Genomic DNA, 111,477 nt, shown 5'->3' with positions numbered 1-111,477 from the left:
TGTCGCCGCCCAGCAGGACCGACAATCGCGCGCGTTCTGGAAGATCTGCGCCGCCTTCTTCGAATCCTTTGCCGGCGGCCTGCTGCCAGCGGACGTGTATGTGAAGCGCGTGGCCTCGCGCGTGCTCATGCAGTACGCCACCCTGGCCAAGGGCGACAACACCATCGCCGACCGCCTGGTGCAGGACCTGCTGTTCTTCTGCTCCCAGGCCACCGTGCCCGAAGGCGCGGCCGCCAAGTTCCCCGCGCTGATGACGGTGCGCCACGCCTTCAGCCTGGATCGCTTCAAGCCGGTGGACTACGACACCGCGCGCTTTGGCCGTTTCGACCCCGCCGTGCTGGCCCAGGCACGAAAGCGCATTGCCGCCGCCACCGAAACCTGGTCGGCCCTGGCCGGCGGTGACCGCAACAAGATCAAGCCCGCCGCCGACCAGTTCAGCCTGGTCTGCGATTCGCTGCGCAAGCTCAGCCCTGGCAGCGAGAAGCTGGCCACGGCGCTCACGCACGTGATGGACGCCACCACCAGGTCCGGCGAGCCGCCATCGGCCGCGCTGGCCATGGAAGTGGCCACCTCCGTGCTGTACCTGCAGGCCGCGTTCGAAGAACTCGACGCGGCCGAGGAGCAGATGGCCGAACGCGCTTCCCGCCTGTCCGAGCGGCTCCAAGCCGTGGGCGCCGGTGCCGAGCCCGAGCCCCTGGAAGGCTGGATGGAAGAGCTGTACCGCCGTGTCAGCGACAACCAGACCATGGGCAGCGTGGTGGACGAACTGCGCGCCACCCTGGCCGAGGCCGAAAAGTCGCTGGACCTGTTCTTCCGCAACCCCGAGGATGCGACGGTGCTGGCCCCGGTGCCCGGGCACCTGGCGCAGATGCGCGGCGTGCTGTCCGTGCTGGGCCTGGACCAGGCCTCACTGGCCGTGGTGCGCATGCGCGACACCGTCGACCGCCTGCTGATCAACGACATCCCCGAGGAAGAGCGCCAACCCGCCTTCGAGAAGCTGGGCAGCAGCATGGGGGCCCTGGGCTTCCTGATCGACATGCTGAGCTACCAGCGCGCCATGGCACGCAAGCTCTTCGTCTACGACGAGGAGCTGGGCGAGCTGCGCATCCTCACGGTGCGCACGCGCTCGCGCGCCACGGACAGCACCCCTGAAGCCACGCCCGCCAAGCTCGAAGAGCGTGCGGCGATTCCGCTGCCCGACGTCGTGCCCCGCTTCCCGGTCGAAGAGCCCGAAAGCGCTCCCACCGATTTCTCGCCCCTGCCCGGCGAGTTTGCCGAGCCTGAGCCAGCCCCCGCGCCGGTCGAGCAACTGGCCCCCGACATCGGCTTTGGTCACCTGGGTGCTGCGCCTGTACCCCCTGCGGCACCCGTGCCCGCCCCGGCACCAGCCGCCGCCTTGCCGGCCCCCGTGGTGCGCCCACCGGTGGACGTCGAAGACGAACTGCTCGAAATCTTCCTGGAGGAAGCGCGCGAAGTCGTCACCACCGGCCTGGCAGCCATCGCCACCCTGCGCAACGAGCCGGGTGAACTGAGCGAGCAGACCACGCTGCGCCGTGCTTTCCACACCTTGAAGGGCAGCTCGCGCATGGTCGGCCTCAACGACTTCGGCGAAGCCGCCTGGTCGATGGAGCAGGTGCTCAATGCCTGGCTGGCCGAACAAAAGCCGATGCAGCCCTCGCTGCTGCAGCTGTCCACCGACACCCTGCACGCCTTTGGCGACTGGGCCGACAGCCTGGCCTCCGGCAGCCCGACGCACTGGCAACCCGAGGCCTTCCGCAAGGCTGCGGAAGCCATGCGCCAGGACGGCACCCTGCTGCCCCTGACCTCGGGTGCCGCCGAACCGGCCGCTGCCGAGGTGCCCGCCCTGATCGAGGTGCCTGCCGACACCACCGTGGCCGAAGCACCCGCCGCGCTGCCCGAAGCCGTGCCCCAGCCGGTGGAGGACTTCGCGCCCGTGCCGGAACTGATCGATGTGCCCGCCCTGGCCGAGCCCGTGCCCGAAGCACTGCCGCAGGAAGACGAGGAAATCGTCCACGCCGACTTCGTGTCCACCGAGGTCCCCGAAGACGCCCTCGAGCCCGAGATCGTCGCATTCGAAGCGCCCAAGGAAGTCCCCGACACCAGCTCCACGGTCACCGAAGAGATCGACTTCGCGGTGTTTGCCGAAGCCATCGCCCAGGTGCCCGACAGCCCCGAAACGCCGCCGGCCATCGAGCCCCTCGCCGTGGCCGAGCCGGTCGCCGCCACTGCGGTGGACTTCGATCTGCCGCTGCTCGATACCGCCGAGCCCGCGCCGGCCCCCGTGCCCGAGCCGGTGGTGCAGGCCGTGTCCGACACGCCGTTCGAATTCGCGCTCGACGACCAGTTGCTGGATGCCGGCGCCCCTGCTCCCGCACAGCCCGAGCCCGACGCCCTGCTGGCCTTTGCCCCCGAGCCCGCGCAGCAGGCTCCCGCCGCTGCGGCCGAGCCCGTGAAGCCCGAAGCCTTGCCGGAAGTGCTCCCGGAGGTTCTGCCCGAAGTGTTGCCGGAGGTCGCGGCAAGCCCCGTGGCGCCTGCGGTCGCTGCCGCGCCCGTGGTCGAAGAGGCCTCGTTCGATGAGGCCGTCAAGGTCATCGAGACGCTGCGCATCGGCATTCCGCTGTACAACGTCTACCTGAACGAAGCCGACGAATGGTCGCGCCGCCTCGTCACCTGTCTGCAGGAATGGTCGCTGGAGCTGCACGAGCCTCTGCCGGACACGGCGGTCGCCCTGGCGCACTCGCTTGCGGGCAGCTCCGCCACGGTGGGCTTCACCGCGCTGTCCGAACTGTCGCGCGTGCTCGAACATGCGCTGCAGCACGTGCAGTTGCAGTCCCGCGGCACCAAGGAGCAGGCCCAGGTCTTCATGGACTCGGCGGAAGACATCCGCCGCCTGCTGCACCAGTTCGCCGCCGGCTTCCTCAAGGAGCCCAGCCAGGACGTGCTGGAAGCGCTGCGCCAGATCCTGCAGACCGAGGTCGACAACACCCTGTCGCCGATCGAGGACGAGCCCGAAGTCGAGGCGGTGGCAGAACCCGAGCCCGAGCCCGAACCGGAGCCGGAGCCGGAGCCGGAGGCTGTCGTGGCCCCGGTGGTGGTTCCCACCGGCCATGTGGCACCCGCGCTGTCGCCGGTGGCGCACGACCATGACCAGGACGTGGACGATGCCATCGCCCGTGCGGTGGAACTGTCGTCCGACATCGATGACGACATCGACGCCATCGACGTGATCGATCCCGACCTCTTCCCGATCTTCGAGGAAGAGGCCCAGGAACTGCTGCCCCAGCTCGGTGGCGCCCTGCGCCAGTGGGCCTCGCGCCCCGACAACCTGGGTGCCCGCAGCGAAGTGCTGCGCGCCCTGCACACGCTCAAGGGCAGCTCGCGCCTGGCCGGTGCCATGCGCCTGGGCGAAATGGCCCACCGCCTGGAATCCGCCATCGAGCAGCTCGATGTGGAAACCGTCACCAGCGCCGAGATCGAGCCGCTGCAAGCCAACTTCGACGGTCTGCAGGCCAATTTCGCCGCCTTGAGCGCCATCGGCACCCAAGGCCCGGCCGATGCCGTCGTGGCACTGCCTGTGGCGGCGCCCGCGCCAGCCGCTGCAGCACCCGTCGTCGCCACCGCGCCCGCTGCAGCCGGTACGCCGGAACCACGGCCAGCCGCTGCCACCGTGGCGCCTGCCGCCCGCCTGGCCGGCCCGTCGCAACTGGCCCCGCTGCGCGTGGCGGCCAACCAGTCGGTGCGCGTGCGTGCCCAACTGCTCGACCGCCTGGTCAACCAGGCCGGGGAGGTGATGATCAGCCGCTCGCGCCTGGACGTGCGCCTGGGCCAGTTCCGTTCCTCGCTCACCGACCTGTCGGGCAACCTGGACCGCCTGCGCCTGCAACTGCGCGACATCGAGGTGCAGGCCGAATCGCAGATGCAGTCGCGCCTGGCCCTGTCCAAGGACTCGGCTGCCGGCTTCGACCCGCTGGAGTTCGACCGCTTCACCCGTGTGCAAGAACTGACGCGCATGATGGCCGAGTCGGTCAACGACGTGGCCACCGTGCAGCGCAACCTGCAGCGCACCATGGAAGGTGCCGAAGACGACCTGATCGCCCAGGGCCGCCAGGCGCGCGAACTGCAGCGCGACCTGCTGCGCACCCGCATGGTGGAGTTCGAAGGCATCGCCGAGCGCCTGTACGCCGTGGTGCGCCAGGCCTCCAAGGAAACCGGCAAGCAGATCAAGCTCGATATCACCGGCGGCTCCATTGAAATGGACCGCGGCGTGCTGGACCGCATGACCCCCGCCTTCGAGCACTTGCTGCGCAACTGCGTGGCCCACGGCATCGAGAACCCTGAAGCCCGCGTGGCTGCGGGCAAGCCGGCCTCGGGCACCATCACGGTGGACCTGCACCACGAAGGCAACGACGTGTCGGTGGAGTTCCGCGACGACGGCGCCGGCCTGAACCTGCCGCGCATCCGCGAAAAGGCCATCGCCCAGGGGCTCATCGAGCCGGGCCTGGAGCTCAGCGATGCCGACGCCGCCAACCTGATCTTCACGCCCGGTTTCAGTACCGCCAGCGAAGTCACCGGCCTGGCCGGTCGGGGCATCGGCATGGACGTGGTGCGTTCCGAGATCAACGCCCTGGGTGGTCGTATCGAGACCACGACCGACACCGGCAAGGGTGCCGCCTTCCGCATGGTGCTGCCGCTGACCACGGCCGTGACGCAGGTGGTGATGCTGCGCGCCGGCGACCTCTCCATCGGCGTGCCCGCCAACCTGGTGGAAATCGTGCGCCGCACCTCGGTGGCCGACCTGCAGGAAGCCTACAAGGCCGGCCATTTCGACGATGGCCTGGAGCAACTGCCCTTCTTCTGGGCCGGTGCGCTGCTGCAGGCCTCGGCCCGCAGCCACGAATCGGTCGGCAAGACCCGCCCCGTGGTGGTCTTCCGCAGCGCCTCGCAGCGCATCGCCATGCACGTGGACGAAGTGCTGGGCAACCAGGAAGTGGTGGTGAAGAACCTCGGGCCGCAGCTGTCGCGCCTGCCTGGCCTGGCCGGCATGTCCGTGCTGGCCTCGGGTGCCGTGGTGCTGATCTACAACCCGGTGGCCCTGTCCACCGTGTACGGCGACCAGGTGCGTGCCGCCAGCGAAAACCTGCCCATGGTCACCGACCGGGTCGAGGCGGGTGGTGCAGGCGTTGCGCCGCTGCCATCGGGCATCAGCCAGGTGCCGCTGATCCTGGTGGTGGACGATTCCATCACCGTGCGCCGCGTCACGCAGCGCCTGCTGCAGCGCGAAGGCTACCGCGTGGCCCTGGCGGCGGATGGCCTGCAGGCGCTGGAGCGGCTGCAGGAAGAACGCCCGACGGTGGTGCTGTCGGACATCGAAATGCCCCGCATGGACGGGTTCGACCTGGCGCGCAACATCCGCGCCGATGGCGCCCTGCGCGACCTGCCCATCATCATGATCACCTCGCGGATCGCCGAGAAGCACCGCGAGCATGCGATGGAGCTCGGGGTGAACCACTACCTGGGCAAACCTTACTCGGACGAAGAGCTGCTCAGCCTGATCCAGCACTACGCCCGCATCGCCGCTGCCGCAGAGGCCTGACAAACCACCCGACGCCTGCATCCCTCACCGGTGCAGGCGTTGGTGTTTGTGGGGGTCTGCGGCTTTTTCGTGTCTGTCTGTCTGCCTGACCAGAGGTGCCGATGGAGTCGAGTTCAATTGCCGGCGACAGCCGGTTGCTGGCCTGCCTGGCCTTGGTGGCGCGCGAAGGCGCGTCCGACCTGTTCCTGCTTGCGGGCGCTTCGCCCACGGTCAAGCGCCAAGGGCTGTACGTGCCCATCTCGCGCCAGGTGATGGGGCCGGACGACATCCGCATGATGGCCTACTCGGTGATGCGCAAGGCGCAGCGCGAGGAGTTCGAGGCCACCATGGAGTGCGACCTTTCGTACACCACGCCCGATGGAGAGCGCTTTCGCTTCAACATCCACATGCAGCGCGGCCAGGTCGGCATCGTGGTGCGGCACGTGGTGTCCAACATTCCGCAGCTCGACCAACTGGGCCTGCCGCCGGTGCTCAAGCAGCTGGCGTTCCTGAACGGCGGCCTGATCCTCACCGTGGGCGCGGCCGGTTCGGGCAAGACCACCACGCTCGCGGCCATGCTGGACCACCGCAACGAGCACGCCAACGGGCACATCCTCACCATCGAGGACCCGATCGAGTACCTGCACAACCACAAGAAATCCCTGGTGACCCAGCGCGAGGTGGGCCTGGACACCCTGTCCTACGACGAGGCCCTGCGCCGCGCCATGCGCGAGGCGCCCAGCGTGATCCTGATCGGCGAGATCCGCGACCGCGCCACCATGCAGCATGCGCTGCACTACGCGCAGTCGGGCCACCTGTGCGTGTCCACCCTGCACGCGCACAATGCCAGCCAGTCGGTGCAGCGCATCCTGAACTTCTTCCCCGAGACGGCCCACCAGCAGCTGCTGATGGACCTGTCGCTGAGCCTGAAGGCCGTCGTCGCGCAGCGCCTGATCAAGAGCGTCAAGGGCACCCTGGTGCCCGCCACCGAGGTCATGCTGCTCACCCCCTTCGTGGCCGACCTGATCCAGAAGGGCCAGGTCGACGAACTCAAGACCGCCATCATCCGCGGCAGCGAGCAGGGCATGGGCAGCTTCGACCAGTCGCTGCTGGCCCTGGTGGAGGCCGGCACCATCACCCCGGCCGAGGCCGTGGCCAATGCCGACAACCGCACCGACGTGACCCTGCGCCTGCGCCTGGCGTCCGGCAACGGCCTGGCCATCGACGATGGCGGCATGCAGATGGCCGAAAAACCGCGCGACCCGATTTCGCGGTTCTGACAGGCGCCACTCCATCGGGGTGGCAGCGCCATCACTCCGCCGTCTTCACCACGGCATACCTTTCCAGCGTGCGCTGGCGCGCCGCATCGTGGTCCACGATGGGGTGTGGGTAGGTGCTGCCCAGCACCACCCCGGCTGCCTGCAGCTCCAGCGGCTTTGCTGCCCACGGGGCGTGCAGGGCCGCATCGGGCAGGCCGGCCAGTTGCGGCAGGTACCTGCGTATGAACTGGCCCTTGGCATCGAATTTCTCGCTCTGGCTCACGGGGTTGAAGATGCGGAAATACGGCTGCGCATCGCAGCCGCTCGAACTGGCCCACTGCCAGCCGCCGTTGTTGGCCGCCAGGTCGAAGTCGTTGAGGTGCGTGGCAAAGTAAGCCTCGCCCCAGCGCCAGTCGATGCCCAGGTCCTTCACCAGAAAGCTCGCCACCACCATGCGCAGGCGGTTGTGCATGTAGCCCGTCTGGTTGATCTGTGCCATGGCCGCATCCACCAGCGGGTAGCCGGTGCGGCCCTCGCACCAGGCGGCGAACAGTTCCTTCGCCTCGGGGCCGCTCTCCCACACGATGGCGTCGTAGGCGGGCTTGAAGCTGTTCTCCACCACCTGCGGATGGTGCGCCAGGATCTGGTGGTAGAAGTCGCGCCAGATCAGCTCGCTGAGCCAGGTCGCGGCGCCCTGGTTGCCCTGCACCATCAGCGCATGGGCCGTGCGTGCCAGCAGGCGCGGCGAGATGGTGCCAAAGCGCAGGTGCACGCTCAGGTAGCTCGGCCCCTTCACGGCCGGAAAATTGCGCGCATCCTCATAGCGGCCGATGCGCTGGCAGAAATCCTCGAACAGCGCCTGCGCCCCGCTTTCGCCGGCAGGCAGCGCCAGACCCGCGGGCTCGAAGCCCAGGGCCTGGAGTGCCGGCACGGCATGGGCGTGCGCCTGGGGGCGGGGCGCCAGGCGACGCGCATGGCGCTCCACGGGGTAGCTTTTCAGGTAGAAGGCATCGACCTTCCTGAGCCAGGCGTTCTTGTACGGCGTGAACACGCTGTAGGGCTTGCCCGTCTGGGTCAGCACCTCGTCGCGTTCGAAGACCGTGTGGTCCTTGTAGGTGTGAAACGCGCGGCGGGCCGTGGCCAGCCGCGTGCGCACCCGCTGGTCGCGCGCCAGGGCCTGGGGCTCGTCGTCGTGGTTGGTGAACACCGCGTCCACCCCCAATTCCTCGGCCAGTGTGGGAATCGCATCGCTGGCCACCGCATGCAGCACGATCAGCCCGCCGCCTGCATGGCCCGACAGGGCGCGCAGGCGCTCGTTGAGTTCGACCAGCGACCCGTGGATGAACTCCACGCGCCGGTCCTTTCTGGGCAGCGGATCGAGGATTTCGGTGTCGAAAACGAAGGCGCAGTGCACCTTCTGGCAGGTGGTCAGGGCGTGGTACAGGGCCGCGTGGTCGCTGGCGCGCAGGTCGCGCCGGAACCATACGAGACCGGTGGAATAAGAGGGCTCCATGTTCACCGTTAAAATTGGCACATATGTCTATCGATTCTGCGCCCATCAACCTGACGCATCACTTTTTGATCGCGATGCCCGGTCTGGAGGATGAGTCTTTCGCGCGCAGTGTGGTCTACCTGTGCGAGCACAGCGAGCGTGGCGCTTTAGGGCTCATCATCAACAAGCCCACCGACATCACCCTCAAGGGCCTGTTCGACAAGGTCGACCTGTCCCTGCGACGCGAGGACCTGCGCACCGCGCCCGTCTTCTCGGGCGGCCCGGTGCAGACCGAGCGCGGCTTCGTGCTGCACGAGCCCATGCTCATGGACAAGGCAGAGACCGACGAGTCGGCCTACGCCTCCACCATGACCATCCCTGGCGGCCTGGAGATGACCACCTCCAAGGACGTGCTCGAAGCCCTGTCCACCGGCGCCGGCCCGCGCCGCGTGCTCATCACCCTGGGTTATTCCTCCTGGGGCGAGGGCCAGCTCGAATCGGAACTGGCCGAAAACGCCTGGCTCACCGTGGCGGCCGACCTGTCGGTGATCTTCGACACCCCCGTGACCGAGCGTTACGACCGCGCACTGGCCCTGTTGGGCCTGCAGGCCTGGATGCTCTCGCCCGAGGCGGGGCACGCATGAGCGGCCTGTCCGTTCAGCCGGCCGTTCCTGCGCATTTCCAGACCTTTCTTGCTTTCGATTTTGGCCAGAAGCGCACGGGCGTGGCCACCGGCAACCGCCTGCTGCGCAGCGCCAGCCCGCAAGAGACCATCAAGGCCGAGGGCGACGCCCGCTTCGTGCAGGTGGCCCAGCGCATCAAGGAGTGGCAGCCCGACGCCCTGGTGATCGGCGTGCCCTTCCACCCCGACGGCGCCAGCCACCAGAACACCGAACGCGCCCTCAAGTTCGGGCGCCAGCTGCGCGGCCGCTTCGGCTTGCAGGTGTTCGAGGTCGACGAGCGCTACAGCACCACCGAGGCGATTGCCGGTGGCGCCAAGGATGCCGATGCCGCCTCGGCCTGCATCATCCTGGAACAGTTTTTGAGGAATCTTCCATGACGACGACGAACTCCCCCTCCGGCGCGTCCGGCGGCAGCCTGGTGCTCGACGCCGAGGCCCTGTACCGCGAGCTGCTGCGCGGCGTGCGCAGCATGGTGCACCCTGGCGGCACGCACCTGGCGGGCATCGCCTCGGGCGGCGCCTGGCTGGCCGAGCGCCTGCAGAAGGACCTGGGCCTCGAAGGCGCGCCCGGCGTGCTCTCGTCGGTGATGCACCGCGACGATTTTGCCCAGCGCGGCCTGGCGGCCGGCGCGCAGACCTCGCTGCCCTTCGACGTCAACGGCGCCGACATCATCGTGCTCGACGACGTGCTGTACACCGGCCGCACCATCCGCGCCGTGCTCAACGAGCTGTTCGACTATGGCCGCCCCGCCAGCGTGCGCCTGGCCGTGCTGGTGGACCGCGGCGGGCGCGAGCTGCCGGTGCATGCCGAGTTTGCCGCCGCCCGCGTGGCGCTGCCGGCCACCCAATCGCTGGCCCTGGCGCGCGACGAGCAGGGCGCTTTCCAGTTCCAAGTCCAACAAGCCCGGGAGGCCTGACCGTGCTGCACAAGCGCAACCCCCAACTCAATGGCCACGGCGAGCTGGTCCACCTGCTGTCCATCGAAGGCCTGCCGCGCGACATCGTCACGCACATCCTCGATACCGCCGCCAACTTCGTGAGCGTCAGCGACCGCGAGGTCAAGAAGGTGCCCCTGCTGCGCGGCAAGAGCGTGTTCAACCTGTTCTTCGAGAACAGCACGCGCACCCGCACCACCTTCGAGATCGCGGCCAAGCGCCTGTCGGCCGACGTGATCAACCTCGACATCGCACGCAGCTCGGCCAGCAAGGGCGAGTCGCTGCTCGACACCATCGCCAACCTCTCGGCCATGGCGGCCGACCTGTTCGTGGTGCGGCACAGCGAATCGGGCGCTCCCTACCTCATCGCCCAGCACGTAGCCCCCCACGTGCACGTGATCAACGCGGGCGACGGCCGGCATGCCCACCCCACGCAGGGGCTGCTGGACATGTACACCATCCGCCACTACAAGAAGGACTTCAGCAACCTCACGGTGGCCATCGTCGGCGACGTGCTGCACTCGCGCGTGGCACGCTCCGACATCCACGGCCTGACCACCCTGGGCTGCGCCGAAGTGCGCGTGGTGGGCCCGCGCACCCTGGTGCCGTCCGACATGGCGCAGATGGGTGTGCGCGTCTGCCACACCCTCGAAGAGGGCATCAAGGACGCTGACGTGGTGATCACCCTGCGCCTGCAGAACGAGCGCATGAGCGGCGCGCTGCTGCCATCGAGCCAGGAGTATTTCAAGAGCTTCGGCCTCACGCAGGAAAAGCTGCAGCTGGCCAAGCCCGACGCCATCGTCATGCACCCCGGCCCGATCAACCGCGGCGTGGAGATCGATTCCGCCGTTGTCGACGGCCAGCAAAGCGTGATCCTGCCGCAGGTGACCTTCGGCATTGCAGTGCGCATGGCCGTCATGTCCATCGTTGCAGGAAATGAAGCATGAAGATACTGATCCAGAACGGCCGGGTGATCGACCCCGCATCCGGTTTTGACCAGACCTGCAGCATCGCCCTGGCGGCGGGCCGCATCGTCGGCATCAATCGCGTGCCGCCCGACTTTGCCCCCAACCGCGTGATCGACGCCGCCGGCTGCTACGTGCTGCCCGGCCTGGTGGATCTGGCCGCGCGCCTGCGCGAGCCCGGCCACGAGCACGAAGGCATGCTCGAATCCGAAATGGCCGCCGCCGTGGCCGGCGGCGTGACCAGCCTGGTCTGCCCGCCCGACACCGACCCTGTGCTCGACGAGCCCGGCCTGGTGGAGATGCTCAAGTTCCGCGCCGAAAAGCTGCACCAGAGCCGCCTGTTCCCCCTGGGCGCGCTCACCCGCAACCTGGCTGGCGAGGTGCTGACCGAGATGGCCGAACTCACCGAGTCCGGCTGCGTCGGCTTCAGCCAGGCCGAGGTGCCGCTGGCCAGCACCCAGGTCACGCAGCGCGCGCTGCAGTACGCCGCCACCTTCGGCTACACCGTGTGGCTGCGCCCGCAAGAGCTGCACCTGGGCAAGGGCGTGGCCGCCAGCGGCCCCCTGGCCACGCGCCTGGGCCTCTCGGGCGTGCCCGTGGCGGCCGAGACGATTGCCCTGCACACCATCTTCGAGCTGCAGCGCAGCACCGGCGCGCACGTGCACCTGTGCCGCATCAGCAGCGCCGCCGGCGTGGAGCTGGTGCGCCGCGCCAAGGCCGAGGGCCTCAAGGTCACGGCCGACGTGAGCATCAACTCGCTGCACCTGACCGACGTGGACATCGGCTTCTTCGACAGCCGCGCCCGCCTGTCGCCCCCGCTGCGCCAGCAGCGCGACCGCGATGCCTTGAACGCCGCGCTGGCCGACGGCACCATCGACGTGCTGGTGTCCGACCACACCCCCGTGGACGAGGACGCCAAGACCCTGCCGTTCGCCGAGGCCGAGCCCGGCGCCACCGGCCTGGAGCTGCTCTTGAGCCTGGCCTTCAAGTGGTCGCAGGACAGTGGCGTGCCGCTGCAGCGCGCCCTGGCGGTCGTCACCAGCGAGCCTGCGCGCGTGCTGGGCAGCGCCCTGGGCACCCTGCAGGCCAGCGTCGGCAAGATCGCCGAAGGCGGCGTGGGCGACCTGTGCATCTTCGACCCCGCCGCCGCCTGGACGGTACAGGGCGACGCGCTGCGCAGCCAGGGCAAGCACACCCCCTTCCTCGGCTACGAACTGCCGGGCCGCGTGCGAACCACCCTGGTCGGCGGGCAGGTCGCCTTCGACCGCGGCGGCTGAGCGAGCGGGCCAGTGAACCTGCCATGAAGGCCCTGCGCGCCGTCTGGCGCCTCGTGCGCATGCTGGGCCATATCCTCAAAGGCATGGCCATCGTGGCGCTGCGCTTTCCGTCGCTCTCGCCCGACCAGCAGCACGCCCGCGTGCAGGCCTGGTCCATGGAGCTCTTGGCCAAGGCCGGCATCTCGCTGCGCCTGCAGGGCCAGCCGCCCATTACCGGCCCGGTCATGCTGGTGGCCAACCACATCTCGTGGCTCGACATCCCGGTGATGCACGCGGCACGGCACTGCCGCTTCGTCTCCAAGTCCGACGTCAAGGCCTGGCCCCTCATCGGCGGCCTGGCCACCGCCGCCGGCACCCTGTACATCGAACGCGCCTCGCGCCGCGACGCCCTGCGCATGGTGCGCACCATGCAGGAGTCGCTGGAGCGCGGCGAGGTGCTCGCCGTGTTCCCCGAAGGCACCACCGGCGACGGCCGCGACATCCTGCCCTTCCACGCCAACCTCATCCAGGCCGCGGTGGTGGCCAACGCCCCCGTGCAGCCCGTGGGCCTGCGCTTCGTCGACCGCACCACTGGCGAACTGAGCTTCGCCCCCAGCTACATCGGCGATGAAACACTGGTCGGCTCCATCTGGCGCACCCTGAGCGCCCCGGCCATCGAGGCCGTGGTGCACTATGGTGAGCCGGAACTGCCTGCGGGGCGGGATCGGCGGGTGTTTACGCAGGACCTGCAAGCCACGGTGGACCGCCTGCGTCGCAGCTGAGCGGCTGCGCTCCCGTGGGAGATGGACCGCGCTGCCTTCGCAGGGGCATCGGCAGCGCATGTGGGCCGAAGTCCCCGAGGCGAATGGGACGTTGTCCGACTTTGTCCGGCGCCGGTGTGCATGACACTGGTGGCTCGTTCCATGGAGACAGCTATGCGATTCATCCAGCAAATGGGCGTCTGGACCGTGTTGGTGTTGAGTTCGATGGCCGCCGTGGCCCAGGGCGTCAACACGCCTGCCATCGTGCCGGGCCTGCGGCCTGCCGCTCCGCCGGCATCATCGCCGTACCAGCCCCCGGCACCGCCATCGACCAGCACCACGCCGCAGCAGACCCCTGCGCCCCCGCCCAGCCAGACCCCGGCCCAGACGCCCGAGCCTCCGCCTTCGCAATCACCCTCCGAGACACCGCGCGAGCCGGTTCCAGCGCCGCCCGTGCAGGGGTGAGAGGCTGAGAATCTTTGGTCCATGCCCGCCTTGCACGCCAAAGCCCCCCGGCTCGTCGAACGCAAATGCTCGCCATAGCCCCACGCTGTGGCTGTGCTTTGCGCGTGGATCCGAGGCGTTTTGGCGCGCCCCTCGGACCCGGCCAAAAAATTCCCAGCCTCTGAGCGCGCTCGCCGCGCTCTGCCGGGGCGTTTTCTCCCCCAGCAATTCCTACCCTTCGGCCCTCGGTCGCTGCCCCACGCACGACCGCCGGGGTAGCCTGCCCGCCCGAAACCGTGCATATTCCACATTTGCGGCGCAAGGGGGCCGGGGTGGGGGCTGCAAATCCACGCAATTGCCTTATCGTCCGCACCAGTTGACAAGCCAGCCTGCATCCCATGCAAGGACGCAGGCGTCCATTCACACTGCCGGGAGGGCACGACCATGAACCTGATCGAACGCGTCAAGAGCATTCTTCTCAAACCCAAGGAGACCTGGGCCACCATCGATGCCGAGCCGGCCGATGTGGCGGGGCTGTACACCCAGTACCTGATGATCCTGGCGATCATCCCTGCGGTCTGTGGCTTCATCGGCATGTCGCTGATCGGCTTTGGCGGCTTTGGCTTCAATGTGCGGGTGCCCATCCTGTCGGGTCTGATCAACATGGTGGTCTCGTACGTGCTCAGCCTGGTCGGCGTGTTCGTGCTGGGCCTCATCATCGATGCGCTGGCGCCCACCTTCGGCGGTCAGAAGAATTCCATCCAGGCGCTCAAGGTGGCGGTCTACGGCAGCACGGCGGCGATCCTGGGCGGCATCTTCAGCCTGTTGCCGGCCCTGGCCATGCTGGGCGTCGTCGCGGCGCTGTACTCCATCTACCTGGTCTACCTGGGCCTGCCGGTGCTCATGCGCAGCAACCCCGACAAGTCCATCGCCTACACGGCCGTGGTGATCGTCGCGGGCATCGTGGTCGGCGTCATCATGGCGGCCGTCAGCTCGATCTTCATGCCCAGCACCGGCGCCATGTTCAGCGGATCCGATGCCCCCGCCATCTCGGTGAACACGCCCGGCGGCAAGGTCACCATCGACACCGCCGGCCTCGAAGCGGCCAGCAAGAAGATGGAAGAGGCCGCGCGCCAGATGGAAAAAGCCCAGAAGAGCCAGGACCCCGCCGCCATTGCCGCAGCCAACAGCGGCGCCGTGGCGGCAGCCGCCAGCATGATGGGTGGCGGCCAGGCCGTGGCGGCCCAGTCGCTCAAGGCCGCACTGCCCGAGCAACTGGCCGGCCTGCCGCGCACCGGTTTCGACGTGCAGGACGGCGCGGCCCTGGGCCTGCCCACCAGCCAGGCCAGCGCCTCCTACGGCAGCGGCGACAAGCGTGTGCGCATCGAGATCATCGACATCGGCGGCCTGGGCCAGATGGCGGCCCTGGCCATGGGCATGGGCCAGGGCGAGAAGGAAGACCAGAGCAGCGCCGAGAAGACCTGGCAGGAAAACGGCCGCACCCTGCACCAGAGCTACCAGAAGGACGGTAGCCGCGCAGAGTTCAAGACCGTGCTCAAGAACGGCCTGGTGGTCGGCATCGAAGGCGACGGTGTGGGCGTACAGGACCTGCGCGGCATGCTTTCGCAGGTGGACCTGAACGCCCTGGAAGCGCTGCAGCGCAAACCAAAGGGCTGAGATCGTTCACCTGGGGTTCGCGCGGGCCACGGCCCGCTTTTTTTGGCCCGCTGCAACGTCCCGGGTAGACTGGCCGCACGCTGGCTCTTTTCAGTCCCTGCCGACGCACTGCTCCATGACCTCCACCGCATCCCCCGCTGCCACACCCGCCACGTTGTACCAGCGCGTGATGGGGGTGGATTTTGACCGGCTCTCCTCCCCGGTGGCGCGCTTTCACCGCCTGGCGGGGGCGCAGGTGCTGCACGGCCAGGTGCAGGTGCAGGCCCCGGCATCGCTGCTCGGCCGCGTGCTGGCCTGGGGGCTCGGGGCGCCGCAGCAGGCGGGGCAGGGCGTGATCCGCTTCGAGCTCGATGCCACCCCCGGCGCCGAGGTCTGGACGCGCATCTTCCCCACGCGCACCATGCGCTCCACCCTGCGCGAGGCACCGGGCTTTGTCGAGGAGCACATGGGCGCGGCGCGGCTGCTGTTCGGCCTGGCGGCGGTGGAGGGCGGCCGGCTGGAGATGCGCCTGGTGCGCATGCGTTTCATGGGCATTCCCTGCCCGCGCTGGCTGCAGCCCGCCATCGTGGCGCGCGAGATGGGGCAGGGCGATGACCAACTGCACTTCGAGGTGCAGGCCAGCGTGCCCTGGATCGGCCGGGTGGTGGGCTACCGGGGGCACCTGCAGGTGCCTGCCGACGCCCGAATCCCATGATTGTCGTCTCTGACGCCCGAATCCCGTGATCGTCGTCTTTGACGCCAAGTGCCTGCTGTGCAATGGCTGGGTGCAGTTTCTGCTGCGCCATGACCGCGCGGGCCGTATCCGCTTTGCCTCCATCCAGGGGCAAGAGGGCCTGCGCCTGCTGCACGAGGCGGGCCTTCAGGTCGATGGCCTGCAGACCCTGCTGGTGGTCGAGGACAAGGACGACGGTGGCCGTACCTGGCAGCACACCGCCGCCATCCTGCGCATCCTGCACGCGCTGGGCTGGCCCTGGCGGCTGGCGTGGGTGGGCTGGCTGGTGCCGGCCCTGCTGCGCGATGCGCTGTACCGGCTGGTGGCGCGCAACCGCTACCGCATCTGGGGGCGGTCGGAGACCTGCATGCTCCCCGCGCCCGAACACGCGGGGCGGTTTCTCGATTAGGACGTGCCGGACGCGCTCAAATCCGGGCTTTGACGTGGAACAGCGCCGTGCGGCCTTCGTTATCGGGGCTGGGCGCAAAGCTGTATTCCAGCGGCGCACTGGCATCGCGCGCAATGGTCAACAGGCCCAGGCCGGCGCCCTTGCTCAGCGTGTCGGTGGCGCTGTGGTCGGGGTTGCGCAGTTGCTCCCGGTAGCTTTGCTTGATCTCTTCGAGGCTCATGGCGCGCAGGGCGTCGAGCTTGTCGGTCAGGCGCGGCACATGGGCTGCATCCACAGCGTTGCTGCAGACGATCCAGTACTGTGCAGGGGCTTCGCTTGCCTGCACGTCGGCAGGCAGGTCCTTGCCCACGCCGATGGCGCCCTTGGGGGCGGGCGCTGCAGGCGCATCGGCCGCTGCCGTTTCCAACGCATCATCGTCGGGCGGCACCGCATAGTGCAGGATGTTGTGCGCCATCTCCACGAAGGTGGAGAACAGCTTGCGCTTGGCCGGGCCCGAGGCGTCCTCGGTGGCCAGGCGCTGCTTGAGCGAGTCGGCCGCCGCAGCCACCACGGCGGGCGTGAACTCGCCCGCGTAGTAGAACAGCACGCCGCAATCCTGCGCGTTGGCCTGGAAGCGTTCGAAATCGGGGCCGTTCATGGTGTGGCGGCTCCGAAAGGGTGGAGGGGGGCAGGGGAGGCGCCGCCCCCTGTGGCCGGGCACCTGTCGAGAAAGGACATGCGGGAAGAACCGATGGTGATGCTACGAATTGCAACCGATTCTTGCCGCCTTGCATGACGGCGCCGTGACGCTTCGCTTTCGACCCAGCGGCTCAGGCCGCCGGGGCCTCGATTCCGGCCTGGGTCTCGCGCGGGAAGGTCACCACATGGTCCGCTTCGGCGCGGATGCCGATCCACTCGCCCACGGCGTGGTTGTGGTGGCTGGGCACATGCGCCACCACGGTCTGTCCGCTCGCCAGGCGCAGGGTGTACAGGAACTCCGAGCCGCGAAACGACTTGCGCACGATCTGCGCCTGCACCGGGGCTGCGTCGTCGTGCACGATGTCGTCGGCGCGCAGCAGCACATCGCATTCGCCGCCGGGGTAGCTGGCGGGCAGGGGGCATTCGGCCAGGTCGGTGAGTTCGCCCACCGGCGTCAGCGCTACCACGTTGTCGCCGCGCTGCACCAGCGTGGCGGGGGCGAACACGCCATGGCCGATGAAGTCCGCCACGAAGCGCGTGGCCGGGCGGTGGTAGAGGGTGTAGGCGTCGTCCCATTGGTGCAACTGGCCCTCGTGCATCACGCCGATCACGTCGCCGATGGCAAAGGCCTCCAACTGGTCGTGCGTGACGAAGAGGGCCGTGGCGCCCGCCGCCTTCAAGATGCCGCGCACCTCGTGCGCCAAGCGCTCGCGCAGGTCCACGTCGAGGTTCGAGAACGGCTCGTCCAGCAGCATCAGCTGCGGGCGCGGCGCCAGGGCGCGGGCGAGCGCCACGCGCTGCTGCTGCCCGCCCGAGAGCTCGTGCGGAAAGCGCTGCTCGCTGCCCGAAAGCCCCACCAGGGTGAGCACCTCGGCCACGCGCGCCGCCTGCTCGCTGCGCGGCAGGTGGTGGATGCCAAATCCCACATTGCGCCCCACCGACAGGTGCGGGAACAGCGCATAGTCCTGGAACACCATGCCGATGCGCCGCTGCTCGGGCGGCACGCTCACGCTGGCACTGCTGACCACCTTCTGCGTCAGGCTGATCTGCCCGCCCGACACCGGTTCGAGCCCGGCCACGGCGCGCAGCAGGGTCGTCTTGCCGCAGCCCGAGGGGCCGATCAGCACGCCGATATCGCCCGCGCGCAGGCCCAGGGACACGTTCTGCACGGCGGCGCGGGGGCGGCCAGCATAGCGCACTTCAAGTTGGGAGACCTCTAGGAACATGGCCCCATTTTAGGTGGATGGGCTCGAATGCTTAAAATTCGCATTTGCATTTCCGAACTTCCCTGCGGCCCCGGGCGCGGGGCCGGCATGCCCAGACCCCTTTGCCGAGCCCTTTTGCCTTGCGCCGCACACCGTTTCGCTTCCTCCACACCCTTCCCCTGGTCCTGCTCGCCGGCATCCTTGTGCTGCCCGTGCTGGCGGTGCTGGCTTCGTGGCTGCCGTTCGGGCAGACCGATGCGCTGGCCGGCCCCATCCTGCGCGAGATGGCCTCCACCGTGCTGCCCGGCTATGTGTGGACCACGCTGTGGCTGAGCCTGCTGGTGGCGCTGGGCGCGGCCATCGTGGGCACGGTGGCTGCGGCGGCGGTGACGCTGTTCGACTTCCCGGGCCGGCGCACCTTCGAGTGGCTGCTGCTGCTGCCCCTGGCCATGCCGGCCTATGTCACAGCCTATGCGTACACCGACTTCCTGCAGTTCAGCGGCCCCCTGCAGGTGGGGCTGCGCGCCACCTTCGGGCTTGAAGGCCGGCTGCTGCCCGAGGTGCGCAGCCTGGGCGGCGCGGTCTGGGTGTTCATCTTCTCGCTCTACCCCTATGTCTACCTGCTGGCCCGCACGGCGCTGGGCGAGCGCGCCGCGCACCTGATGGAGGCGGCGCGCCTGCTCGGCGCGCCGCTGCCCCGGCGCATCCGCGCCGTGGCTCTGCCGCTGGCGCGCCCGGCGGTGGCCGCCGGCGTGGCCCTGGTGCTGATGGAGACACTGGCCGACTTCGGCGTGGCCAGCTACTTCGGCATCCAGACCTTCACCACCGGCATCTACAAGGCCTGGCTGTCCATGGACAACCGGCTCGCCGCCGCCCAGCTGGCCACCATGCTGCTGGTGGTGGTGATGGCCCTGCTGCACCTGGAGCAGCGGGCGCAAAAGCGCATGCGCTTTGCGGGCGGCCTGGGCCGCGCCGGCTCGGCCGAGGCCCAGCCCCTGGCGCTGCGCGGCGGGCGCCGCCTGCTGGCCTGGGCCGTGTGCACGGTGCCAGTGCTCATGGGCTTCGTCGCGCCCGTGGTCTTCATGCTGCGGCCGCTGGCGGCCGACTGGTCGGTGCTGCCCTGGGCGCGCTTCCTCGAATGGGCCGGCAACAGCGTGCGCCTGGGCGCCATCACCGCCGTGCTGGCCGTCATCGTGGCACTGGCGCTGGCCTTTGCGGTGCGCCGCAGTGCCGACGCGGTGACGCGCGGCGTGGTGCAGCTGGTCAGCCTGGGTTATGCCGTGCCCGGCGCCGTCATCGTCGTGGGCCTGCTGCTGCCCGTGGGCTGGCTGCAGGCCGCCGTGCCGCAGTGGGGCGTGGGTGCCCTGGTCACGGCCACGGCCGTGGGCATCGTCTGGGCCTACCTGGTGCGCTTTTGCGCGGTGGCGCTGCAGTCCATGCAAAGCGGCTATGCGCGCATTCCGCAAAGCCTGGACGACTCGGCGCGCATGCTGGGCACCGGCAGCGCCGGCCTGCTGGCGCGCGTGCACTGGCCCCTGCTCAAGCGCTCCACCGCCGCCGCCGCGCTGCTGGTCTTCGTGGACGTGATGAAGGAGCTGCCCGCCACCATGGTGCTGCGCCCCTTCAACAGCGACACCCTGGCCGTGGTGGCCTACCAGCTCGCGCGCGACGAGCGCCTGGGCGAGGCCGCGCTGCCCTCGCTGGCCCTGGTGGCCGTGGGGCTGGTGCCGGTGATATTGCTCAGCCGAACCTTGCGCTCCAGCAAGCGCTAGGGGCTGCGCTGCAGCGCCCCCGCCAAACCGGGTAACCTGCGCGCATGCACGCCCGCGTTCTCCGCTACCTCGACGAAGTGGTCCGCCGCGGTTCCATCCGCAAGGCGGCCCAGCACCTGCACGTGGCGCCCACGGCGGTCAACCGGCAGATCCTCGACCTGGAGGCGGAGCTGGGTGCGCCGCTGTTCGACCGCATCCACAACCGGCTGCGCCTGACGCCGCTGGGCGAGATGGTACTGGCCCACGTGCGCAACACGCTGCGTGAGCATGCCGCGCTGCGCGAGCGCATTGCCGAGTTCAAGGACGAGCGCCGCGGCGAGATCACGGTGGCCACCACGGCGGGCCTGGCCGGCTCGCTGCTGCCCTCGCTGGTGCACGATTTCCGCCAGCGCTACCCGGGCATCGCGGTGCGCATCATCGACCTGCCGATCGCCGAGATACCGGCCGCCGTGGAGCGCGGCGATGCCGAGCTGGGCCTGGGCTACGACCTGTCGCTCAAAGCCGCGCTGCGCACCCTGTCGGCCAGCGAGTGGCCGATCGGCGCCGTGGTGCCGCCCAAGCACGCGCTGGCGCGCCAGTCGTCCGTGCTGCTCAGCGACTGCATCGGCCATGCGCTGATCCTGCCGGCGCCGCAACTGACCATCCGCACCCTGCTCGACGAGGCCTTCGAGCGCAACGCCATCAAGGTCACGTCCGTGGCCGAATCGACCTCGATGGCGCTGATCCTGCGCCTGGTGGTGCTGGGCGAGGGCATCGCCCTGCTCAACCCGCTGGACCTGATGGAAGAGCGCGCCCGCAACGCCCTGGTCTTCGTGCCGCTGCGCGACGCCCACCTCGCGCGCCAGACCCTGGTGCTGGCGGCGCGCGCCAAGGGTCAGCTCAGCCCCGCAGCCGAGCTGATGGCGGCCAACATCGGCGACGCGCTGGCGCGGCTCTTTGCCAGCGCACGCTGAACCCGCAGGATTCATGTGTCCACATTTTGTGGACACCCCAGGCGCAATTCGGCGCTATCGCAGATGCATTGCCGTTCCTAGACTGGTGCCATCAAACCTGCGAACAAAGAGAAGCCGCCCCATGACCACCCTGATAGCCTTGAACGCCGATGTCCTCGTCACCATGGACGCGCAACGCCGCGAGATCCGTGATGGCGCCCTGGTGGCCGATGGCCCCGCCGTGAAGTGGGTGGGCCCCACGGCCGAGCTGCCGCTGCAATACCGCCGCATGGCCGACGAGGGCACGGCCCGGGTGCTTGACATGCGCGGGCGCGTGGTGTTGCCCGGCCTGGTCAACACCCACCACCACATGTACCAGAGCCTCACGCGCGCCGTGCCGGCGGCGCAGGATGCCGAGCTGTTCTCCTGGCTGACCAACCTCTACATGCTGTGGTCGCACCTCACGCCCGAGATGGTGCATGTGTCCACCCAGACGGCCATGGCCGAGCTCATGCTCTCGGGCTGCACCACCACCAGCGACCATCTGTACCTGTACCCCAACGGCGCGCGCCTGGACGATGCCATCGCCGCCGCGCAGCAGATGGGCATGCGCTTCCACGCCGCGCGCGGTTCCATGAGCCTGGGGCGCAGCAAGGGCGGGCTGCCGCCCGATGCGGTGGTGGAGGAGGAAGGGGCCATCCTGCGCGACAGCCTGCGCTTGATACAGCAGTACCACGACGCCTCGCGCCACGCCATGCTGCGCGTGGTGCTGGCGCCGTGCTCACCGTTCTCGGTGACGCGCGAGCTGATGCGCGAATCGGCCCTGTTGGCGCGTGCCCACGGCGTGTCGCTGCACACCCACCTGGCCGAGAACGACAACGACGTGGCCTTCTCGCGCGAGCAATTCGGCCTCACCCCCGCGCAGTACGCCGAGAGCCTGGGCTGGGTCGGCCGCGACGTGTGGCATGCGCACTGCGTCAAGCTCGACCCCGAGGGCATCGCCCTGTTCGCGCGCACCGGCACGGGTGTGGCGCACTGCCCCTGCTCCAACATGCGCCTGGCCTCGGGCATTGCGCCCGTGCGCAGCATGCGCGATGCCGGCGTGCCCGTGGGCCTGGGGGTGGATGGCAGCGCATCCAACGATGGCGCCCACATGCTCGGCGAGGCGCGCCAGGCCCTGCTGCTGCAGCGCGTGGGCCACGGCCCGGCCGCCATGGGCGCGCGCGAGGCGCTGGAGATCGCGACCCTGGGCGGCGCCCGCGTGCTCAACCGCGACGACATCGGCGCGCTGGCACCCGGCATGTCGGCCGACTTCGTGGCCTTCGACATGTCCGCCGTCGGCTATGCGGGTGCGGGCCACGACCCGGTGGCGGCCCTGGTGTTCTGCACGCCGGCCAGCGCCGACACCAGCGTCATCAACGGCCGCGTGGTGATCGAAGGCGGCCGCCTGCTCACGGCCGACCTGCCGGTGGTGCTGGGGCGGCACAACGCCCTGGCAAAGACGCTGTTCGAGCGGGCCGCAGCAGGCCACTGATTTCCTTTCCTCATCCAACCGTCCACCACCGGGCTGCCCCTTCGCGGGCGGGCCGGGTTCGCCCTGGGCGCACGCCGCCCACCACCGCACGCAAGGAGCCACGGCAACGCGCCAACCAGTGACCGCATTCCTCACATGACGACAAGTGCCTTTGCAAAGGCCAACGGACAAGGAGACAAGACAATGGAACAACTGCTTTACAGGGTGGAAGACCGCCCACCGATGTTTGCCACGGCGATGCTGCTGTCGCTACAGCACCTGCTGGCGGCGCTGGGCGGCATCATCGCCGTGCCGCTGGTGATCGGCGGTGCACTCAAGCTGCCAGCCGACCAGATCGTGGCCCTGGTGAATGCCGCGCTGCTGGGTTCGGGCATCGTCACCATCATCCAGTGCCGGGGCGTGGGGCCGGTCGGGATACGCCTGCCCTGTGTCATGGGCACCAGCTTCGCCTTCGTCGGCGCGGGCATCAGCGTGGGGCTGGAGCATGGCGTGGCGGGCATCCTGGGCTCATCGCTCGTGGGCTCGCTGGTGATGATCATCGGCAGTTTTTTCATGCCCGTGATCCGCCGCTTCTTTCCGCACACCGTGACCAGTGTGGTGGTCACCATGATCGGCCTGTCGCTCACACCCGTGGCGGTGGACTGGGCGGCCGGCGGCGTGGGCGCCAGCGACTATGGCGCCGTGGGCCACCTGGCGATTGCCGGCTTCGTGCTCGCACTGGTCATAGCCTTTGTGCAGTGGGGCAAGGGCATCGTCTCGGCCAGCGCCGTGGTGCTGGGCATCGCCAGCGGGTACGTGCTGTGCCTGGCGCTGGGGCTCATCGACTTCACCCAGGTGCGCGAGGCGCCGGTGTTCGCCATACCGCAGCCGCTGCACTTCGGCATGTCCTTTCCGGTCGCGGGCATCGTCGCCATGTCCATCGCCTTTTTGGTCACCATCGTCGAGACCACGGGCACCTTCATGGCCCTGGGCGCCGCCACGCAGACGCCCATCCCCAACAAGCGCCTGGCCAGCGGCATCCTGTGCGACGGCGTGGGCTCGGCCTTCGCTGCGGTGATGTCCAGCCCGCCGCTGTCCACCTTTGCGCAGAACGTGGGCGTGGTCTCGCTCACGGGGGTGGCCAGCCGCCATGTGGTGATGCTCACGGGCGTCATGCTGCTGCTGGCCGGGCTGTTCCCGGTGCTGGGCGCGCTGGTGGTGACCATTCCGCAGCCCGTGCTCGGCGGCGCCGGGCTCATGATGTTCGCGATGATCGTCTCGGCTGGCATCCGCATGCTGGCCAGCAGCGCGCCCTCGCGCCGCAACAGCCTCATCATCGCCGTCTCGCTGGGCTGCGGCCTGGCCGTCACGGTGCGGCCCGACCTGCTGGTGCGCATGCCGGCCTTCGTGCGCGAGGTCTTCGGCTCGGGCATCACCGTGGGCGCGCTGGTGGCCGTGGTGCTGAACCTGGTGCTGCCGGGGCGCGAGCGCGAGGAAGACGAGTCCGCCTGACCCCGCCCATGAAAAAGCCGCCCGAAGGCGGCAGGCCGGGTGTGGGCATCCGGGTGAGGCGGGGCGCTGGCGCGCTTATTCGCTCCAGTCCGAGTGCTTCTCGCAGATCTTGTTGGTCTCCTTGCCCTTGCGTGTTTCACCAAAGGTCACGAGGTTGCCCTTGAAGTCGTCAGGCGTCTCGTTCCACATGCAGGTGCACCAAGCCTGGGCCTTGGTCTGGCCCTTGATGGGGCTCTTTTCGTCGCCGCCCTCGTACAGCTTGGCGGCATAGCCCAGGCATTGCCGGTACTGGGCGTCGCCCGCGGGGGGCTTGTTGTAGTCGGTGGCGGCCAGGGCGGACGTGCCCGCTGCCAGGATGAGAAGGGCGCCGGTGAGTGCGGTACGGATCGATTGCATGGGTGGGAGACCTCTGCCAGGTGGTTTTTGGTGTTGAAACGGCGTGGGCCTGGGGTGCGTGCGGCAAGCTGCTTGCTGTGCGCCACCCAGGTGTTATGCAGTGTATCCGTGTGAAACAAAAGGTTTCACATTTGTTTTGCAACGGGCCTGGACGCCAGCGCCGCGCCCCGCCACGGCCGCACCAGCCGCCGCCAGCCCACGACCACGCCCGTGAGGCTCAGCACCGCCCCACCCAGGCTCAGCACGATCAGCACCCCATCCCACAGCGGGCGGCGCGCCAGCAGTGGGCCCCAGTCCCAGCTGTGCAGCAGCGCGAACAGCCAGCGGCTGGCGCGGCGATGGGTGTCGCTCTTGTCCAGCACGGCGCCGGTGTGCGGGTCGATGTGCACCCAGGTGGCGTGGGCGTCGGCAAACACCACGCGCAGCACGGGCAAAGGCTTGTCGCCGCCGCCGGTCATGGTGTGGGCGGCGCGGCTGTAGTAGTGCAGGTCGTAATCGCGCAGCAGCTCGGTGCGGGCCACGGGGTCGGGCAGCAGGCGGGCTGCGGCGGCCTGCAGTTCGGCGGGGTCCGGGGTGTGGGGCTGCGCCGTGGCCGCGTCGCGCACGGCAGGCGCGCCCGTGGGGCTGGCCGCCAGCACCAGGGTGTGGCCGGCATGGCGCACCCAGCGCAGCTCGCGCGTGTGGGGCGATGCCGCCGCCAGCAGGGCCTGCACGCTGGAGGGCTGCGCGGGCAGCACCAGCGGGCCGCCGTGCATGGCCTGTGTGCGCAAAGCCGGGGCACAGCTGTCGAAAACCTTCCACGGGTTCATGGACATCAGGCCGCTGAAGATCCAGGTCAGCGTGACCGCTGCGAACAGCAGGCCGAAGACATGGTGCCAGCGCATCACCAGGCCCCGGTAGGGCGAGCGCGAGCCGCTCTTGTAGCGCCGTGTGAAGCGCCAGCGCATGATGCCCACCACGGTGCCGGTGATGGTCAGCACGATGCCGGCGATGGACAGCCAGTTCACGATGTCGGCCCACCAGGCGTCGAAGGCATTGCCGCGAAACGGGTAGAGCCAGTGGATCCAGGCGCCCGCGTAGTTCCAGCCGCGTTCCATTCGCGTGGCGTCGCGCACCACCTCGCCCGTGGTGCCCGAGACGTAGACCTCCGTGCCCGCCGCGTCGCCCAGCGCCAGGCGGTACAGCGGGCGGTGCGCGTCGAGCGCGCGCGAGTGGGTGAAGGCGTCCTCGTCGATGCGGTCCAGGTAGCGCGCGCTGCCCGCCCCGCCGGAAAACGCCTGGGCCGATGCGGTAGCCCACGCTGCATCCACCGTGCGCAGCAGCTCGCCGCTGGCAGCATCGACAACAGTGGCCGGTCGGCGCCTGGGCGCGCCCTCGGGCTGCACCAGGTAGACCGCGCGCCCGCCGCTGGCCACGGCCAGGCGCAGGTCGGCCAGCGGCTTGCCGGCCATGCCCGCAGCGCGCAGCGCATCGGCGGGCTCCAGTGCGATGGCTGCCGTGCGCAGCGGGGGCAGGTGCTCCAGGCGCTCGGCGGCCGTGAGCTTGGGGTAGCCCACGTACATCATCACCACGCCCGAGACGAACCACATGGCGAAAAAGGCGCACAGCACCACCCCCGCCCAGCGGTGCACGAGGTAGAGCCAGCGCTTGGCGTGCGGCAGCATGGGTGGCTCCTGCTCAGAACGCGACGTGCAGGCTGACGTCCGCCGTGCGCGCGGCGCCCAGGTAGACCTGCGTGCTGCGCGACTCCACCGCGTGGATGCGGTCGGTGGCGTTGCGGATGCGGCCCGTGAGCGTGGTGGAGCGGTTCAGCTTCCACGCCAGGCCCAGGTCCAGCAGGGTGTACGCGGGCCAGTACTGCGTGTTGGCCGCATCGGCGTACACCTTGCCCACATGGCGCACGCCGGCACTGGCCGTGAGGGCCGGGGTGAGGGCGTAGGACACCCAGAGGTTGGCCACGGTCTCTGGCGTGTTGACGGGCGTTCTGCCGGCCAGCGACACGCCGCCTTGCGCATAGCTCTCGTAGCGCGCCCGGGTGCGGCTGAGGTTGGCCTGTACCTGCCACTGGCGGGTCGGGCGCACACCCACCGCCAACTCGATGCCCCGGGCCGACTGCTCGCCCACCAGCACGGTCAGCGTGGGGTTGTTCGGGTCCTGCGAGGCGATGTTCTTGCGCGTGATCTGGAAGGCCGCCGCCGTGGCCGTGCCCTTGCCATCCCAGAAATCGAACTTGCTGCCTACCTCGGCCTGGCGGCCGGTGGTCAGCGCGCTGTTGTTGGCGACGTCGGCAAACGATGCGGTGGCCAGCGAGCCCGATGGCGGGTCGGCAGCGGTCGATGCCTGGGCGTACAGGTTGGCGCCGGGCGCGAAGTCCCATACCACGCCCAGGCGGCCGGTGGTGGGGCGGTAGCTGCGACTGAAGCTGGCCGGGCTGGTGGCCGTGACGGTGCGGCGGTTGGTCAGGTCGAGCTTGATGCGCTCGTGCCGCAGGCCCGTGACCAGGTGCACGCTGGGGGCCAGGGCGGTGCGGTTTTCCAGGTACAGCGCGGTGGTGGTGGTCTTGTTGTCGCGGTCGGGGTTGAAGCCCGGCGCCATGCCCGGGATGTCGAAGAAGCGCTCGGTGCTGAACTGGTAGGGGTTCACCGTGCTCACGGTGCTGCTCAGGCTGTTGGGAAAGCGCGTCTGCCGGTTCACGCTGGCATCCAGGCCCAAGGCCCAGTCGCTCTTGTGGCCGGCCAGCGTGCCTTGCCAGGTGGCCTCGATGCGGTCGCCCACCACCTCGTGGTCGTGGCGCTGCAGCAGGGGCGAGGTGCGCGCCACCTGGGTGTTGGCGGCGTTGAAGCGGTAGGTCTCCACGTTGCGGTAGTCGCGTAGCGCATCGTAGGCATACACGGTGTTGCGCAGCTGCAGCGCGTCCGACACCCGCCACTGCGCCACCGAGCGCAGCCACTGCACGCGCTGCTGGTAGATGCCATCGGCACTGTTGTAGTTCTTGAAGCGCGTGGCCGGGTCCACGCGCAGTGCGCCCAGGTTGGGATTGAGCACGGGCGTGCCCCAGTAGGGGCGGTCCACACTGTCCTTCTGGTACTCGTAGGCCAGCAGGTGCGTGATGCCGCCGCCCAGGTCCGTCAGCAGCGAGGTGGCCAGTTGGGTGGAGCGCGAGTGCACACCCTCGACCCAGTTGCCCGCATCGCGGTGGTTCAGGTCGATGCGGGCAAAGTTCGCGGGGCCGGTGGTGTCGTCTGCGCCGGACAGGCGCTGGTTCAGGCCCACCGACACCTCCTTGAGGTCGTTCGCGCCCAGGCGCAACTGCGCCTCGCCGAAGTTGCTGCGCTCGGGTGTCTTGGTGATGTAGTTGAGCGAGCCGCCCACCGCGCCCGAGCCGTAGAGAAAGCCCGATGCCCCGCCCACGGCCTCGACCCGGTCGTAGATCCAGCTGTCCACCGCGCGCGTGGCACTGCCGTACTGCACGGTGATGCCATTGAACATCTGGCTCACCGAATTGCCGGTGAAGCCGCGGTAGCTGGCGGCCATGGAGCCCGGCGCGTTGTGCGTGGTGACGCCGGGAACGGCGCGCAGGATCTCCTGCGTGTCCTGCGCGCCGCGCGCGTCGATGGTGGCGCGGTCCACCAGCGTGACCGATGCCGGCGTCTCGCGCGGTGTCAGCCCCAGGCGGCTGCCGGTGCCCACCGGCGTGTCGAGCTGCAGCCGGCCATTGGGCTGCGGCGCGGCGTCGGTCACCTCGACGGCCTGCAAGGTGGGGGCGGGTTGCGCCTGGGCGGCCGCGCACAGCGGCACCAGGGCGAGGATGGCCGCATGCAGCGGCGATGGGGCGAAGAAGGCCGGCGTGCAAGCAGGCGAAGGGGAACGGGACATGGCTCAACTCTCTGGCAGGCAGCGCGGCGCTGAGCGCAGGCTGGGCCTGCAGGCGCGCACTGCCCGAAACATCACGGACAGGAAGGCCACGCAGCCCTGGCGTCCAGGGGCCTGCGCGAGCGGCGGTCGGGTCAGAGAGTGGTGGGGGGGCCGCGCGCGGGCAGCGGCGCCGCGGTGATGGCGGCGATGCGCGCCGCCTCCACGGGCTGCACGGCGTGCGCCAGCGGTTGCGGCAAGGGAACGAAGGCGGGCGGAACCGCAGGAGGCGCGCCGGCGATGGTGCACAGCGGGCAGTCCATGCCCATGCTGCCCATCTCCACGGTGCCATCGTCGGTCTGCACCAGCAGCTTGATGGTGCCGGCGCCCGAGCAGATCACCTCGATGGGCTGCGGGTTCACCAGCGGCGAGGCGATGGCCACGCCCATGGACGCCATGAACCAGGCCAGCACCAGAAGGCGCAGGGCGGCAAAGGTTCGAAGGGCGTGCATGGGCCGAGATTATGCCTGCCGGCGCCGCAAAGCGAATCGGGCGCACAGGGCGCCCGATTGCTTTGCGTCAAGCCTGGATCACGCTTGCGTGTAGGCCGTCTTCACCGTGGTGTAGAACTCGGCGGCGTAGCGCCCCTGCTCGCGCGGGCCGTAGCTGCTGCTCTTGCGGCCGCCAAACGGCACGTGGTAGTCCACACCGGCGGTGGGCAGGTTCACCATCACCATGCCGGCCTGGGCGTGGCGCTTGAAGTGCGTGGCGTGCTTGAGGCTGGTGGTGGCGATGCCACTGGCCAGGCCGAACGGGGTGTCGTTGGCCAGGGCCAGCGCTTCCTCGTAGTTCTTCACGCGCTGCACGCTCACCACCGGGCCGAAGATCTCTTCGCGGTTGATGCGCATGCCGGGCGTGGTCTCGGTGAACAGGGCCGGGCGCAGGTAGAAGCCGGGCGCGCCATCGGCGTTCTTCTCCAGGGCCTCGCCGCCGTAGGCGAGCTTGGCGCCTTCCTGCTGGCCGATGGCTATGTACTCCAGGTCCTGCGCCAGCTGGCGGTCGTCGACCACGGGGCCGATGTCGGTGCCGGCCTTGCGCGCGTCGTCCACCTTCAGGGTCTTCATCTTCTCGACCATGGCGGCCACGAAGCGGTCGTGGATGCCATCGGTCACGATCACGCGGCTGCTGGCCGTGCAGCGCTGGCCGGTGGAGAAGAAGCCGCTGTTCACCGCAGCGCCCACGGCCACGGCCAGGTCGGCGTCGTCGAGCACCACGAAGGGGTTCTTGCCGCCCATCTCCAGCTGCACCTTGGCGCCGCGCGGCACGCAGGCCGCCGCCACGCGCTGGCCCGTGCCCACCGATCCGGTGAAGCTCACGCCCGCAATGCGCTCGTCTTCGAGCAGCACCTGGCCCACGTCCGAGCCGCGGCCCATCACCAGGTTGAACACGCCGGCCGGCAGGCCCGCGCGGTGCAGGATGTCGGCCAGCGCCCAGGCTGAGCCGGGCACCACCTCGGCGGGCTTGAACACCACGCAGTTGCCGTAGGCCAGGGCCGGGGCGATCTTCCAGGCCGGGATGGCGATGGGGAAGTTCCACGGCGTGATGATGCCGATCACGCCCAGGGGCTCGCGCGTGATCTCGATGCCCACGCCCGGGCGCACCGAGGGCATCACTTCGCCGCCGGGGCGCAGCGCCTCGCCGGCAAAGAACTTGAAGATGGCGGCCGCACGGCCCACTTCGCCAACCGCCTCGGGCAGGGTCTTGCCCTCTTCGCGGGCCAGCAGGTCACCCAGCTCGGCCTTGCGCGCGATGATCTCGTTGCCCACGGCGTCCAGCACGTCAAAGCGCTGCTGCGGGGTGGACAGGCTCCACGCCGGGAAGGCCGCGTGCGCTGCCGACACGGCCTCCAGCGCCTGCTCGCGGCTGGCCACGGCATAGTCGCCGATCACGTCGCGGGTGTCCGAGGGGTTGGTGTTGCGGTAGCCGCGGACGCCTTCGGTCCAGGTTCCGCCAATCAGGTTTGCATGCATGGAAGTGTGATGAGGTGGGTGGTTGAAAGGAAAGAAGCCGAAAAAAGAGGGCGCCCAAGGCCTTGGCCCGCCCTGCGAGTGCCCCGCGCTGGGCACCGAAAATACCGTTGCATGAATGTAGTGAACACTAAACAATAACCCGACATTGCCAGTGCGCGCAAGCCTTGCAGGGGGTATGCGGTCGATGGCGTCATGGCGGCAGAGCACCTGTGTCGTGCCTGGAGGGGGCGCAACCCAGCGCCAGGGCGTTGTCTATGCTGCCGCCCAAGTCTCTTAACAGTTGTATGTCATCGTACAACATTTCTGCGGGTACCAGCCCAGGGTTACTACCGACGGGCCAGGCCCGCAAGCGGGCGTGCGGCCATGGGCTCAGCCCGCCTCGGCCTGGGCGCGGCGGCGCCGCTCGCGGCTGTTGGCCAGGTGGGTGCGCATGGCCGCGCGCGCCCCATCGGGGTCCTGGCCGACGATGGCGTCGTAGATGCTTTCGTGCTCGCCGTTCACGCGCCGCAGGTACTGGCGCAGGTCGCTCTGGCTGTCGCCGGCTTCGAGACGCGCACGCGGAATGATCATGCTGCCCAGCGTGCCCATCAGCTCCGCGAAATGGCTGTTCTGCGTGGCGCGCGCAATCTCCAGGTGGAACTGGAAGTCTGACGCCACTGCGTCGCGCCCTTCGTCCACGGCCTTGGTCACGGCGTCCAGCGCCACGCGCATGGCGGCGATGTTGGCGTCGGTGCGGCGCTGCGCGGCCAGCGCCGCGGCCTCGGTTTCCACGCCGATGCGCAGCTCCAGCACCGCGATCACGTCGCGCAGCGTGCTGAACTGGTCGGGCGTGATCTTGAAGCCCGGCGCCTGCCCCAGGCCCAGCACGAAGGTGCCGATGCCGTGGCGCGTTTCCACCAGGCCCGAGGCCTGCAGCTTGGAAATCGCCTCGCGCACCACGGTGCGGCTGACCTCGAACTCCGCCATGATCGCCGCCTCCGTGGGCAGCTTGTCGCCCAGCGCCAGACGCCCGTCGCGGATGCGGTCGCCCAGGGATTCAACCAGCTCCAGGGCCAGGGTGCGGGGCTTGCGGCGAAGGGCGATGGCGGTGTTCATTTCTCGGTGTTATCCCTATGTGGTCGTGGGGCGCTTGGGAGTACATTGCATTCGCGTTGTACGACAACTGATGACGTGCAAGCCAGCATACGCCACTGTACCAAGAACCTCCCCGATTTCCATGCCTTGTCACCCGACACCGATCCGATTCAACCGCCTGCTGCTCACCGGTGCCGCCGGTGGCCTGGGCCGTGAGCTGCGCACCCGCCTGAAGGCCTATTGCACCAGCCTGCGCCTGTCCGACATCGCCGACCTGGGTGCCGAGTCCGCCGGCGAGGAGGTGCGCCCCGCCAGGCTGGAAGACGCCGCCGCCATCCATGATCTGCTGGCCGGCGTGGACGCCGTGGTGCACCTGGGCGGCGTGTCCACCGAACAACCCTGGGACGCCATCCTGCCTGCCAACATCGTCGGTGTGTACAACCTGTACGAAGCCGCGCGCAAGCAGGGCGTCAAGCGCGTGGTGTTCGCCAGCAGCAACCACGTCACCGGCTTCTACCGCCAGGACGAGGTCGTGGGCCTCAAGGACCCGGCCCGGCCCGATGGCCTGTACGGCCTGTCCAAGGCCTTCGGCGAAGACCTCTCGCGCTTTTACTTCGACCGCTACGGCATCGAGACCGTGTGCCTGCGCATCGGCTCCTCCTTTCCCGAGCCGCGCAACCGCCGCATGCTCGCCACCTGGATGAGCTACGACGACCTGGAGCGCCTGGTGGTCGCCAGCCTCACGGCCCCCGTGGTGGGCCACAGCACCATCTACGGCATGGGCGACAACACCACCACCTGGTGGGACAACACGCTGGCGCGCCACATCGGCTACCGACCAAAGGACAGTTCCGAGCCCTTCCGCGCCAAGGTGGAAGCCGCCGACCCCACGCCCGACATGAGCGATCCGGCCGTCATCTACCAGGGCGGCCCCTTCGTGCGCACCGGCCCGTTCGAGTGACGGGCCGCATGGTGCACAGGGACGCCCGCAGCGCAGCCCCCCTTTTCCCTTCCCCTTCGAAAAACCCCGATACCGGAGACAACCCATGACCTTTCGCCGTTCCTTGCTGACTGCCTGCGCCGCTGCCGTGGCCACGCTGGCTTTGCTTCCCCACATGGCACAGGCCCAGTCCATGGTGCTCAAGGCGGCCGACGTGCATCCTGCGGGCTACCCGAACGTGGTGGCGGTGGAAAACATGGGCAAGAAGCTCGAAGCCGCGACCCAGGGGCGGCTGAAGATCCAGACCTTCCCGGGCGGCGTGCTGGGTGGAGAGAAGGAAATGATCGAGCAGACCCAGGTGGGCGCCATCAACATCCTGCGCACCTCGCTCGGCCCCGTGGGCACGGTGGTGCCCGAGGTGAACGTTTTCAACATGCCCTTCGTGTTCCGCAGCCAGGACCACATGCGCGCCGTGATCGACGGGGCCATCGGCGACGAACTGCTGGCCAAGATCAGCGCGTCGCCCGCCAAGCTCGTGGCCATCGGCTGGATGGACGGCGGCTCGCGCAGCCTCTACACCAAGAAGCCCGTGCGCACGCCTGCCGATCTCAAGGGCCAGAAGATCCGCATGATGGGCAACCCGCTGTTCGTGGACACCATGAACGCCATGGGCGGCAACGGCATCTCCATGGGCTATGGCGAAGTCTTCACGGCCCTGCAGACCGGTGTCGTGGACGGCGCCGAGAACAACGCCCCCAGCTTCTTCACCAGCAACCACTACAGCACCGGCGCCAAGTACTACACCCAGACCAACCACCTGATCATTCCCGAGCTGCTGGTGGTGTCCAAAGCCACCTGGGACAAGCTGTCCAAGGACGACCAGGCCCTGCTCAAGAAATTCGGCCGCGAAGCCCAGCTGGAGCAGCGCGCCCTGTGGGACAAGAGCGTGGCCGACTACTCCGGCAAGCTCAAGGCGGCCGGCGTGGAGTTTCTCACCGTGGACAACAAGGCCTTCTATGACGCCACGGCACCCGTGCGCGCCAAGTACGGCGCCAACTATGCGGACCTGATGAAGCGCATCGAGGCGGTGAAGTAACCGGACCCGTGTTTTTGCGCAGGCACCTGCCCTGGTGGGGTGCCTGCGCGCTTTCTGTTTTACAACCCTTGTGCACGGTATGGATCACCCTATTCTGCGTTGGATGGACCGGTTGTACCTGGCGACCATCTGGGCCGCTGGCGCGGCCATCTTCTTCATGTCGCTGATCATTCCCTGGGGCGTCTTCAGCCGCTATGTGATGGGGACGGGGTCGCAGTGGCCCGAGCCCATCGCCATCCTGCTGATGATGGTGTTCACCTTCATCGGCGCGGCGGCGGCCTACCGCGCCGGCGGCCACATCGCGGTCAACATGCTGACCGAGAAGCTGCCCGCGTCCGCGCAATGGGTGCTGGGCTGGGCGGTGGACCTGCTCATGCTGGTCATCTGCGGCTTCGTCACCTGGTACGGCACCCGCCTGTGCATCGAGACCTGGGGCCAGGGCATCAGCGAACTGCCGTGGCTGCCCGTGGGGGCCACCTATTCGCCGCTGCCCCTGGGGGCGGCCATCACCTTCGTCTTCGTGGTCGAGAAATGCTTCTTCGGCCCGCAGACCCATCGCCGCATCGTGCGCTACGAAGAACTCGCGGAAGGCGCCTGACATGGACACCCTGGTATTGCTGGGCACGTTCTTCGTGCTGATGATGATCGGCGTGCCGATTGCCTACTCGCTGGGCCTGTCGGCACTGGCCGGAGCCCTGTGGATCGACCTGCCGCTGGACGCGGTGATGATCCAGCTCGCCTCGGGCGTCAACAAGTTCTCGCTGCTGGCCATTCCGTTCTTCGTGCTGGCCGGCGCCATCATGGCCGAAGGCGGCATGGCGCGCCGCCTGGTGGCGTTTGCCGGCGTGCTGGTGGGCTTCGTCCGCGGTGGGCTGTCGCTGGTGAACATCCTGGCGTCCACCTTCTTTGGCGCCATCTCCGGTTCTTCCGTGGCGGACACGGCCTCCATCGGTTCGGTGCTGATTCCAGAGATGGAAAAGAGGGGCTACCCGCGTCCGTTCGCCACGGCCGTCACGGTCAGCGGGTCGGTGCAGGCCATCCTGATACCGCCCAGCCACAACGCCGTGCTGTACTCGCTGGCGGCTGGGGGCTCGGTGTCGATTGCGGCCCTGTTCATGGCGGGGGTTCTCCCCGGCCTGCTGCTGGGGCTCACGCTGGCGGGAATGTGCCTGTTCATGGCCCACAAAGAGGGGTATCCCAAGGGGGAAGTGATTCCACTGCGCCAGGCCCTGAAGATCTGCGTCGAGGCCCTGTGGGGACTGATGACCATGGTCATCATTCTCGGCGGCATCCTGTCGGGCATCTTCACGGCCAACGAATCGGCTTCGATCGCGGTGGTCTGGGCGTTCTTCGTGACCATGTTCATCTACCGCGACTACAAATGGCGCGACCTGCCCAAGCTGGTCCACCGCACGGTCAAGACCGTGACGGTGGTGATGATACTGATCGGCTTCGCGGCGGCCTTCGGCTACCTGATGACGATGATGATGATCCCCATGAAGGTCACGGCCTTCCTGACCAGCCTGTCGGACAACAAGTACGTCATCCTGGCGATGATCAACATCATGCTGCTGCTGCTGGGCTGCCTGATGGACATGTCGCCACTCATCCTGATCCTTACCCCCATCCTGCTGCCCGTGGTCAAGCTGCTGGGGGTGGACCCGGTGCACTTCGGCATGATCATGATGGTCAACCTGGGCATCGGCCTCATCACCCCGCCGGTGGGCACGGTGCTGTTCACCGGAGCGGCGGTGGCCAAGCTGCCGCTGGGCGTGGTGTCGCGGGCGATGATGCCGTTCTTCGTGGCGCTGTTCGTGGTGCTGCTGATGGTCACCTACGTGCCCGCACTGTCGCTGTGGCTGCCCCGCGTGATGGGGCTGTGAGATGGCTGTGAGCACCGACACGCTGGCCATCGTCTCCTGCGCCGACAGCGGCGAACTGCATGTGCTGCGCCTGTCCGCCGACGGGCAGCTGCAGACGGCGCAGGTACTGGCACCCGGCGGGCAGCTCATGCCCATGGCCCTCTGCCCCGACCAGCGCCATCTGCATGTGGCGCGCCGCAGCGACCCGCTGGCGGTCATCACGCTGGCGCTGGACGCCGCTGCCGGCCGCCTGCACACCGTGGGCGAAGCCGCCTTGCCCGCCAGCATGGCCAGCCTGAACACCGACCGCAGCGGGCGCTGGCTGTTCAGCGCCTCCTACGGCGCCGACATGGTGGCCGTGCAGGAACTGGGCGCGAACGGTCTGGCGGGCACGGCGGCCACGACCTACCCCACGGGCCGCCACGCGCACTGCGTGCTGGCCGACCCCAGCAACCGGTTCGTGCTGGCCACCTCGCTGGGCGGGGGGCAACTGCACCGCTACGGCTTCGATGCGCTCACCGGCCGGCTGAAGGCGATGGACGAGCCCGTGTTCGCCATGCCGGCAGGTACCGGGCCGCGGCACCTGTGCTTCAACCAGCGCGGCGACCGGGTGTATGTGCTGGGCGAACTCGATGCCTGCGTGCATGTGCTGTCGTTCGATCCGGCAACCGGCGCCCTGGCCTTGCTGCAAACCCTGCCCACCCTGCCCGGCGGCGTCGCATCTGCCTGGGGGGCCGACCTGCACCTGAGCCCCGACGGGCGCTGGCTCTACAGCAGCGAGCGCAACAGCCACACCCTGGCGGGCCACGCCGTGGACGCGCACACCGGCCTGCTCACGCCCATCGGCCACTGGGCCACCGAAGAGACCCCGCGCGGCTTTGCCATCACGCCCGACGGCCGCCACCTGCTGGCCGCCGGCCAGACCAGCCACCAGGTCAGCGTGCATGCGATCGACCCGCACAGCGGCGCGTTGACCGTGCGCGCCCGGCATGCCGTGGGCCAGAACCCCAACTGGGTGGTGGCACTGCCCCTGCGCGGCTCTCTCGCCGGGTGACGTGCGCGCCGCATGGCGCCCCCTTTCGCCCGAAAACGAACCCCGACAGCCCTTGCATGCAAGGGCTGTCGTCCTTGAAAGCCGTTCCGTGGGACCTTCCCGATTTTCCGACCGCAAGGTCCTCGTCGCCGTGGCACTGCTGTGCTGCCTGCTCTGGGGCAGCTCCTACCCCGCCATCAAGACCGGCTACGCCTGGTTCGGCATCGCCCAGAGCGACGTGCCCACCCAGCTCGTCTTTGCCGGCTGGCGCTTCGTGGGAGCCGGCCTGGTGCTGCTGGCCTGGGCCCTGGCCAGCGGCCGCAAGGTGTGGGCCTTGGGCCCCGGCTCGGCGCGCCAACTGGTGGTGCTGGGCCTGGCGCAGACCGCGCTGCAGTACGTGTTCTTCTACGTGGGCGTGGCACACACCACGGGCGTCAAGGCCTCCATCATGAACGCCACCGGCACTTTCTTCAGCGTGCTGCTGGCGCACTGGGTCTACCACAACGACCGCCTGAGCCATGCCAAGCTCTGGGGCTGCCTGGTGGGCTTTGCCGGCGTGATGGTGGTCAACCTGGGGCGCGGTACGCTCGACCTCGATTTCACCCTGCTCGGCGAAGGCTTCGTCGTGCTCGCCGCCCTGGTGCTGGCCGCCGCCAGCATCTACGGCAAGCAGCTCTCGCAGCGCATGGACTCGGTCGCCATGACCGGCTGGCAACTGGCCATCGGCGGCGCGGCCCTGTTGGCCATGGGCTGGGGCGCGGGCGGGTCGCTCACCGGCTTCACCCCTGCATCCACCACCTTGCTGGTCTACCTGGCCCTGCTGTCCTCGGCCGCCTTCTCGCTGTGGAGCCTGCTGCTCAAGCACAACCGCGTGAGCCAGGTCACAGTGTTCAACTTCACCGTGCCCATCTTCGGCGCCGCCCTGTCGGCCGTGTTTCTGGGGGAGGCGCTTTGGGAGTGGAAGAACCTGGTGGCGCTGGTGCTGGTGTGTGCGGGCATCTGGCTGGTGACGCGGGATGCGGGGCAGGGTGGGGCGGGCAAGTGAGGGTGGGGCTGCCTCAAAGCGTTCATGGCCGTGGCCGGATGGGACCTGGAGGGCGTCGACAGCTTTGCACGGGGCTCCTTCGCCGCACAGGGCTGCGAGACGCTTTGAGCCGAGCGAGGGCCCAGGACCCAAAGGCCCAGGCAGGTCGTCGGACTTCACGGCCGGCCCGCGAGTAGGTCACGGGCTGCGTTGTAACATAGTGTGAGCGGCGCTGCGACTGCGCCAGGCGGGATGCGCCGAGTGCCCTTTGCGGCAATCCGTCCGTTCATCCGCCCATCCACACTGAACCGAGTCCACCATCAGGGAGCCCTCATCCATGTCCGCCAGCGCCAGCGCTTTGCAGCCCGAGATCGTTTTCATCTTCGATGATGTGCCTGACTGGCAGGCCCTGGCCGCAGGCGCCCGCGAGGGCGTGCAGGTGGTAGTGCTGGATGCCGCGCGCGACGGCCTGGCACAGATGGCCGGGCACCTGCAGGGCCAGGGAGAGGGCAGCGTGGGTGCCATCCACATCCTGGGCCACGGGGCCGAGGGGCGGCTGCACCTGGGCAGCCAGGTACTGGACGAGGCAGGCCTGCGCGAACATGCAGCCACCTGGGCCGCCATCGGCAGCCGCCTGGGGCCGGATGGCGACATCCTGCTGTACGGTTGCTTGGTGGGAGCGGGCGACGTGGGCGCCGCCTTTGTCAGCCGACTGGCCGAGTTGACCGGCGCCGATGTGGCGGCGTCCGAGGATTTGACAGGATCGGCAGCGCTGGGCGGCAACTGGGTGCTGGAGCGCCAGCATGGCCAGGTCGAGGCCGGCAGCAACCCCTTGTCCGATATGGCCCTGTTCTCCGGCCTGCTGGTGCCGGACACCACGCCCCCCGCCGTCACCAGCGTCGCCGTGCCGGCCAACGCCACCTACGCGGCAGGCCAGAACCTCGACTTCACGGTGGGCTTTGACGAGGCCATCGCCGTCATCGGCACCGACAGTAGCCTGAGCCTGACCGTCGGCAGCACGGTGCGCAGTGCGGACTTCCTGTCGAGTTCGGGCAGCACCGTGACCTACCGCTACACCGTGCAGCCCGGCGAAGTGGATGCGGACGGCATTGCCGTCGGCATACTCGCGCTGGGCACCAGCACCATTCGCGATGCGGCGGGCAACGACGCTGCGCTGTCACTGGCAGGCCACCTGCCTTCGACCGCAGGCATCCTGGTGGACAGCACGGCGCCCACGGTCACCAGCGTGGCCGTGCCCGCCAGCACAACCCATGCGGCGGGCCAGAACCTCGACTTCACGGTCAGCTTCAGCGAGGGCATCACCGTCACCGGCACCGACAGCACCCTGGGCCTGACCATCGGCAGCACGGCGCGCACCGCTACCTACCTGTCCCAGACGGGCAACACCGTCACCTACCGCTACACGGTGCAGGCCGGCGATGCCGACGCCGACGGCATCACCATCGGCGCGCTCGCGCTGGGCACCAGCACCATCCGCGATGCAGACAGCAACAACGCGGTGCTTACGCTCAATAGCGTGGGCGCCACCAGCAGCGTGCTCGTTGATGCGGTGGCGCCCAGTGTCACCGGCAACATCGCCGTTCCCGGCAATGCCAGCTACCGGTCCGGGCAGACGCTGAGCTTCACCGTCACTTTCGACGACAACATCACGGTGGCGGGCTCCGACAGCACCCTGGCCCTGACCATCGGCAGCACGGTGCGCAGCGCCATGTATGCGTCCAAGACAGGCAACTCCATCACCTACAGCTACGTGGTGCAGGCGGGCGACACCGATGGCGACGGCATTGCCATCGGCGCCATCGCGCTGGGCAGCAGCACGGTGCGCGATGCGGCGGGCAACAACGCCGCGCTGTCTCTGGCCGGGCACCTGCCGCCCACCACCGGCGTGCGGGTGGACACCCAGGCCCCCCTGCTTGCCGCCAGCACCCCGCTGGACAACGCCACGGGCATCAGCACCAGCAACAACCTGGTGCTCACCTTTGCCGAGAACGTCACCGCAGCCGAGGGCCTGGTGTCCCTGCGCAAGACCAGCGACGGCTCCCTGGTCGAGCAGTTCGACGTGGTTTCCGGCGAAGGCAGCCTGGGCGGCACCGTGGTCGTCAGCGGCAGCAACCTCACCGTCAACCCGCACGACGACCTGGCCTACAGTACCGGCTACTACCTGCTGACCGAGTTCGGCGTGGTGCGCGACAGCGCAAGCAACTTCTTCGCGGGCATCACCAGCGCCGAAGGCCTGAACTTCACCACGGCTGGCGCCCCTGCGCCTGCACCCGCGCCGGTTGACGACCCCACCCCGCCAGCCGCCACCGTGGACGGCGTGCCCGTCACCACCACCCCGGGCCCGGGCGGCGGCAGCACCACCACCGTACCCGTGGTGGCGCCCACCCGCACCGACACCCCCGGCTCGGCCACCGCCCTGGCCGACATCCCCCTGGTTCAGGACCCCGCAGGCCAGAGCTTGCTGCAGGTGGGCGTGCCCGCCGGCATGGGGCTCACCGCCGAAGGCCCTGCCACCGGCGCCGCCGCCCAGGCCGGGCTGGCCCAGCGCATCGAGGCGCTGGCCGGCGCGGGCTCTGACCTGGCCAGCCAGGCCCAGGCCTTTTTGGCCGCGCTGGGCAGCGGCACACCGCTCACGGTGCAGACCATCACCCCCACCACGGGACCGGGCTTCAACCCCGGCGTGCCCCTGGTCATCTCCGGCGGCCCGGGCAACCAGGCCATCGTCGTCGATGCGCGCAGCCTGCCCAGCGGCACCGTCATCCAGGTGGACAACGTCGAGTTCGTCGCCATCGTCGGCGCCGTGCGCGCCACCGGCGGCGCGGGCCAGAACACGGCCAGCGGCGACAGCGCCGCCCAGTGGATCGTGCTCGGCCCGGGCAACGACACCCTGCACGGCGGTGCCGGCAACGACGTGGTCGGCAGCGAGGCCGGCGACGATCAGGTCTACGGCGATGCCGGCGACGACACCGTGTTCGGCGGCGCCGGCAACGACATTCTCTCCGGTGGCACCGGCAGCGACCGCCTGAACGGCGGCACCGGCTTTGACGTGGCCCTCCAGCAGGGCACGCGCACCGACTACACCCTCACCCTGGACAGTGGTGGGGGCATGCGGCTCACCCACACCGCCACCGGCGTCTCGGACTGGCTGATCGATGTCGAGCAGGTGCGCTTCGACAGCGGCCCCATCCTCACCCTGGCCCACAGCGCGGCCGAGCGCGCCGCCGCCCACCTCTTTCAGACCTGGCTGGGCCGCGACCTCACGCAGGGCGAGGGCGCCATCATCCAGACCCTTGCAGGCTGGAGTGCCGAACAGGTGGCCACCGCGTTCGCCCAGCTCTTTCCCGCCCAGGCAGCCGGCAAGACGGTTGCACAACTGCTCGACGGCATGGACACTGCCGGCATCGTGCCGGTCGATGCCGTGCGCGATGTCATCGTCAACGGCAACGCCGCCCACAACACCATCGCCCCCACGCTGGGCCTGGCCCGGCAGGTGGACGGCGGCGCCGGCATCGACACCGTGCTCGTCCCCGCCACCCTGGCGCAAACCCACGTGCAGCAGCACGCCGATGGCAGCTTCACCCTGCAACGCCTGACCGACGGCGCCATGCTGGACCTCACCAACGTCGAGCGCATCACGCTCGCCGATACCCACCTGGCCCTGGACCTGAACGGCAACGCCGGCCAGGCCGCCAAGCTGCTCGGCGCCCTGGGCGGCCCCGCTGCCGTGGCCAACAAGGCCCTGGTGGGCGAGGCCATCCGCGCGCTCGACGCCGGTACCACCCCCGAGGCCCTGGCCGCCATCGGCCTCACCGCCCTGGGCGCCACCACGCCCACCCAGGTGGTGCAACTGCTGTTCACCAACGTGGCCGGCCGCCCCGCCACCAGCGCCGAGCTCCAGCCCCTGGTGGCCCTGCTCGACCAGGGCCTGTCGGCCAGCAACGCGGCCGTGCTGGTGGGCAACATGGAGGCGAATGCAGTGCGCATCGACCTGGTGGGGTTGGGGGGCAAGGGGATTGAGTTTGTGTGAGTCCTGAACACCGTTCGAGGAGGGCAAGCAATCAACGGCGCGACCCACCGCCCGCATAAACTCGGCGCATGGCCCACCCCCTCCACCGCGAAGCATTCCAGCAGACCCTGCACGGCCTGCGCACCGACCTGTTCACCCTGCGGGGCGAGGGCGGGCTGCAGGTCGCCGTCAGCAACTACGGCGCGCGGCTGGTGCAGGTCGCCGTGCCGGACGGGCAGGGCGGTCTGGTGGATGTCGCGCTGGGCTACGACAGTCTCCAGGGCTACCTGGATGGGCAGCTCTCCATGGGCGCCCTCATCGGCCGCTGGGCTGGGCGGCTGCGCCAGGGGCAACTGGCGCTGCCCGGCGGCACCCTGACGCTGCAATTGCCCACCAACAGCGGCCCGCACCACCACCATGGCGGGCCGCGCGGCAGCCGCTTCCAGGTATTTGCGGTGGACGAAGTGCAGGCCGACGCCATCACGCTGAGCCATGTATTCCGCACCGAGGACGATGGCGTGCCCGGAACGGTGCGCCTCACCGTGCGCATTGCCGTCACGCCCGACAACGCGCTGCAGATGGCCTGGACAGCCGAGGCGGCCGATGCGCCCACCATCGTCAACATCACGGGCCATGCCTTCTTCAACCTGGCGGGCCACGGCAGCACGCACCGCCACCAGTTGCAGGTGCCGGCCAGCCGCTATGTGCCGCTGGCGCTGGACGTGTGCCCGCTGGGCCAGGTCGAGGAGGTGCAGGGCACGGCGTTCGATTTTCGCGGGCTGCGCACGGTGGGCGAGGCCATCGCACAGCACAGCGACCAGTTGGCCCTGGCCGGCGGGCTGGACCACTACCTGGTGCTCGACAGCGGCGTCTCGGCCCGCGCACCGTTCGCCTTGCCGGCCACCAGCCCCGGCCTGCGCCTGGCGGCCCGCCTGCGCGAGCCGGTGAGCGGCCGCAGCATGCAGGTGTGGAGCACGGCGCCCGGCGTGCAGGTGTACGCAGGCCACGGCCTCAAGGCCGACCCGGCGCGCGACCGGGGGCGGGGCGGCGACAAGGACCCGAATGGCTGGTTCTGGCAGCCCGGCGACGGCATCTGCCTGGAGCCCATGGAGTACCCCGATGCACCCAATCATCCGGCTTTCCCCATGCGCTGGCTGGCGCCGGGCGAGGTGGAGCATGGGGCCATCGTGTATCGGTTTCTTTGAACCGTGGGGCGGCGAAGGCCGTGCTGCCCGCCTAAGTTTCGCCTAAGTGTCGGTGCTGACACTGCCTTCCATCACAGCAAATCTCTTGCTAGGAAAGGCAGATCACCATGAACACCTCCAGCTTTGTCGCATCCACACCCCGCCGCCTGATCGCCGCGCTGGTGGCCGCAGGGGCCCTGGGCGCCGCGAGCGTCGGGCTCATCAGCGGGCACCAGGCGCGGGCCTCGGCACCAGCGCCCGCGCCCCTGGTGGCGCAGGCCGCCTTGCCTGCCGGCACGGCCCTGCCCAGCTTTGCGCAGATCACCGCGCAGAACGGGCCGGCCGTGGTCAACATCAGCGTGACGGGCACCACCCGCGGCGCCCAGGCCGGTGGCGATGACGACGACGAGCGCCCCACGGCGCGCCAACAGCGCCAGGTGCCCGGCATCGACCCCGATGACCCGTTCTACGAATTCTTCCGCCGCTTCGGCGTGCCCGGTGCGGGCGGCGGCGCGCAGCCCAATGTGCCCACGCACGGCCAGGGCTCGGGCTTCATCGTCAGCGCCGACGGGCTGGTGCTGACCAATGCCCACGTGGTCAAGGGCGCAAGCGACGTGACCGTGAAGCTCACCGACCGGCGCGAGTTCCGCGCCAAGGTGCTGGGCTCGGACCCCAAGACCGATGTGGCCGTGCTCAAGATCGAGGCCAAGAACCTGCCCACGGTGCGCCTGGGCAGCACGCGTGACCTGCAGGTAGGCGAATGGGTGCTGGCCATCGGTTCGCCCTTCGGCTTCGAGAACAGCGTGACGGCCGGCGTGGTCAGCGCCAAGGGCCGCTCGCTGCCCGATGACAGCCTGGTGCCCTTCATCCAGACCGACGTGGCCGTGAACCCCGGCAACTCGGGCGGGCCGCTGTTCAACGGGCGCGGCGAGGTGGTGGGCATCAACTCGCAGATCTACAGCCGCTCGGGGGGTTACCAGGGCGTGTCGTTCGCCATCCCGATCGAGCTGGCCGACAAGATCAAGCAGCAGATCGTGGCCTCCGGCAAGGTGCGCCATGCCAAGCTCGGTGTGGCGGTGCAGGAGGTGAACCAGGCGTTTGCCGAGTCCTTCCAGCTCGACAAGCCCGAGGGCGCGCTGGTGGCCAGCGTCACCAAGGACAGCCCGGCCGACAAGGCCGGCCTGCAGGCGGGCGACGTGATCCGCCAGGTGGATGGCCAGCCCATCGTGGCTTCGGGCGACCTGCCGGCCTGGGTGGGCCAGGCCCAGCCGGGGCAGAAGGCGCGCCTGTCGGTGTGGCGCCAGGGCAAGCCGCTGGAGCTGACCGCGACCCTGGGCGATGCCAGCGACAAGGGCAAGGCCGTGGCCAAGGCCGACGAGGCCACGGGCAAGGGCCAACTGGGCCTGTCGCTGCGCCCGCTGGACCCCGATGAGCGCCGCGAGGTGGGCGTGAAGGAGGGCCTGGTGATCGAGCAGGCCCGCGGCCCCGCCGCTGCCGCCGGCGTGCAGCCCGGCGACGTGCTGCTGTCCATCAACGGCGCGCCGGCCAAGGACATCGAGCAGGTGCGCGCGGCCATGGCCAAGGCGGGCAAGTCGGTCGCTCTCCTGATCGAGCGCAACGGAGACAAGATCTTCGTGCCGGTCCGTTTGGGCTGATCGTTCCCGCGTGAAAGGGGCTGCTTCGGCAGCCCCTTGTCATTCATTCGCTATGCTTGCCCCACCATGCGCCTGCTCCTCGTAGAAGACGACCCCATGATCGGCGAAGCCGTGCAGGACCTGCTGCGCGCCGAGCACTACGCCGTGGACTGGGTGCGCGATGGCGATGCCGCCGACACGGCCCTGCGCGCCAACGCCTATGACCTGGTAATGCTGGACCTGGGCCTGCCCAAGCGCGATGGCATCGCCCTGCTGCGCGACCTGCGCACGCGCAAGGACCGCACGCCCGTGCTGGTGGCCACCGCGCGCGACGCCGTGGCCCAGCGCATCGAGGGGCTTGACGCCGGGGCCGACGACTATGTGCTCAAGCCCTATGACCTCGATGAACTGCTGGCCCGCATCCGCGCGCTGCTGCGCCGCGCCTCGGGCCGGGCCGAGCCGGTGTACGAGCACAAGGGCGTGAGCATCAACCCCAGCACGCGCGAGGCCAGCGTCAACGGCGTGCCCGTCGTGCTGTCGGGCCGCGAATGGGCGGTGCTGGAGCCCTTGCTCGCGCGCCCAGGCCTGGTGCTGTCGCGCCAGCAGCTCGAAGACAAGCTCTACGGCTGGGGCGACGAGGTCAGCAGCAACGCGGTGGAGGTGTATATCCACGGCCTGCGCAAGAAGCTCGGGCCCGACATTCTGCTCAACGTGCGCGGGGTGGGCTATTTGGTTCCGAAAGCATGACGACAACGCAGCCCAAGTCCTGGCGCGCCGCGCTGCAGTCCTTGCTGCCGCGCTCGCTGCGCGCGCAGTTGCTTATCTTCCTGCTCGCCGCCATCCTGCTCGCGGGCGCCGTGCAGGGCGTGCTGGCCTACCGCAGCGCGCTTGACGAGGCCGATGCCCTGTTCGACTACCACATGCAGCAGACCGCGTTGGCCCTGCGCGCGGGCCTGCCGCCCGGTGCGCGCGAGCTGGGCCAGGGCCTGTCGGGCGAGGACGAGAACCACGAATTCATCGTGCAGGTGTGGACCAACGAAGGCCTGCGCATCTTCGAGTCAGCCGTGGGCGCGGCGCTGCCGCAGATTGCGGTGCTGGGCTTTGCCAACGTGCAGGCGCGCGGCGGCACCTACCGGGTGTTCTCGCTGCAGACGCGCTCGCAGGTCATCCAGGTGGCGCAGAACATGGCCGTGCGCAGCGGCATGGCGCGCACCCTGGCGCTGCGCACGCTGGCGCCGCTGGCGGTGATGGCGCCGCTGCTGGTGCTGGCCGTGTGGTGGGGCGTGAGCCGGTCGCTGGCCCCCGTGGAGCGCGTGCGCCGCCAACTGGCACGGCGCCAGGCCGACGACCTGTCGCCCGTGAGCGATGCACAGCTGCCCGACGAGGTGCAGCCCCTGGTGACCGAACTCAACCTGCTGTTCGAACGCGTGCAGAGCGCCTTCGCCGCGCAGCAGCACTTCGTGGCCGATGCCGCGCACGAGCTGCGCTCGCCCCTGGCCGCGCTGCGCCTGCAGCTGCAGGGCCTGCAGCGCGCCAGCGACGATGGCGCCCGCGCCGTCGCGGTGGAGCGCCTGTCCGCCGGCATCGACCGCGCCACGCGCTTGGTCGAGCAGTTGCTCACCCTGGCCCGGCAGGAGGCCAGCGCCGCCGGCCCCACCCCCACCGAGGCCGTGGACCTGCGCGCCGTGGCCCAGCTCGCCCTGGCCGACGTGGCCCCTGCAGCGCAGGCCCGCGACATGGACATGGGCCTGCTCGAATCCGACCCCGCCCCCGTGCCCGGCCGCCCCGAGGCCCTGCGCATGCTGGTGCGCAACCTGCTCGACAACGCCGTGAAATACACGCCCCCAGGCGGCCAGGTGGACCTGCAGATCCAACGCACGGCCGATAACGCCGTGGACCTGGTGGTCGAAGACAGCGGCCCTGGCATCGCCCCCGAGCACCGCGAGCGCGTGATGCAGCGCTTCGTGCGCGAGACGGCTGACAGCGCCCCCGGCAGCGGCCTGGGCCTGGCCATCGTGCAGGCCATCGCCCAGGCCCACGGGGCCAGCGTGGCGCTGGATGCGTCGCCTCGGCTGGGCGGGCTGCGGGTCACGGTGCGGTTTGCGGCGGCGGTTGCCGCTAGCGTGGGCTGAGCGTGTAGCAGCACGACAAGCAACCGCAACAGCAACGGCGCTGTATGCGCCTTGTCAGAGAAGCTTTTTAGGGATTTTCAGGCGGGTCAATCCATTCTCCAGCGCCCAGAAAGTTCCATCGATGAAGGAATCCAGATCACGCTCGTTGCCCGATCCAATGCCCACCGCAAGCGAAGACAACCGCTGGACGAGCTCATTGGTGCCACGCAATGTTGCAGGCTTTGCAACCCCGAAATCGCTGTCCATATCGTAGGTGTCGCGGGCCAGCATGGTGATGGTGTGGATCAGTTTTGCAATCTTCAGGATTTGCTCTGGCGGGGTCATCGCTTTGAATTGGCGAAGCCATTCCTGTGATGTGAAATCAATCATGGGGTGCCCTTTTGAAAAGACGGTTGCAGTATCCAGATTCCTCAATGATGGGAGCCTGGTGTTGCCTGTCACCAGGTCTTGAGTCAAGCAGCGCTGTGGATGAAGGCAGAGCCATGCGGGGCAGCGGCCGGCCCGGTCGACTTTGCGCCAGCCCCTGGTGCCCGCTGCACAATGCGCCTCAACATCACAGGGGCTGCATCGTATGAACTTCATCGTCTTGGGCGCAGGCGCCATTGGCTGCTACGTGGGAGGGCGCCTCGCCGCGCAGGGGCAAAGCGTCTGCCTGGTCGGCCGCCCGCACGCCATGGAGCCCCTGGCGCGCGAAGGCCTCACCGTTACCGACCTCGAAGGCTACCGCGCCCATGTGCCCGCCGCGCAGCTGCGCTTGGCCGGCACGCTGGCAGAGGCTGCGCCGGGCCCAGATACGGTGGTGCTGCTCTGCGTGAAAAGCGGCGCCACCGAAAGCGCCGCGCGCGAGCTGGCCGCCGCGTGCGCGCCCGGCACGCCCGTCATCTCGCTGCAGAACGGCGTCGACAACGTGGCCCGCATTGCGGCCCAGGCCCCCGCCCTCAAGGCCCTGGCCGGCATGGTGCCCTACAACGTGGTGCTGCGCGGCGCCCAGGTGCACCGCGCCACGGCCGGCGCCATCCAGCTGCAGCGCGATGCCGCCACCGAGCCCGTGGCCGCAGTCTTCAACGCCGCCGGCCTGGCCACCGTGCTGCCGGGCGACATCCGTGCCGTGCAGTGGGGCAAGCTGCTGCTCAACCTGAACAACCCGGTCAACGCCCTGTCCAATCTGCCCCTGCGCGACGAACTGCTCGACCGCGACTGCCGCCAAGTCTTCGCCGCCCTGCAGTCCGAGGCCCTGGGCGTGATGGCACGCGCCGGCATCACCCCCGCCCAGGTCACCGCCGTATCGCCGCGCATGCTGCCCAGGGTGATGCGCCTGCCCAACTGGCTGTTCACCCGCTTGGCCAGGCGCATGCTGCAGATCGACGCGACCGCCCGCTCCTCCATGTGGGACGACCTCGAAGCCGGCCGCGTGACCGAGATCGACGCCATCTGCGGCGCCGTGGTGCGGCTGGCCGCGCAGCATGGCGCGCAGGCGCCGCTCAGTGGACGAATGTGCGAGCTGCTCAGCGGGCCGCGGTTACGGTTGACGGGGGTGGAGATGAAGAGGGCGGTGGGGTTGGGGTGAGACAGGGGATGCCAGGAGCAAGCCTTTTGACCCTGCGCAAACCCGTGCGCCTTGCAGCCACGGTGCTTGCCCCATCGCAAGCCCGTACTTGCGTGGCTTGCGCCCCCGTGCCCGACTGCTCGAACTACACCGTGCCCTGACGCCGCGTGCGCGCGTTCACAGGCGGCTTCCGGGCCTGACTGCCAGGGCCACGATGGCGATACCACCAGCGATGATCAGCGCGTCCTCGATCAGGCCGCTCTTCGTCTGGCCGATGTGTTTCATGGCGCTCTTTCTGGCATCCAGGGTGATGTAGGCCAAAGGCACTGCGGTGGCCACTGCCGCCAGCGCACCGGCTTGCTCACGGCCGCGCGGGGCCAGTGCCGCGCCGGCAATGCCGGCGCTCATGACCCGCGCCAGCAGGCCCAGGGCCACCGTCCTGTCAGGGGCCGTCTTCATCTTGTCGCCCGCCAGCTCCCCAGCCCCCATCGCGAGCGCGCCGTATTTGAACAAGGGGCGGTCCAGCAGCGCGAGCTTGCCAGGCGTGGAGTGGCCCAGCAGCCTCGCTGCCGACAGCGTGGCCATCGGTGTCATCGAGCGGGCGCTGGCAACCGCCCCAATGAGCGCGGACCAGAGCAGGCTTGGCGTTTTCATGTGTTGTTCCCATCGGTGATGCAGATGGGAAATCGTCGGCGGTAACCAGCATACCGGGGATTGCTTGAACTCGCTGACAGCCGTAGGACAGTCTCGCGTGTCGCCGCACGGCTGCCCACCAAAGCTACGATGGCGGCGAGCGGCCGACAGCAGCCAAGCATCCGAAATTCTTTGGCAAGGATTGTCGATACCCGAGCCCTTCACTCGTCTTGGCAATAGCAGCAGGCAGGAACAGGGGTGCCGAGTACCTCGCGCCCCGCCGGCCCCCAAGCCCATCAACCAAGGACCCATCCATGCCAGAGCCAAGCACCAGCACCGGCCCCGTCAAAGGCCCCGCCTCGTACTTCCCGTCCATCGAAGCCAAGTACGGCAAGCCCATCAGCCACTGGATGGACGTGCTGCGCGCGGCGGGCGCGCTCAAGCACATGGAGTACGTCGCCCTGCTCAAGACCGACCACGGCATGGGGCATGGGCATGCCAATGCGCTGGTGGCGGCGTACCTGGCCAATAAATAGCAAGTAGCGACCATAGAAGCCAGGACCTTGTGTGGCGCGGGGCCGGCCGTGCAGGCACGCGCCGCAGCGGTGCCGGTGCCTCTCAAGGCCCGCTGCCTTCGCCGGTCGCCAGCGGCACCTGCAACCCCGCCTTCAAACACCCCAGCGACACCGAGGTGCGAAACCGCCGCACGTTGTCATCGCCCTCGAAAAGCCGCCGCGTCAGCGCCTCGTAGTCGGCCATGGATGCCACCGTCACCACCAGCAGGTAGTCCGCCTCGCCCGTCACGCAGTAGCACTGCTGCACGGCCGCCTCGGTGGCGATGCGCGCGCGCAGCGGGGCGGTGCGGTCGGGGCGCTCGTTTTCCAGGTGCACTTCGACCATGATGGTCAGGGGCAGGCCCACCTTCTCAGGGTCGATCACGGCCACGTTGGCGCGGATCACGCCGGTCTGCGCGAGCCGCTGGATGCGCCGCTGCACAGCGGGCGCCGACAGGTGCACGGCCTGCGCGATGGTGCGCTGGGGCGTTGTGTTGTCGCGCTGCAGGATGTCGAGGATGGCCAGGTCGAAGGCATCGAGGGCAGGGGTAGAGGGCATGGGTCGGACCTTGGCGACGGAATAGGGGTGAGCGAAAGTTGCGTAGCGGGGCGGAAATTCGAGTCAAAAACAAACCATGGTCGCACTATATTTTCAGCCATGTCCTCCCTGTTGATCCGCTACCAGCGTTTTGTTCCCTTTCTCGCCGTGCTCGGCGCCGTCACGGCCCTGGGTATCGGCACCTCGTGGGCCAAGCATTACCTGTTCCCCCTGGTAGGCGCCCAGGGCACCACGGCCGTGCGCGTGGGTTTTTCGGCGCTGCTGCTCTTGCTGTTGTGGCGGCCCTGGCGTTGGCAGCTGTCGCGCAAGGACCTGCGCGCCATCGTGCTCTACGGTGCCATGCTGGGCGCCACCAACCTCACGTTCTACATGTCGCTGCGCACGCTTCCCTTCGGGCTGGCGGTGGCCATTGAGTTCTCGGGCCCGCTGCTCATGGCCGTGCTGTCCTCGCGCCGCGCCATCGACTTCGTCTGGGTGGCCCTGGCCGTGGTAGGCCTGGGCATGCTGCTGCCCCTGGGCGTGAACGGCAGCACGCTCGACCCCGTGGGCGTGGCCTATGCGTTGGCGGCGGCCGCCTTCTGGGCGCTGTACATCGTGTTCGGCAAGCGCGTGGGGCATTTGCATGCCGGGCATTCGGTGTCGCTGGGCCTCTTGGCCGCGGCCGTGGTGGTGGTGCCCGTGGGCGTGGTGCATGCCGGCACCGCGCTGCTGTCGCCCTACGTGCTGCTGGTGGGCGTGGGTGTGGCGGCCGTGTCCAGCGCCATCCCCATTTCGCTGGAGATGATGGCCTTGAAGCGCCTGCCCAAGGAGGCCTTCGGCATCATGATCAGCATGGAGCCCGCCGTGGCGGCACTGCTGGCCCTGGTGCTGCTGGGCGAGTACCTGACGTTCAACCAGTGGCTGGCGATTGGCCTGGTGATGTCGGCGTCGATGGGGACGGCGATGACGGCAGCGCGACCAAGCAGGAGTGCGTCAGCAGCACTGGCAAATTAAAAAATCAAGGTGGAAATTTTCCCCCGCTCTGAGTCACTAGCCCGTAACTATGGAAGATAGACGTGTCCGCTGACTTGCAAGCGGAAAATATCCAGCAAGGTTGGGCTTCCAATCTTGGATTCAAGCCATTATAGCAAATAACTATGGACTTGAAAAAAATAGAGAAATTATCAACAAGCGCTTAAAAAATAAGCGATGTAACTGATTTACTTTGAAGTTGTTGATTTAAAACAACTTTTTGCACTTATCAACAAACTTTTGCACAGCGTTATCCATCGACTTCTGCCGCTTTAAGTCGAAATGCGTCTGCTACATTTGAGGCTGATCATCTGACGCATAGCCAGCTTCCGATAGTTCAAAACCAAAAAAAAGATCACCCTGTAAAGAATGATCTTTGATTTGGCTCCGCGTTGATTGCAGTCCGGCAAGACATCAAGCAATCAACTATCCGTTTGCGCGTCGGTGATTCTAGCCTTTATTGACGAAGCCGTCAATAAAGGCTTCTGACGCGTAGGCGCTTATCGAAGTACCTATGTCTAAACCTCACCAATTTTCACTATCACTTATCACCCATCAAGTTCAGAACTCCGTTGTGGAGCAGCGAGCCATTGACGGGTATATCAATGCCACGGCCATGTGTAAGGCTGCTGGAAAGTTGTTTGGTCACTACCGCGAGAACGATGGGACAAAGGCGTTTCTGGAGGCCCTTGAACTGGATATCGGAATTCCGATATCTCAATTGATTCAGGTACTTAGGGGCTCAAACGTTGCGCAGGGCACATGGATCCATCCCCAGGTTGCCATTCATCTTGCCCAATGGCTCTCCCCTCAGTTTGCTGTCCAAGTGTCCAAGTGGGTGTTCGACTGGATGTCAGGAAAGGGGCCGCAGGCGAAGTTGCCGTATCACCTCGAGCGGCACATGCTGAATCTCCATAAGATTCCTGCTGGCTACTTCTCAGCACTGCAAGAGATGACGAATTTTCTTGTTGGCCCACTTGAAGCCAATGGCTATCGGCTACCTGAGAGCATGATGCCAGACATCTCCCAAGCACGGATGCTGTGCAAGCACCTACGCGAGGCGCATGGCATCGATACGACTAATTTGCCAAAGTACACCCATACCTTCCCTGATGGGCGTGAAGTCGAAGCTAATCTGTATGAAGTCGCGTACCTTGGAGCCTTCAGAACGCTGATGGCTGAGGTGTGGTTGCCTCAGAAAAGTGCCGAGTACTTCAAAACTCGCGATCCTGATGCCTTGGCTGCTTTGGACAAGATTTTGCTTCTAGGCAGTGCAGCACCCAAAGGCCAGCCTCCCGCGAATAAATCGCGTTACAAGCGGAAAGCGTGAGGTGTGAGCTATGGCAAAGTCAGTCACTCTCACCAAAAGCGGACGCCACTGGAACACGCAAACGGAAGCCCGAGCCCACTTCTCCGAAATGCTTGGTCGTTACCGCAAGGGGCAGGCCGTGCCAATCGGAAAGGACCATGATGATCTCCTTGCGCTGCTTGAAATCTACGATGTGAGCGGCTCGAAGCGGGGTTGCGGTGTTGCGTCTTTTTTCCTCGACGAAGATCGAGAGCATGAAGGCAATACGAATTGTTTCTATGTCAGAAGGACAGATGGATCATCCGAAGACTTCAGCGTTCATAAGGCTGCAATCTTCGTGTCGAAATTGCAGTCGAAGAAGTAGAAAGGGGTGAGAGCCCGCCTCAGCGCGGGCTTTTTCTTTGCACAGACTCTCGATGATGCTCTGGACTTTCCGCTAGGCGGGTGGTCCCCTCGACAGGAATCGAACCTGTATCTAGCGCTTAGGAGGCACTCGTTCTATCCATTGAACTACGAGGAGGACGCAGCCGCGCATTGTAGGGGCTGCGCGGACTGCTTCCGGCAATGCCGGATTCCAGGGCCATCCATCAGTCGTACTTCAGCGTATAGATGATATCCACCGCGCTCTGCGCCCCCGTCTGCCCGCGCAGGGTCAGGCGGCGCGACAGGTCATAAAAGATGTACAGCGTGCCCAGGGTGCCCGACAGGCTGCGCTCGTACGTCACGTACAGGTCGGTGGACAAACGCTTGCCAAAGGTCAGGGCCGCGCCGGTGGCGTCGTCGCCGGTGCCGGGGCCCTTGAAGCCGATTTCGTCCAGGCCCAGGCGGCTGGCCACATTGGCGGTGCCGCCGCCGCCCTTGCGGCCCAGCAGGGCCAGGGCGGCCTGTTGCAGCACGGCGGCTTCGGCGCCGCCCGCAGCGGCGTCGCGGCCCAGAACCACCCACGAGAGTTTTTCGGCGTCGGGCAGGTCCGGGTCGGAGTACAGGCGCACACGCGGGGCCAGGGCCGAGCCGCTGACCTGCACGCCCGCGCGCACGCTGATGTTGGGGCGCAGCGCCAGGATGTCGAGCGAGGGGTTGTTGTACGGGCCATTGAAGCGGATGAGCCCCGTCTCTACGTCCAGCACCTGGCCCCAGGCGCGGTAGCGGCCCTGCTCGGTGCGCACCTCGCCGATCACGCGCGGGGGCGCGCCGGGCACGGCGCTGCTGCGGATGTCCAGCTCGCCCGTCAGGCGCGTGGTGATGCCCTGGCCCTGCAGCGCAAAGTCGCGCCCCAGGTTCAGGGTGATGGCGATGTCGGGCGGCTTGGCCGTGGTGGGCGTGGTGCCGGTGGCGGGCTGCGCGGCGGCCTGCGTGGCCTTGGCCACTGCCTGGGCCTTGGCCTGGGCCTCGCGGTCCTTGGCGGCGGACCGCACCACCACGTCGCTGCCCAGGCTGGGCGCGGTCTCGTCGGGCAGGATGATGGTGGCGCGGTCGGTGGTCAACTGCCCGCGCACGCTGAACTGGCCCTGCTGCAGTTGCGCCTGCACCTTGCCCGACACGCTGACCTGCCGGTCGGCCCGGCCCAGCACCTGCAGGGCCTTGGCCTCGGCCTGAAAACTCATGCCCAGGCCCGACATGCCACTGTTGTTGTTGGCTGCCGCATCGCCCCAGGTCACGCGGCCGGTGCCGGTGAGGCTGCCGCCGTCTTGCGGGGCAGCCGTGCGGTTGCCGCTGTAGCCGGGGATGCGCGCCTTGCTGCCGCTGCCGCCCTTCAAGCGAAACTCGGTGATATCGAGCTGGTTGCCGTTGAGCGCGGCGCGCAGGTGCCCGCCTTGCAGGTCCACCCCGTCGAGCACGGAACGCACGGCCAGCTCGTCGGCACCCAGCGTGCCCGCCCAGCGCGGCGCGGCGCGCGTGCCCGACAGGGTGGCGTTGGCATCGAGCGTGCCGCGCACGCGCCAGCCCGGCGGCGCCAGGGCCGACCACACGCCCACGTCGGGCAGGCGGGCGCGCACGGTGCCGGCCAGCGGCGCGTCGGGCGCCAGCGTGGTCTGGGCCAGGGTGCTGCCCAGGGTCAGGCGGGTGCTGGCCGTGGCGTCCACCTCGCCAGCACGGTCGCTGGCCCACACCAGTTTGGCGCGCAGGGCATCGCCCTCGGCCTCCAGGCTCAGCTCGGCCTGGCGCACACCGGCATTGCTGCCGCTGCCAGGCTCTTCGGTCACGGTGGCCTTGGGGCTGCCCGCGCCGGTGCCCTGGCCGCTGCTCTGCACAGTGGTGATGGCGGCCGTGCTGTCGCCAGCCAGAATGCGCAGGTCGCCCGAGGCGCGGCGCAGGCTGGCGCTGGCGCGCAATGCATTGGTGGTGTCCACGTTCCACTGCCCGTCGAACACGATGTTGCCCGCCAGGCCCAGGCGGGCCAGCAGGGGCTGGGCGGGCTTGCCGGCGGCATCGCTGCCGCCGCCAAAGGCATCCACCCAGGCCATGGGCAGGCCCTGCAGGCTGCCCTGCGTTTGCAGGCGCAGCGGGCTGCCACCGCCGCCGGCGTAGGTGATGGGCTGCCAGCGCAGCGTGGCGGTGCCCGCCACCGGCCCGGTGATGCGCGCTTGGCCGGCCGTTGCCTGCACCGACAGGGTGGCGCTGGTGGCGGCCGGGGCGGTGCCCGATGCCGCAGGCGCTGCGGGGGCCGGCGTGGCCGCACCCATGCGCAGCTTCACGGTCACCGGCTCGGCCAGCTGCACGGCCCAGGGGCCGGGCAGTTGCGTGTCCTGCGCCTGCAGGCGCAGCTCGGTCACCTGGGCCTGCCATTCATTGGCGCCGCCCATGCCGCCCGACAGGCGCGTGCGTACTGTGGCGCGCTGCGTGCCGGTGCGGGCCTCGCCATCCAGCGCCAACGTGGCCTGGGCGAGCGAGCCCGCCAGCTCGGCATTCACCCCGCGCAGCTGGATCGCGGACATGGGGCTCGCAACCCCTGTAGCGCCCTTGCCCGGTGGCAGCGCCACGTCGAGCTGCGGCGCATTCACACGGGCCTGCAGGGTGAAGTTGCTGGCGGCGTCCTTGCCGCCTGCGGGCAGGGCCTTGCCGGCAGCCAGCGCCTCCATCTGGCGCTGGGCGGTCTGCCAGCCCCCGGTCCAGCGCGCATTGATCTGCGCCTGGCCCTTGGCCGTGGCGCCCTTCATGGCATCACCCAGGCCCGGCAGGCTGGCCAGCCAGGCCTGCGTGCGCTCGGCATCGCTCAGTTGCACCTGCAGCTCGCCCGCGCCCTTGGCGGGTGCGATCTGGCCATTGGCGCTGGCCGTGGCGCCCGGCACCGTGGCGCGCAGCTGGCCCTGGGCCGATTGTTCGCCAATGGCCACGCGCAGCTGCGTGGCCTCGACCTTGGCCTGCAGGACGTCGAGCAGCAGGCGGTCCAACTGCACCGTGCCGCCACCCGTCTGCGCCAGGTACTGGCCTCGCGCGGTGAAGACGTTGATGCGCAGCAGCGGGGCGCCTTTCTTGCCCGCAGCCTGCACGGGGGCTTGCGCAGGGGCCGTGCCCGTGGCGCGGATGTCTGCCGTAAAGCGCACGGCCTGGTCGGCCTGGCCCTGGGCCGTGATGCGCCCGCCCAGCGGTGCCGCCGCCAGCGCGGTGTGCAGCGCGTCAGGCCGCAGGTTGCGCAGCTCGGCCTGGCCCTCGGCCGCGCCGGTGGCAGGGGTGAACTGACCCTTCAGCGCAATGGTGCCAGCCGCCTTGCCCGTGCCGATGGTAGCGGTGGCCGCAGGCACATCCCAGCGCGCGCCGTCAAAGCCCGCGCGGGCCTGCAGCGCGGCCAGGGGCAGGTGCCTGGTGTCCCACGGGCCGGGCAGGTCGTTGCGCAGGTCGGCCTCGATGTTCCAGCCCACACCGGCAAGCGATGGGGGCGCAGCGGGCGAGGGGGGGCTGGATGCCGAGGCCGAGGGTGCGGCAGGGGCGCCAAGGGCAGCAGCCGTAGCCGCTACCGGGTCTACCTTCACCGTGCCATGCAGCAGCGTGCGCGGCGCCTGCGGCCACAGGGCCGCCAGGTCCAACGCCTTGAGGGTGGCGGCAGCCTGCTTGAGCGGCTGGGGCTCCCAGGGGAGGATGGTGGCCTGCACATCGGCCTGCATGGGCTCGGCGGGGGCAGTAGGTGCACTTGCCTTGGCGGCAGTCGCGGGCGCGTTCTTGCGCGGTGCAGCGGCGGGTGCCGATGCCGACGAGGCCGCGACCTGGGTCGCCACCGCCACTGGCTGCAGCCGCGCGGCCAGCTCCAGCTGCGCCGCCGCCGTAGCCAGCGTGCCCTGCAGCGTGGCGTGCGCGCCCACCTGCAGCGGGTTGCCGCCGCCCGGGGGCGTGGTCTGCACCGTGCCGTCCACCGTGGCGTCGATGGCCATGGGCGCCTGGGCCTGCAGCTTCACGCGCGCGCTGTAGCGGCCCTGGGCCAGCTCCACGTTGTCGATCTTCAGGTGGTGCTCGGTGCCGTCGTAGCGGTAGTCGCCGGCCAGGTTCTGGGCTTGCACGGCGGGCCGGCCGGCCCGCCCTTCCTGCTGCGGGGGTTGGCCGGCCAGGCTGATCTGCTGCTCGGGCGAGCCCGCCCACTCCAGGCTGTCCACCTTGAAGGGCACGCTCACCTGCACCGGCAGCACCAGCTGCGTGAGCGGTTTCAGGGGCTCATTGCTGCTGGGCGCCGTGGCCTGGGGGGTGATGCGCACGCGCGTGGCATGCACCTCGCCCAGCTCCACCTTGCGGCTGAGCAGCGGGGCCAGTTGCCAGCCGATGCGCGCGCCGTCCACCTCCACCACCATGGCCGGGCTGCTCCAGCGCAGCCAGCCGATGTTGCCGCCCGCGCGCAGCGAGCCGCTCACGTCGCGGCTCTCCAGCTTCTGGTCCGCCGGCAAATACTGCGCGGCGCGTGCCAGCGCCAGGGCCAGCGATGTGTTGCTGCCCGCCCACCACCACGCGCCCCCGCCCACGGCCAGCACCAGCGCCAGCAGGCCCAGCACCAGCCAGGCCAGCAGCCGCAGCCAACTGCGGCGCCGGCGCGGCGGTGGCGGCGGGGCCGACGACCCGGCGCTGAAATCGGGCGAACGGTTGGCTGTGGCAGAGGAGGGCGGGTTGCGTGCGGACATCAATCAATCGGTCAGAGGATCAGGCGGGCGGTAAGGGGTAAGAAAAGAGAACGGTCCGGTCAGAAGCTGAAGCCCAGCCGCAGGTGCAACCGCAGCTCCTTGGCCTGCACGCCATAGGCCAGGTCGGCCTGCAGCGGGCCCACGGGGCTGCGCCAGCGCACGCCGGCACCCACGCCCACGCGCGGGTCCAGGTCGCCCACCTTGTCGGCCACGGCACCGGCATCCACGAACAGGGTGCTCTCCCAGTCCGTCATGCTGCCCTTGTAGACGATGGGGCGCTGCCACTCCAGGCTGCCCACGGCCATGTAGCGCCCGCCGTAGAGCTGGTCGTTGTCGGTGCGCGCACCGATCTTGCGGTAGCCATAGCCGCGCACCGTGGTGTCGCCACCGGTCAAAAACAATTGCGTCACCGGCAACTGCGCGCCCTCGCGCGCAAACACCGCGCCGCCCTCGGCCCGCACCGCCAGCCGCGCCGCGCGCGATGCGCCGTCGTCGGCTACCACCCGGCCCGCCGGGATGAAGGTCTGCCAGCGCAGCAGTGTGCGCACAAAGGGGTCGCGCTCGGGCGTGAGCGTGGTGCCTACGCCCAGCTCGGCCGCAATGCCGTGGCCGCGCGTGGGGGCGGTGTTGTTGTTGAAGTAGCGGCCCGTCCAGCCGTAGTTGATGCTCAGCGCCGTGCCCGAGGGCGGGGCGTTCAGCCCCTGGCTCTTGGCATAGTCGTACTGCAGAAAGTAATTGCGGTCGATGTTCTTGGTGCTCTTGCTGCGGCCGCCGCGCAGCCGGGCGCTGTTGGTTTCGTAGTCACCCGTGTCCTCGCGCTGCACCTGGCCGCCCGCAAACCAGCGCCAGCCGTTCTCGCCGGGCAGGTCGGTCCACTCGGTGCTGAGCAGCTTGTTCTTGCGGTCGAGCGAGAGCTTGCTCACCGCGCGCCAGCCCAGCAAGGGCATCTGGTTGTGGATGTGGTCGATGGTCAGGCGCGGCCCGCTGTCGGTCGACAGGCCGGCACCAAACACCACCTTCTGCAACTGCGCCTCGCGCACCTGGGCCACCACCGGCACGGCCAGCGGGTCGGTGCCCTCGGTGTCCAGCGTCAAAAACACCGCGTCGTAATACCCGCTGCTGGCCAGGCGCAGTTGCGCGTCCAGCAGCTCCGTCTCGTCGTAAATGGCGCCCGTGGGCAGGCGCGCCAGGCGGCGCGCGCCATCGGGGTCGTAGCGCTGGTTGCCATCCACGCGCAGCGGGCCAAAGCGGTACAGCGGCCCCGTGTCATAGGCCACGCTCAGGTTGGCCTCGTGCTTGTCGGCATCCACCTCGGCACGGCTGTTGGTGATGCGCGCCGTGGGGTAGCGGCGCACCTGCAGCTGGCGCAGGCCATCGTTCTTGGCGCCGTCCCACGCCGACTGGGTGAAGGCCTTGCCCGGCGGCAACCCCCAGCCGTTCTGCACGCGCCGCAGCTGGCGCGCGCGGCCCTCGCCGTCCTGCGCGTTGCTCACCGCTTCGGCAAAGGTGATGTCGGCCTTGGCAATGTGCGTCTGCGGCCCTGGGTCCACCGTGATCACCACCGTGCGCGGTGCCAGTTTCGCGTCGGGCGTCTCGGTCAGCTCCACCGTGATGGTGGGCGCAAAGTAGCCCAGCGTGCCCAGCAGCTCGCGCGCATTGGCATCGGCCGCGCCCAGCAGGCGCTGCAGCTCGCTGGCCTGCAGGTCGGGCAACTGGCGAAAGCGCTGCAGCTCCAGGTGCCGCTCCAGCGTCTCGCGCACCGAGTCCGGCCCGCGCACCTCCACCGCAAACGAGGGGCTGCCGTCCGAGTCCGCCTCGATGGGGCTCGACGCCGCATCGCGCGGCGCCTCCTCACCCCCGCGCCCGGGCAGCAGGCTGCAGCCCTGCAGCAGCAACGACGAGGCGGCACTGAAAAGCAGCAACGCCGACCATCGGGCCGGCGTTGAAAAAAGGGCAGTGTGCGAGAGGGGGCTACGGGACACGGCAAACAGCTTCGGTTGGGATGGACGATGTCATGGTACGGCACGGTGCAGACACGGCAGACACGGCAGACACAGGGGCACCAGGGGTGCGATCGGTGTGCCAGGGGGCCTGCCAGCGATGCCACACTATCGCCGCAAAAAGCGCGTTTCCTTGTAAGACAGATTCCCGCAGCGTATCGGGGTGTGTCTGGCTCGGGTAGGGGCCGCCGTGCGCGGGCCACCAGGGGCAACTGGGTCAGGCCTGTGGGTCGCGGTACATCACGTCCGTGCGCAGCACGTACTTCACCCCACCCGTCACCACCGATCCCTGGTGCCGCAGCCGGTGCGGAAACACCAGCGCCGTGCCCTGCGCGGGCTGCACGCGCTCCCAGCCAAAGTCGGTGCTGCCGCCCTCGAAATCGGCGTTCAGGTACACCATGAAGGTGAGCAGGCTCTCCTGGTCCGTCCCCACGCGCACCGTACCGTCCTGGTGCCAGGTGAACTTCTGGTCCTTCTCGTAGCGGTAGTAGCGAAACCGCTCGTTGAGCCCGCTCAGCAGCAAGCCCTTGAGCTCCGCCGGCAGCAGCGGGCGCGCCCGCTCGAACAGCTTCGTCGCCAGCTCACGCCGCTCGAAGATCACGCGGTCGTTGTTGCGCGCATCCTTGTACAGCAGCTCGCCATCGTCCGTGCGGATCGCTGCCTCTTCGTACCCCAGGCCCTCGCTGTCCGCGATGTACTGGGCGCACTCCTGGGGCGACAGGAAGCCATCGATGGTGAAGACACCCGCACCGAGGGGGTTGGCTTTGAGGGGTTCAGGCTGGCTCGACATGGCGGGCATGGTACCCGCAGCCCTTAGCGAGAGCGATCAATGATTGGCAGGCAGGCAGGCAGGCAGGCAGGCAGGCAGGCAGGCAGGCAGGCAGGCCGCTCGATCAGAACACCACCCACAAGGTCACGGCCACCACCGCGCCCACCAGCAAGGCCGGCGCGGCCACCGACCAGTCCTGCGTGGACGGCACACTGGCCCCGAATGCCGATGCGGCCAGCCAGGCATGCAGCCCGTAGATGAGCCCCGACCCGGCTCCGGGCATGAAGGTGGTGGCCCACCAGAAGCTCAAGGGCGCCAGCGCAACCGGTGCCAGCGCGATGGGCAACGAGCGCAAGTACCCCGCCTGAAACCACACCGACCCCAGGCGCCAGCCCATGGCCGTGCGCACCGGCACCAGGTTGGGCATTGTGGGCCGGGCGCCCAGCAGCGCCGCCACGGTCCAGTGCATGGCCTCGTGCAAGGCCGTGCCTGGCAGCACCGCCAGGCAGTACGACCACATGCCGATGTGTACGCACAGGCGCTGGAAGACGAGGATGCCTGCGAGCACCAGCCAGTCCCTTGCGTTCAGGGCCTGGGCGCGCGCGGTGGCCCAGGCCAGGGGGTGGGCGAGGGCTTCGGTGATCCATTCAGTGCCGTCCATGCGCGGTCAATCATTCCTTGAAGAGGTAGGGGAGGGGTGCACCAGGGGCTGGCTTCTATGGGCCATTGTCACGATGAAATCTGGGAAAGGTGTCGGACGGCATGCCTTGTGGTGCAAGGCTTGGCTGGCTGCGGAAGGTGAAGCCTCAACCCGGATCGAATGCCCTGGCATGGGTGGCTTGCAGCCACGCCTTGTCCAGCGGCCCGTTGAAGCCCACTGCGGCATCGACGCCGCACTGGGGGCCGATGGCCGTTTGGTCCTGGTTTTCACCATCGCACCATTCCCTGATGGCGGCAGGCGCGAACGGCCCAAAGCAGTATTCTTCCGTCAACAGCGGATGTGTTGATGCCACGGTGGCGCCGTCGATCTCACGCTCGATGATCAGTAATAGAGACAAACGAAGGCACCCTCAGTTCGCGGCTGCAGCACGCCTGACTCCGTTGCGGCGCTACCTGAGCAGCTTCACGGCCACCCAGGCCATGCAAGCACCCAGCGCTGCCCAGATGAGGTGGTACACGACAAGGCCGGCGGGCGTGCCCAATGCGGCCCCCAGTGCCTGCGCCATGGCGCCCCGCACCAACGACTGCGTGGGCGGTGGTGCGGCCATGGTGACGGCGCCCCAGGCGCTGAAAAGGAACACGCTGCCCCCGACAGCCAGGAAGAACCACGCCAGCCATCTTGTCTCCCGCATGCTTTCATTCCTTGGAGTGGTGGGCTGCCCATGGGGTGCCATGGGGCATGCCATCGTGAGGCCTTTGCCTTCGGACAAATATCCCTCGGATGGCGATGAATCCCCCGAGCAGAACCAGCAGCACCCATGACAGGGCCGGTCCCCAGCCGCTCTGGATGGCCGCGTATTTGCGGGCTTTTTCTTCGTAGCCGAACCAGGTCTTCTCCGCGTTGGTCAGCTCGTAGCACAGGCCGCCGCCACCCGTCGATGCCGGCCCCATCAGCAGCGACACCTGTTGGCTGCGCAGGTGCTCTGCGTGCTGGTCGTTCAATCGGACATCGTTCTCGTCAAGGCAGTTGGATGTGGACGACCAGCCCAGGGCGCAACTGCACCGGTGCACCACCCCGTCCGCGCTGCGCACCCTGGTTGCATACTGCGACCTCTTGCTTGGCCACGTGTCGTAGCGCGCCAGAAGCCGCCCGTCCACCCGGGTGAGCTGGTCCTTGGGGGGAATCTCCACCAGGCTGGGTTGTACCCCGTAGACGACCAAGAGCATCACCAGCGCAAAGGGAACGCACTGGATGCCGCCCACGAGGGGGGCCACCAACCAACCCATCCAGCCCAGAACTTCCCTGGCTCTTGTCCTTCTTATGACCAACGGTACGTCTTGCTGCACCCCACCCCTCACTTCGACAACAACCGCATCGTCTCCTCCAGCCCCTTGAGCGACAACGGAAACATCCGATTCCCGATCAGCTGCTGCACGATGCTGATGCTCTGGCGGTACTGCCACACGCCCTGGGGCTCGGGGTTGATCCAGGCGAACTTGGGGAAGGCGTGCGTGAGGCGCTGGATCCACTCGGCGCCGGGTTCTTCGTTGTTGTATTCCACGCTGCCGCCGGGCTGCAAAATCTCATAGGGGCTCATGGTGGCGTCGCCCACGAAGATGAGTTTGTAGTCCTTGTTGTACTTGCGAATGATGTCCCAGGTGGGGAACTTCTCGGCAAAGCGGCGGCGGTTGTTCTTCCACATGAAGTCGTACACGCAGTTGTGGAAGTAATAGAACTCCAGGTGCTTGAACTCGGTCTTCACGGCGCTGAAGAGTTCTTCCACGCGCTGGATGTGTTCGTCCATGGTGCCGCCCACGTCCATGAGCAGCAGCACCTTCACGTTGTTGTGGCGCTCGGGCACCATCTTGATGTCGAGGTAGCCGGCGTTGGCCGCGGTGCTGCGAATGGTGTCGGGCAGGTCCAGCTCCAGCTCGTTGCCTTCGCGCGCAAACTTGCGCAGGCGGCGCAGCGCGACCTTGATGTTGCGCGTGCCCAGCTCCTGCTGGTCGTCATAGTCCTTGTAGGCGCGCTGCTCCCACACCTTCACGGCGCTCTTGTTCTTGCCGGCGCCGCCAATGCGCACGCCCTGGGGGTTGTAGCCGCCGTGGCCAAAGGGGCTGGTGCCGCCGGTGCCGATCCACTTGCTGCCGCCCTCGTGGCGCTCTTTTTGCTCTTCGAGGCGCTTTTTCAGCGTCTCCATCAGCTCGTCCCAGCCCATCTTCTCGATGGCGGCCTTTTGCTCGGGCGTCAGCTCGTTCTCCAGGATCTTGCGCAGCCAGTCGGCCGGAATCTCCTTGGTGAAGTCGGCCAGCATCTCCACGCCCTTGAAGTAGGCGCCGAAGGCACGGTCGAACTTGTCGTAGTGCTTCTCGTCCTTGACCAGGGTCAGGCGCGAGAGGTTGTAAAAATCGTCCAGGCTCCACGAGTCGTCGGAGCGGGGGCCCACCACGCCGGCCTCCAGCGCCTCCAGCAGGGTGAGGTATTCCTTGACCGACACGGGCAGCTTGGCCGCGCGCAGGGTGTAGAAAAAATCGATGAGCATGGTGGGGTGCCTCCTCGGTCAGGCAGGGGTCTTCGTCAGGCGGTGTCAGGCCGCGGTTTCGCGGCGCGCGCGCAGGTAGATGAGTTGGGCGCGGGCCTCGGGCCACTCGCCGGCGCGCATGCTGTACATCACCGTGTCGCGGATGGTGCCGTCGCGGCGCATGGCGTGTCCGCGCAGCACGCCGTCCTTGTGCGCGCCCAGGCGTTCGATGGCGCGCTGCGATGCGAAGTTGTAGTTGTCGGTGCGCCAGCCCACCACGTTGCAGCCCAGCGTGTCGAAGGCGTGGCCCATCATCAAGAGCTTGCAGGTGGTGTTGACGTGGCTGCGCTGCACGCTCTGGCGGTACCAGGTGTAGCCGATCTCCACGCGCTTCACGGCGGGCAGTATGTCGTGGTAGCTGGTGCTGCCCAGCACGGTGCCGCTGGCCTCGTCGACCACGGCAAAGGCAAAGCGGTCGCGCGTGGCCAGGGCGGTTTCGATGTAGGCGCGCGTGTCCTGCGGCTCGGGCACCGAGGTCACGCGCAGCGTCCACAGCTGGCCGTCGGCCGCGGCGGCTTGCAGGCCGGCTTCATGGCCCAGGGCCAGGGGCTCCAGGCGCAGGCCCTGGTCGCGCAGGGTGACGGGTTGCACGAACAACGTCGACATGCGGCTTATTCCTTGGGGGGTTGTGCTGCTGCAGCAGCTGCCTGCGTTTGCCGGCGCTGCAGCTGCCAGCGCCGTGCGGCGTGCAGGCCCAGGCCGCCGCCCACGCTCACCAGGGCAATGCCGCCCAGCGTGGTGGCGCCGTAGCCGGGCGCAAAGATGTCCAGGCCCATCCACTGGCCCAGCCAAAAGCCGGCCAGCGCGCCGCCGAGAAAGCCGATGGCGTCGGCTACGCCGTCCATCAGCGAGGGGGTGTTGGCTTGGGTCATGGGTGGGTGAGTGGTTCGTGTGGAGATCTGCGGTACGGCCCGCCGCCGGGTCGCCCCAGGGGGGCGCAGCGTGGGGGGGCAGCAGTTCCTCAGCGGTTCCTCTGGTTCATGAACACGAGCTTTTCGAACAGGCTCACGTCCTGCTCGTTCTTGAGCAGCGCGCCCACCAGCGGGGGCACGGCCACCTTGTTGTCGGCGCTTTGCAGGGCGGAGAGCGGGATGTCTTCGGCCACCAGCAGCTTGAGCCAGTCGAGCAGTTCGCTGGTGGAGGGCTTCTTCTTCAGGCCGGGCAGGTTGCGCACGTCGTAGAAGGTCTTCATCGCCACGCTGAGCAGGTCGGCCTTGAGCGTGGGGAAGTGCACCGCCACGATCTGGCGCATGGTGTCGGCTTCAGGGAACTTGATGAAGTGAAAGAAGCAGCGGCGCAAAAAGGCGTCAGGCAGCTCTTTTTCGTTGTTGGAGGTGATGAACACCAGCGGGCGGTGCTTGGCCTTGATGAGCTCGCGCGTCTCGTAGCAGTAGAACTCCATGCGGTCGATTTCGCGCAGCAGGTCGTTCGGGAATTCGATGTCGGCCTTGTCGATCTCGTCGATCAACAGCGCCACAGGCCGGTCGGCCGTGAAGGCCTGCCACAGCACGCCCTGGATGATGTAGTTGCGGATGTCCTTCACGCGCTGGCTGCTGTCGCCATCGTTGAGCTGGCTGTCGCGCAGGCGGCTCACCGCGTCGTACTCGTACAGGCCCTGCTGCGCCTTGGTGGTGGACTTGATGTGCCATTGCAGCAGCGGCATGCCCAGCGCCTGGGCCACTTCCTCGGCCAGCATGGTCTTGCCGGTGCCCGGCTCGCCCTTGATGAGCAGCGGGCGTTGCAGGGTGATGGCAGCGTTCACGGCCAGCATCAGGTCTTGGGTCGCAACGTAGTTCTGGGAACCTTGGAATTTCATGGCAGGGAAAACACCGGATCGTTGATGAATGGGCTTGACAGGCGCTGGCTATAATTGCCCGGTTAAGCAGAGCCCTCAGGCTGAACTTCCACGAGATTGTGCGCGCAAAATGAACAAGACGTTGACCACGATATTTGCCCTGGCTGTCGCTTCCGTGACCGCCTTCTCCCACGCTCAGGAAGTCAAGGGCGATGTGAAAGCGGGGGAAAAGAAGATCGCCATGTGCATCGGCTGCCATGGCATTGTGGGCTACCAGGCCAGCTTTCCTGAAATCCACAAGGTGCCCATGATCTCGGGCCAAAGCGGTGCCTACATCTCCGCAGCGCTCGACGCCTACCGCAAGGGCGACCGCAAGCACCCCACCATGCGCGGCATTGCCGACTCGCTGACCGACCAGGACATCGCCGACGTGTCGGCCTACTACGCACAGCACGGCAAGGCCGGCGCCGCCGAGCTGCCCGCCAAGCCCAAGCGCGAACCCAGCGTGCAGGTGGCCGAGCTGCTCAAGAAGGGCGCCTGCGTGTCCTGCCACGGCGACAACTTCGCCAAGCCCATCGACCCCTCGTACCCCCATATCGCGGGCCAGCACGCCGACTACTTGTTCGTGGCGCTCAAGTCGTACAAGGCCGAGAAGAACCCCAACCTGGGCCGCAACAACGCCATCATGGCCGGCGTGGCCAAGCAGTTCACCAACAACGAACTGAAGGCACTGGCCGGTTACCTGGGCAGCCTGGAAGGCGACCTGCACACGGTGCGCCAATCGCCCTTCCGTTGATGTGCAGGCCCTTTGCCGGGCCAGCCCTCAAAGCAAGAAGCCCGCAGCTGCGGGCTTTTTTGATGGGCGATTCAGTCTCAGTCTCGGGTGGCTCTGCGTTGCACGGCGGCGATATAGGCATCGCCATCGGGCGGGCGGCCAGAGCGCTGGCTCTCCCACAGCATCTGGCCCAGGCACTCCATGGTGGCGTGGTGGGCGTCGTGCAGCGAATCGAGGCGCTTGGCCAGCAGCTCCACCGCCTGGCGGATGCCACGCGGTTGGTCGATGCTGCACTGCTCGCTGATCGACAGGTGCATCGACAGGTGCAGGAAGGGGTTGGTGCGGTCCGGCGTCTCGTCGTAGTTGCGGGCCACGGCGGCCTCGGCATCGGAGAAATCGGCGTGGTACTCGGGGTGCTCGGCGATCCACAGGCTGGCCAGCGTCTCGATGGCCTCCATGGGGGCGCCGCTCTGGGACTTGGCGTGCACGCCGCAGAGAAAGCGGCGCACGTCGGCTTGGGACGGGTTGAACATATTGGGGCCGCAGCGTAGCACGCACGGCGTGCCGGGGTGGGGCGCGGGGGTATGCGGCCCAGGGCGCCCGGCGCGGTATCGGTGTCCTGGCTGGCGAATTTGCTGCACAGGGCGGGGCGAATCTGTCCTACGCAGTTGCCCCGGGCTCGCACCTACATTGGAGCCGCGGGAGACACAGCTTGTCACCGCACGGTACATCTCAGAACAACTCAAGCCACCACCATCCAAGGAAACTGCCATGAACAACAACGCAATGCGCATCATCGGGGCCCTGCTGCTCGTCGTCGGCCTGGCCGGCTTCTTCACGGGCGGCTTCAGCTTCACCAAGGAAACCACCCAGGCCAAGCTCGGCCCGCTGGAGCTCAAGGTGCAGGAGAAAGAGTCCGTCAACGTGCCTCAGTGGCTGAGCGTGGGCGCCATGGCGCTGGGCGCGGTGGTGCTGGTGCTGGGGTTTCGGCGCGGCGGCCGCTGAACGCGATCACTCCCCAAGCTAAGGGCGAGCCAGGAGCACTGCTGCTCATGGCTTGCCCTTTTGTCTTTTACCTCTCCGGTGGGGCAGCGTTTCTGTCAGCCCCCTGAATGTCAGGTCCGAGGCGCACCCATCATGCGTGATATGGTGCGCGCCGCCTTGAGCAATGCCGGCAGCATCGCCTCCTGCATCACCTCGGCACTCGTGCGGTTGGCCTGGCCGCTGATGTTGAGCGCGGCCACCGTCTGGCCGGTGCGGTTGGTGAGCGGCGCGGCAATCGAGATCAGGCCCTCCTCCAGCTCCTGGTTCACCAGGCACCAGCCCTGCTGGCGCGCCTGGCGGATGCGGGTGAGCAGGGTGGGCACGTCGGTAGCGGTGTGCTCGGTCCAGCGCTGCAGGGGGTGGGCTTCGAGCCTTGCCTGCAGCTCCTCGTCGGGCAGGGCGGCCAGCAGCATACGGCCCATCGATGTCCAGCATGCGGGCAGGCGCGAGCCCACGCCCAGGTTGGTGCGCATGATCTTGTGCGTGGGCACGCGCAGCACGTAGACGATATCGAGGCCGTCGAGCACGGCGGCCGAGGACGACTCGCGCACCTCTTCCACCAGGTCTTCCATCACCGGCTCGGCCAGGTTCCAGATGGGCAGCGACGACAGGTAGGCAAACCCCAGATCCAGGATGCGGGGCGTGAGGCGGAACTGCCGGCCATCGGTCTCCACATAACCGAGCGTTTGCAGCGTGAGCAGGATGCGGCGGGCCCCGGCGCGCGTGAGGCCGGTTTGCGCAGCCACCTCGCTCAGCGTCTGCTGCGGCGCGCTGGCGCTGAACGAGCGAATCACCTCCAGCCCGCGCGCAAAGGATTGCACGTAGCTGTCGCTGGGCTTGGGGTCTTTGGCGGGCGCAGTTTGGGTGTTCATGGACGGTGTGACTATAATTCTTTTAGCGAACATTTGTTCTTTAGGCGAACAAAATCAAGAAGAAGTTGCAGGTGCGAGACAAACCCGCCGCAGCTTCCCTCCATTCTCAGGAAAGCAGATCGATGATCAACAAGATTGCAGAGTCGGTGGCCCAGACGCTGGCCGGCGTGAAGGACGGCGCCACGGTGCTGATCGGTGGCTTCGGCACGGCCGGCATCCCCGGCGAGCTGATCGACGGGCTCATCGCCCAGGGCGCGCGCGACCTCACCGTGGTCAACAACAACGCGGGCAATGCCGACCACGGGCTGGCCGCGCTGCTCAAGGCCGGCCAGGTACGCAAGATCATCTGCAGCTTTCCACGCCAGGTGGACAGCTATGTGTTCGATGAGCTGTACCGCAGCGGCAAGCTCGAACTCGAACTGGTGCCCCAGGGCAACCTGGCCGAGCGCCTGCGCGCCGCCGGGGCCGGTATCGGCGCCTTCTTCTGCCCCACGGCCCATGGCACCGAGCTGGCCGCAGGCAAGGAGACGCGCGAGATCAACGGCAAGCACTACGTGCTGGAGTACCCCATCCACGGCGACGTGGCGCTGATCAAGGCCGAAAAGGGTGACCGCTGGGGCAACCTCACCTACCGCATGTCTGCACGCAACTTTGGCCCGGTGATGGCCACGGCCGCCAAGACCACCATCGCCACGGTGCATGAAGTCGTCGAACTTGGCGCGCTGGACCCGGAGGCCATCGTCACACCGGGCATCCACGTCACGCACGTGGTGCGCATCGACCGGGTTGCCACGCAAGCCGGCGGCATCAAAAAATGAGAAGCCCCCCTGAGTCGCTTCGCGCCATCCCCCCAGGGGGACGCCCCCAGCGCGGCGGGGCGGCCCTTGCGCGGGGGCGCTGGCATGGAGCGCGCCAGTTTCAACGTGCGGCAGGTGCCGCACACGCCTCGGACAACTGCAACGACAACCGCGGATGAAGTGCCCAATATGACCACCACCAGCTACCAAAAACGAAGCAAGGACGACCTGGCCCGCCGCGTGGCGCAGGACATCCACGACGGCGCCTACGTGAACCTGGGCATCGGCCAGCCGACCCTGGTCGCCAACCACATCCCCGCGGGCCGCGAGGTCATCCTGCAAAGCGAGAACGGCATCCTGGGCATGGGCCCGGCGCCGGCTGCGGGCAGCGAGGACTATGACCTCATCAACGCCGGCAAGCAGCCCGTGACCTTGCTGCCCGGCGGCGCGTATTTTCACCATGCCGACAGCTTTGCCATGATGCGCGGCGGGCACCTCGATATCTGCGTGCTGGGGGCCTTCCAGGTCTCGGCCACGGGCGACCTGGCCAACTGGAGCACGGGCGAGCCCGGCGCCATCCCCGCCGTGGGTGGCGCCATGGACCTGGCCATCGGCGCCAAACAGACCTGGGTGATGATGGACCTGCTGACCAAGCAGGGCGCCAGCAAGGTGGTGGCGCAGTGCAGCTACCCGCTCACCGGTGTCGCCTGCGTCAAGCGCATCTACACCGATCTGTGCACACTGGCCTGCACGCCAGCGGGCCTGCAGGTCATCGACACGGTGGACGGGCTCTCGCACGCCGAGCTCGAACGCCTGGTGGGCTTGCCACTGCTCGCAGCTGCCTGACCCCTTTCGTCCATCACCGCTTTCATCACAACCATCTCAGGAGACAAGACCATGAGCCAGCAAGCCTTCATCTGCGACGCGATTCGCACCCCCTTCGGCCGCTACGGCGGCGCGCTGTCCAGCGTGCGCACCGATGACCTGGGTGCCATCCCCCTCAAGGCGCTGATGGCGCGCAACCCCGGCGTGGACTGGGCGGCGGTGACCGACGTGCTGTACGGCTGCGCCAACCAGGCCGGCGAAGACAACCGCAACGTGGCGCACATGTCCAGCCTGCTGGCGGGCCTGCCCATCGAGGTGCCCGGCGCCACCATCAACCGCCTGTGCGGTTCGGGGCTGGACGCCGTGGGCTCGGCCGCGCGCGCCATCAAGGCCGGCGAGGCGGGCCTGATGATCGCCGGCGGCGTGGAGAGCATGAGCCGCGCCCCCTTCGTGATGCCCAAGGCCGAGACGGCCTTCAGCCGCAACAACGCGGTGTACGACACCACCATCGGCTGGCGCTTCATCAACAAGCTGATGAAGGAAAAGTACGGCGTGGACTCCATGCCCGAGACGGCCGAGAACGTGGCCACCGAGTTCGGCATCGAGCGCGAGGCGCAGGACCGCATGGCCCTGGCCAGCCAGCTCAACGCCGTGGCCGCGCAAAAGGCCGGCCACCTGGCGCGCGAGATCACGCCCGTGACCATCCCCCAGAAAAAGGGCGATGCCATCGTGGTCGACACCGACGAGCACCCGCGCGAAACCAGCCTGGAAGCGCTGGCCAAGCTCAAGGGCGTGGTGCGGCCTGACGGCACGGTGACCGCCGGCAACGCCAGCGGCGTGAACGACGGCGCCTGCGCCCTGCTGCTGGCCGATGAGGCCAGCGCCGGCAAGTATGGCCTCAAGCCCCGCGCCCGCGTGGTGGGCATGGCCACGGCCGGCGTGGCGCCGCGCATCATGGGCTTTGGCCCCACGCCCGCCACCCTGAAGGTGCTGGCGCAGACCGGCCTGACCATCGACCACATGGACGTGATCGAGCTCAACGAAGCCTTTGCCGCACAGGGCCTGGCCGTGCTGCGCGCCCTGGGTTTGAAGGACGACGATGCGCGTGTGAACGCCTGGGGCGGCGCCATTGCCCTGGGCCATCCGCTGGGTGCCAGCGGTGCGCGCCTGGTCACCACCGCCGTCAACCGCCTGCACGAGCACGCCGGCCAGTACGCGCTGTGCACCATGTGCATCGGCGTGGGCCAGGGTATTGCCATCATCCTCGAACGCGTCTGACCCCGGGAGCCCAGGCCGTGCCCACGCCCACCTCCTTGTTGCAGACCCCCGCCGGGGCGTTTCGCGTCGCCATCGACGGCCCCGAGGGCGCGCCCGTGCTGGTGCTCTCCAACTCCCTGGGCACCACCCTGGAGATGTGGGACGCGCAGGCCGCGCGCCTTGCCACCAGCCACCGCGTGGTGCGCTACGACACGCGCGGCCACGGCGGCAGCGTGGTGCTGCCCGGCCCCTACCGCTTCGAGCAACTGGGCGGCGACGTGCTGGCCCTGCTCGACGCCCTGCAGGTCGAGCGCGCCAGCTTCTGCGGCATCTCCATGGGCGGCTTCACCGGGCTGTGGCTGGGCGTGCATGCCGGCCACCGGCTGAACCACTTGGTGGTGGCCAACAGCGCCGCCAAGATCGGCACCGAAGAGGGCTGGCGCACGCGCGCCGCCCTGGTGCGCGAGAAGGGGGCTGCTGCCATGGCCGAGCTGGCCGCATCGTCGCCCGGCCGCTGGTTCACCGATGCCTTCGTGGCAGCGCAGCCCGCGCTGGTGCGCCAGGCGCAGGGCTGGATCGCCGGCATCGCCCCCGAGGGCTATGCCGCCTGCTGCGAGGCCCTGGCCCAGGCTGACCTGCGCAGCAGCATCGCCCGCATCGCCGTGCCCACCCTGCTGATCGCCGGCGCGGCCGACCCCGTGACCACGGTGGCCGACGCCCAGGCCATGCAGGCCGCGATCCCCGGCGCGCAGCTGGTGCAACTGCCGACATCGCACCTGTCCAACCTGGAAGCCCCGGCCGAATTCGACGCCGCGCTGGCCGCCTTCGTGGCCTGAGCACCGGAACACGCCGCCCCCGCCACTGCGCCGGTTGGCGCGTGTGGCGCCCGCTGGCTGGGCGCAACCCTGGCCACCCCTTGAATCTGTGAAGGAAGCATCCCCATGACCCACCCCAGCACCCAGCGCGAGCGCGTCCTCATCACCGGCGGTGGTGCCGGCATCGGCGCGGCCACGGCCGAGCGCTGTCGGGCCGATGGCTACGAGCCCGTGGTCATCGACCGCGTGGTCGACCATGTGCCCGGCGGTATCCAGGCCGACCTGTCCAACACGGCCGACACGGCGCGCGCGCTGCAGCAGGCGCTGGCCGGCGGTCCCATCACGCGGCTGGTGAACAACGTGGGCGTGGTGGTGCCGGCCGATGCCGAGCACCAGACGCTGGACGAGTTCGACCTGGCCGTGGCGCTGAACCTGCGCTGCAGCCTGCAGTGCATGCAGGCCTTGCTGCCCGGCATGAAGGAGGCGGGCTTCGGGCGCATCGTCAACATGTCCTCGCGCGCCGCGCTGGGCAAAGAATTGCGCACCGCGTACTCGGCCACCAAGGCCGGCCTGATCGGCATGACGCGCGTGTGGGCGCTGGAGCTGGGCCGCCACGGCGTCACGGCCAACGCCATCGGCCCCGGCCCTATCCGCACTGAACTGTTCGACCGCGCCAACCCACCCGACGCGCCGCGCACGCGCGCCATCATCGAATCCGTGCCCGTCAAGCGCGTGGGCACGCCGGACGACGTGGCGCACGCCGTGTCCTACCTGCTCGATGCGCGCAGCGGCTTTGTCACGGGCCAGGTGCTCTATGTCTGCGGCGGCATGACCGTGGGCGTCGCGGGCGTCTGACGCCACCGCATTTTTCCCCCCGAGGCCCTGCAGTGCCAGCGGCCTCGCCTTTCTCGCTTCCCCGTTTCTAACCGTGTTCAGGAGATGACATGAACCCCATCCGCTTTCCCTCCACCCGCCGCACCCTGCTGGCTGCATTGGCCACCGCCGCAGTCGGCGCTGCGATCCCTGCCGGCGCCCTGGCGCAAGCCGCCTACCCCAGCAAGCCTGTGACCATCGTCGTGCCGTTCGCGGCGGGCGGCACCACCGACATTCTGGCGCGCATCATCGGTCAGGCCCTGACCAGCGAGCTGGGCCAGCCGGTCGTCGTGGACAACCGCGCAGGCGCGGGCGGCAACATCGGCGGCGCGCTGGCGGCCAAGGCGCCGGCCGACGGCTACACCCTGTTCATGGGCACGGTGGGCACGCACGCCATCAACGCCAGCCTGTACAAGAAGATGCCCTTCGACCCGGTCAAGGACTTCGCGCCCCTCACGCGCGTGGCCAATGTGCCCAACCTGCTGGTGGCCAACCCGGCCCAGCCCTACAAGAGCGTGAAGGAACTGATTGCCTACGCCAAGGCCAACCCCGGCAAGCTCAACTTCGGCTCGTCGGGCAACGGCAGCTCCATCCACCTGTCGGGCGAGCTGTTCAAGTCGCTGGCCAAGGTGGACATGGTGCACGTGCCCTACAAGGGCAGCGCCCCCGCCGTGACCGACCTGCTGGGCAACCAGATCGGCATCATGTTCGACAACATGCCCTCGGCCATCCAGCACGTGCGCTCGGGCAAGCTCGTGCCCATCGCCGTGACCACCGCCAAGCGTTCGCCCGAGCTGCCCAACGTGCCCACCATCGCCGAAGCCGGCGTGCCCGGCTACGAGGCCACCTCGTGGTTCGGCATGTTCGCCCCCGCCGGCACGCCCGCACCAGTGCTGGCCAAGCTCAACACCGCCCTGGTCAAGGTGCTCAACCAGGCCGAGGTCAAGAAGAGGATCAACGACCAAGGCGCCGAGACGGTCAGCGAAACGCCCGAGCAGTTTGCCGCCTTCATCAAGACGGAAAGCGTGAAGTGGGGCAAGGTCGTGCAGGAGTCGGGCGCCAGCCTCGACTGATCGACAAAAAGCCCTCGCTGGCAGGCGCCGGCCAGCGGGGCTTTGCACACGCCGCGTGCTCAGCCTTTCAGCGCACGCGTACACCCGCCCGGTCTGCCCGCCTTCCACGCTGCGCTGGTAGGCCAGGGCGGCACGCGCGGCGGGCACGGTCTCGAAGCCCGGGAAGAACGGCCCGTAGCTGCCCACCGATTCGGTCAGGATGGTGGGGCTCACGGCGTTGATGCGCAGCCCGCGCGGCAGCTCGATGGCGGCAGCCGCCACGAAGCCGTCGATTGCCGCGTTCACCGCCGTGGCATTGGCGCCGTTGCGGATGGGCTCGATGCCCACGATGCCGCTGGTCAGCGTGATCGAGCCGCCGTCGTTCAGGTAATGCTGGCCCAGCAGCGCCAGCTGCACCTGGCCCAGCAGCTTGTCCTGCAGGCCCAGGTTGAACTGCTCGGGCGTCATCTCGGTCAGCGGGCCGAAGTGCAGGTTGCCGGCGGTGCTGACGATGGCATCGACCTTGCCGACCGCCTTGAACAAGGCCGCCACCGACCCTGGCTGCGAGAAATCGGCACGGTGCGTGCCGCTGGTGCGGCCCACGGTGATGACCTCGTGGCGTGTCGCCAGATTGGCCAGAACGGCCTGGCCGATGGTGCCGCTGGCGCCGATGAGAAGAATCTTGCTGGTGGACATGGCTTGTTCCTTTTTCGGGGTGCGCCCGAATGCGTTGAAGAAGCCTGGATTGTTTTGTGAATCAATCGACGCATAAAGTACAGTGAAGTTCTTCTTGAACTAACCTAGGGTTTGCAATCACCATGGACAAGCTGCGCAACATGGAAGTCATGGTGGCCGTGGTCGAGGCCGGCAGCTTTGCCGCCGCCGCGCGCCAGCAGGACATTTCGGCGGTGATGGTGGGCAAGCACATCCGCCAGCTGGAGGAGCACCTGGGGGCGCGCCTGTTCCAGCGCAACACGCGTCAGAACAGCCTGACCGAGGTGGGCGCCGCCTTTTACGAGGACTGCCGCCGCGTGCTCGAACAGGTGCGCTGGGCCGAGTCGGCGGTGGAGCGCAACCGCGCCGTGCCCCAGGGCCTGCTGCGCGTGAGCGCGCCCTTCACGCTGGGCAACCAGGTGATTGCGCCGCTGGTGGCCGACTTTCTGCTCGCCCACCCGCAGGTGCGCGTGGAGCTGCAACTGACCGACAGCGTGGTGGACATGGCGGGCGAGGGCTTCGACGCGGCCGTGCGCATCGGCGCCATTGCTGACGAAGGCCTGGTGGCCCGGCCGCTCCAACCCTACCGCATGGTGATTGCCGCCACGCCCGGCTACCTGGCGCGCCACGGCCGCCCCGAGCGCGTGGCCGACCTGGCGCAGCACCAGTGCCTGAGCCACTCGGTCTGGCAGCGGCGCGTGGAATGGACGCTGTACGACGATGGCGGCAAGGCCTTCCAGTGGCCCGAGCTGGCGCGCTTCACCTGCAACCAGGGCGACGGCCTGCGCCAGGCGGCCCTGCGCGGCCTGGGCCTCATCATGCAGCCCGAGGTGCTGCTGGCCGAGGAAATCCGCGAGGGCCGGCTGGTGCCGGTGCTCACCCGCTGCGTGCCGGCAGCACGCCCGGTGCACCTCGTCTACGCGCCGGACCGGCGGCAGTTGCCCAAGCTGGCGCGCTTCGTTGAGTTTGTGGTGCGGGCGATGGGGTAACTCTACAGATTGCGCACCTTGCACGCCGCCGAAATCATGCGCCGCGACCACTCGCTGGACATGTCCTTGAACAGCACCGGCGCCTCGCCTTCCTTGTACTCCTCGCGCCCGACGCTGGGGCCGGCCCACTCGGGCTGTGCATAGTACGAGAGCCAGAGGTACCAGGCCTTGCGCGAGGGGCAGTCGACCACGACCTTGGCGTAGTACGAGCGGTATTTCTGGCCCCGGAACGAGGTGCGCTGCTGGTCGCGCGATACGCGCAGGTCGAGCACCACGCGCTGGTCCACCCCGATGGGCTCGGGCAGGATCTCGATCAGGTTCTTGCCGGCGTCGGCGCGATCACCGCTCAGCGTGAACCAGCCGTCCGAGGAGACGGGCCGCTGCTGCGGTTGCGCTGGTGGTTGCTGGCCCCCAGCCAGGGCTGCGATACATAGAACAACGGCGCAGAGCATGGGAGGCTTTGGGGGTGTCCAGGGACGGGGGGGACAATCGGAAAATCATTATCACTGAGGCCGATGCATCGTTTCTATTTGTTACAACGACGCGCATGCCGGGCCGTGGCATGCCCACCCGTTCAGGTGATGCGCCAATCTGATGTTTCTGCCAGCACCCAGTCCCTGAAGGCCGCCAGGCGCGGCTGCCCGCCCGCCGCCGGGGGGTAGGCCAGCCAGTAGCTGTAGTCATTGGGCAGGTCCAGGGCAAAGGGCTTGACCAGCCGCCCCGCCGTGATGTCGGCCGAGGCCAGGAACATGCGGCCCAGCGCCACGCCATGGCCCTCGGCGGCGGCCTGCAGCACCAGGGCCGAATCGCTGAACCCAGGGCCCGCGCGCACGATGGCCTCGGCCTCGCTGCGGCTGGCGCCGGCCAGGGCCAGCCAGCGCGGCCACAGGTCGCCCGGCTGGTCGTGCAGCAGCGTATGCGCCTGCAGATCGCCCACGGTGGCCAGCGGAGCCTGCGCCAGCAGGGCCGGGCTGCATACGGGCGACAGGCGCTCGCGCGAGATGAGGTCGGCCTGCAGCCCGGGCCAGCGCCCCAGCCCGAGGCGGATGGCCAGGTCGAAGCCATCGCGCGCAAAGTCGTGCACCGCCACCTCGCTGGTGATGTGCAGGTCGATGCCCGGGTGCAATGCCCGAAAGCCTGTCAGCCGCGGCACCAGCCAGCGGGCCACGAACGAGGGCAGGGCGTGATGCGCACCGGGCCGACCAGGCTGTTCCCGCGCCCAGGCCCGGCTTATTCGCGGGCATTGCCTCTCCTTCTCACTCAGGCCCCGAGTTAGCATTACTCGACAAAACGCGGTCATGTCGCAACTTTAGACGATTTGCCCAAAACTAAGGAGGAGTGGATGGAAACAAGCATTTTCACGCCGGACATCGAGCGCCTCAGCAAATTGAAGATCCAGGAGGCGACGGAAGTATTCGGACGTCTTCTTTGGTGCGAGGCGGCGCGTCTAGCAGGCTGAAGAAATACCTCCCACCCAGCCAGCCCAGCAGCCCAACCCGGTAAGCTCACCAATCCCTCCCACATTGCCAGATCCCATGCGCGGCGCCGACACCTTCACCGAGAGCCTGTTCTCTGTCCGCAAGCTCGACGACTTCGTGCCAGCCTCGCACCCTCTGCGCCCCGTTCGCAAGATGGTCAACACCGCCTTGGCCAAGATGGATGCCCTGTTCTCGCGCATGTACGAAGCAGACATCAAGGGCGGGCGCCCCAGCATCGCCCCCGAGAAGCTGCTGCGCGCCATGCTGCTGCAGGTGCTGTACAGCGTGCGCTCGGAGCGCCAGTTGATGGAGCAGGTGCAGTACAACCTCTTGTTTCGCTGGTTCATCGGCCTGTCCATGGACGATGAGGTCTGGGTGCCCAGCGTGTTCACCAAGAACCGCGAGCGGCTGATCGAACACGACGCCGTGATTGAGTTCTTCAACGAAGTGCTCAAGATCGCCGACAAGAAGCACTGGCTCTCGGGCGAGCACTTCAGCGTGGACGGCACGCTCATCCAGGCCTGGGCGGGCCACAAGAGCTTTGTGCGCAAGGACGACGATGACGCGGGCGGCGGTGGAGATGGTGACCCTGGTGCAGATGCCAATGGCAATGGCGGCAACTTCAAGGGCCAGCGGCGCAGCAACGACACCCATGAATCCACAACGGACGCCGATGCCCGGCTGTACCGCAAAGGCAAAACCGCCAGCGAGCTGCGCTACATGGGCCACACCCTGAACGACAACCGCCACGGCCTGGTGGCCAATGCAGTGGTCACGCTGGCCGATGGCTACGCAGAGCGCGAAGCGGCCAAGGCCATGGTCAACGACGCCCGACAGGCGCAGGCCGATCCCACGCGAACCATCACGCTGGGAGCGGACAAAGGCTATGACGCACGCGAATTCATTGAGGCCTGCCAGGCCATGAACGTCATTCCCCATGTGGCGCAAAACAAGTCAGGCAGAAACTCGGCTGTGCCCGATGCGATTGCGCAAAGCGAAGGCTACGCGGTATCGCAGCAAAAGAGAAAGCTCATCGAGCAAGGCTTTGGCTGGGCCAAGACCGTGGGCGGCATGAGGCAGGTGATGGTGCGAGGCCTTGAGCGCGTGGACCAGATGTTCGTGCTGACGATGGCGGGATACAACCTGGTGCGCATGCGCACTTTGGAGCAATTGGGACAGGTGCGCCTGCAGGGGGCGCATTGAGGGCAAACGAAGGCCAAAGCGGTCTCTGAAGTGCAATAAAACGCTCAATTGGGCACGCTAATCCCGGGATGTGAAAAAGGCGAACCAACCTGCGGCCGTGGGGCAGGACGGGCTTGGAATCTGGGGAGTATTTCTTCAGCCTGTTAAGAGGTGGCCCCACCCAGGCCGCCCCGCTTGACCGCCTTGCCTTTGCGCAGGAACTAGTTAACGATGCGGACGACTTCAACCGCCGTCTCGGGCTGGAACTTCTCAAAACCTTCTTGACCGATAAATCGAGAACGCGCGTCATCGGTGTTGAATACCAAGGGCTTGCTCCCGAGATCGGTTTTTGGGAGCCGAAGTTGTGGAGTGACCTTTTTGATCCAAGAAATGTGGCTTTACGCGGGTTGCTTGCCTCCTCCAAGCAAAAAGATCTGGAGTGGCAAGCCGCACTTTCTGAGGCCATCATCGAAGGTGCTGATGACCTCCTTCGATCCAAGGAGGCTTCAGACTGGGCAATCTCCATCCTGCGTGAACAGCTGAATTTTCCCGGTGGCAACCGCCAGGCGCTGACCAAAATGCTTATCCACCGAGTCAAACACCCTTACAACGGGACTCCGCCGAATGTCACCGAGGCGTTGAGCACGATCCTGGATGTGACCGGGACAGGTTCGTTCTCAACCCGCTTTGATCGATTTGTCACCTACGACATCCATGAGGAGAACTTCAGCATCAGTTCGTCAGGCAAGTACATTGAGTCGGATGTGCCCACCAAGCGCGTGGAGGCACTCGGCAGGGAGTTCGTCGGCTCACCGGCAATTAGGCGCGAGAGCCTGGAGACGGTCATGCGGTCTCCAGGTCGACGCGCCAGTTCATTTGGGCGATTTGTTGCGTCTATGTCCTCTGAGGTAGTCAACCTCGACGATGAAATCTTCACTTGCGCGGAAGCGCTGAAAGAGGACGTCGGCAACTTCTTCCTGAGTGGTTACCTGGAGAAAATCAAGAATTCTGACCGTGCGCGATGGGAAGATCGCGCATTGCGGTTGCTCGCAGATGAGAAACCGGGCAAATGGAAAATCCGCGCCGTCGTATTCAGTGGTATGTCTCCGAAAGTCACTGAGCGGTTGCTGGACCTATTTGCTGCTGGCTCAGTCCATGCATCCTATTTCCAGAGCGTCGGCTGGAATTTCGGTGAAACCGACCTTACCTCTGATCAGGTCCAATCGATCTGCTCTCGCCTTGAGAAGAGTGGCGAGCCCGAAGCAGCGCGGGTGGCTGTGGAAATTGCCTCTTCACGCTTTGCAAGCAAACAAATCGACTGCTCATCTGAACTTCTGTGGTCACTGCTGATGAATCCCAAGGTCTTTGAGCGGCACGACGACCAGATGACTTCCTACTACTGGAAGACCTTGGCTACAGCGTTTAGGACGCGCCATCCCGAGCGCGATCTTGAGTTGTTGGCGGGGATTTTGACCGCTCACTGCGACTCGTACAGCATTGACTCCTACAGTGGCGTTTTCGAGACGGTCGCCGAGATCAGCAAGGCGCATCCCAAGGATAGTTGGCCGCTGGTCGGTTATGCGCTCGACACCAGTGTGGCAAGTTGGACGATCGCAAATTGGCTAGGCGAAAACTATCGTACAGAAGATTCGCCTGAAGGCGCGGCCCGTGAACTTCTTCCGATTGATGCCTTTGATCCTGAACAGATTCTCCGTTGGGTTTCCGAGAAACCTTCGCGCTCCGAACTGATCATGCAGGCGATTCCCAAGTCCCTGGAGCCAGGCGCGGGCGGCGAACTGGCACGGGCTTTATCGATTTCATTGGCGCGCGGAGCAAGGAAGCGCGCGGCCTTATGGGACACTTTGAGAGTGGCACACGCTGGGGCCCGGATTCGGCCTACTACGCCAAGCAACGCGACAAGGCTCGTATCTGGATCCAGGCGGCCTCACCTGCTGTGCGTGAATGGATCGGTGAGTGGATCGACTACCTTTCGAATCGCATTGAACGTGCTCGCATCACCGAGGAGCGAGAGTTTTGAAGCAGTCGATACTACGGTCTCAAGTTTAGGAGGCGTCTAGCATGTCTGATTCTGGCCGACAGCGAAGGTCTAGCCCACCGCCTCAACCATGAATCCGTACAACGATGCTTGCCCAACCCCTTGCGGAGGTCGCTGTCCACGGTGTCGAACCGGATGGCCAGGAGCACCGAAATACGCATGCAGCCACTGAATCAAACCCGCCACGCCGGCAGCTCCCAATTGCGCCACAGCGCCAGCCCGCGCAGCCCGGCCGTGGCCACCACGCAGGCCAGCAGCGGCGCCCAGCCCGGCGCATCCATCTGGCGCAGGGCCACGTCGATCCAGCCGCCAGCAAACGCGCACAGGGCGTAGGGCCGGTGGTCGCTGAAGGCCTGGGGCACCTCGTTGCACAGCACGTCGCGCAGCACGCCGCCGAATACGCCGGTGGTCACGCCCATCATCACGGCGATGATGGGCGGCATGCCGATGGCGGTGGCGATGTCCACGCCCACGGCGGCGAACAGGCCCAGGCCGATGGCGTCGGGCAGCAGCATGGCGCGCTCGGTGGGTTGGAAATGGCGCTGGCGCATGAACAGCATGGCGCACACGCACAGCGCCAGCAGGCCCCAGATGAAGCCGGTGTGGCGTATCCAGAAGAAGGGCCGCTGGTCCAGCAGCAGGTCGCGCAGCGTGCCGCCGCCGAAGGCCGCGACAAAGGCCACCACGCACACGCCCACCACGTCCATGCGCTTGCGCGCCGCCGCGATGATGCCCGACAGCGCGAAGGCGATGGTCGCCGCCACTTCAATGAAAAAGCGCAGCGTGTGAATCCAGGGGGCGTCGAGCAGGTCCATGGGCGCGATTGTGCCGCGCACGGCCTGTTCCGGGGGCTACGCCAGTGCGTGCACCAGCAGGCCCAGCGCGCAGCCGACCCAGCCTGCAAGGCCGATGCGCCGCGCCCAGCGCAGGCTGGCCTGTGGCCACTGGTTCATGGCCAGCACCAGGCCCCAGCCCAGCACCATCCACGAGGCGAGCGTGATGCCGATGCCTGCGGCCAGACCGGCGGCCACGGTGGCGGCGGTGGTCTGCAGCGCCAGCGTGAGCAGCGCCAGGCCCCAGGCCTTGCGCTGGGCTGACGAGCTGGCAAGGGCATCGCCCCATGCACGCGTGGAGTTGGCGCGGGCCCAGTGCACCAGGGCCAGCAGGCAGGCGGCGGCCGCGCAGGCCAGGGCCAGGGTATCACTCATGCCACAGGCTCCGCGCGCTGCACAGGCGCTGCGCCGCGCATGGAGGCTGCGCGGTGCTTCCATTGGCGGTGCAGCACCGCAAGCCCCATGGCCAGGCACAGGGCTGCGGCGCCAGCCCACACCGCCGTGGCCCATTGCGCGGTGCCAGAGCGCCAGGCCAGCCCCGCCAGAGCCGCTGCGGCCAGCGCTGCCAGCAGCGCGGCGGCGCGCGGCCACCAGGCCTGCAGCGTGGCGGCCGGCAGCACCAGGAAGAAGGCGATCAGCAGGCCCAGCATGCCGGCCGAGCGCGCGGGCTCGGCCGCCACGACGTGGGCGACGCGAAACGACTCGATGGCCAGCAGGCCCGCAAGCCAGAACGAGAGGGTCTGCGTGGAAGGCATCGAGGGCCAGCGCCAGCGGGTGGTGTGGTGGTGGTGGTGGGTGCCTCTGCCATTGCTGTCACGGCGGCGATTCGCCTGCACCCGCGCCGGGCCAATGAAGGCGGCCAGGCCCGCCAGCACAACACCCAGCGCCACCAGGCTGGCCAGCATGGGCCATTGCAGCGGCGTACCGAGCACCAGGCCCGCTGCGCCGGCCAGCACCAGCAGCCCGCCGGCGCTGCCCAGCGAAACGCGCCACAGCGCCAGGTGGCGCAGTGCACAGGCGGCCAGCAGCGATGTGATGAGCCAGGTGCCGATCAGCGTCCACACCGCCCACACCGGCCGCTGCGCCAGCGGCGGCAGGCCGGCGGGCGGCCACAGGTGCACGAGCACGGCCACCAGCACGGCGGCGGGCACGGTGGCGTGCAGCGCGAGGAAGCAGCGCACCACGAAGGACGCGTTGGGGGCGGCCGGCTTCGTCATGCCTGCAGCCCGCCCTGCACGCCGGCCTGTTGCTGTGCTTCACGCCGCCGCTGCTGGCGCGAGTCGAGCCAGATCAGCGTGCCCGATATCGACAAAAACGCCGGCGTCATGCCCAAAATGAAATACAGCCACTTCAATGCCAGCCCGCCGAAGTCGCCAAAGTGCAGCGGCTCCATGAGCCCGTTGACCAGCGACCAGAAGCCGGCCGTGCGCGGGTCCAGCACCTTCTTCGGCGCGCCTGTGCCGGCGTTCATGTCCACCCGCGCCGTGCTGGCCAGGTGGCCATACAGGGTGCCGGTGAAGCTGGCCTCTGCGGCCGTGGTGCCCCAGCGGCGCAGCGACACATAGCGTGCCTGAAGCCCCGGCACGGCCTGTTGCGCGCTGAGGTACAGGGTGTCGAGCGACTGCATGGCGGCCGGCTCGGCCTGCGGTGGCTTGCGTGCGGCGGTGATTGTGGGCGCGCCGCTGGCCATCACGTACTTGGTCCCCTGCTCGAACAACGGCGCCAGGCCCAGCCAGGCACCGGTGGCCGCGATCAGGATGTGAAAGCCCAGCCCCCAGATGCCGGCGGACTTGTGCAGGTCCGACATCACCACGCGAAAGCTGCGGCCCCAGCGCTGGGTGAACAGCTCGGCCAATATCTTGCGGTGGATGACGATGCCGGTGGCGATCAGCACCAGCATGGCCGCGCCGAGAAAGCCCACGATCCAGCGCGGCCCGAAAAACAAGAACACATGCAGCATGCGCAGGTACTGGCCGAGTTGGCTGTCCACCGGGCCCACCACGGCGCCCGTGTCCGAGCGCAGGGCCACCTTGGTGCGCTGGCTGGCGGACGCGCCGCGCTCGCGCACGTGGGCGAAGTAGCTGGGGTTGGTGGCGTCGGGCAGGGCAATGGTCTCCACCGTGGCGCCCGGGTAGCGTGCCTGCAACTGCGCCAGCACGGTGGCCAGCGGTGCGGGCGGCTCGGTGCGCGGCAGCCCGGCCAGCGAGGGGTTGGCCCACAGGTCGATCTCGTTCTTGAACACCACCACCGCGCCCGAGAAACAGACGATGAACATCAACAGGCCCGTGACGATGCCCGCCCAGGAGTGCAGGACGAACAGGCGGTTGAGCGTGCGCTGGCTGGGCATGGTGGTGGCTGGCGGTGCAAAGGCCGGGTCAGAAGAAGTACGTCAGCCCCAGGCTGAAGTTGCGCGGCAGCGCGGGCGAGACCACGTTGGCGTTGATCGCGCCGTCGTAATACGCCTTGTTGAACAGGTTCTTCACCCCGGCCGTCAGTCGGTAGTTTTTGCCCGCGTAGCTGATGGAGGCATCCGCCACCACATACGAGGGCAAGGTGAAGGGGTACGAGCCGATCTGCTCGCTCACATAGCGCCCGCCCAGGCCCAGCGTCACACGCTGGTACTGCGGCAGCCGGTAGGTGGCCCAGGCCGTGAGCGTGTGGCGCGGCGTGAGGTTGAGCGGCAGGCCCACGATGGCGGCGTTGTTGTCGCGCGTGACCTTGGTCTGCGTGTAGGTGTAGGCGCTGGTCAGCTTCCAGCCGTTCTTCAGGTCGGCACCCAGCTCCACCTCCAGGCCGCGCGCACGCTGCTGGCCGGTCTGCACGCTGAATCCGGTGTTCACCGGGTCGGCTGTGGTCACGTTCTCGCGCACCAGGTCGAAGAGGGCCAGCGCACCCGTGAGCTGGCCGCCCGGGGCCTCGTACTTCAGGCCCGCCTCCCACTGCTTGCCGGTCTCGGGCACGAAGGGCGTGCCGTTGAAGGCCAGGCCCGAGGTGGGCAGGAAGGACTCGCCGTAGCTTCCGTAGGCGGCCCAGCCGGACTTGAACTCGTACACCAGGCCGGCCGACAGCGTGGTGGCGCTGTCCTTTTGCTGCGTCTGCACGCGTGTGCGGCGGTTGTCGATGTCGTTGGTGGACCAGTCGCGGCGCAGGCCTACCAGGGCCGTCCAGCCCTGGCCGAACTTGATCTGGTCCTGCGCATACAGGCCCGCCACGGTGAGCTTGCCGGGCGCGTCGCTTGTCAGCGCCGCCGGGCAGTTGGCCTGCACGCCGTAGGCCGGCGCGAACAGGTCCAGCGCGGCAATGGAGCAGGTGCGGCTGGCCAGCAGGCTGTGGCCGCTGCGCACGTCCAGGCCCGTCACCAGCTGGTGCTTGGCGCCCAGCGCATCGAAGCGCGTGAGCAGCGAGGTGTCGGTGGCCAGCAGGTCGTAATCCATGTACTGGCGCGAGGCGCTGCGGTTCTGCAGCCGCTGGTTGGCCTGCAGCGCCTGGTTCGAGACGAAGTTGCCCGTGCCCTTCTCGGTCTCGTAGCGCACGTTCTGGCGAAAGGCCATCGCGGGCGAGACCTGATGCTCCAGCGCGTAGCCCAGCGTGGTGCTCTCCACGTTGTACACGCCAAACGCGGGATCACCGGTGAACAGCGTGCGCGGCAGCGTGCCGTTGCGGTTGGGCAGCAGCGTGCCATAGGGCGTGATGCCCTGTTGGCGCATCCACTCGCTGCGGCTGTAGGTGGCGAACAGAACCAGGTCGGTCTGCGCCCCCAGGTCGATGGACAGGGACGGCGCGAACCAGCGGTCCTTGCGGTAGACGAACTGCGTCGGGTCGTCGGCGTTGGACACCTGGGCGTTGATGCGCAGCGCCGTCTTGCCCGATTCGGACAGTGGCCGGTTCACATCGGCCTGCAGCGTGCGCTGGCCGAAGCTGCCGACCTCGATGCCCACTTCATTGAGCGCTTCCTTTTTGGGGCGCTTGCTCACCGCGTTGACGATGCCGCCGGGCTGCACCTGGCCGTAGAGCACGGACGCCGAGCCCTTGAGCACCTCGAAGCGCTCGTAGCCATAGGGCTGCAGCTTGGCCCACATGCCGGGGCTTTGCACCAGGCCATCGACCAGGATCGATTCGGTGGAGCGAAAACCGCGGATGTTCAGGTCATCAAACCCCCGGCGGCCAAAGTTCACGGGGCTCACCCCCGCCACGGTCTGCAGCGCCTGCTGCACATTGGTGATCTGGCGCGACTCCATCTGCTCGCGCGTCACCACGCTCACTGACTGCGGCGTCTCCAGCCGCCGCATCGGCGCCTTGCCGGCCGTCTGCGCCTCCACCGGGGCAAAGCCCATGTCCTTTTCGGTGCTGGCGTTGATGCGCACCTCCTGCAGCTGCGGGGCGGTGGTGGCTGAAGCGTCAGTGGCTTGGGCAAAGGCGGATTGCGCCAGGCACAGTGCCAGCGGCGTCAGGGCGAACAGGCCGGCGGTGCGGGCGGGCGAGAGGGCAGGCGTGCGCAGGCGCAGCGCAGCGCGTTGGGGCAGGATGTGCATGGAAAGGGTCCGGGACAGGAGCAGCGGGCGCTGGCTTGCGTCCTGACGGGACACTTGGCTTGCGTGAGGGTGTGAATTGTAATGCGAATGAATCGCGTTTGCGAAGATGCGTGCAGGACATTTGCGCGTTGGCTGCACGGGGATGCCGCGCACCACCGGGCGCTCGGTGCGTGCTGAGCGGCGCCATGGGCTCTCGAAGCGGCGCGGCCCGCCCCGATCCGCGCCGGTGGATCAGCCCGCCTGTGACCCGTCCTGGCGCGCCGGTTCTCTGCTTTGTTCTTCTTCCTCGCCATCCGGTGTTGCATACCCGGGATACGCCCCGTCCTCCCCCGCCGCCGCAGCCTCCTGCCGCTCCCGCGCCATCTGCTCCGCCAACTGGCTGCGCCCCTCACGCGCCACGGCGATCATCTTGGCGCGGTCGCGGTGGTGCGGGTACATGCGGTCGGACAGGGCGATGTTGTGTTCCCTGAAGCGCCGGGTCATCTCGGCGGCCTGGTCGGGCGGCAGGCCCATGAGTTCGAGCACGGTGCGGGCGCTGTGCATGCTCGATTCGAACAGCTCGCGCTGCACCAGGGTCACGCCCTCGTCGCGCAGCTTGTTCCAGTGCGTGAGGTCACGCGCGCGGGCCACCACCGTGAGGTGCGGGAAGTGCTTGCGCGCCAGCGCGGCGATCTTGACGGACTGCTCGGGGTCGTCCACCGCGATCACCAGGATGCGCGCCTGCCCGGCACCGGCGATGCGCAGCAGGTCGAGCCGGGTGGCGTCGCCGTAGTGCACGCGGTAGCCGAAGGTGCGCGCCACCTCCAGCATCTCCACGCTGTGGTCGAGCACGGTGGTGCGTATGCCCTGCATCAGCATCACGCGCGCCACGATCTGGCCGTAGCGGCCGAAGCCGGCGATCACGATGGGCGCGTCCTGGGGCTCCGAGATCTCTTCGGCGGCAGGTGCCTTGAGATTGGCATAGCGGCGCAGCAGCACGCGGTCCAGCACCACCAGCAGCAATGGGCTCAGCAGCATCGACAGCGCCACCGCGCCGATCAGCAGCGAGGCCGTCTCGGCCGGGAACACCTGGGCGCCGGCCGCGGACTGGAACACCACGAAGGCGAATTCGCCGCCCTGGGCCAGCAGCAGCGTGAACACGGGGCGCTCCTGGTAGGGGATGTTCACGGCGCGCGCCAGCGCATAGATCACCACTGCCTTGCAGGCCAGAAAGCCGAACAGGATTCCGGCCATGAGCCAGGGCGAGCGCATGAGCACGCCAAAATCGATGCTCATGCCCACGGCAATGAAGAACAGGCCCAGCAGCAGGCCCTTGAAGGGCTCGATGTCGGTCTCCAGCTCGCGCCGGTACTCGCTGTCGGCCAGCAGCACGCCGGCCAGAAAGGCGCCCAGCGCCATCGACAGCCCGACCATCACCATCAGCATGGCAATGCCCACCACCAGCAGCAGCGCGGCGGCGGTGAAGACCTCGGGCGTCTTGCTCTTGGCGATCCAGCGCAGCACGGGCCGCAGCAGCAGGCGGCCGCCGAGGATGATGGCGGCGATCACGCCGACGATCTTGGCCACCTCCAGCGCGACCTCGCGCGGCGAGTGGCTGTTTGCATCTGCACCGGCCGCCGCGCCCAGCAGCGGCAGCAGCGCCAGGATGGGGATGGCCGCCACGTCCTGGAACAGCAAGATCGAGAAGCCCGCCTGCCCGCTGCTGGTGCGCATCAGGTTGCGCTCGGCCAGGGTCTGCAGGGCGATGGCCGTGGACGACAGCGCCAGCCCCAGCGCGCCCACCAGGGCCACGCGCCAGGGCAGGCCCACCAGGCTGGCCAGCACGAAGAGCAAGGCCGCGCAGCCCAGCACCTGGGCGCTGCCCATGCCGAAGATCGGGCGGCGCAGCGCCCACAGCCGGCTGGGCTGCAGCTCCAGCCCGACCAGAAACAGCATGAGCACCACGCCGAACTCGGCAAAGTGCAGGATGTCCTGCACATTGCTCACCAGGGCCAGGCCCCAGGGCCCGATGGCGATGCCGGCCGCCAGGTAGCCGATGATGGCGCCCAGGCCCAGGGCCTTGGCGATGGGCACGGCCAGCACGGCGGCCGTGAGGTAGAGAAAACCGTAGGTGAGCCAGGTGGGTGCGTGTTCCATGGAGCGGGTCGGGCCGGGGGTGGTTTGTTGTGTAGAGGATGTGCGTGTCCCCGGCCTTCACATTCTGTCACCCCTGTGCTGCGCTCTGTTTTTGGTAGCGCGATAGGCCCGCATGCCGTACAGGTCGACCATGGTTGATAAGATACGCGCCCTTGCTTTCTTGTGTGGTGCTTGCTCCATGGATTTCCAGACCTGGTTGGCTTTTTTCGCGGCCTCGTGCCTGATCGCGGTGTCCCCCGGTTCGGGCGCCGTGCTGTCCATGAGCCATGGCCTGTCGTTCGGTGTGCGCAAGACGGGCGCCACCATCCTGGGCCTGCAGCTCGGGCTGCTGCTGATTCTGCTGGTGGCGGGGGCGGGCGTGGGCTCGCTGCTGCTGGCGTCGGAGCTGGCCTTCAGCGTGGTCAAGGTGCTGGGCGCCTGCTACCTGATCTATGTGGGCTTTTGCCAGTGGCGTGCGGGCGAGGCCTCGCCGCTGCGGGGTGACGAGGAGGTGCCCGCCGGCACCTGGCAAAAGCGCTGCCTCACGGGCTTTTTGACCAATGCCACCAACCCCAAGGGCATCATCTTCATGGTGGCCGTGCTGCCGCAGTTCATGACCGACACGCGTCCGCTGTGGACGCAGCTCTTGGTGATGGCCGCCACCACGGTGGCCGTGGACGTGACCGTGATGCACGGCTACGCCGCCGGCGCCAGCGCCATGCGCCGCCTGATGCGCAGCGCCCGCGCCCTGCGCATGCAGAATCGGGTGTTCGGTGGGCTGCTGATGGCGGTGGGTGCGGGCCTGTTCTTCGTCAAGCGCGGCGGCTCCCATGCATGACTGGATTGCGCAATGCTATCAATTGGGTAGCATCGCGCAAAGCCGCACCCCGGTGCGCACTTCTTTCCAGCCGATTTCATTGCCAGACCCAACGCAAGGAGTTTCGTGATGCCAGTGATCGTCGTTGCCAACCCGAAGGGGGGCGTGGGCAAGTCCACGCTGTCGACCAATGTGGCGGGCTACTTTGCCAGCCAGGGCCACCCCGTGCTGTTGGGCGACACCGACCGCCAGCAATCCGCGCGCCTGTGGCTGGGCCTGCGCCCGCCAGCCGCGCGTCCCATCGCGGTGTGGGACGCGAGCTCCGACGTGATCAGCAAGCCGCCCAAGGGCACGACGCATGCGGTGCTCGACACCCCGGCCGGCCTGCACGGCTGGCGGCTGACCGACGTGCTCAAGGTGGCCGACAAGATCATCGTGCCGCTGCAGCCCAGCGTGTTCGACATCTTCGCCACGCGCGAATTCCTGGACCAGCTGGCCGAGCACAAGCGCGCGGGCGGCGTGCAGGTGGGCATCGTGGGCATGCGCGTCGATGCGCGCACGCGCGCGGCCGACCAGTTGCACCAGTTCGTGGACAACCTCGGCTTTCCGGTGCTGGGCTACCTGCGCGACACGCAGAACTACATCCACCTGGCGGCGCACGGGCTCACGCTGTTCGACGTGGCGCCGGGCCGCGTGGCGCGCGACCTGGAGCAGTGGCAGGGCATCTGCACCTGGCTGGACGCATGAGCTGTCGCCCGGCCGACATGGGGCATCGTGGCGCAGCGCTACATTGGTGCCATGAAAATCTTCCGCTCCTACTCCGAAGTCAGCGCCTGCGTGGGCCAGGAGGTCGCGGTGACCGACTGGATCACCATCACGCAGGAACAGGTCAACCTGTTCGCCGAGGCCACGGGCGACCACCAGTGGATCCATGTGGACCCCGAGCGTGCCAAGGCCGGCCCCTTCGGCGCGCCGATTGCGCATGGGTTTCTCACGCTGTCGCTGATTCCGCGCTTCTTCGAGTCGGGCATTGCCATCGAGGGCGCGCGCATGGGCGTGAACTATGGCCTGAACAAGGTGCGCTTTACCTCGCCGGTGCCGGTGGGCAGCCGCGTGCGGGCACGCCTGACACTGCAAGCTGCCGAGCCGCTGGCGCCCGATGGCATGCAGATGACCTGGCTGGTGACCGTGGAACGCGAGGGCAGCGACAAGCCCGTGTGCGTGGCCGAGTCTTTGGCGCGCAACTACGGCGCAAGACCTTAACACCCCCTGAGTCGCTTCGCGCCTTCCCCCTTGCAGGGGGACGCCGCCAGCGCGGCGGGGCGGCCCTTGCGCGGCGGCTGCTGGCCTGCGTCTGGCCAGTTTCGTGCGCCGTGTGTGGCTGCGCGCGGGGTTCCGGGTCGGTTTGCACAGAGTGGAAGGACTGACCCATGGACCGCCTGCAAGCCATGAAAGTCTTCGACCGCGTGGTCGACGAGGGCGGCTTTGCCGCCGCCGCGCGCGCGCTCGACATGTCGCCCCCCGTGGTCACCCGCATGGTGGCCGAGCTGGAGCAGCACCTGGGCACGCGCTTGCTGCAGCGCACCACGCGCAAGGTGGCGCTCACCGATGCCGGCGAGGTCTACCTGCAGCGGGTGCGCAGCATCCTCAATGAGATCGACGATGCCGAGGCCGAGGCCGTGGCCAGCACGCGCGATTTGCGCGGCACCATCCGCATCGTGGCGCCGCCGGTGCTCACCACCAATTTCCTCGCGCCGCTGGCGGCGCTGTGGCATGCGCGCTACCCCAAGCTGATGCTGGACATCAGCGTGGATGCGCTGGCCCTGCGCCGCATCGACGAGTTCGACGTGACCATCATGGTGGCGGGCGAGGACTTCGATGCCAACATCGTGGCCCGCGCGCTCATGCACGGCGAGGCCATCGTCGTGGCGTCGCCCGAATACCTGGCGCGCAAGGGCGTGCCCCAGGTGCCCATGGACCTGCTGCAGCACGAGTACCTGCGCGACACGGGTGCGCCCGCGCGCTCCGACATGGGCGGCGGGCGCAAGCTGCGCCTGTACCCGGCCACGGGCGATGCGCCGCCGCAGGAGGTGGATGCACCGCCGGTGCTGCAGTCGGACAGCAATGGCGTGCTGCTGCGCGCGGCCATCGATGGTGCGGGCGTGGCGGTGACCGCGCGCCTGCTGATCGAGGAGCAACTGGCGAGCGGTGAGCTGGTGCATGTGCTGCCCGAGTGGATCGTGTCACGCTACACGGTGTATGCGGCGCTGCCCTCGGGCCGCATGCTGCCGGCGCGCACCAAGGTGTTTCTGGATTTCATGTCCGAGCAGGGCCCCCAGGCCATTGCGGACCAAAGGTATCACCCCGGCTGAAGCTGCGCCAGTTCGCTGGGAGAGGGGGCGGCTGCAGCGCCAGCGGCGCCAAAGCTGTTCTGGCGCCAGGCCTCGAACACCGACACCGCCACCGCGTTCGACAGGTTCAGGCTGCGCTGCCCCTCGATCATCGGCAGGCGCAGGCGTTGCGCAGGCGGAAAGGTCTCGCGCAGCTCGGGCGGCAGACCGCGCGTCTCGGCGCCGAACACCAGCCAGTCGCCGGGCAGAAAACAGTTGTCGAACAGGTCCTGCGAGCCATGCGTGGTCATCGCGAACATGCGCGCGGGGTCGGGCTGCGCGTCGCGCAGGAAGGCCGTCCAGCCCGCATGGCGCAGCACGGCGGTGTACTCGTGGTAGTCCAGGCCGGCGCGGCGCATCAGCCGGTCTTCCATGGAAAAACCCAGCGGCTCGATGAGGTGCAGCGTGCAGCCTGTGTTGGCCGCCAGCCGGATCACATTGCCGGTGTTGGGCGGAATCTCGGGCTCGACCAGGACGATATGGAACATGGGCGGTATTTTGCTGCGAACCATGCCCTTTGCGGCCGGGTTTTGTAACAAATCATGGGTGGCTTGCGGCGGTGCCGCCGTGCGGTTCCGTGCGGGCCAACACCACAGCGCAGATGGATGCCACGCCCGCCTCGCGCAAGGCCGTGGCGGCGGCATGCAGGGTGGCGCCGGTGGTCATCACATCGTCGACCAGCACGATGTGCCGGCCCCGCAGGCCCGCGGCCTGCGCGGGCTCCACGGCAAAGGCGCCGCGCAGGTTGCGCAGCCGCTCGGCACGCGTCAACTGCGCCTGGTGTGCCTGGCCTGCATGGGCGTCGCCCGCGTGCAGCCGCAGCAGCACGGCAGGGCGTGCCTTGGTGGGCGCCAACTGCCGCGCCAGCAGCAGGGCCTGGTTGAAGCCGCGCTCGCGCAGCCGCTCGGCCGACAGCGGTATGGGCAGCACCAGGTCGGCCCCATCGAGCGCGGGTGCGAGCCCCGGGGTGCGGTACATCAGCGCGGCCAGTGTGGCGGCCCAGCCGGGGTCGCCGCGGAACTTGAAATCGGCCAGCAGGCCGGCCCAGGGGTAGGCATAGTCCACGGCGGCCAGGCTGCGCTCGACAAGCGGCGGAGCGCGCAGACAGGCGCCGCACACCGGCACCCCATCGGGCACCCTGATGGCGCAGCGGTTGCAGCGCGCCACGGCCTGGGCAAAGCGGGCTGCGCAGGCCGGGCAGATGCGCGTGGACGGCCAGGCATGGCACACCGCACACTGGCTGGGCAGGTTGCCGGCCAGCGCAAACCGGTTGGGCAGGGCGCCGGCCAGCGCCCTGAGCCTGCGGCCGATGCCCGAAAGCCCTGTGTGCGCCTTGAACTGCATGAGTCAATATACTCGTTGGGCCCCCGGTTTTGCGTGGGGGTCCCCCCGGTTCCTACGACATGCCCACAGAGCGCCCCCCCACCATCGACCCCCTTGCCGCGGCCCGCTGGCATGCTGCCGCGCCTGCCGCCGCCCCCTGGCTCCATGAAGAGGTGGCCCGCCGCATGGAGGACCGCCTGCAGTGGATACGCCAGGCCCCCGCGTCCTGGTGCCACTGGGACCCCGTGCGCGGCGGCCTGCAGGGCCATGCGCTGGTGAGCGCACGCTACTCCAAGGCCGCCTGCCAGGTGGCCGAGACCGCCGCGCACTGCGTGCCGCTGGCCGAGCAGGCCCTGGCGCGGCCCTGGTGGAGCCCGGCGCGCTGGAGCGGGCCGGCGCCGCAGTTCGGCCTGCCGGCCGATGCCAGCGTGCAGATGCTCTGGGCCAACATGGCGCTGCACATGGCGGCCGACCCGCAGGCCCTCATCGGCCAGTGGCACCGCGCGCTGGCGACCGACGGCTACCTGATGTTCTCGTGCCTGGGGCCCGACACCGCGCGCGAGCTGCACCGCGTGTACGCCGCCATGGGCTGGCCGCCGGCCGGCCATGCCTTCACCGACATGCACGACTGGGGCGACATGCTGGTGCATGCCGGCTTTGCCGAGCCGGTGATGGACATGGAGCGCATCACGCTCACCTTCGCCACGCCCGAGCGCCTGCTGCAGGAGCTGCGCGAGCTCGGCTGCAACCTGCACCCTGGCCGCTTCGGCGCCTTGCGCGGGCGCGGCTGGCGTGAGCGCCTGCACGCGGCGCTGGTGCAGCACCTGGCCGACCCGGCCCAGGACGGGCAACTGGCCCTCACTTTCGAGATCATCTACGGCCACGCCTTCAAGCCCGCGCCGCGCCTGAAAATGAGCGCCAGCAGCGCCGTTTCGCTGCAGGACATGCGGGCCATGCTGGCCACCGGTACCGGTAGAAGTACCGGGTAGCGGCCTGTCAATGACATGGAACAAGGCACGCTACAATTCAGGGTTATTGGGATTTCGGGCATCTTCCCGCGCAACGTGGCGGGCTGCGCATGCTGCGCCAGTGTCTTTGCTGGTGTGGTCTGCAGCCGGCAGTCTTGTGGGCACCTCCGGTGACAGGCTTGGTTTTTCGTTTTGCCACTGTCTCGGGTCAGCGCATCGATTGGCGCCTGGCCCGCAACTGCTCGGTCACCCCCGCGCAGATGGGCTGGATGTACCTGTCGCTGTGTTCGGTTTCACTGGGCATCGCCACGTTCTTCTGGATGCTCGGAGCCCGTCTGGTCATGCCCTTCGCATGGCTGGAGATGGCAGTTGTAGGTTTGGCATTCGCCATGTACGGACGTCATGCGGCCGATGGCGAGAGGATTTCACTGCAGGGCTCGCGCCTGGTGGTGGAGTTGGAGACAGCAGGCAAGCTCGAGCGCGCCGAATTCGACCGGAGCTGGGTTCGCGTAGAGCCCAAGACCGGCGACCGGTCGCTGATCACCTTGTCTGCACAGGGCCGATCGGTGGAAGTGGGGCGCTATGTGCGCCCCGAGCTTCGGCCGGCCCTGGCATCGGAGATCCGCATGGCCTTGCGCGCAGCCTGACCCCACGCAGGCGCGCCAGCAGGGATTGGTTAATTTGAGGCTTAGAAGTAAGTGAGAACTATGAAGAGCATTTCCAATAAGCTGGCTTCTCTGCTGCTGATTGCCGGTACATGGGTAGGTGGCATGGCCCATGCCGTTCAAGACCTGCCTGGCGGTCCTGCAGTCAACCAGCTCAATCTGCATCCTCCGGTCACCAAGATCGCAGAGGAGCAGCATTTCCTGCATTGGATGATGCTCATCATCTGCACGGTGATCTTCGTGGCCGTGTTCTCCGTGATGTTCTATTCCATCTGGAAGCATCGCCAGTCCAAGGGCGCCAAGGCCGCCAATTTCCATGAGTCCGTGACCGTCGAAGTGGTCTGGACCATCGTGCCCTTCATCATCGTGATCCTCATGGCCCTGCCCGCCACCAAGGTGCTGGTGGCGCAGAAGGACACGACCAACGCCGACCTCACCATCAAGACCACGGGCTACCAGTGGAAGTGGGGCTACGACTACATCACCGGCGAGGGCGAGGGCCTGGCCTTCATCTCCACGCTGGACAGCAGCCACCGCGTGATGTCCGACAGCGGCAAGGTCGCCGATGCGCCCGCCGACTACCTGCTCAAGGTGGACAACCCGATGGTCGTGCCGGTCAACAAGAAGATCCGCATCATCACCACCGCCAACGACGTGATCCACGCCTTCATGGTGCCGGCCTTCGGCATCAAGCAGGACGCGATCCCCGGCTTCGTGCGCGACACCTGGTTCCGTGCCGAGAAGATCGGCGACTTCTACGGCCAGTGCGCCGAGCTGTGCGGCAAGGAACACGCCTACATGCCCATCCACGTGAAGGTGGTCTCCGCCGAGGACTACACCGCCTGGGTGGCCGAGCAGCGCAAGAAGGCTGCCGCCAAGCTCGACGACCCGACCAAGGTCTGGACGCTGGAAGACATCACCAAGCGCGGCGAGAAGGTCTATGCCGCCAACTGCGCCGCCTGCCACCAGGCCAACGGCAAGGGCGCCGGCCCGATCAAGCCGCTGGACGGCTCGGCCGTGGTGCTCGATGCCGACCATGCCAAGCAGCTGCAGATCCTGCTCAAGGGTGCGGCCAACGGCGCCATGCCAGCGTGGGCGCAGCTGAGCGACACGGACCTCGCGGCCGTGGCCAGCTACACCAAGAACGCCTGGTCCAACAAGACCGGCCAGCTGGTGCAGCCAGCCGAAGTCGTCGCCCAGCGTGGCAAGTAATCACCGCCCCAACGTATTGAGGAATTCACAATGAGCGCAGTTCTCGACAACCACGGGCACGGTGGCGACCACGCACACGACGACCACGGCCACCATGGCCCCACCGGCTGGCGCCGCTGGGTGTACGCCACCAACCACAAGGACATCGGTACCCTGTACCTGCTGTTCGCCTTCACCATGCTCATGGTCGGCGGCGTGCTGGCCCTCCTGATCCGCGCCGAGCTGTTCCAGCCCGGCCTGCAACTGGTGAACCCCGAGCTGTTCAACCAGCTCACCACCATGCACGGCCTGATCATGGTGTTCGGCGCCATCATGCCGGCCTTCGTGGGCTTTGCGAACTGGATGATCCCGCTGCAGATCGGCGCCTCCGACATGGCCTTCGCACGCATGAACAACTTCAGCTTCTGGCTGATGATTCCTGCCGCGGCCATGCTGGTGGGCTCGTTCTTCATGCCCGGCGGCGCCCCTGCGGCCGGCTGGACGCTGTACGCCCCGCTGACGCTGCAGATGGGCCCCTCGATGGACGCCGGCATCTTCGCCATGCACATCCTGGGCGCATCGTCCATCATGGGCTCGATCAACATCATCGTGACCATCCTGAACATGCGCGCCCCCGGCATGACGCTGATGAAGATGCCCATGTTCGCCTGGACCTGGCTCATCACCGCCTACCTGCTGATCGCCGTGATGCCCGTGCTGGCCGGCGCCATCACCATGACGCTGACGGACCGCCACTTCGGCACCAGCTTCTTCAACCCCGCCGGCGGCGGCGACCCGGTGATGTACCAGCACATCTTCTGGTTCTTCGGCCACCCCGAGGTGTACATCATGATCTTGCCGGCCTTCGGCATCGTCAGCCAGATCGTGCCCGCCTTCGCGCGCAAGAAGCTGTTCGGCTACGCCTCCATGGTGTATGCCACCTCGTCCATCGCCATCCTGTCGTTCATCGTGTGGGCGCACCACATGTTCACGACCGGCATGCCCGTGACCGGCCAGCTGTTCTTCATGTACGCCACCATGCTGATCTCGGTGCCCACGGCCGTGAAGATCTTCAACTGGATCGCCACCATGTGGCGCGGCTCCATGACCTTCGAGACCCCCATGCTGTTCGCCGTGGGCTTCATCTTCGTGTTCACCATGGGTGGCTTCACCGGCCTGATCCTGGCCATGGCCCCGATCGACATCCAGCTGCAGGACACCTACTACGTGGTGGCCCACTTCCACTACGTGCTGGTGGCCGGCTCGCTGTTCTCTATGTTCGCAGGCGTCTACTACTGGCTGCCCAAGTGGACGGGCGTGATGTACTCCGAGACGCGCGGCCAGATCCACTTCTGGGGCTCGCTGATCACCTTCAACATCACCTTCTTCCCGATGCACTTCCTGGGTCTGGCCGGCATGCCCCGCCGCTATGCCGACTACCCCATGCAGTTCGCCGACTTCAATGCCATCGCCTCGGTGGGCGCCTTCGGCTTCGGCCTGATGCAGGTGTACTTCTTCCTGGCCGTGGTGCTGCCCGCCATGATGGGCAAGGGCGAGAAAGCCCCCGCCAAGCCATGGGACGGCGCCGAGGGCCTGGAATGGGAAGTGCCATCGCCCGCACCGTTCCACACCTTCGAGACCCCACCCAAGCTGGATGCCACGGCAACCCGCGTGATCGGCTGAAGCACCATGCCCGCGACCCCCGAACAGAAGAAGAGCAACCTGCGTCTGGGCTTGATCCTGGCGTCGATCGCTGCCGCCTTCTTCATCGGGTTCATGGTCAAGATGGTCCTCCTGTCCTCCCGCTGAAGACGAAGGCCCTGGACCCACGCCATGAACCTGCGCCGCGAAAACGCCAAGATGGTCGGCAAGCTGGTCGTGATCGCGGCCGGCATGTTCGCCTTCGGCTACCTGCTGATCCCGATCTACAAGCACATCTGCGAGATGACGGGCATCAACATCCTGTCGCTGTCCGAGCGCCAGGTGCCCGGCAACGGCGTGGCCGGCAAGGACGTGAAGGTGCCCGCCAACACGCAGGTGGACAAGAGCCGCACCATCACCGTCGAGTTCGACGCGAATGCGCGCGGCCCCTGGGACTTCAAGCCCGCCCAGCGTTCGGTGCAGGTGCACCCCGGCGAGCTGACGACGGTGATGTACGAGTTCCAGAACGTGCAGAACCGCCGCATGGCCGCCCAGGCCATCCCCAGCTACGCACCGCGCCAGGCGGCCGCGCACTTCAACAAGCTCGAGTGCTTCTGCTTCAACCAGTACATTCTGGAGCCCGGCGAGAAGAAGCAATGGCCCGTGGCCTTCGTGATCGACCCGCGCCTGTCCAAGGACGTCACGACGATCACGCTGTCCTACACCTTCTTCGAGGTGGGCGGCAAGACGCCCGCGGCACCCGAGTCCACGGCAGCCGCGCCCGCGCTGCAGCACCCCGCCGCCGTGCAGGGAGCCGGATCATGAGCGACAAGCCCCTGCCGCACCCCGCTCCCGTGGCGCCATCGTCGCCCGTGCAGCGCAAGGGCTCGCTGCTGCGCACCATCCGCGCCGTGGCCTGGTCGTTCATCGGCCTGCGCAAGGGCAGCGAGTACGCGCAGGACGTCGAGAAGCTCAACCCGGTGCACATCATCGTGGTCGGGCTGGTCGCGGTGTTCCTGCTGGTGATCGGGCTGATCGCCCTGGTGAATTTCATTGTGTGACGGCGGCATACCGAGCGCCCCCACGAGTACCGATAACAAAAGATTTTGAGATTCAGGAGCTGAAATGAGTGCATCAAGCCACGGAACGACACCGTACTACTACGTGCCCGCCGAGTCGCGCCACCCGGCGATGGCGGCTGCCGGCCTGTTCTTCGTGATCCTGGGCGCAGGCCAGTGGATCAATGGCCACGACTGGGGCAAGTACTCCCTGGCGCTGGGCATGGTCTGGTGGCTGTTCGTGCTCTACCAGTGGTTCGGCGACGCCATCCGCGAAAGCGAAGGCGGCCTGTACGGCCACAAGATCGACCTGTCGTACCGCTGGAGCATGAGCTGGTTCATCTTCTCGGAGGTGATGTTCTTCGGCGCCTTCTTCTCGGCCCTGTGGTGGGCACGCGCGCACTCGGTGCCGGCCCTGGGCAGCCTGGACAACGCGCTGCTGTGGCCCGACTTCAAGGCCGTGTGGCCCAGCATCGCTGCTGGCGCCACGGCCTCGCCTGCCGGCATCGTCGAGCCCTTCCAGACCGTGGGCCCCTTCTGGCTGCCCACCATCAACACCGCGCTGCTGCTGACCTCGGGCGTCACGCTGACCATCGCCCACCACGCGCTGCGCGAAAACCACCGTGGCAAGACCATCGCCTTCATGTGGGCCACCGTGCTGCTGGGCTTCGTGTTCCTGTGCGTGCAGGGCTACGAGTACTACCACCTGTACACCGACCTGAACCTCAAGCTCAGCTCGGGCGTGTTCGGCTCCACCTTCTTCATGCTCACCGGTTTCCACGGCTTCCACGTGTTCCTGGGCATGCTGATGCTGCTGTTCATCACCCTGCGCCTGCAAAAGGGCCATTTCACCCCCGACAAGCACTTCGGCTTCGAAGGCGCCGCCTGGTACTGGCACTTCGTGGACGTGGTCTGGCTCGGCCTGTACGTGCTGGTCTACTGGATGTAAGGTCCGGCCCCCACGAAAAAAGCGCCGCGAGGCGCTTTTTTTGTTCAAGCCATGGCGGGCTCTCAGCGTGTGCTGGCAGGCAGGCCGGTGGGCTGGATGTAGCCCAGTTGCCAGGCGACGAGAATGCACAGGAACAGCGCGATGGACAGCCCCACCCGGATGGCCAGCGCCCACGCCATGCGGTGGCCCTTGGCCTTGTCGGCGCCGGCATCCTTGCCGCCGCGCATCATGAAGAACAGGGCCGAGGCCAGGCTGGCCAGGATGGCGATGAAGGCCAGCACAACGAGGTATTTCATGGAGCACATTATCCTGTGACCAACACGCGACGCGCCCTGGGCCCGCTTTTCTGGCTGATCCTGATCGCGGCCCTGGCCGGCATGCTGGCCACGGCCTCGCTCGGGCGCTGGCAGCTCGCGCGCGCCGCCGAGAAGCTTGCGCTGCAGGCACGCATCGACGAGCGCATGCGCCAGCCGGCCATCGACGGCCGCGCGCTGCTGGCCCCGGCCACGCCCGATGCGCAGCAGGCGCTGGTGCACCGCTCCGTCGCGCTGCAGGGTCGGTGGCTGCCCCAGCACACGGTGTACCTGGACAACCGGCAGATGCAGGGCCGGCCCGGCTTCTTCGTGCTCACGCCCCTGCAACTGGCCGATTCCGCGGCGGTGGTGCTGGTGCAGCGCGGCTGGGCGCCGCGCAATTTCCAGGACCGCATGCAGCTGCCGCCGGTGCAGACGGCCGAGGGCACGGTGCAGGTCACGGGCCGCGTGGCGCTGCCGCCCTCGCGCTTGTACGAGTTCGAGGGCGGCGATAGTGCCAAGGGGTCTTCCCGCATCCGGCAAAATCTCGACCTGGCTGCCTTCGGGGCAGAGACGGGCCTGGCGCTGGCGCCCCTCACGGTCCTGCAGACCGGGGATGCCGGTGAGGGGCTGTCGCGCGACTGGCCCGCCATCGGCGCGGGCGTCGACAAACACTACGGTTACGCATTTCAATGGTTCGGGCTCTGCGGCCTGATTGCACTTCTCTATGTCTGGTTCCAAATCGTCCGACGCTTCATTCGCCCACGCCGCCAGCCAGGCACCTGAGCAGCACCGCAGCAACGGCGGGGCCCACCCGCTGGGGCTCACCGTGCACAGCCTGCCCGAGGCGGGTGATGCCGTCGCCAGCAGCCAGCGCACGCGCCATGGCCGGCTCAAGATGTTCGGCGTGCTGCTGATCTGCGCCGCCCCGGTGATCGCCTCGTACTTCACCTACTACGTGATCCGGCCCGAGGGCCGCCGCGTCTACGGCGAGCTCATCAACCCCCAGCGCCCCATGCCCGAGCTGGTGGGTACCGCGCTGGACGGCAAGCCGGCATCCCTGGCCTCACTCAAGGGCCAGTGGCTGCTGGTGAGCGTGGCCGGCGGCGACTGCAACGAGCCCTGCCAGAAGCACCTGTACCTGCAGCGCCAGCTGCGCGAAACCCTGGGCCGCGAGAAGGACCGCGTGGAGTGGGTCTGGCTCGTCAACGACGCCGCCCTGCCGCCGCCGCTGCTGGCCCCGGCCCTGCAGCAGGCCACCGTGCTGCGCCTGCCCCCCGAGGGCGTGGCCGCCTGGCTGGCCCCGGCCCAGGGCCAGGCGTTGCCGGACCACCTGTACGTGGTCGACCCCATGGGCAACTGGATGATGCGCTTTCCGGCCGCCATGGACAGCAGTGGCGCGGCCAAAGCCAAGCGCGACCTCGACCGCCTGCTGCGCGCTTCGTCCTCGTGGGACGAGGCCGGCCGGCCCGCCAAGCCATGAGCGACGCCCAGCCCCTGTACGATCTGGCGCCGCTGGCCCGGCTGATGCTGCTGGGCGTGCTGATCGCGCTCGGCCCGCTGGTCTGGGTGTGGCTGCGCAACCGCAACAGCACGCCCCTGCGCCGGCTGCAGGCGCTCACCGTGCTCACGCTGTTCCTCACCTTCGACCTGGTGCTGTTCGGCGCCTTCACGCGGCTCACCGACTCGGGCCTGGGCTGCCCCGACTGGCCGGGCTGCTATGGCAGCGCCAGCCCCGTGGGCGCGCGCGCCGAGATCGCGGCCGCGCAGGACGCCATGCCCACGGGCCCGGTCACCCACGGCAAGGCCTGGGTGGAGATGGTGCACCGCTACCTGGCCACGGGCGTGGGCGTGCTCATCATCGTGATCACCGTGTCCTCCTGGGTGCAGCGCCGCCAGGCAAGGCGCCAGGGCGTTGCCGAGCCACCCATCAGCCCCTGGTGGCCCACCTTCACGCTGTTCTGGGTGTGCCTGCAGGGCGCGTTCGGGGCGCTCACGGTCACCATGAAGCTGTTTCCGGCCATCGTCACGCTGCACCTCATCGGCGGCCTGGTGCTGCTGGCCCTGCTGTGCGTGCAGGCCGTGCGACAAGCCCACTGGGCGCAGGGCAAGGTGGCCGAGCGCATTGCCCCCGCGCTGCGCCAGGGCCTGCTGTGGACCACTGTGCTCGTGGCCGTGCAGATCGTGCTGGGCGGCTGGGTGAGCACCAACTACGCCGTGCTGGCATGCACCAGCTTCCCCACCTGCCAGGGCAGCTGGTGGCCGGCCATGGACTTTGCCCAGGGCTTCCAGGTCTGGCGCCAACTGGGCCTGCTGCAGGATGGCAGCCACATCAGCTTTGCCGGCCTGACGGCCATCCACTACGTGCACCGGCTGATGGCCTACCTGGTGCTGGCCGCGCTGCTGGCGCTGGTCTGGCGCCTGCGCAAGGCTGCCGTGCTGCCGGTGCAGGCGCGCTGGCTGCTGGCGCTGGCGCTGGCACAGTTGGCCACCGGCCTGTCCAACGTGGTGCTCGGCTGGCCGCTGCTGGCCGCCGTGCTGCACACCGGCGGCGCTGCCGCCATGGTGGTGGTGCTGACCTGGGCGCTGGCAGCCAGCCGCGCGGCCACCGCACCGCAAGAAGACGAAAACCCAGCGCCTTCGCGCGCATCGAGAAGAGTGTCCGCATGAGTGTCGCCCCCGCCGCCGTTGTCTCGCCGCCATCGCGTGTGGCGCAGTTCTATGCCCTGACCAAGCCGCGCGTGGTGCAGCTCATCGTGTTCTGCGCGCTCATCGGCATGGTCCTGGCCGTGCCCGGCCTGCCCACCGGCGCGCAGTTCGGGCGCATGGCCATCGCCTGCCTGGGCGTGTGGCTGGTGGCCGGTGCCGCCGCCGCCTTCAACTGCATCGTGGAGCAGGGCATCGACGCCAAGATGAAGCGCACCGCCTGGCGCCCCACTGCCAAGGGCGAGCTGTCCAATACGCAGACCCTGCTGTTCTCGGCCGTGCTGTGCGCCGCCGGCTCGGCCCTGCTGTACTTCGCCGTCAACCCGCTGACCATGTGGCTCACCTTCGCCACCTTCGTCGGCTATGCGGTCGTCTACACCGTGATCCTGAAGCCCCTGACACCGCAGAACATCGTGATCGGCGGCGCCTCGGGCGCCATGCCGCCGGTGCTGGGCTGGTCGTCCATGACCGGCGATGTGGGCCCCGAGGCGCTCATCCTGTTTCTCATCATCTTTTTGTGGACGCCGCCGCACTTCTGGGCGCTGGCGCTGTACCGCGTGGAGGACTACCGCAAGTCCGGCCTGCCCATGCTGCCCGTGACGCACGGCAACGAATTCACGCGGCTGCAGGTGTTTCTCTACACGCTGATCCTGTTCGCCGGCTGTCTCATGCCCTTCGTCTACGGCATGAGCTCGTGGATCTACCTGATCGCCGCCGTGCTGCTCTCCGCGGGCTTCTGCGGCTACGGCTTTGCGCTGTGGCGCAAGTACTCCGACGAGCTGGCGCGCAAGACCTTCCGCTTTTCCCTCATCCACCTGAGCGTGCTGTTCGCTGCACTGCTGGTGGACCACTACGTGCTCTGAAGCCCCACACCATGCAGAAACGAAACGCCTTGAAAGCCATCGCCCTGGGCAGCGCAGCACTTGCCGGCGGCGCGTTGCTCACCGCCTGCTTCGACAAGAAGGGGCAGGCACTGCAGTTCCGCGGCGTGGACGTGACCGGCGCCGACTACGCCCGCGACCTGCCGCTGACCGACCACAACGGCCAGGCGCGCAGCATGAAGGACTTTGCCGGCAAGGTGGTGGTGGTGTTCTTCGGCTTCACCCAGTGCCCCGACGTCTGCCCCACCGCCATGGCCGAGCTGGCCGAGGTGAAGAAGGCCCTGGGCAAGGACGGTGATCGGCTGCAGGGCCTGTTCGTCACCGTCGACCCCGAGCGTGACACCCCCGAGGTGCTCAAGGCCTACATGGCCAACTTCGACCCGAGCTTCCTCGCGCTGCGCGGCACCCCCGAGCAACTGGCTGCCGTGGCCAAGGACTTCAAGATCTACTACAAGAAGGTCGAAGGCAAGACCCCCACCAGCTACACCATGGACCACTCGGCCGGCAGCTACGTCTATGACCCGGCCGGCCGCCTGCGCATCTACAACCGCTATGGCAGCGGGGCGCAGGCGCTGACCGAGGACGTGCGCGCGTTGCTGAGCGCCGCCTGAGCACACCCGCAAAAAAGCCCTCCGTCGCCTTGGCAGGCGGGGAGGGCTTCGGGGGCGGGTGGACTTATTCGGCCTTGATGCCGCGCATCGCGATCACCCCACCCAGCAGGTTGGTGTCCGCCTTGATGCGGTTGGCCAGGCCTTCGGGCGAGGTGCCCACCACCTGCCAGCCCTGCTGGAACAGCTTGCTGCGCACCTCGGGGCTGCGCGCGATCTCGCTGACCAGGGCCGCCACCTTGGCCTGGATGGGCTTGGGCATGGTGGCGGGTGCGGCAAAGGCGTTCCAGATCTCCAGGTTGAAGTTGGTGATGCCGGCCTCTGCCAGGCTGGGCACGTCGGGCACCAGCGGGCTGCGGCCCGAGGAGGTGACGCCGATGGCGCGCAGCTTGCCAGCCTTGACCTGGGCCTGGGCCAGGGCCGGGGGCATCAGGGCCATCTGCAGCTGGCCGCCGAGCATGGCCGTGGCCACCTGGGGGTAGCCGGGGTAGGGCACGTGCACGGGGTTGATGTTGCTGCGCGACTTGAGCAGCTCGGTGCCGATGTGGCCCACCGTGCCCACGCCCGGGGTGCCGTAGCTCCACTTGTCGCCGCCGTTGCGTGCGGCCACGAAGAATTCGCGCGCATCGGCCGTCGCCGGCACGCCCGGCTGGCTCACGGGCGCCGTCAGCACCAGGGGCGAGGTGCCGATCAGGCTCAGCGGCGCCAGGTCCTTGAGGGGGTCGTAGGGCACGGCGGGGTTGAGCATCTTGGCGATGGTCATGTTGCCGTTGATCATCAGGCCGATGGTGTGGTCGTCACGCGCCTTGGCCACGGCGTCGGCGCCGATGTTGCCGCCCGCACCCACCTTGTTCTCCACGATCACCGGCTGGCCCAGCGCCTTGGACAGGGGCTCGGCAATGGTGCGCGCCGTGAGGTCGGGCGAGGAGCCGGCCGGAAAACCGACGATGATGCGCACCGGCTTGGTCGGCCAGGCCAGAGGGGCTGCCGCTGCGGCAGGCGCTGCGCCCGCGGGTTTGGCGGCCGGCGCTTTCTGCGGGGTCTGTTGGGCGATGGCCCAGGGCGAGGACAGGGCTGCGAGCGCGAGGGCCAGGGTGGCACGGCGGGGAACAACAGGGCGTGACAAGAGCATCTCCTTGAAAGTTATCTGCACCGGCTGCAACGCCAAAGCAAAAGGGCCCCGACGGGGCCCTTTTGGTGGAGGAGCTTCAGCCGCGAAGCAGCGATGTTAACGCGGCCCCTGTGCCAAAGCGTGGCGCTGCTCAGGCGTATTCCGCCAGCGCCTTCTTCATTTTCTTCATGGCGGCAACCTCGATCTGGCGGATGCGCTCGGCGCTCACGCCGTACACGGCCGCCAGCTCGTGCAGCGTCATGCCGCCCGAACCATCGTCGTTCACCTTGAGCCAGCGCTCTTCCACGATGCGGCGGCTGCGCTCGTCCAGGTCGGACAGTGCGGCGGCAATGCCATCGGTGGCCAGGTAGTCGCGCTGGCGCGACTCAATCATGGCCGTGGGTTCGTGCGCGGCGTCGGCCAGGTAGGCAATCGGGCCGAAAGCCTGCTCGCCGTCATCCGAGGGCGCCGGGTCGAGCAGCACGTCGCCACCCGACATGCGGGTTTCCATCTCGATGACTTCCTCGCGCTTGACGTTCAGCTGCTGCGCGACCGAATCGATCTCGCTGTCCGACAGCGTCTCGCGGTGCGTGGCGGCATCGGCGGCGGCCGCGTCGGCCTTGAAACCCTGCTTCATGGACCGCAGATTGAAGAACAGCTTGCGCTGGGCCTTGGTGGTCGCCACCTTGACCATGCGCCAGTTCTTGAGGATGTACTCGTGGATCTCGGCCTTGATCCAGTGCATGGCGTAGCTCACCAGGCGCACGCCCTGGTCGGGGTCGAAGCGCTTGACGGCCTTCATCAGGCCCACATTGCCTTCCTGGATCAGGTCGCCGTGCGGCAGGCCATAGCCCAGGTACTGGCGCGAAATGGAAACCACCAGGCGCAGGTGCGACATCACCAGCCGGCCGGCGGCGTCCAGGTCGTTGTTGTCCTTGAGCGCGCGTGCATAGGTCTGCTCTTCCTCGTGGGTGAGCAGGGGCAGGCAGTTGACGGCCGAAATATAGGCGTCCAGGTTGCCAAGCGGGGGCACCAGCGCCCACGGGTTGGCAGGCGCCAAAGTCGTCGCAGCGGTTCCAGATTGAATGTTCATTCCGGGAATCCTTTCCTCTAAGGCATGATATTAGCACTCTCTTGGAGTGAGTGCTAAGGCCGAAGTTCCCATGCCGGGCCTGGGTGTTTGCAGGGGGCGATTTCCGGGGGATTGCGCCTGCCGGGTTGCGTACCCGCAGCCCCGCCTGTCTGGAAACCAGTCTATGGGGCTTGCTTTGGGTCGGATGTAGGAGTCCTGCCCAAGGGCATGTCGTGGATTGCGACACCCGCCGCTTTACGGGGTGGTGAGGGTGCCCTGGACCTGGGGCCGCCATGGGCCCTGGCGATGGTGGAGGCACCGGACCGACAATCGCACTCGTGTTGTGAGTCCTCACTTCGATTGAGCGCAGCCCCGTGGGCATGGCCTAGCGCCGCCGGTGTACGGCGGCCTCCGGGGTCACTGGTTCTTCAAGCTGAGCACGGTGCCCTCGGCATCCACCGTGGCGACGGCGGTGTTGGTGACGACGGCATTGAAGGCGTTGGTGCCACGGTATTTCGTGAACACGGTCATTCCCCCATCCGTCACCTTGTAGCGGGTTTCGACATGCTCGTAGCTCTTGGGGTTGCGCATGGCCGCCTTGACTGCCGTCTCCACGTTGCGGTGCGCGCCGTTCCACGGGCTGAACTGGGCCTCGTACTTGGCCTTCACGGCGGCGGAGCGCGCCACCTCTTCCTGGAACTTCTTCTCGGCTGCCTGCTGCGTCTCTATCGTCTCGAGCTTGCCCTGGTAGAGCAGGCGGCTGCCGGGCTCTTCCTTGATCAGCGTGCGGTAGATCTGCACCAGCCGGTCGTTGGAGAGGGTGTTCGCATTCTCCAGCTCCAGCTTCATCACCTGCACCTCGGCGCGCGACTGCAGGCGCCCCAGGTCGGGGTCGCGCGTCACCCCCATGAACTTGGTGATGGTGGCGTGGGCTTCGCGCGCCTGGCCTGCCGCGAGCTGGCGTTCCACCTCGGCGATGATCTTCGACTTGTTGGCGGCGTACTCGGCCTCGCGCTCCTTCTTCACCGCTGCAATGCGCGCAGAGGCCTCCTGCTGCTTCGTGGCCTCGTCCTGCAGCCGCTTTTCCTCGGTAGCGCTGCCGAAGCTGCTCATCTGCAGGAACATCAGCACCAGCACGATGCCCACGCTCCAGCCGGGGGAAGGGAAGAGGGGGGTGCGCGCCAGGATCCGTTGGCGGATCGGTGGCAGCAGCAAGACGAGCATGGGGATGAGCAGCAGCCCTGCGGCATAGCCGCCGGATGCGCCCACGCCCCCCAGGGTGCTCAGGCTCGCGAGAATGGCCATGGCATACAGCCCGGCCGCTACCAGAATCGGCTTTGACAGCATCGGAAACAGTCCTCCCTGAATCATTTTGTTGCGCGCGATCATAGTGTGCTATCCCGCAAACAGGTGATACCGATACAACCGATGGATTGGCGCCATGGCAAGGCGCAAACCGCCCCTGAGCAGGGCGGTCCGTTAACGGCTGGTCGGCAGCAACCGCTCCACCAGCGGGTGCAGCACCTTCCTGTGCGCTGCCATCGCAAAGAAGTGCTCCTCCACGCCCTCGCAGGCGCCCACCCGCCGCACGCCGTAGTGCGCCGTCAGGTCGTCGTCCACCAGGCCGGCCATCGGGAACACGCCCATGCCCGCGGCGCCGAAGGTCTTGAGCAGTGCACTGTCCTCGAATTCCCCGGTCAGGTTCGGCCGGATGGCCATGCGGTCAAACCACTGGTCGAGCCGGGTGCGCACGGCGGCATGGGGGGTGGGCAGCAGCACGGGCACCTGGGCCAGGGACTGCGGAAAGCCGCGCCGGGCCGCGGCATACAGCGCGGGCGGCGCATACCAGGCAAGGGCCGAGGAGGTGAGCGGGTGGCTGTAGACCTTGAGGCTGGGGTTGGGCGGCGCGGGGCGGTCGGCCAGCACCACGTCGAGCCGGTGCAGCGCCAGGTCGCCGAGCAGGTCCTCGAACTCGTCCACCAGGCACAGCAGCTTGAGGTGCGGCGCCTGCATCACCGGCTGCATCAGGCTGCGCACCGCGAGCTTGGGCAACTGATCGGAGATGCCCACCACCAGGCGCACCGTGGGGGCGCCCGCCGCGTCGCGCACGGCGGCCGGCAACTGCTCGCCGAGCTGGAAGATCTGCTCGGCCTGGCGCATGGCGGCCAGGCCCGCGTCGGTGAGCGCCACCCCGCGCCCCGCGGGCTTGAGCAGGGCGTAGCCGAGTGCGCGTTCGAGCTCGCGCACCTGCGTGCTCACGGTCTGCACGGCCATGCCCAGGCGTTCGGCGGCGCGCGCAACGCCCCCTTCCTTGGCGACGACCCAGAAGTAGTAGAGGTGCCGGTAGCTGAATTCGGGGCCCATGCACTGTCCGGTTTTTCAGAACTGTCGCTTCCCAATTCTCTGCTTTCACAAAGCTGCCGCAAGGCTATCGTGGGGCCAGGCACGCAGACTGCGGGGCGGCCCCTAGGCCGCACGGTGGCGCTGGGGCGGGCCATCACACCGACCAATCGGAAGGAGACAGCCATGTTGAGAGTCCTTGTTCCATCGGATGGTTCCGCCAACTCGCTGCATGGCCTGCGCCATGTGATCGGCGAGTTTGAGAAGAACCGGGATCTGGCGATCCATGTCCTCAACGTGCAGCCGCCGTTCTCCCAGCATGTCTGCGATTTCAGCAGCAAGAGCGACCGCACGGAGTTCCACCAGGAGCAGGCCGAGCGGGCGCTGGCGCCGGTGCGCCAGGCGCTGGACGGCGCCGGCATCCCCTACACCGTGCACATCGAGGTCGGCGACAAGGCCGACTGCATCGTGGAGGCTGCGCGCCGACTCGGCTGCGACTGCATCGTCATGAGCACGGCGCGCAAGAGCTCGCTGGTGCGCATGGTCGAGAACTCGATCACCAACCAGGTGATCGAGCGCACCAGCGTGCCCGTGGAGGTGATCGCCGGCGAGCCCGCGTCGAAGCTGGAGCGCTTCGGCATCCCGGCGGGCGTGGGCGCGGGCATCCTCGTGCTGTGGATGGCCGCCAGCTGAGGCAGCAGCGCTGCCGGCCTGGCATGCACCCGCATCCAGACCGGCGAGGCACCCCCGCACCCCCTGCGAGACCTGGCGATGAACAGCGGCAGCGTCGGCATCGAATCCCTGGCCACCGGCCCGATGTGGGCCGGCTTCATCGCCTTCGTGCTGGCCATGCTGGCCCTGGACCTGTTCGTGCTCGGCGGCAACAAGGCCCACCGCGTGTCCTCCCGGGAGGCGGCAGGCTGGGCCTCCGCCTGGGTGGCCCTGGCCAGCAGCTTCGGCGCGCTGCTGTGGTGGTACCTGGACGGCGTGGCCGGTCGCGAGGTCGCCAACCGCAAGGCGCTGGAGTTCTTCACCGGCTACCTGATCGAGCAGGCCCTGTCGGTGGACAACATGTTCGTGTTCGTGATGATCTTCGGCTACTTCGCCGTGCCGCCAGAGCTGCAGCGCCGCGTGCTGCTGTACGGCGTGCTGGGCGCGATCGCCATGCGCGCAGCCATGGTCCTGGGGGGCGTGTGGCTGGTGTCGGAGTTCACCTGGGTGCTCTACGTCTTCGGCCTGTTCCTCGTGGTCACCGGCATCAAGATGCTGGTGCTGGCCGAGCACAGGCCCGACCTGGACAACAACGCCTTGCTGCGCTGGCTGCGCGGCCACATGCGCATCACGCCGGGGTTTCACGGCCAGGCCTTCTTCGTGCGCATCGGCGGGGTGCGCCATGCCACGCCGATGTTCCTGGTGCTGGTGATGATCGAGGCCAGCGACCTGGTCTTCGCGGTGGACAGCATCCCGGCCATCTTCGCCGTGACCACCGATCCGTTCATCGTCTTCACCTCCAACATCTTCGCCGTGATGGGCCTCAGAGCCCTGTACTTCCTGCTGGCCGACATGGCCGAGCGCTTTCACCTGCTCAAGTACGGGCTGGCGCTGGTGCTGGTCTGCATCGGCGGCAAGATGCTGGCCACGCCCTGGTTCCACATGCCCACGCACTGGTCGCTGGCGATCATGGGTGCCATCATCCTGGTGTCCGTGGTCCTGAGCCTCAAGCTCCCCAGGCGCTCGCATAGCGCATGGTGAAGCGTGCGGCCTCAGAGGCTGGGAGTTTTTGGCCGTATCCGAATGGCGCGTCAAAACGCACTGGATCTAGGCGCAAAGCACAGCCATAGCTCGGGCTATGGCGAGCATTTGCTTTCGACGATCCGGGGTGTTTTGGCGTGCAAGGCGGGCATGGACGAAAGACTCTCAGCCTCTCAGGTCGTGCGGAACTGCCTGCGGTAGGCCAGCGGCGAAACCCTGAGCGCCGCTGCGAAATGCTGGCGCAGCGAGGCCGGGGTGCCGAAGCCCGCCTGGTCGGCCACCGCGTCGATGGATTCCTCGGTGGTCTCCAGCAGGCGCTGGGCCAGTGCCAGGCGCTGGTGCATCAGCCACTGGCCCACGGTGGTGCCCATGGCCTCGCGGAAGTTGCGCGTGAAGCTCCGGCGGCTCATGAGGGCGCGCTGGGCCAGGGCATCCAGGTCGTGCGGCTGCTGCAGGTTCTGCAGCATCCAGTCGACCACGGGGCCCAGGCGGTCGCGCTCGGGCGCGGCGCGCACGGGGGTCTCGATGTACTGCGCCTGGCCGCCCTGGCGGTGCGGGGCCACGACCATGCGGCGGGCTGCGCGGTTGGCCGCGTCCGCACCGTGGCGCACGCGCAGCAGGTGCAGGCAGCAGTCGATGCCGGCGGCCGTGCCGGCGGATGTGAGCACATCGCCGTGGTCCACGTACAGCACCTCGGGCTGCAGCACCACGTGGGGGTAGCGCTCGGCAAAGCGCCCGGCCAGGTACCAGTGGGTCGTGGCCGTGCGGCCTTCGAGCAAACCCGCCTCGGCCAGCACGAAGGCCCCCAGGCACAGGCCGACGATGGTGGCGCCGCGGCGGTGCGCGCGGCGCAGCGCGTCCAGCAGCTCCGGCGGTGCCGCGCGCGTGTCGTCGAACCACGAGGGCACGACGATGATCTGCGCCCGGCGCAGTATCTCGAGCCCGTGCGCGACGTGGATCGCAAAGCCCGCGTTGGTGCGCAGTGCGCCGGGCGTTGCGGCGCAGACCGAGAGCGCGAAGCGGTGGCTGCGGTCCTCGTCGCGGTCCTCGCCGAAGACCAGGCAGGGCACCGACAGGTGGAAGGGGCTGATGCCGTCGAAGGCGAGCACGGCGACAGTTTCGGGCTGGGGGGCGATCATGGCCCGATTCTATCGATGATTGGCGTTCGGGCCGCTATCGGCAAAGCGCGCCGCTGCCTAAGATCCACTCCATCGCAACCCCAATGGAAACACCGACCATGTCCACCGCACCCCGCCGCGCCCTGATCGTCATCGATGTCCAGAACGAGTACTTCGAAGGTGGCCTGCTGCCCATCGAGTACCCGCCCGTGGCGCAAAGCCTGCCCAACGTCCTGCGCGCCATGGATGCCGCGCATGCCGCCGGGATCAAGGTGGTGGTGGTGCAGCACCACGCCCCCAAGGGCGCGCCGGTGTTCCAGGCCGATGCGCACAACGGCCAACTGCACCCCGAGGTGGCGTGCCGCCACCGCGACCACCTGGTCACCAAGGCCACGCCCAGCGCATTCACGGGCACCGACCTGGCGCAATGGATCGCCGATAACGGCATCGATACGCTCAGTGTCACCGGCTACATGACGCACAACTGCGATGCGTCCACCGTCTTCGAGGCCATGCACCGCGGGCTGGCGGTGGAGTTCCTGTCCGACGCCACGGGCGCACTGCCTTACGAGAACGCGGCCGGCTACGCCAGCGCCGAGGAGATCCACCGGGTCTTCAGCGTCGTCTTCCAGAGCAATTTCGCAGCGGTGGCCAGCACCGAGGGCTGGGTGGCGGCCGTGCGCGATGGCCAGGCCCTGGCCAAGGACAACGTGGTGGTGTCGAACCAGCGCGGCCGCGCCCGCGCAGCCCGCGCCTGAGAGGCTGAGAATCTTTCGTCCACGCCCGCCTTGCACGCCAAAACACCCCGGCTCGTCGAAAGCAAATGCTCGCCATAGCCCGAGCTATGGCTGTGCTTTGCGCCTAGATCCGAGGCGTTGTGGCGCGCACTTCGGACGCGGCCAAAAAATTCCCAACCTCTGAGTTCGCCTTCAAACGGCCAGGTCGCGCAGCGCCCCGGCCAGGGTCGGGTGCTCGTAGCGGTAGCCAGCCTGCAGCGCGGCCCGGGGCACCAGGTTCTGCCCGTCCAGCAGCAGCGTGGCCATTTCGCCCATGAGCCAGCGCAGCGGCGCGCCGGGCATGCGCAGGTAGACCCTGCGGCCGAAGGACTGCGCGAGGGCGCGGCTGAAGCCCTCCTGCGATGGGGTGTCCGGCGCCACGGCGTTGACGGCACCCTGCAGCGCCGGGTGCGTGAGGGCAAAGCGGATCAGACCCAGCGCATCGGCGAGGTGGATCCACGGGGCCGGTTGCCGGCCGGAGCCGAGCACGGAGCCCATGCCCAACCGGGCCGCCAGGGCCAGCATGGGGTAGGCCCCATCGCCCCGGCCCAGCACCACGCCCAGGCGCAGCCGTACCACGCGCACCCCCAGGGCCTCGGCGCGCCGGGCCTCGTGCTCGATGGCTACGCAAAGTTCGGACTGGAATTCTCCGGGCCGCGGCGGCCCATCTTCGGCCAGCGCTGGTCCTGCCAGGTTGTTGGCCGCACCGTAGTAACCCACCGCCGATGCGCTGACCAGCACCTCGGGCACCTGGTGCAGCCGCTGCATCAGTTGCACCAGGGCCGCCCCCACCTGCACGCGGCTGTCCAGCAACACACGCCGCCGCGCCGCCGACCAGGGCCGGCCCACGACCCGCGCGCCTGCAAGGTGGACCACGGCATGGATGCGCGTCTCGCTGGGGATCTGGTCCAGATGCTCCACCACCCACACGCCTTGGCCGAGCAGGGCTTGCGCCTGCCGCGCATCGCGCGACAGGGCGATGACGCGCCGGCCATCGGCCTGCAACTG

The 111,477-nt window shown here is 68.0% G+C and carries 105 protein-coding genes, 1 tRNA gene and 1 pseudogene (1 of these 107 only partly in view); 63 read left to right on the top strand and 44 right to left on the bottom strand.

Annotated features, from left to right (window positions below; all coding sequences use genetic code 11):
• Both U5N23_RS29365 and U5N23_RS29360 read left to right on the top strand, forming a co-directional pair.
• Positions 1-5,614 carry the 3' portion of an Hpt domain-containing protein gene (locus U5N23_RS29365; protein WP_322596226.1) on the top strand. Its footprint begins 650 nt before the window's first position, so only the last 5,614 of its 6,264 coding nucleotides appear in the window; the start codon falls outside the window, past its left edge; its stop codon occupies positions 5,612-5,614.
• Between the two features lie 101 nt (positions 5,615-5,715).
• Positions 5,716-6,873 carry a PilT/PilU family type 4a pilus ATPase gene (locus U5N23_RS29360; RefSeq protein WP_322596225.1) on the top strand — a complete coding sequence of 386 codons (1,158 nt, stop codon included), beginning with the start codon at positions 5,716-5,718 and terminating at the stop codon, positions 6,871-6,873.
• Positions 6,874-6,904: 31 nt separating this feature from the next.
• On the opposite strand, the gene U5N23_RS29355 is transcribed toward U5N23_RS29360, so the two are convergent.
• Entirely contained in the window at positions 6,905-8,365 is a 1,461-nt protein-coding gene (locus U5N23_RS29355; RefSeq protein WP_322596224.1) for a deoxyribodipyrimidine photo-lyase, read from the bottom strand.
• A 23-nt stretch (positions 8,366-8,388) separates the two neighbouring features.
• Between U5N23_RS29355 and U5N23_RS29350 the strand changes: the two genes are divergently transcribed.
• The 10 genes from U5N23_RS29350 to U5N23_RS29305 all read left to right on the top strand — a co-directional run bounded on the left by U5N23_RS29350 (position 8,389) and on the right by U5N23_RS29305 (position 16,185).
• Positions 8,389-8,988 (top strand): YqgE/AlgH family protein, encoded by a 600-nt coding sequence (locus U5N23_RS29350; protein ID WP_322596223.1) that lies wholly within the window; start codon positions 8,389-8,391, stop codon positions 8,986-8,988.
• Complete coding sequence (gene ruvX / locus U5N23_RS29345) at positions 8,985-9,404, top strand: Holliday junction resolvase RuvX (protein ID WP_322596222.1); 420 nt, start codon at positions 8,985-8,987, stop codon at positions 9,402-9,404. The genes U5N23_RS29350 and ruvX overlap by 4 nt, the downstream gene beginning before the upstream one ends.
• Entirely contained in the window at positions 9,401-9,943 is a 543-nt protein-coding gene (pyrR, locus tag U5N23_RS29340; RefSeq protein ID WP_322596221.1) for a bifunctional pyr operon transcriptional regulator/uracil phosphoribosyltransferase PyrR, read from the top strand. Before ruvX ends, pyrR begins: the two co-directional genes overlap by 4 nt.
• 2 nt (positions 9,944-9,945) lie before the next feature.
• The gene (locus tag U5N23_RS29335; RefSeq protein ID WP_322596220.1) at positions 9,946-10,908 is read left to right on the top strand and encodes an aspartate carbamoyltransferase catalytic subunit; all 963 of its coding nucleotides are present in this window, start codon (positions 9,946-9,948) and stop codon (positions 10,906-10,908) included.
• A complete protein-coding gene (locus U5N23_RS29330; RefSeq protein WP_322596219.1) occupies positions 10,905-12,203 on the top strand; it encodes a dihydroorotase in 1,299 nt (432 codons plus the stop codon). Before U5N23_RS29335 ends, U5N23_RS29330 begins: the two co-directional genes overlap by 4 nt.
• Before the next feature lie 23 nt (positions 12,204-12,226).
• Entirely contained in the window at positions 12,227-12,964 is a 738-nt protein-coding gene (locus U5N23_RS29325) for a lysophospholipid acyltransferase family protein (RefSeq protein WP_322596218.1), read from the top strand.
• A gap of 153 nt (positions 12,965-13,117) precedes the next feature.
• The gene (locus U5N23_RS29320; protein ID WP_322596217.1) at positions 13,118-13,408 is read left to right on the top strand and encodes a hypothetical protein; all 291 of its coding nucleotides are present in this window, start codon (positions 13,118-13,120) and stop codon (positions 13,406-13,408) included.
• 423 nt (positions 13,409-13,831) lie between these two features.
• Positions 13,832-15,064, top strand: a complete 1,233-nt coding sequence (locus U5N23_RS29315; protein WP_322596216.1) for a Yip1 family protein — start codon at positions 13,832-13,834, stop codon at positions 15,062-15,064.
• 115 nt (positions 15,065-15,179) lie between these two features.
• Positions 15,180-15,758: a DUF4166 domain-containing protein gene (locus tag U5N23_RS29310; protein ID WP_322596215.1), complete on the top strand. Its 579-nt coding sequence runs from the start codon at positions 15,180-15,182 to the stop codon at positions 15,756-15,758.
• Between the two features lie 25 nt (positions 15,759-15,783).
• Positions 15,784-16,185, top strand: coding sequence for a thiol-disulfide oxidoreductase DCC family protein (locus U5N23_RS29305; protein ID WP_322596214.1), 402 nt, complete (start codon positions 15,784-15,786; stop codon positions 16,183-16,185).
• Between the two features lie 16 nt (positions 16,186-16,201).
• Here the strand turns inward: U5N23_RS29305 and U5N23_RS29300 are convergent, their stop codons facing one another.
• Together U5N23_RS29300 and U5N23_RS29295 are read right to left on the bottom strand one after the other, a co-directional pair.
• Complete coding sequence (locus tag U5N23_RS29300) at positions 16,202-16,822, bottom strand: SiaB family protein kinase (protein WP_322596213.1); 621 nt, start codon at positions 16,820-16,822, stop codon at positions 16,202-16,204.
• 172 nt (positions 16,823-16,994) lie between these two features.
• Entirely contained in the window at positions 16,995-18,089 is a 1,095-nt protein-coding gene (locus tag U5N23_RS29295) for an ABC transporter ATP-binding protein (protein ID WP_322596212.1), read from the bottom strand.
• A 119-nt stretch (positions 18,090-18,208) separates the two neighbouring features.
• On the opposite strand from U5N23_RS29295, the gene U5N23_RS29290 reads away from it, so the two are divergent.
• The 4 genes from U5N23_RS29290 to U5N23_RS29275 all read left to right on the top strand — a co-directional run bounded on the left by U5N23_RS29290 (position 18,209) and on the right by U5N23_RS29275 (position 23,797).
• Entirely contained in the window at positions 18,209-19,840 is a 1,632-nt protein-coding gene (locus U5N23_RS29290) for an iron ABC transporter permease (RefSeq protein ID WP_322596211.1), read from the top strand.
• Positions 19,841-19,884: 44 nt separating this feature from the next.
• Positions 19,885-20,793, top strand: coding sequence for a LysR family transcriptional regulator (locus tag U5N23_RS29285; RefSeq protein WP_322596210.1), 909 nt, complete (start codon positions 19,885-19,887; stop codon positions 20,791-20,793).
• Between the two features lie 121 nt (positions 20,794-20,914).
• Entirely contained in the window at positions 20,915-22,306 is a 1,392-nt protein-coding gene (locus U5N23_RS29280) for an 8-oxoguanine deaminase (RefSeq protein ID WP_322596209.1), read from the top strand.
• Between the two features lie 183 nt (positions 22,307-22,489).
• Positions 22,490-23,797: a nucleobase:cation symporter-2 family protein gene (locus U5N23_RS29275; RefSeq protein WP_322596208.1), complete on the top strand. Its 1,308-nt coding sequence runs from the start codon at positions 22,490-22,492 to the stop codon at positions 23,795-23,797.
• Positions 23,798-23,872: 75 nt separating this feature from the next.
• Here U5N23_RS29275 and U5N23_RS29270 read toward each other — a convergent pair whose 3' ends face one another.
• The 6 genes from U5N23_RS29270 to U5N23_RS29245 all read right to left on the bottom strand — a co-directional run bounded on the left by U5N23_RS29270 (position 23,873) and on the right by U5N23_RS29245 (position 31,170).
• Positions 23,873-24,193, bottom strand: a complete 321-nt coding sequence (locus tag U5N23_RS29270) for a hypothetical protein (RefSeq protein ID WP_322596207.1) — start codon at positions 24,191-24,193, stop codon at positions 23,873-23,875.
• Between the two features lie 125 nt (positions 24,194-24,318).
• On the bottom strand, positions 24,319-25,857 hold the full coding sequence (locus U5N23_RS29265; RefSeq protein ID WP_322596206.1) for a PepSY-associated TM helix domain-containing protein: 1,539 nt from the start codon (positions 25,855-25,857) through the stop codon (positions 24,319-24,321).
• Positions 25,858-25,870: 13 nt separating this feature from the next.
• Positions 25,871-28,069 carry a TonB-dependent receptor gene (locus U5N23_RS29260; RefSeq protein WP_322596205.1) on the bottom strand — a complete coding sequence of 733 codons (2,199 nt, stop codon included), beginning with the start codon at positions 28,067-28,069 and terminating at the stop codon, positions 25,871-25,873.
• A gap of 131 nt (positions 28,070-28,200) precedes the next feature.
• Positions 28,201-28,557 (bottom strand): DUF2946 family protein, encoded by a 357-nt coding sequence (locus tag U5N23_RS29255; RefSeq protein WP_322596204.1) that lies wholly within the window; start codon positions 28,555-28,557, stop codon positions 28,201-28,203.
• 78 nt (positions 28,558-28,635) lie between these two features.
• A complete protein-coding gene (locus tag U5N23_RS29250; protein WP_322596203.1) occupies positions 28,636-30,075 on the bottom strand; it encodes an aldehyde dehydrogenase family protein in 1,440 nt (479 codons plus the stop codon).
• Between the two features lie 369 nt (positions 30,076-30,444).
• Positions 30,445-31,170, bottom strand: a complete 726-nt coding sequence (locus tag U5N23_RS29245; protein WP_007853081.1) for a FadR/GntR family transcriptional regulator — start codon at positions 31,168-31,170, stop codon at positions 30,445-30,447.
• Between the two features lie 121 nt (positions 31,171-31,291).
• On the opposite strand from U5N23_RS29245, the gene U5N23_RS29240 reads away from it, so the two are divergent.
• The 11 genes from U5N23_RS29240 to U5N23_RS29190 all read left to right on the top strand — a co-directional run bounded on the left by U5N23_RS29240 (position 31,292) and on the right by U5N23_RS29190 (position 46,081).
• Positions 31,292-32,110, top strand: coding sequence for an NAD(P)-dependent oxidoreductase (locus U5N23_RS29240; RefSeq protein WP_322596202.1), 819 nt, complete (start codon positions 31,292-31,294; stop codon positions 32,108-32,110).
• Between the two features lie 85 nt (positions 32,111-32,195).
• Positions 32,196-33,185: a TRAP transporter substrate-binding protein gene (locus U5N23_RS29235; RefSeq protein WP_322596201.1), complete on the top strand. Its 990-nt coding sequence runs from the start codon at positions 32,196-32,198 to the stop codon at positions 33,183-33,185.
• 103 nt (positions 33,186-33,288) lie between these two features.
• The gene (locus U5N23_RS29230) at positions 33,289-33,783 is read left to right on the top strand and encodes a TRAP transporter small permease (protein ID WP_322596200.1); all 495 of its coding nucleotides are present in this window, start codon (positions 33,289-33,291) and stop codon (positions 33,781-33,783) included.
• Position 33,784: 1 nt separating this feature from the next.
• On the top strand, positions 33,785-35,068 hold the full coding sequence (locus tag U5N23_RS29225) for a TRAP transporter large permease (RefSeq protein WP_322596199.1): 1,284 nt from the start codon (positions 33,785-33,787) through the stop codon (positions 35,066-35,068).
• A 1-nt stretch (position 35,069) separates the two neighbouring features.
• Positions 35,070-36,101 carry a lactonase family protein gene (locus tag U5N23_RS29220; RefSeq protein ID WP_322596198.1) on the top strand — a complete coding sequence of 344 codons (1,032 nt, stop codon included), beginning with the start codon at positions 35,070-35,072 and terminating at the stop codon, positions 36,099-36,101.
• 88 nt (positions 36,102-36,189) lie between these two features.
• On the top strand, positions 36,190-37,125 hold the full coding sequence (locus U5N23_RS29215; protein WP_322596197.1) for a DMT family transporter: 936 nt from the start codon (positions 36,190-36,192) through the stop codon (positions 37,123-37,125).
• A gap of 316 nt (positions 37,126-37,441) precedes the next feature.
• Positions 37,442-41,152: a DUF4347 domain-containing protein gene (locus U5N23_RS29210; RefSeq protein WP_322596196.1), complete on the top strand. Its 3,711-nt coding sequence runs from the start codon at positions 37,442-37,444 to the stop codon at positions 41,150-41,152.
• A 68-nt stretch (positions 41,153-41,220) separates the two neighbouring features.
• Positions 41,221-42,336 carry an aldose epimerase family protein gene (locus U5N23_RS29205; RefSeq protein ID WP_322596195.1) on the top strand — a complete coding sequence of 372 codons (1,116 nt, stop codon included), beginning with the start codon at positions 41,221-41,223 and terminating at the stop codon, positions 42,334-42,336.
• Positions 42,337-42,443: 107 nt separating this feature from the next.
• Positions 42,444-43,970 (top strand): DegQ family serine endoprotease, encoded by a 1,527-nt coding sequence (locus U5N23_RS29200; protein ID WP_322596194.1) that lies wholly within the window; start codon positions 42,444-42,446, stop codon positions 43,968-43,970.
• A 66-nt stretch (positions 43,971-44,036) separates the two neighbouring features.
• The gene (locus U5N23_RS29195) at positions 44,037-44,696 is read left to right on the top strand and encodes a response regulator transcription factor (RefSeq protein ID WP_322596193.1); all 660 of its coding nucleotides are present in this window, start codon (positions 44,037-44,039) and stop codon (positions 44,694-44,696) included.
• Entirely contained in the window at positions 44,693-46,081 is a 1,389-nt protein-coding gene (locus U5N23_RS29190) for an ATP-binding protein (protein ID WP_322596192.1), read from the top strand. Before U5N23_RS29195 ends, U5N23_RS29190 begins: the two co-directional genes overlap by 4 nt.
• 54 nt (positions 46,082-46,135) lie before the next feature.
• Here U5N23_RS29190 and U5N23_RS29185 read toward each other — a convergent pair whose 3' ends face one another.
• Positions 46,136-46,450 (bottom strand): hypothetical protein, encoded by a 315-nt coding sequence (locus U5N23_RS29185; protein ID WP_322596191.1) that lies wholly within the window; start codon positions 46,448-46,450, stop codon positions 46,136-46,138.
• A gap of 202 nt (positions 46,451-46,652) precedes the next feature.
• On the opposite strand from U5N23_RS29185, the gene U5N23_RS29180 reads away from it, so the two are divergent.
• A complete protein-coding gene (locus tag U5N23_RS29180; protein WP_322596190.1) occupies positions 46,653-47,648 on the top strand; it encodes a 2-dehydropantoate 2-reductase in 996 nt (331 codons plus the stop codon).
• A gap of 156 nt (positions 47,649-47,804) precedes the next feature.
• On the opposite strand, the gene U5N23_RS29175 is transcribed toward U5N23_RS29180, so the two are convergent.
• Positions 47,805-48,281, bottom strand: coding sequence for a hypothetical protein (locus U5N23_RS29175; RefSeq protein WP_322596189.1), 477 nt, complete (start codon positions 48,279-48,281; stop codon positions 47,805-47,807).
• 293 nt (positions 48,282-48,574) lie between these two features.
• Between U5N23_RS29175 and U5N23_RS29170 the strand changes: the two genes are divergently transcribed.
• The gene (locus tag U5N23_RS29170; protein WP_322596188.1) at positions 48,575-48,796 is read left to right on the top strand and encodes a DUF4287 domain-containing protein; all 222 of its coding nucleotides are present in this window, start codon (positions 48,575-48,577) and stop codon (positions 48,794-48,796) included.
• A gap of 82 nt (positions 48,797-48,878) precedes the next feature.
• On the opposite strand, the gene U5N23_RS29165 is transcribed toward U5N23_RS29170, so the two are convergent.
• Entirely contained in the window at positions 48,879-49,373 is a 495-nt protein-coding gene (locus U5N23_RS29165) for an Lrp/AsnC family transcriptional regulator (protein ID WP_322596187.1), read from the bottom strand.
• 99 nt (positions 49,374-49,472) lie between these two features.
• Here U5N23_RS29165 and U5N23_RS29160 point away from each other — a divergent pair, with 99 nt between their 5' ends.
• The 3 genes from U5N23_RS29160 to U5N23_RS33205 all read left to right on the top strand — a co-directional run bounded on the left by U5N23_RS29160 (position 49,473) and on the right by U5N23_RS33205 (position 52,057).
• Entirely contained in the window at positions 49,473-50,366 is an 894-nt protein-coding gene (locus tag U5N23_RS29160; RefSeq protein WP_322596186.1) for an EamA family transporter, read from the top strand.
• A gap of 532 nt (positions 50,367-50,898) precedes the next feature.
• The gene (locus U5N23_RS29155; protein WP_322596185.1) at positions 50,899-51,714 is read left to right on the top strand and encodes a KilA-N domain-containing protein; all 816 of its coding nucleotides are present in this window, start codon (positions 50,899-50,901) and stop codon (positions 51,712-51,714) included.
• A 10-nt stretch (positions 51,715-51,724) separates the two neighbouring features.
• Positions 51,725-52,057 (top strand): DUF3223 domain-containing protein, encoded by a 333-nt coding sequence (locus tag U5N23_RS33205; protein WP_416208686.1) that lies wholly within the window; start codon positions 51,725-51,727, stop codon positions 52,055-52,057.
• An 81-nt stretch (positions 52,058-52,138) separates the two neighbouring features.
• Here the strand turns inward: U5N23_RS33205 and U5N23_RS29145 are convergent.
• The 12 genes from U5N23_RS29145 to U5N23_RS29090 form a co-directional block, all read right to left on the bottom strand.
• Positions 52,139-52,213 (bottom strand) — tRNA-Arg (locus U5N23_RS29145).
• Positions 52,214-52,280: 67 nt separating this feature from the next.
• Complete coding sequence (locus U5N23_RS29140) at positions 52,281-56,795, bottom strand: translocation/assembly module TamB domain-containing protein (protein WP_322596183.1); 4,515 nt, start codon at positions 56,793-56,795, stop codon at positions 52,281-52,283.
• 59 nt (positions 56,796-56,854) lie between these two features.
• The gene (locus U5N23_RS29135; RefSeq protein WP_322596182.1) at positions 56,855-58,777 is read right to left on the bottom strand and encodes an autotransporter assembly complex protein TamA; all 1,923 of its coding nucleotides are present in this window, start codon (positions 58,775-58,777) and stop codon (positions 56,855-56,857) included.
• A 235-nt stretch (positions 58,778-59,012) separates the two neighbouring features.
• Complete coding sequence (locus tag U5N23_RS29130; protein ID WP_322596181.1) at positions 59,013-59,585, bottom strand: 2OG-Fe(II) oxygenase; 573 nt, start codon at positions 59,583-59,585, stop codon at positions 59,013-59,015.
• A 103-nt stretch (positions 59,586-59,688) separates the two neighbouring features.
• Complete coding sequence (locus U5N23_RS29125) at positions 59,689-60,225, bottom strand: hypothetical protein (protein WP_322596180.1); 537 nt, start codon at positions 60,223-60,225, stop codon at positions 59,689-59,691.
• Positions 60,226-60,370: 145 nt separating this feature from the next.
• Positions 60,371-60,622 carry a hypothetical protein gene (locus U5N23_RS29120; protein WP_322596179.1) on the bottom strand — a complete coding sequence of 84 codons (252 nt, stop codon included), beginning with the start codon at positions 60,620-60,622 and terminating at the stop codon, positions 60,371-60,373.
• A 51-nt stretch (positions 60,623-60,673) separates the two neighbouring features.
• Positions 60,674-60,916, bottom strand: coding sequence for a hypothetical protein (locus tag U5N23_RS29115; protein ID WP_322596178.1), 243 nt, complete (start codon positions 60,914-60,916; stop codon positions 60,674-60,676).
• 4 nt (positions 60,917-60,920) lie between these two features.
• Positions 60,921-61,487: a hypothetical protein gene (locus U5N23_RS29110; RefSeq protein ID WP_322596177.1), complete on the bottom strand. Its 567-nt coding sequence runs from the start codon at positions 61,485-61,487 to the stop codon at positions 60,921-60,923.
• Between the two features lie 92 nt (positions 61,488-61,579).
• Entirely contained in the window at positions 61,580-62,767 is a 1,188-nt protein-coding gene (locus tag U5N23_RS29105) for a VWA domain-containing protein (RefSeq protein ID WP_322596176.1), read from the bottom strand.
• Between the two features lie 45 nt (positions 62,768-62,812).
• Positions 62,813-63,412 carry a GNAT family protein gene (locus tag U5N23_RS29100; RefSeq protein ID WP_322596175.1) on the bottom strand — a complete coding sequence of 200 codons (600 nt, stop codon included), beginning with the start codon at positions 63,410-63,412 and terminating at the stop codon, positions 62,813-62,815.
• Positions 63,413-63,417: 5 nt separating this feature from the next.
• The gene (locus U5N23_RS29095; RefSeq protein ID WP_322596174.1) at positions 63,418-63,678 is read right to left on the bottom strand and encodes a hypothetical protein; all 261 of its coding nucleotides are present in this window, start codon (positions 63,676-63,678) and stop codon (positions 63,418-63,420) included.
• A gap of 89 nt (positions 63,679-63,767) precedes the next feature.
• Complete coding sequence (locus U5N23_RS29090) at positions 63,768-64,622, bottom strand: AAA family ATPase (protein WP_057201805.1); 855 nt, start codon at positions 64,620-64,622, stop codon at positions 63,768-63,770.
• Positions 64,623-64,731: 109 nt separating this feature from the next.
• On the opposite strand from U5N23_RS29090, the gene U5N23_RS29085 reads away from it, so the two are divergent.
• Positions 64,732-65,397 carry a c-type cytochrome gene (locus U5N23_RS29085; RefSeq protein ID WP_322596173.1) on the top strand — a complete coding sequence of 222 codons (666 nt, stop codon included), beginning with the start codon at positions 64,732-64,734 and terminating at the stop codon, positions 65,395-65,397.
• A 77-nt stretch (positions 65,398-65,474) separates the two neighbouring features.
• Here U5N23_RS29085 and U5N23_RS29080 read toward each other — a convergent pair whose 3' ends face one another.
• Complete coding sequence (locus tag U5N23_RS29080; RefSeq protein WP_322596172.1) at positions 65,475-65,909, bottom strand: DUF1841 family protein; 435 nt, start codon at positions 65,907-65,909, stop codon at positions 65,475-65,477.
• A gap of 238 nt (positions 65,910-66,147) precedes the next feature.
• Here U5N23_RS29080 and U5N23_RS29075 point away from each other — a divergent pair, with 238 nt between their 5' ends.
• Entirely contained in the window at positions 66,148-66,381 is a 234-nt protein-coding gene (locus U5N23_RS29075; RefSeq protein ID WP_305742565.1) for a hypothetical protein, read from the top strand.
• A 110-nt stretch (positions 66,382-66,491) separates the two neighbouring features.
• Here U5N23_RS29075 and U5N23_RS29070 read toward each other — a convergent pair whose 3' ends face one another.
• Positions 66,492-67,292, bottom strand: coding sequence for an IclR family transcriptional regulator (locus U5N23_RS29070; RefSeq protein WP_305742566.1), 801 nt, complete (start codon positions 67,290-67,292; stop codon positions 66,492-66,494).
• Positions 67,293-67,414: 122 nt separating this feature from the next.
• On the opposite strand from U5N23_RS29070, the gene U5N23_RS29065 reads away from it, so the two are divergent.
• From U5N23_RS29065 to U5N23_RS29040, 6 genes are all read left to right on the top strand, one after another.
• Positions 67,415-68,110: a 3-oxoacid CoA-transferase subunit A gene (locus U5N23_RS29065; RefSeq protein WP_322596171.1), complete on the top strand. Its 696-nt coding sequence runs from the start codon at positions 67,415-67,417 to the stop codon at positions 68,108-68,110.
• A gap of 168 nt (positions 68,111-68,278) precedes the next feature.
• Positions 68,279-68,935, top strand: coding sequence for a 3-oxoacid CoA-transferase subunit B (locus U5N23_RS29060; RefSeq protein ID WP_322596170.1), 657 nt, complete (start codon positions 68,279-68,281; stop codon positions 68,933-68,935).
• A 51-nt stretch (positions 68,936-68,986) separates the two neighbouring features.
• Positions 68,987-70,192, top strand: a complete 1,206-nt coding sequence (gene pcaF, locus U5N23_RS29055) for a 3-oxoadipyl-CoA thiolase (RefSeq protein ID WP_322596169.1) — start codon at positions 68,987-68,989, stop codon at positions 70,190-70,192.
• 17 nt (positions 70,193-70,209) lie between these two features.
• Positions 70,210-71,007, top strand: a complete 798-nt coding sequence (gene pcaD, locus U5N23_RS29050; RefSeq protein WP_322596168.1) for a 3-oxoadipate enol-lactonase — start codon at positions 70,210-70,212, stop codon at positions 71,005-71,007.
• Between the two features lie 105 nt (positions 71,008-71,112).
• Entirely contained in the window at positions 71,113-71,841 is a 729-nt protein-coding gene (locus tag U5N23_RS29045) for an SDR family oxidoreductase (RefSeq protein WP_322596167.1), read from the top strand.
• 89 nt (positions 71,842-71,930) lie between these two features.
• Entirely contained in the window at positions 71,931-72,932 is a 1,002-nt protein-coding gene (locus U5N23_RS29040; RefSeq protein WP_322596166.1) for a tripartite tricarboxylate transporter substrate binding protein, read from the top strand.
• A 78-nt stretch (positions 72,933-73,010) separates the two neighbouring features.
• On the opposite strand, the pseudogene U5N23_RS29035 reads toward U5N23_RS29040, so the two are convergent.
• Positions 73,011-73,607, bottom strand: a pseudogene (locus U5N23_RS29035) (short chain dehydrogenase); the annotation flags it as partial.
• Positions 73,608-73,729: 122 nt separating this feature from the next.
• Here U5N23_RS29035 and U5N23_RS29030 point away from each other — a divergent pair.
• Positions 73,730-74,614 carry a LysR family transcriptional regulator gene (locus U5N23_RS29030; protein ID WP_322596165.1) on the top strand — a complete coding sequence of 295 codons (885 nt, stop codon included), beginning with the start codon at positions 73,730-73,732 and terminating at the stop codon, positions 74,612-74,614.
• Positions 74,615-74,616: 2 nt separating this feature from the next.
• On the opposite strand, the gene U5N23_RS29025 is transcribed toward U5N23_RS29030, so the two are convergent.
• The gene (locus U5N23_RS29025; RefSeq protein WP_322596164.1) at positions 74,617-75,066 is read right to left on the bottom strand and encodes a surface-adhesin E family protein; all 450 of its coding nucleotides are present in this window, start codon (positions 75,064-75,066) and stop codon (positions 74,617-74,619) included.
• A 122-nt stretch (positions 75,067-75,188) separates the two neighbouring features.
• Entirely contained in the window at positions 75,189-75,782 is a 594-nt protein-coding gene (locus U5N23_RS29020) for a LysR substrate-binding domain-containing protein (RefSeq protein WP_322596163.1), read from the bottom strand.
• Positions 75,783-76,149: 367 nt separating this feature from the next.
• On the opposite strand from U5N23_RS29020, the gene U5N23_RS29015 reads away from it, so the two are divergent.
• On the top strand, positions 76,150-77,295 hold the full coding sequence (locus tag U5N23_RS29015) for an IS5 family transposase (RefSeq protein WP_322592737.1): 1,146 nt from the start codon (positions 76,150-76,152) through the stop codon (positions 77,293-77,295).
• A 113-nt stretch (positions 77,296-77,408) separates the two neighbouring features.
• Positions 77,409-79,352 (top strand): hypothetical protein, encoded by a 1,944-nt coding sequence (locus U5N23_RS29010; RefSeq protein WP_322596162.1) that lies wholly within the window; start codon positions 77,409-77,411, stop codon positions 79,350-79,352.
• Positions 79,353-79,503: 151 nt separating this feature from the next.
• On the opposite strand, the gene U5N23_RS29005 is transcribed toward U5N23_RS29010, so the two are convergent.
• The 6 genes from U5N23_RS29005 to kefC all read right to left on the bottom strand — a co-directional run bounded on the left by U5N23_RS29005 (position 79,504) and on the right by kefC (position 86,831).
• Positions 79,504-80,145 (bottom strand): trimeric intracellular cation channel family protein, encoded by a 642-nt coding sequence (locus tag U5N23_RS29005; protein ID WP_322596375.1) that lies wholly within the window; start codon positions 80,143-80,145, stop codon positions 79,504-79,506.
• 36 nt (positions 80,146-80,181) lie between these two features.
• Positions 80,182-80,538: a hypothetical protein gene (locus tag U5N23_RS29000; RefSeq protein ID WP_322596161.1), complete on the bottom strand. Its 357-nt coding sequence runs from the start codon at positions 80,536-80,538 to the stop codon at positions 80,182-80,184.
• Positions 80,535-81,380: a hypothetical protein gene (locus U5N23_RS28995; RefSeq protein ID WP_322596160.1), complete on the bottom strand. Its 846-nt coding sequence runs from the start codon at positions 81,378-81,380 to the stop codon at positions 80,535-80,537. Before U5N23_RS28995 ends, U5N23_RS29000 begins: the two co-directional genes overlap by 4 nt.
• A complete protein-coding gene (locus U5N23_RS28990) occupies positions 81,377-82,510 on the bottom strand; it encodes a PepSY-associated TM helix domain-containing protein (protein ID WP_322596159.1) in 1,134 nt (377 codons plus the stop codon). The genes U5N23_RS28995 and U5N23_RS28990 overlap by 4 nt, the downstream gene beginning before the upstream one ends.
• Before the next feature lie 28 nt (positions 82,511-82,538).
• Complete coding sequence (locus U5N23_RS28985) at positions 82,539-84,695, bottom strand: TonB-dependent siderophore receptor (protein ID WP_322596158.1); 2,157 nt, start codon at positions 84,693-84,695, stop codon at positions 82,539-82,541.
• 231 nt (positions 84,696-84,926) lie between these two features.
• Positions 84,927-86,831 (bottom strand): glutathione-regulated potassium-efflux system protein KefC, encoded by a 1,905-nt coding sequence (gene kefC, locus U5N23_RS28980; RefSeq protein ID WP_322596157.1) that lies wholly within the window; start codon positions 86,829-86,831, stop codon positions 84,927-84,929.
• A gap of 178 nt (positions 86,832-87,009) precedes the next feature.
• Between kefC and U5N23_RS28975 the strand changes: the two genes are divergently transcribed.
• From U5N23_RS28975 to U5N23_RS28960, 4 genes are all read left to right on the top strand, one after another.
• Positions 87,010-87,648 (top strand): LysE family transporter, encoded by a 639-nt coding sequence (locus tag U5N23_RS28975; RefSeq protein WP_322596156.1) that lies wholly within the window; start codon positions 87,010-87,012, stop codon positions 87,646-87,648.
• 108 nt (positions 87,649-87,756) lie between these two features.
• Positions 87,757-88,374, top strand: coding sequence for a ParA family protein (locus U5N23_RS28970; RefSeq protein WP_322596155.1), 618 nt, complete (start codon positions 87,757-87,759; stop codon positions 88,372-88,374).
• 51 nt (positions 88,375-88,425) lie between these two features.
• Positions 88,426-88,890: a MaoC family dehydratase gene (locus tag U5N23_RS28965; protein WP_322596154.1), complete on the top strand. Its 465-nt coding sequence runs from the start codon at positions 88,426-88,428 to the stop codon at positions 88,888-88,890.
• Between the two features lie 167 nt (positions 88,891-89,057).
• Complete coding sequence (locus U5N23_RS28960; RefSeq protein ID WP_322596153.1) at positions 89,058-89,999, top strand: LysR family transcriptional regulator; 942 nt, start codon at positions 89,058-89,060, stop codon at positions 89,997-89,999.
• Here the strand turns inward: U5N23_RS28960 and U5N23_RS28955 are convergent.
• On the bottom strand, positions 89,987-90,505 hold the full coding sequence (locus U5N23_RS28955; protein WP_322596152.1) for a tRNA (cytidine(34)-2'-O)-methyltransferase: 519 nt from the start codon (positions 90,503-90,505) through the stop codon (positions 89,987-89,989). The genes U5N23_RS28960 and U5N23_RS28955 overlap by 13 nt on opposite strands.
• A gap of 52 nt (positions 90,506-90,557) precedes the next feature.
• Complete coding sequence (locus U5N23_RS28950; protein WP_322596151.1) at positions 90,558-91,361, bottom strand: phosphoribosyltransferase family protein; 804 nt, start codon at positions 91,359-91,361, stop codon at positions 90,558-90,560.
• A gap of 59 nt (positions 91,362-91,420) precedes the next feature.
• Here U5N23_RS28950 and U5N23_RS28945 point away from each other — a divergent pair, with 59 nt between their 5' ends.
• From U5N23_RS28945 to U5N23_RS28910, 8 genes are all read left to right on the top strand, one after another.
• Positions 91,421-92,329, top strand: coding sequence for a biotin synthase (locus U5N23_RS28945; protein ID WP_322596150.1), 909 nt, complete (start codon positions 91,421-91,423; stop codon positions 92,327-92,329).
• A gap of 89 nt (positions 92,330-92,418) precedes the next feature.
• Positions 92,419-92,955, top strand: a complete 537-nt coding sequence (locus U5N23_RS28940; protein ID WP_322596149.1) for a DUF2244 domain-containing protein — start codon at positions 92,419-92,421, stop codon at positions 92,953-92,955.
• A gap of 60 nt (positions 92,956-93,015) precedes the next feature.
• Positions 93,016-94,185 (top strand): cytochrome c oxidase subunit II, encoded by a 1,170-nt coding sequence (gene coxB / locus U5N23_RS28935; RefSeq protein ID WP_322596148.1) that lies wholly within the window; start codon positions 93,016-93,018, stop codon positions 94,183-94,185.
• A 30-nt stretch (positions 94,186-94,215) separates the two neighbouring features.
• Entirely contained in the window at positions 94,216-95,847 is a 1,632-nt protein-coding gene (ctaD, locus tag U5N23_RS28930) for a cytochrome c oxidase subunit I (protein WP_322596147.1), read from the top strand.
• Positions 95,848-95,853: 6 nt separating this feature from the next.
• Complete coding sequence (locus U5N23_RS28925; protein WP_322596146.1) at positions 95,854-95,973, top strand: cytochrome oxidase small assembly protein; 120 nt, start codon at positions 95,854-95,856, stop codon at positions 95,971-95,973.
• A 24-nt stretch (positions 95,974-95,997) separates the two neighbouring features.
• Entirely contained in the window at positions 95,998-96,630 is a 633-nt protein-coding gene (locus U5N23_RS28920; RefSeq protein WP_322596145.1) for a cytochrome c oxidase assembly protein, read from the top strand.
• On the top strand, positions 96,627-96,866 hold the full coding sequence (locus tag U5N23_RS28915; RefSeq protein WP_322596144.1) for a DUF2970 domain-containing protein: 240 nt from the start codon (positions 96,627-96,629) through the stop codon (positions 96,864-96,866). The genes U5N23_RS28920 and U5N23_RS28915 overlap by 4 nt, the downstream gene beginning before the upstream one ends.
• A gap of 64 nt (positions 96,867-96,930) precedes the next feature.
• Positions 96,931-97,812 (top strand): cytochrome c oxidase subunit 3, encoded by an 882-nt coding sequence (locus U5N23_RS28910; protein ID WP_322596143.1) that lies wholly within the window; start codon positions 96,931-96,933, stop codon positions 97,810-97,812.
• Positions 97,813-97,874: 62 nt separating this feature from the next.
• Here the strand turns inward: U5N23_RS28910 and U5N23_RS28905 are convergent, their stop codons facing one another.
• Positions 97,875-98,108, bottom strand: coding sequence for a twin transmembrane helix small protein (locus tag U5N23_RS28905; protein WP_179683598.1), 234 nt, complete (start codon positions 98,106-98,108; stop codon positions 97,875-97,877).
• A 15-nt stretch (positions 98,109-98,123) separates the two neighbouring features.
• Here U5N23_RS28905 and U5N23_RS28900 point away from each other — a divergent pair, with 15 nt between their 5' ends.
• From U5N23_RS28900 to U5N23_RS28880, 5 genes are read left to right on the top strand one after another with little or no spacing between them, the layout of a single operon-like run.
• On the top strand, positions 98,124-98,891 hold the full coding sequence (locus U5N23_RS28900; protein WP_322596142.1) for an SURF1 family protein: 768 nt from the start codon (positions 98,124-98,126) through the stop codon (positions 98,889-98,891).
• Positions 98,833-99,588 (top strand): hypothetical protein, encoded by a 756-nt coding sequence (locus tag U5N23_RS28895; protein WP_322596141.1) that lies wholly within the window; start codon positions 98,833-98,835, stop codon positions 99,586-99,588. Before U5N23_RS28900 ends, U5N23_RS28895 begins: the two co-directional genes overlap by 59 nt.
• The gene (locus U5N23_RS28890) at positions 99,585-100,775 is read left to right on the top strand and encodes a COX15/CtaA family protein (RefSeq protein ID WP_322596140.1); all 1,191 of its coding nucleotides are present in this window, start codon (positions 99,585-99,587) and stop codon (positions 100,773-100,775) included. Before U5N23_RS28895 ends, U5N23_RS28890 begins: the two co-directional genes overlap by 4 nt.
• Entirely contained in the window at positions 100,772-101,674 is a 903-nt protein-coding gene (gene cyoE, locus U5N23_RS28885) for a heme o synthase (protein WP_322596139.1), read from the top strand. Before U5N23_RS28890 ends, cyoE begins: the two co-directional genes overlap by 4 nt.
• An 11-nt stretch (positions 101,675-101,685) precedes the next feature.
• Entirely contained in the window at positions 101,686-102,303 is a 618-nt protein-coding gene (locus U5N23_RS28880) for an SCO family protein (RefSeq protein ID WP_322596138.1), read from the top strand.
• A 64-nt stretch (positions 102,304-102,367) separates the two neighbouring features.
• Here U5N23_RS28880 and U5N23_RS28875 read toward each other — a convergent pair whose 3' ends face one another.
• The 4 genes from U5N23_RS28875 to U5N23_RS28860 all read right to left on the bottom strand — a co-directional run bounded on the left by U5N23_RS28875 (position 102,368) and on the right by U5N23_RS28860 (position 106,847).
• Complete coding sequence (locus tag U5N23_RS28875) at positions 102,368-103,432, bottom strand: tripartite tricarboxylate transporter substrate binding protein (protein WP_322596137.1); 1,065 nt, start codon at positions 103,430-103,432, stop codon at positions 102,368-102,370.
• 130 nt (positions 103,433-103,562) lie between these two features.
• On the bottom strand, positions 103,563-104,504 hold the full coding sequence (gene rpoH / locus U5N23_RS28870; RefSeq protein ID WP_322596136.1) for an RNA polymerase sigma factor RpoH: 942 nt from the start codon (positions 104,502-104,504) through the stop codon (positions 103,563-103,565).
• A gap of 396 nt (positions 104,505-104,900) precedes the next feature.
• Positions 104,901-105,830, bottom strand: coding sequence for a hypothetical protein (locus U5N23_RS28865; RefSeq protein WP_322596135.1), 930 nt, complete (start codon positions 105,828-105,830; stop codon positions 104,901-104,903).
• A gap of 132 nt (positions 105,831-105,962) precedes the next feature.
• On the bottom strand, positions 105,963-106,847 hold the full coding sequence (locus U5N23_RS28860; protein WP_322596134.1) for a LysR family transcriptional regulator: 885 nt from the start codon (positions 106,845-106,847) through the stop codon (positions 105,963-105,965).
• Between the two features lie 162 nt (positions 106,848-107,009).
• Between U5N23_RS28860 and U5N23_RS28855 the strand changes: the two genes are divergently transcribed.
• Together U5N23_RS28855 and U5N23_RS28850 are read left to right on the top strand one after the other, a co-directional pair.
• Positions 107,010-107,516, top strand: coding sequence for a universal stress protein (locus U5N23_RS28855; protein ID WP_322596133.1), 507 nt, complete (start codon positions 107,010-107,012; stop codon positions 107,514-107,516).
• A 78-nt stretch (positions 107,517-107,594) separates the two neighbouring features.
• On the top strand, positions 107,595-108,575 hold the full coding sequence (locus tag U5N23_RS28850) for a TerC family protein (RefSeq protein ID WP_322596132.1): 981 nt from the start codon (positions 107,595-107,597) through the stop codon (positions 108,573-108,575).
• A 173-nt stretch (positions 108,576-108,748) separates the two neighbouring features.
• On the opposite strand, the gene U5N23_RS28845 is transcribed toward U5N23_RS28850, so the two are convergent.
• Positions 108,749-109,714, bottom strand: a complete 966-nt coding sequence (locus tag U5N23_RS28845; protein ID WP_322596131.1) for a GlxA family transcriptional regulator — start codon at positions 109,712-109,714, stop codon at positions 108,749-108,751.
• A gap of 98 nt (positions 109,715-109,812) precedes the next feature.
• Here U5N23_RS28845 and U5N23_RS28840 point away from each other — a divergent pair, with 98 nt between their 5' ends.
• Positions 109,813-110,451 carry a cysteine hydrolase family protein gene (locus U5N23_RS28840; RefSeq protein WP_322596130.1) on the top strand — a complete coding sequence of 213 codons (639 nt, stop codon included), beginning with the start codon at positions 109,813-109,815 and terminating at the stop codon, positions 110,449-110,451.
• Positions 110,452-110,622: 171 nt separating this feature from the next.
• On the opposite strand, the gene U5N23_RS28835 is transcribed toward U5N23_RS28840, so the two are convergent.
• A partial coding sequence (locus tag U5N23_RS28835) for a TIGR01777 family oxidoreductase (RefSeq protein WP_322596129.1) occupies positions 110,623-111,477 on the bottom strand: 855 nt, incomplete at its 5' end.

The organism is Acidovorax sp., assembly GCF_034519795.1.
Lineage (GTDB): Bacteria > Pseudomonadota > Gammaproteobacteria > Burkholderiales > Burkholderiaceae_C > Acidovorax.
The sequence above is the reverse complement of the archived record's forward strand: the minus strand, read 5'-3'. Positions and strand labels throughout refer to the sequence as shown.

What these genes read in the sequence shown, in the direction of transcription:
- U5N23_RS29030 (WP_322596165.1), top strand. Translation starts at nt 73,730, where the DNA reads ATGGACAAGCTGCGCAACATGGAAGTCATGGTGGCCGTGGTCGAGGCC.
- U5N23_RS29325 (WP_322596218.1), top strand. Translation starts at nt 12,227, where the DNA reads ATGAAGGCCCTGCGCGCCGTCTGGCGCCTCGTGCGCATGCTGGGCCAT.
- U5N23_RS29300 (WP_322596213.1), bottom strand. Translation starts at nt 16,822, where the DNA reads ATGAACGGCCCCGATTTCGAACGCTTCCAGGCCAACGCGCAGGATTGC.
- U5N23_RS29065 (WP_322596171.1), top strand. Translation starts at nt 67,415, where the DNA reads ATGATCAACAAGATTGCAGAGTCGGTGGCCCAGACGCTGGCCGGCGTG.
- U5N23_RS29295 (WP_322596212.1), bottom strand. Translation starts at nt 18,089, where the DNA reads ATGTTCCTAGAGGTCTCCCAACTTGAAGTGCGCTATGCTGGCCGCCCC.
- U5N23_RS29270 (WP_322596207.1), bottom strand. Translation starts at nt 24,193, where the DNA reads ATGCAATCGATCCGTACCGCACTCACCGGCGCCCTTCTCATCCTGGCA.
- U5N23_RS28890 (WP_322596140.1), top strand. Translation starts at nt 99,585, where the DNA reads ATGAGCGACGCCCAGCCCCTGTACGATCTGGCGCCGCTGGCCCGGCTG.
- ctaD (WP_322596147.1), top strand. Translation starts at nt 94,216, where the DNA reads ATGAGCGCAGTTCTCGACAACCACGGGCACGGTGGCGACCACGCACAC.
- U5N23_RS29015 (WP_322592737.1), top strand. Translation starts at nt 76,150, where the DNA reads ATGCGCGGCGCCGACACCTTCACCGAGAGCCTGTTCTCTGTCCGCAAG.
- U5N23_RS29040 (WP_322596166.1), top strand. Translation starts at nt 71,931, where the DNA reads ATGAACCCCATCCGCTTTCCCTCCACCCGCCGCACCCTGCTGGCTGCA.
- U5N23_RS28905 (WP_179683598.1), bottom strand. Translation starts at nt 98,108, where the DNA reads ATGAAATACCTCGTTGTGCTGGCCTTCATCGCCATCCTGGCCAGCCTG.
- U5N23_RS28860 (WP_322596134.1), bottom strand. Translation starts at nt 106,847, where the DNA reads ATGGGCCCCGAATTCAGCTACCGGCACCTCTACTACTTCTGGGTCGTC.
- U5N23_RS29185 (WP_322596191.1), bottom strand. Translation starts at nt 46,450, where the DNA reads ATGATTGATTTCACATCACAGGAATGGCTTCGCCAATTCAAAGCGATG.
- U5N23_RS29210 (WP_322596196.1), top strand. Translation starts at nt 37,442, where the DNA reads ATGTCCGCCAGCGCCAGCGCTTTGCAGCCCGAGATCGTTTTCATCTTC.
- U5N23_RS29165 (WP_322596187.1), bottom strand. Translation starts at nt 49,373, where the DNA reads ATGCCCTCTACCCCTGCCCTCGATGCCTTCGACCTGGCCATCCTCGAC.
- U5N23_RS29280 (WP_322596209.1), top strand. Translation starts at nt 20,915, where the DNA reads ATGACCACCCTGATAGCCTTGAACGCCGATGTCCTCGTCACCATGGAC.
- U5N23_RS29320 (WP_322596217.1), top strand. Translation starts at nt 13,118, where the DNA reads ATGCGATTCATCCAGCAAATGGGCGTCTGGACCGTGTTGGTGTTGAGT.
- U5N23_RS28910 (WP_322596143.1), top strand. Translation starts at nt 96,931, where the DNA reads ATGAGTGCATCAAGCCACGGAACGACACCGTACTACTACGTGCCCGCC.
- U5N23_RS29260 (WP_322596205.1), bottom strand. Translation starts at nt 28,069, where the DNA reads ATGTCCCGTTCCCCTTCGCCTGCTTGCACGCCGGCCTTCTTCGCCCCA.
- U5N23_RS29255 (WP_322596204.1), bottom strand. Translation starts at nt 28,557, where the DNA reads ATGCACGCCCTTCGAACCTTTGCCGCCCTGCGCCTTCTGGTGCTGGCC.
- U5N23_RS28975 (WP_322596156.1), top strand. Translation starts at nt 87,010, where the DNA reads ATGGATTTCCAGACCTGGTTGGCTTTTTTCGCGGCCTCGTGCCTGATC.
- U5N23_RS29330 (WP_322596219.1), top strand. Translation starts at nt 10,905, where the DNA reads ATGAAGATACTGATCCAGAACGGCCGGGTGATCGACCCCGCATCCGGT.
- pyrR (WP_322596221.1), top strand. Translation starts at nt 9,401, where the DNA reads ATGACGACGACGAACTCCCCCTCCGGCGCGTCCGGCGGCAGCCTGGTG.
- U5N23_RS29100 (WP_322596175.1), bottom strand. Translation starts at nt 63,412, where the DNA reads ATGTCGACGTTGTTCGTGCAACCCGTCACCCTGCGCGACCAGGGCCTG.
- U5N23_RS29005 (WP_322596375.1), bottom strand. Translation starts at nt 80,145, where the DNA reads ATGGACCTGCTCGACGCCCCCTGGATTCACACGCTGCGCTTTTTCATT.
- U5N23_RS28865 (WP_322596135.1), bottom strand. Translation starts at nt 105,830, where the DNA reads ATGCTGTCAAAGCCGATTCTGGTAGCGGCCGGGCTGTATGCCATGGCC.
- ruvX (WP_322596222.1), top strand. Translation starts at nt 8,985, where the DNA reads ATGAGCGGCCTGTCCGTTCAGCCGGCCGTTCCTGCGCATTTCCAGACC.
- U5N23_RS29105 (WP_322596176.1), bottom strand. Translation starts at nt 62,767, where the DNA reads ATGCTCATCGATTTTTTCTACACCCTGCGCGCGGCCAAGCTGCCCGTG.
- U5N23_RS29350 (WP_322596223.1), top strand. Translation starts at nt 8,389, where the DNA reads ATGTCTATCGATTCTGCGCCCATCAACCTGACGCATCACTTTTTGATC.
- U5N23_RS29125 (WP_322596180.1), bottom strand. Translation starts at nt 60,225, where the DNA reads ATGGACGGCACTGAATGGATCACCGAAGCCCTCGCCCACCCCCTGGCC.
- U5N23_RS29090 (WP_057201805.1), bottom strand. Translation starts at nt 64,622, where the DNA reads ATGAAATTCCAAGGTTCCCAGAACTACGTTGCGACCCAAGACCTGATG.
- U5N23_RS29155 (WP_322596185.1), top strand. Translation starts at nt 50,899, where the DNA reads ATGTCTAAACCTCACCAATTTTCACTATCACTTATCACCCATCAAGTT.
- U5N23_RS29285 (WP_322596210.1), top strand. Translation starts at nt 19,885, where the DNA reads ATGCACGCCCGCGTTCTCCGCTACCTCGACGAAGTGGTCCGCCGCGGT.
- kefC (WP_322596157.1), bottom strand. Translation starts at nt 86,831, where the DNA reads ATGGAACACGCACCCACCTGGCTCACCTACGGTTTTCTCTACCTCACG.
- U5N23_RS29045 (WP_322596167.1), top strand. Translation starts at nt 71,113, where the DNA reads ATGACCCACCCCAGCACCCAGCGCGAGCGCGTCCTCATCACCGGCGGT.
- U5N23_RS29140 (WP_322596183.1), bottom strand. Translation starts at nt 56,795, where the DNA reads ATGTCCGCACGCAACCCGCCCTCCTCTGCCACAGCCAACCGTTCGCCC.
- U5N23_RS29235 (WP_322596201.1), top strand. Translation starts at nt 32,196, where the DNA reads ATGACCTTTCGCCGTTCCTTGCTGACTGCCTGCGCCGCTGCCGTGGCC.
- U5N23_RS29205 (WP_322596195.1), top strand. Translation starts at nt 41,221, where the DNA reads ATGGCCCACCCCCTCCACCGCGAAGCATTCCAGCAGACCCTGCACGGC.
- U5N23_RS28875 (WP_322596137.1), bottom strand. Translation starts at nt 103,432, where the DNA reads ATGCTCTTGTCACGCCCTGTTGTTCCCCGCCGTGCCACCCTGGCCCTC.
- U5N23_RS29085 (WP_322596173.1), top strand. Translation starts at nt 64,732, where the DNA reads ATGAACAAGACGTTGACCACGATATTTGCCCTGGCTGTCGCTTCCGTG.
- U5N23_RS29230 (WP_322596200.1), top strand. Translation starts at nt 33,289, where the DNA reads ATGGACCGGTTGTACCTGGCGACCATCTGGGCCGCTGGCGCGGCCATC.
- pcaF (WP_322596169.1), top strand. Translation starts at nt 68,987, where the DNA reads ATGAGCCAGCAAGCCTTCATCTGCGACGCGATTCGCACCCCCTTCGGC.
- U5N23_RS29000 (WP_322596161.1), bottom strand. Translation starts at nt 80,538, where the DNA reads ATGAGTGATACCCTGGCCCTGGCCTGCGCGGCCGCCGCCTGCCTGCTG.
- U5N23_RS29025 (WP_322596164.1), bottom strand. Translation starts at nt 75,066, where the DNA reads ATGCTCTGCGCCGTTGTTCTATGTATCGCAGCCCTGGCTGGGGGCCAG.
- U5N23_RS28920 (WP_322596145.1), top strand. Translation starts at nt 95,998, where the DNA reads ATGAACCTGCGCCGCGAAAACGCCAAGATGGTCGGCAAGCTGGTCGTG.
- U5N23_RS28895 (WP_322596141.1), top strand. Translation starts at nt 98,833, where the DNA reads ATGTCTGGTTCCAAATCGTCCGACGCTTCATTCGCCCACGCCGCCAGC.
- U5N23_RS28950 (WP_322596151.1), bottom strand. Translation starts at nt 91,361, where the DNA reads ATGCAGTTCAAGGCGCACACAGGGCTTTCGGGCATCGGCCGCAGGCTC.
- U5N23_RS29070 (WP_305742566.1), bottom strand. Translation starts at nt 67,292, where the DNA reads ATGAACACCCAAACTGCGCCCGCCAAAGACCCCAAGCCCAGCGACAGC.
- U5N23_RS28995 (WP_322596160.1), bottom strand. Translation starts at nt 81,380, where the DNA reads ATGACGAAGCCGGCCGCCCCCAACGCGTCCTTCGTGGTGCGCTGCTTC.
- U5N23_RS29250 (WP_322596203.1), bottom strand. Translation starts at nt 30,075, where the DNA reads ATGCATGCAAACCTGATTGGCGGAACCTGGACCGAAGGCGTCCGCGGC.
- U5N23_RS29310 (WP_322596215.1), top strand. Translation starts at nt 15,180, where the DNA reads ATGACCTCCACCGCATCCCCCGCTGCCACACCCGCCACGTTGTACCAG.
- U5N23_RS28915 (WP_322596144.1), top strand. Translation starts at nt 96,627, where the DNA reads ATGAGCGACAAGCCCCTGCCGCACCCCGCTCCCGTGGCGCCATCGTCG.
- U5N23_RS28845 (WP_322596131.1), bottom strand. Translation starts at nt 109,714, where the DNA reads ATGATCGCCCCCCAGCCCGAAACTGTCGCCGTGCTCGCCTTCGACGGC.
- U5N23_RS28840 (WP_322596130.1), top strand. Translation starts at nt 109,813, where the DNA reads ATGTCCACCGCACCCCGCCGCGCCCTGATCGTCATCGATGTCCAGAAC.
- U5N23_RS28945 (WP_322596150.1), top strand. Translation starts at nt 91,421, where the DNA reads ATGCCCACAGAGCGCCCCCCCACCATCGACCCCCTTGCCGCGGCCCGC.
- U5N23_RS28990 (WP_322596159.1), bottom strand. Translation starts at nt 82,510, where the DNA reads ATGCCCAGCCAGCGCACGCTCAACCGCCTGTTCGTCCTGCACTCCTGG.
- U5N23_RS29175 (WP_322596189.1), bottom strand. Translation starts at nt 48,281, where the DNA reads ATGAAAACGCCAAGCCTGCTCTGGTCCGCGCTCATTGGGGCGGTTGCC.
- U5N23_RS29170 (WP_322596188.1), top strand. Translation starts at nt 48,575, where the DNA reads ATGCCAGAGCCAAGCACCAGCACCGGCCCCGTCAAAGGCCCCGCCTCG.
- U5N23_RS29115 (WP_322596178.1), bottom strand. Translation starts at nt 60,916, where the DNA reads ATGCGGGAGACAAGATGGCTGGCGTGGTTCTTCCTGGCTGTCGGGGGC.
- U5N23_RS29180 (WP_322596190.1), top strand. Translation starts at nt 46,653, where the DNA reads ATGAACTTCATCGTCTTGGGCGCAGGCGCCATTGGCTGCTACGTGGGA.
- U5N23_RS29220 (WP_322596198.1), top strand. Translation starts at nt 35,070, where the DNA reads ATGGCTGTGAGCACCGACACGCTGGCCATCGTCTCCTGCGCCGACAGC.
- U5N23_RS29355 (WP_322596224.1), bottom strand. Translation starts at nt 8,365, where the DNA reads ATGGAGCCCTCTTATTCCACCGGTCTCGTATGGTTCCGGCGCGACCTG.
- U5N23_RS33205 (WP_416208686.1), top strand. Translation starts at nt 51,725, where the DNA reads ATGGCAAAGTCAGTCACTCTCACCAAAAGCGGACGCCACTGGAACACG.
- U5N23_RS29130 (WP_322596181.1), bottom strand. Translation starts at nt 59,585, where the DNA reads ATGTCGAGCCAGCCTGAACCCCTCAAAGCCAACCCCCTCGGTGCGGGT.
- U5N23_RS29240 (WP_322596202.1), top strand. Translation starts at nt 31,292, where the DNA reads ATGCCTTGTCACCCGACACCGATCCGATTCAACCGCCTGCTGCTCACC.
- U5N23_RS29275 (WP_322596208.1), top strand. Translation starts at nt 22,490, where the DNA reads ATGGAACAACTGCTTTACAGGGTGGAAGACCGCCCACCGATGTTTGCC.
- U5N23_RS29225 (WP_322596199.1), top strand. Translation starts at nt 33,785, where the DNA reads ATGGACACCCTGGTATTGCTGGGCACGTTCTTCGTGCTGATGATGATC.
- U5N23_RS28985 (WP_322596158.1), bottom strand. Translation starts at nt 84,695, where the DNA reads ATGCACATCCTGCCCCAACGCGCTGCGCTGCGCCTGCGCACGCCTGCC.
- U5N23_RS29160 (WP_322596186.1), top strand. Translation starts at nt 49,473, where the DNA reads ATGTCCTCCCTGTTGATCCGCTACCAGCGTTTTGTTCCCTTTCTCGCC.
- U5N23_RS28960 (WP_322596153.1), top strand. Translation starts at nt 89,058, where the DNA reads ATGGACCGCCTGCAAGCCATGAAAGTCTTCGACCGCGTGGTCGACGAG.
- U5N23_RS29190 (WP_322596192.1), top strand. Translation starts at nt 44,693, where the DNA reads ATGACGACAACGCAGCCCAAGTCCTGGCGCGCCGCGCTGCAGTCCTTG.
- U5N23_RS29245 (WP_007853081.1), bottom strand. Translation starts at nt 31,170, where the DNA reads ATGAACACCGCCATCGCCCTTCGCCGCAAGCCCCGCACCCTGGCCCTG.
- U5N23_RS29200 (WP_322596194.1), top strand. Translation starts at nt 42,444, where the DNA reads ATGAACACCTCCAGCTTTGTCGCATCCACACCCCGCCGCCTGATCGCC.
- U5N23_RS29080 (WP_322596172.1), bottom strand. Translation starts at nt 65,909, where the DNA reads ATGTTCAACCCGTCCCAAGCCGACGTGCGCCGCTTTCTCTGCGGCGTG.
- U5N23_RS28955 (WP_322596152.1), bottom strand. Translation starts at nt 90,505, where the DNA reads ATGTTCCATATCGTCCTGGTCGAGCCCGAGATTCCGCCCAACACCGGC.
- cyoE (WP_322596139.1), top strand. Translation starts at nt 100,772, where the DNA reads ATGAGTGTCGCCCCCGCCGCCGTTGTCTCGCCGCCATCGCGTGTGGCG.
- U5N23_RS28850 (WP_322596132.1), top strand. Translation starts at nt 107,595, where the DNA reads ATGAACAGCGGCAGCGTCGGCATCGAATCCCTGGCCACCGGCCCGATG.
- U5N23_RS28940 (WP_322596149.1), top strand. Translation starts at nt 92,419, where the DNA reads ATGCTGCGCCAGTGTCTTTGCTGGTGTGGTCTGCAGCCGGCAGTCTTG.
- coxB (WP_322596148.1), top strand. Translation starts at nt 93,016, where the DNA reads ATGAAGAGCATTTCCAATAAGCTGGCTTCTCTGCTGCTGATTGCCGGT.
- U5N23_RS29265 (WP_322596206.1), bottom strand. Translation starts at nt 25,857, where the DNA reads ATGCTGCCGCACGCCAAGCGCTGGCTCTACCTCGTGCACCGCTGGGCG.
- U5N23_RS29195 (WP_322596193.1), top strand. Translation starts at nt 44,037, where the DNA reads ATGCGCCTGCTCCTCGTAGAAGACGACCCCATGATCGGCGAAGCCGTG.
- U5N23_RS29360 (WP_322596225.1), top strand. Translation starts at nt 5,716, where the DNA reads ATGGAGTCGAGTTCAATTGCCGGCGACAGCCGGTTGCTGGCCTGCCTG.
- U5N23_RS29075 (WP_305742565.1), top strand. Translation starts at nt 66,148, where the DNA reads ATGAACAACAACGCAATGCGCATCATCGGGGCCCTGCTGCTCGTCGTC.
- U5N23_RS29315 (WP_322596216.1), top strand. Translation starts at nt 13,832, where the DNA reads ATGAACCTGATCGAACGCGTCAAGAGCATTCTTCTCAAACCCAAGGAG.
- U5N23_RS28965 (WP_322596154.1), top strand. Translation starts at nt 88,426, where the DNA reads ATGAAAATCTTCCGCTCCTACTCCGAAGTCAGCGCCTGCGTGGGCCAG.
- U5N23_RS28970 (WP_322596155.1), top strand. Translation starts at nt 87,757, where the DNA reads ATGCCAGTGATCGTCGTTGCCAACCCGAAGGGGGGCGTGGGCAAGTCC.
- U5N23_RS28925 (WP_322596146.1), top strand. Translation starts at nt 95,854, where the DNA reads ATGCCCGCGACCCCCGAACAGAAGAAGAGCAACCTGCGTCTGGGCTTG.
- U5N23_RS28855 (WP_322596133.1), top strand. Translation starts at nt 107,010, where the DNA reads ATGTTGAGAGTCCTTGTTCCATCGGATGGTTCCGCCAACTCGCTGCAT.
- U5N23_RS28880 (WP_322596138.1), top strand. Translation starts at nt 101,686, where the DNA reads ATGCAGAAACGAAACGCCTTGAAAGCCATCGCCCTGGGCAGCGCAGCA.
- U5N23_RS29060 (WP_322596170.1), top strand. Translation starts at nt 68,279, where the DNA reads ATGACCACCACCAGCTACCAAAAACGAAGCAAGGACGACCTGGCCCGC.
- U5N23_RS29095 (WP_322596174.1), bottom strand. Translation starts at nt 63,678, where the DNA reads ATGACCCAAGCCAACACCCCCTCGCTGATGGACGGCGTAGCCGACGCC.
- rpoH (WP_322596136.1), bottom strand. Translation starts at nt 104,504, where the DNA reads ATGAACATTCAATCTGGAACCGCTGCGACGACTTTGGCGCCTGCCAAC.